This window comes from Pedobacter sp. UYEF25, from assembly GCF_054061655.1.
This window is the reverse complement of the sequence record NZ_JBSSEL010000002.1, coordinates 288,358-403,700: the sequence shown is the minus strand read 5'-3', so window position 1 is coordinate 403,700 and position 115,343 is coordinate 288,358. Positions and strand designations below refer to the sequence as shown.

Genomic DNA, 115,343 nt, shown 5'->3' with positions numbered 1-115,343 from the left:
GCTCTAATACCTTTTTTATTAAACGAATCTACTAAATACATAAGTCCAACAAAAACACCAGAGTATTTAGCAGCTGGTATTCCCGTGTTGTCTACCGCCATAACAGATGTGATAAAACCTTATGGTGTCGCGCACCTGGTTCATATCTGTAATACAGCAGGGGAGTTTATTTCTGCTGCAGAAACGGAACTGAACAGAGGGGATAAAGACAAATGGTTAAATCGGGTAGATGATTTTTTAAAAAATATGTCTTGGGACAATACCAAAAATGAAATGTTAAGTTACATGAACGAACAATTAGAAAAGAGTGTTATCTATAATCAGTTAAGCGATGTTTGATTTTTTAATTGTTGGAGCCGGCTTCGCCGGAAGTGTGTTGGCAGAAAGACTTGCCAGCCAGGCGGGAAAGAAAGTGCTTATTATTGATAAACGAAATCATATCGGCGGGAACGCTTACGACCATTACGACGAGGCGGGGATATTGGTTCACAAATATGGTCCGCATATTTTTCATACAAATAGTGCAGACGTTTTTGATTATCTCTCTCAGTTTACTGCCTGGAGAAACTACCAACACCGCGTATTAGCGAGTGTAGATGGCCAGTATTTTCAACTGCCTGTTAATCTCAACACTGTAAATGAAATGTATGGTCTTAATTTGAATAGTGCTCAATTAGAGGATTTTTTCGCTTCAAAGGCTGAAAAAGTTAAAGAAATTAAGACATCCGAAGATGTTGTTGTAAGCAAAATAGGTAGAGAGCTGTATGAAAAGTTTTTTCAGGGTTATACACGCAAACAATGGGATTTAGATCCATCAGCACTAAATGCGTCTGTTGCAGCACGTGTTCCAACGAGAACCAATAAAGATGATCGATATTTTACAGATACCTTCCAGGCCATGCCATTGCACGGTTATACCAAAATGTTTGAACGGATGCTCAATCATCCAAATATTAAAGTAATGTTAAACACAGATTATAAGGAAGTTATCGATGAATTAGACTTCAAAAAGTTGATTTTTACAGGTCCCATTGACGAGTTTTTCGATTATAAATTCGGAAAACTTCCGTACAGGTCATTGGAATTTAAATTTGAGACCCATGATAAGGAAACTTACCAAAAAACAGGAACGATAAATTATCCGAATGATTATGCATTTACTAGGATAACCGAGTTTAAGTATTTAACAGGGCAACAGCATGCAAAAACTTCGATTGTTTTCGAATTTCCACAGGCAGAAGGAGATCCATATTATCCAATACCTATGCCTTCTAACACCGCGCTTTATGAGAAATATAGGCAATTGTCTCTAGAAACTAAGAACACCTATTTTGTAGGTCGCCTCGCAAGTTATAAGTATTATAATATGGATCAGGTTGTCGCTCAATCGTTAAGCACATTTAAAAAGATTAATGCGAAAGAACATATTTTAGAACCTGCAATGATGGTTAATGGACTTAGGGCGGTTTAACAATCAAGATAGCCCTTTTCAATCTTTTTGGATGGGTGGTTACGAGTGTGCGGATCATTTAAATGTGCACGGAAATCGTGTAGATTTTTTGGAAATAACCAAACACGCCCAGTTCATTGATGACGATTATCGATTATTGCAGCAGTTTGAGATAAAGACCGTTAGAGAGGGAATTTGTTGGTCATTAGTCGAAAAAATTCCTTACGAATATGATTTCCGCTTGATTTCCAAAATGATGGACGCTGCTGATCTTTACGACATTCAGCAAGTTTGGGACATTTGTCATTTCGGCTATCCATCTGATTTGACGCCACTTCATCCGCATTTCAAAAATAGATTTGTGAGGCTTTGCCAAGCTTTAGTGGAGTTCTATTTGGCTAGGGGGCGCAGTAGGCATAGGTTAATTATCACGCCGATAAATGAAGTGAGTTTCATTTCTTGGTTAGGAGGTGAAGTTGCAGCCACTTCGCCTTTTTGTAGAGGAAAGGGTTGGGATGTAAAATACGAATTGATGGGCGCCTATATTGCGGGCGTAAAGTTGATGAAAGAAATATATCCAGATGTATTAATCCTCAGTACAGAACCTTTGGTAAACATTGTAGCACCCCACTTTGCGGAAGAAGAAATGATGTACAAGGCCGCTAGTGATCATCAACTTCAGTATCAGTCGAACGATATTTTATGCGGTAGAATTTGTCCCGAACTTGGGGGAAAAGAAGAATATTTGGACCTTTTAGGTCTTAATTATTACTACACCAACCAGTATACATGTTGCGATTATGAAATAATACCTTGGGCAAATGAGTTTGAAGATTCTAGATGGCGCCCACTTTCGGAACTTATTTCCGAAGCGTATCATCGCTACAATCGACCCGTTCTTTTATCAGAAACAAGTCATCCAGGCGAGGATCGATCAAAATGGATAAGTTTCATCACACACGAGTGCGCGAAAACGCTCGAAAGCGGCATCCCATTATTGGGCATTTGCATTTATCCCATTGTAGATAGACCCGACTGGGACAATACGCTAATTTGGCACGATTCCGGACTTTGGGGAGCAGTGCCTGACTTAAATGACGAAAGTGAAAGGCCAGTAGATGAGTTTTACGCCGCTACTATCATGAGTTGTAAAGCTGAGATAGAGGCTGTAAAAAATGCTATGCTGATAGATACCGAAGGCAATCGTTTCGATAACTCAAGTCGTTCTTCACCATTCAGAAAACTATTTCAGACGATCTCTGATTGGAAGTTTTTTTAAAGATCTCGTTTTAGAGCTGTTTGTATTAATATTGTACTTTTGCGCAACTCAATGATTTAGTTTAAAAATAAGAAAAGTTTCTAATTTGAAATTACGATTTTTAAACATTAGAAATTATTTCTTCCATTAAAAGCCATAGAAAATGTTTACGGATGAATGCATGTGAATAGAATTCGGTTGAAAGTCTATAATAAGCTCACTTTGTAATAAACTTAAACAGATTTCGCTAGCTCAATGTAAAAAGTACTTCCAACATTTTCTTCACTCTCAAACCAAATTTTGCCTTTGTGCCAATCTATAATTGTTTCGATTATAGACATTCCAAGTCCTACTGACGGTTCGCCTCGTAATCCAGGCCGGCGAGCAGGCGTGAATTTTTCGAAAAGCGTAGCGTGATGTTTTTTCGGAATGCCAATGCCATTATCTGCAAGGGCAATCAAAATACTTTCTTCTTTATCTGTGATGTCGATGCCGATTTTCCCACCGTCAGGAGTGAATTTAATGGCATTAGAAATAAGGTTTTTAACAACTTGCATAAACTGCTTTTCATCTATATCTGCATAAATTTCTGGTAGGCTGCTTTTAAACTCAAATGCTATCGCTAATTCCTGAGGTGCTGTTACATATTCTTCAATAACATTTTCAATTGTGCTGATTAAATCCTTCCGTTCTTTTTGAAAATCTACATTTGCGCTTTTAATAAATTCGAGTTGAATAAATTCCTGTATCATTTGAATACAGTTTTCGCTAAGTTTTCCAATCGACGTTAAAATTGTATTTAGTTGTTGGTTTTCCTTTACCGGTAGTTTTTTCGATAAAACATAGGTAAATGTCTTGATAGAATTAAGAGATCCGGCCAAATCATGCGACATAATATTTAAAATTGCATTCTTTCTTTCGATCACTTCTTTCAACATATTTTCGTTCGCTCTGAAAGCGGAAATGTCTTCCATTCGGCCGGTAATAATCTGCTCTTCCTCTGTTTGCTCGCCCTTCAATAATGCCAATCGAAAGACTCGCTCAGGGTGATCCTGCGTGCCCAACATTCGAAATTCGATATTTTCCTTGAAAATGTTACTTGATAAAGCCGCGCAGGTTTTCTTCAATGCCCTTCGATCGTCTGGATGAACCATGAGGAAAAAAGCTTCGCGTGTATGTGTCTTAGACTTTAACTGAAAAAATTTTTTAAACGATTGATTGGTGTATACAAACTGACTTGTGGTGACATTAAAGGAGAAGAAAAGATTTGGATCATGTTCGGCAAAGGATAAGAGTAGATCTGGAGTTGTTTTCATAAGTAAAGAAAATGGACGGTTTTTGCTTTTCCTCAGTCCATTAGGTAAAGATAATGTATTAATACTTGCTATGTTAACTCAAACCTAATTAAGGTAATTACTAAGACTCCTGCATTCCCAATTCTGAAGTGTTATTGCTAAAAAAAAACCTACTTTATTCGGACTACAACACGTTTCTAGCTATTTATACTTATTTTTTATGAAAACAAATTGCTGGATAAATAGAGGTCTTCTTAATTTAAAAAATATAGGTTAGTCCGCTCAGATTAACACTTATAATGGGGGATGAAAATACCGCTTATTCCACTATTAAAAAAAAAACGGAAACTAACTTTATTTACAAGGGTTCTTAGCAAACCAATTTTTAGTTCAAAGATCAAGTTTGTTTCCTGCTGTTAGGAAATATTCAATCGGAGAAAACTATTTTTTAAAATCAATTGTAACTTAAATTCACAGTTAATGAAACATAAAGATTCAGGAAAGCAAAATCAAGCTAGCAGGAAGATAGACGATCTTTCGTCAAACATGGAAGACGGTCAAAATCAAAAGCTGACTACCAATCAGGGATTGAAAGTTAATGACGATACAAATTCGCTAAAAGCAGGCGATCGTGGCCCTACACTTCTCGAAGATTTTATTTTAAGAGAAAAAATAACTCATTTTGATCACGAACGTATTCCGGAACGGATTGTTCATGCGAGAGGTTCTGGCGCACATGGTGTTTTTAAAGCCTACAGTGCCGATTTTTCAGCTTACACCAAGGCGGGTTTTTTAATTGAGCCAGAACGGGAAACCCCAGTGTTTGCTCGATTTTCTACCGTTGCAGGTTTTCGTGGTTCGGCAGATGTACCTAGAGATGTTAGGGGTTTTGCAGTAAAGTTCTACACTGAAGAAGGCAACTACGATTTGGTGGGTAACAACATGCCGGTTTTTTTCATTCAAGACACCATCAAATTTCCTGATCTAATCCATGCAGTAAAGCCAGAACCGGCTACAGAAATACCACAGGCGGCATCCGCACACAATACCTTCTGGGATTTCATTTCTTTATCTCCAGAAACAATGCACAACATTATGTGGTTGATGAGTGATCGAGCCATTCCTAGAAGTTTAAGGATGATGGAGGGTTTTGGGATTCACACTTTTAGATTAATTAATAAGGAAGGAAAAGCGCACTTTGTTAAATTTCATTGGAAACCTTTGTTAGGGGTCCATTCAGTTGTGTGGGATGAAGCGCTTAAAATTAATGGTCAGGATCCCGATTTTCACCGTAGAGATTTGCATGATGCAATCGATACAGGTGCTTTTCCGGAGTGGGAATTAGGCGTGCAGATTGTCCCAGAACAAGACGAACATAAGTTCGATTTCGATTTATTAGATCCCACCAAGCTTATTCCAGAAGAGCTTGTTCCTGTAAAAAAGATTGGTAAAATGACATTAAATCGGAATCCAACTAACTTTTTCGCGGAGACAGAACAGGTTGCCTTTCATCCCGGCCATTTAGTTCCCGGCATTGATTTTACAAATGATCCTTTGCTGCAGGGCAGGTTGTTTTCTTATACGGATACGCAATTAAGTCGATTGGGGGGGGCGAATTTTCATGAGATTCCGATTAATAGATCATTAGCACCCGTCCATAACAACCAACGAGATGGCATTGCCAGAATGGAGATTAATAAAGGCAACACGAGTTATCATCCAAATTCTATTGCCCTGGGATATCCAGAACAAGCGAAAGAAAGTGAAGGCGGTTTTGCAACTTATCAAGAACGTGTTGATGCAAATAAAGTTAGGGCAAGAAGCAAAAACTTTATGGACTTTTTCAGTCAACCGGCCTTATTTTATAACAGTTTGTCAGAAGCCGAGCAAAGTCATGTTGTTGACGCTTTTTGTTTTGAATTGGGTAAAGTTGAGATGCCTGAAATTCGTAAGAGAACAGTAGGCTTACTAACGCAGATTGATGGAGATTTAGCTAAAAAAGTTGCCGACGGTTTAGGATTAGAAGTGACTCAACCGGAAGAACCAATAAATCATCAATTGGGGGCAGACGCCAATCCAGAAGACTATGTGCCGATTAAAGTTGATTCTAAGCTTAAAGAATCACCGTCATTGAGTATGGCCAATACGCTTTTCGGCAACATTGCCACTAGGCAAATTGCGTTCCTAGCTGCTGATGGCGTTGACGGAGTTTCGGTAAATAATATAAAATCTGCGCTAGAAGACGCAGGTGCCGTTGTAAAGATTATCGCACCACACGCAGGCTTTATTAAAGATGCGGATGGAAAAGAAATAAAAGTCGATCATACATTTTTGACGTTTTCGTCGGTGTTGGTCGATGCAATTTTTATTCCGGCAGGGGAAAAAAGTATCGAAGCATTAAGGGCTATACCAAAGGCAATTCATTTTATAGACGAAGCTTTTCTACATTGTAAAGCAGTTGCGTTGGATAATGGTGCTGAAGAACTAGTTAAAATGAGTTATGTGACTAATTATTTGCAAAATGATGTCGACAAACTTAAACATGTGGGGCTTTTAATAGGCAATAGCCATGAAGATGCTTTTTCAACAGCATTTGTGGCGGCTGTTGGAAAACACCGTTTCTTCGAAAGAGAAAAATCAAATAAAATTCCTGCTTAACCACATTTAGAGAGGAATGTAATGCATTCCTCTTCTTATTTTGACTTATGAATGAACTAATTGATGCAGCAAGAATAGGTGATCTCGATAAGATTGCCGCACTTAATAGAGGTGGGCATAACGTAAATGGTAAGGATGATAAGGGATATACTCCGCTCATTATCGCAGCGTACAACAACCGTTTCGACGCGGTTAAAAATTTATTGGCATTAGGGGCTGATGTCGACGCAGCAGACAATGGAGGCAATACGGCTTTGATGGGTGTGTGTTTTAAAGGATATTTTGAAATTGCAGCGCTTTTAATAAAAAACGGCGCGGATTTAAACGCTCGGCATGGAAACGGAGGTACAGCACTTATGTTTGCTTGCATGTTTGGGCGAAATGACCTCGTTGCGCTTTTGTTAAACGCTGGCGCAGATAAAAAGTTGATGGATAGTAAAAATCTTATGGCTGTGGACCACGCCGGTATGCAGGGAAACCTTGCTGCAATTGATCTCTTGGCCTAAAAATTAAGTGTAAGTTTTGGAATTAGAAATATATGCCATAATGTTGTTTAAGTTCAACGGGAAGTGCGCATTGAAAAACATCAGTAAAGGCTAAAATGAAAATAGGAATTATAGCGCATTTAAAACATCCTATAAAGCCTCCCTTTAAAGGTGGACTAGAAGCTTTTACTTTTCTAATCACTAAGAAGTTGATTGAGAGGGGACATGAGGTTGTGCTTTTTGCTAGCGCTTCATCCGATAAGAAATTAGATTTGGTAGCTATTTTGTCTGATGTTAATTATTATTCTGAAACTGGTGTTCGGCAAAAGAGCAGAGATATGTCGTCAGAATATATCGAAGAACATCATGCGTATCTTAAATTAATGTTAGAGATTGACGGTTATGAATTAGACGTTTTGTTTAACAATAGTTTGCATTACATTCCCCTAACAATGGCCAGTTGCATTGCCACACCTATGGTTTCTGTGTTGCACACGCCACCATTTTACGAATTAGAACTCGCAATTTCGGCAGAGCGAAAAATTCCTGTAGTGAGTTATATAACGGTCTCGGAAAAGAATGCGCGCTCTTGGGATAGATTTGTAGGTGAAATTGGGGTTATTTATAATGGAATAGATTTATCAACCTGGACATTTTGCGATGAAGGAAGCCAACAAGATTATGCCGTGTGGTTCGGCAGGATTCATCCCGACAAGGGGTTGGAATATGCGATCGAAGCTGCTAAACTGGCGGGGATTAAATTAAAAGTAGCCGGCGCAGTGGGAGATAAAAAATATTATGCTTCCAAAATAGCTCCACTGCTGAACGACGGAGTTGAATTTGTTGGATTATTGAATTCAGAAGAGTTGAACAAATTAATTGGTACAGCAAAAGTTTGTTTGGTAACACCCGTGTGGGAGGAGCCTTTTGGTTTAGTAGTTGCAGAAGCAATGGCATGCGGAACGCCCATTGCTGGCTTCAGCATCGGTGCACTGCCAGAAATTGTGACTAGAGAAGTCGGGCGGTTAGTCAATTTTGGCGAGACAGCGAATTTAGCAATAGCACTAGTGGAAGCAAGTAAATTAGATAGAAAAGCGGTGCGTATTTACTCCGAAAAACACTTCGATATTGAAAAGACGGTCGATCAATATGAAAATTGTTTAAGTCGGTACAAAAGATAGAAATTCATCATCATGCAGATTATTCGATTAAAACGACATGGCAGAAAACTCCAAAATTATTTTAGATCGGCAAGCAGCTGTTAAATATTGTTTAGTAGAAATAGCAGCCAGTGCTGCCGAAAGTGATTTACCAGACCTACCGCCCAAAAAAGAGTTTGACCTCTTAGCGGAAGCTGGCCTCTTAAAGATTACGTTGCCTGGAGAAGATTTAGATTTTAATTTACCAAGAACTAAAGGTCTTCTCCAACTGCTAAAGGAGATTGGAAAAGCCAATCTTTCTATCGGACGAATTTATGAAGGGCATATCAACGCACTACATTTTATTCATTTGTTTGGTACGTATGAGCAAAAAAAATTTTGGTATAGCGAAGTGATTAATCACAATGCCTTATTTTCTGTTTGGAACACTCAAGCAAATAATGGTGTCGTGTTTGGAGTCAAAAATAACATATTAGAGGTCAAAGGAGAAAAGACCTTTAGCTCAGGTGCGGCGATTGTTTCTTACGCTTTAGTAACAGGAAACATCGACACCGAACTGCGAAAAGGCTGGCAGATGATGATTGTGGATATGTCCAAAATAGGAGCGGAGAGAATCGATAAGTCGACATGGAAGACGCTAGGGATGAAAGCTTCGGGAAGTTATATTGTAGATTTTTCTGGTTATAAAATTCAGGAAGCCGAACTGCTAGGCGAACCCGGGAACTATTTGAAGCAACCTTATTTTAACGGTGGTGCAATACGATTTGCAGCCGTGCAACTTGGAGGTGCCGAAGCAATTGCCGAGGCCACAATAAGTTACCTAAGTCAAATGAATAGGACAACAGATCCACTTCAGAATACTCGGGTTGCCAATATTATGACGAATATAACATCTGGCAATTTGTGGATCAATCAAGCTGGGAAAAATTTCGACAAATGGGTTGAAGAAGCAGGTAGGAGCGGCGATTTAATTGCTTTCGCCAACATGACTAGAACTGCAATTGAGCAAATTGGAATTTCTGTGATGAAAGAAAGCAACGATTGCGTGGGTGCGAGAGGTCTAATGCATCCTTTTCCGTTTGAGCGGCTAAATAGAGACCTTACTTTTTACCTACGCCAGCCTGCACCTGATGCAACAAAGCTAGCCATTGCGCATTATTTTTTCGAAGAGCATTATGAAAATAAACCTGCTAGATAAAAAAAGCTTTTTCAAAGATGCAGAAGAAATCTTCGAGTATGATCTCGATTATTTTGACTCATGCTTGGTACTGGCTCCACACCCAGATGACGAATCCTTAGGTTGTGGGGGATTAATAGCTTTATTTAGATCAAAAAACATTAAAGTTAATGTTGTCGTCACAACGGATGGAAGTCAATCCCATCCAAATTCTAAAGCATTTCCGGCAAAAAAAATCACTGAAATTCGCAAGGAAGAAGTTAGAAATGCATTAAAAATTCTGGGAGTAAGTTCTAAAGCGTTGCATTTTCTAGATGGAGTAGATTCTTCGCTTCCTACTAAAGGCCACGAGGGATTTAATGGGCTTAAAAAACGATTAATTCAGCTCATCGTCGAAACTGCACCCACATTAATTCTAGTGCCATATGAACTCGATCCGCATTGCGACCACCGGGCAACTTGGCAACTTCTAAATGAGGCTTTAGGCAATGATTCAGTTATCAAGGTTTGGGAATATCCAATATGGTTGTATGAATTAGCTGGCGCTGATGACATCCCTAAATTAGGTCCTGAACAACTTAAAAAGATATCGATTGAACATTTCTTAGTTAAAAAAAAGCAAGCCATTGAGTGTCATATTTCACAAACGACGAGATTGATAGCTGATGATTTAACAGGTTTTATGCTGCTCCCTGAAGTAATAGCCCATTTTCTTAGCCCATTTGAATACTTTTTTGACAGACGATGAAGAAGAATAGTAATAGCCTAGGTTCCAGTTACTTCGATAAAGTTTATGAAGAAAATAGCGATCCATGGAATTTTGAGAAAAGCGAATATGAGCGGGAAAAATATTCGAAAACAATAGAAAGTTTATCAAAGGAAAAATACAAAACCGCCTTAGAAATTGGCTGTTCGATTGGTGTGCTTACGCAGCGTTTAGCAGAGCGATGTGTAAGTTTGATTTCGATAGACATTAGCAAGGATGCTTTAAAAAGTGCAAAAGATCGGTTAAAAGATCTATCAAACGTACAACTGCATTTGGGTTCAATTCCAACAGAGATTCCTGTTGGCCCTTTTGATTTGATTGTTATGAGTGAGGTTGGATATTATCTTTGCATGGATGATCTTAAAATAGCAAAAGAGGAAATAAAGCGTCGCCTGGATGAAAACGGAGAACTTGTTTTAGTACATTGGACACACGAAGTCGCTGATTATCCACTTTCTGGAGATGAGGTAAACGAATTGTTTTTGAAAGATGAAGATTTTAAGTTGATTCATCAGTTTAAAACGCAGGATTACCGTTTAGAAGTATTTACTAAAAGATGAGTGATGCGCTGTAAAGTTGGCTTTTACATCCATCACCACGGTAGCGGTCATTTGATGACTGCGCTAGCCATTTCAAAACAATTATCTGCCGATAAAATTTTCTTTTTAGGCAGTAATCTCAAACCTTATCAGAGTATAATTCCAGACCATATCTCTTGTGTTCATCTTCCGATAGACATTTCAATTGACAATGAAGGCATTGACGAATCCTCAGAAAGCTGCGAGAATTTTCATTACGCTCCTATAAATGTAAAAGGCATAAGAACACGTAATCACCTTATAACGGGATTTTTCGTTGAGCAATATCCGCTAATTTTAGTGGTTGACACTTGTCCAGAATTGGTGGCGTTGGCTCGCCTTTGCGGGATACCAACAATACTTATTCAACAACACGGTGAGCGAAACGATCTCGCGCATCTGCTGTCGTACGATAGTGCGACAGAAATTATTGCGCCGTTTCCAGAGAAGATTAGGCCGCAAACTCCTCTTTGGGTGCATCAAAAGACTTTTTATTCTGGCGGTTTTTCGAAATATGATAGTGTATCGGTATTCAATAAAGAACGAAGCGATTACATCGGGATTTTGATCGGAACAGGAGGAACTTCTCTGAACATTAGATTTGTAATTCATCTGGCAGAAAGTTTACCTTCCTTTAATTTTAAAGCAATAGGCGAAATGGGAAATCAAGAAACTGGAAGGATTGCAATGCCTAAAAACCTGGTGTTTACTGGCTTTGTTGAAAATCCGGAGGCAGCGCTTACCTCTTGCAAAATAGTAATAGGGAATGCAGGGCACAATACCGTTATGGAAATGGCAACAATGCGCAAGCGTTTTATCTGTGTACCCGAAGAACGCCCTTTTTTTGAGCAGATTGATAAGGCCGACAAAATTAGAGATGCCTTCGGAATTGTCATTGTTCTACCGGCAAAATTATACACTACTAATTGGGATGCAACCATTAGAAAATTAGCTGCCAAAAAAGCGAATTGGAAGGGTATGATTAATCCACGTGCTGTTAAAAACATTTGTGATAGAATTCAAAAATTAGCTACAACTTTATTCAAGTTGAATTAAAAGTTAACTAATTTTTGCCTGTTCCATTTCATGCGCACTGGGCGCTCTTAGAATAACCACTTGTTCCTTCCAGGCTATCAAGTTCATGTTTTTAAAACTTTGTAGCCATCCGTGCATAGGCCATTTGTGCCATATGCTATAAAATCTATTCGCATTGCTAACAATGTCTTTTAGGTGATTTATGGGGGGATCATAACTCTCGTGATATTGGTGATACGCAATAATGTTGGTAGTCTTTAAAGGCACTTTTTTTTCTCTTGCTCTAAACGCAAAATCTGTGTCTTCTGCACCGTAGCCTTTATATCCTTCATCAAAACCACCAATATGGTTAAATATTTGTTTGCTACATCCAAAATTCAGCGACCAGAAAAGCTCATATGGCAGCTTTTGGATGTTTGCTCTAACCGGATCAGGAACACTAAGGGGTATCAAAAAATCTAAAAACTGTGCGCTTTTTGTTGCCCCGTTTTCAAGGTAACGAATTGCGCCCGCCCAAAGATGTACGTTATCAATTAAGGCGACATAATTTTTTATAAGTTCTTGGTCAGGGATGCAATCCACATCTAAAAAAACTAACTTTTCAAAAGAAGCCAATCTTGCGCCTGTATTTCTTGCTTTTGCTAAAGGTATATTTTCTAAATCGGCTAGTTCTTGAGTTACAATTTTGAACGGCGTAGTTGGTAAAGCACAGACATCGTCGTTCATAAATACTATAACAAGCTCATCTGGCATTGTCAAACCCCGTGTCAATCCTTCTAGCAAATTCAACAGCGCCTCTTGTCGTCCTTTAACTAGTGTAATTACCGAAAGTCCAATCATCTTTATGCGATATCTTTTAAAGTTCTAAACAGATTTGTCGGCTGTTTATTTCTGTAAAAAAACTGCCGCATATCCGCTATAACGTCTGTTATGGGCGCAAGCGGATAAGCATCATCCCATTTTCCACCATCGCTCATTTGCTTCTCTACCTGCTCCCATAGCGTGCCAAAGTAGTGGTGTTTTGGGGCTTCCTCGATCAACCAGTTTAGTTCGACTTTGAGCCTAATGCCAATCGCAGTGAAACTTTTCAACTTATGTGAAGATTCTAGCGCAGACCAGCAGGTTCTCAATTCATATTTACCTTTAAAGATTTCAGTAAGTGATTCTAACGTGTCTACATAAATTTTTTCGCCTCTTTTGGTCATTTCTCCCCATCGCTGCAGCTGAACTGAGAAACCAAAGTCTACTTTTCCTTCTAGGCGCGAAGAGGTATGAACCTTTACGTTTGGGCACATTCTCATTTTTGCATCAATTCTAATTAATGCTTTTCTAAACTCTTCATCTTCTAAAAAAGGGATTGCTGGAAGTCTTCCAGCACGTTCGTATGTGCTGCAGGTTACTGCCAAACTTGGACCGAAACACTGGAAATGTCTTGGCCATGGGTCATTCTCAGATGGATTCAATAGGGCATCTAACCGACTTACATAGTGTCTGTAAGTCACATTCTGTAGATGATAGCGCTTGCTTTGTATGGGCGTATTTTTGGGTAGAATTCTTCCGCCCACCACCTCATTGCCTTTTTTAATGGCTTCTAGAATGTGAAACATCCAGTGCTGATCAACTTCGCTATCACCGTCGGTAGAAGCGATAATTCCTTGTGTATTATGATTAGACAAAAAACGCTCATAGGCTTCATCCATTAACATCCGTCTCACCGTTCCGATGTGTGCATCCTTTCTCGGAAGCCATATTTCTGCCACGTTTAGGTGGAGCATAGGATGGTTTTTTTGATAGTCTAAAGCAATTTCAAATGATCTATCAGTGCAATTGTTTGCAAGTAGGAGCACCTCATAAAGCCCTTTATCTAAAGGCTTTCCGTCTAAATCCAGTTGATTGTTTAAAGCGTCTAGTGTAGCAATTAAACCATCAGCTTCGTCCTTTACAGGAAGAATGGCCGATAATTGAATTCCTGAATTTTGGCTCTTGAGAAACAGTTTTTTGGACATATAAATACTTGGATGAAGTTAAAAACCCCAATCCAAGCACTAGGTTTAGACATATTCTAAATTCCGTGTTTTTACTAGTTAAAGCCGTCTTTTGATGGTATAATAAACCTAAGCAGTGGTATTAATACGTTTATGGCCAATGTGGGTTAGCAGACAGTAATATGCAGGTTAATTATTTTGATGTGGATCGCACCGATTTAGAAAAAAGTTAAAGCTAATCCAAAAACTTAGATTAAGTCCATGATCTAAGTCGGTTTTAGAATTGGGGTTAATTAAAATTTATTGACAGTTTGAAAATTAATGATGTCTTAATTGGAAGTTTGAGTTTGGAATTATGACTGGTAATATACGATTTATATTTCCATAACTTTATAAGGAGAGCGGCCTAAAATAGATACGGATAAATAATAAACACCCCGTAAAATATGTTGTTACGTCGATTCTTTCATTTTCGTGAGATACTCATCGATATAGTTTCCAATTTTGACGATATCCGAGGGGAGAAAAATACTATTGGGAGAACACGTCCACGTATTTCCAGACTTCGTAATTATTCCGACGTTTAATCCATTTTTAATCAATGTAAAAACTTTTTGGTCGTAGAAATCCGCTTCACAGAAAATACTTTCCATTTTTCCCCAATTCATAAACCGATAACCGATACTTATTTTAGTTTTCATTGGTTTAGCATATAGAATAGTTAATTCGATATTTTAAGAGATTGGTTGTTTTAAAAAACCATTCATCACCGCAAAATTAATTAACGAGGCAGTGTTTTTTGAGCCTGTTTTGTCAATTAATGTCTGCCTATGGCCTTCAATGGTTCGTTTGCTTAAAAACAGTTTATCTGCCATCTCATTGTTCGTATAGCCTTCTGCTATTAAATATAAAACTTCAATCTCTCGAGAGGTCAACTCCACATGTTTATATGTTTGATCTGACAAAAAGTTTAAATCTTCAATAAGCTTTTCGATCAGCTTCTCTGAAAGTTCATTGCAGAGGTATTTCGTTCCTGATTCTACTGTCTTAATCGCAAACATCATTTCTTCTGGCCCTACGTTTTTTAAAAGATAACCTAAACAACCTTCAGAAAAAGCCTGTGCAACATATTTTTCATTGTCTAACATAGAAAGGACCATGATTTTTATATCGGGCCATCTTAATTTGAGTTCCTTTATTAAACTAATACCGTCCATCTCTGGCATATTCAAATCGGTCAAAACCATATCGGGTATTAGTCCGTTGCCAATCATATCGATCAGTTCCTTTCCGTTTGCGGCGTCTCCAATTACCTGAACTCCAAATTGAGATTGTAGCAATGCTTTTATGCCATCTCTTACAATAACATGGTCTTCAGCAAGTAGTATCTTTAGCATATTTAGTGGTTTAGTTTTTTTGAGTTTTCAATGTTTTTTAAGACCTCTTTTAAGCGATCTACGTGAATGGTTATCTCCTGCATCCTTTCTTTTCTATCAGCGGCTAAAGCAATACTGGTGTGAGATGTGTTTTCCAGACTAAGTAAAAAATTTCTTCGTTCTTCCATCATCCTCAGTGCAACCCAAAGTGTTTCTTCCACTTTATTGGCATATTCATTTTCTAAAAAATGCTCAGAAAAGGTATGCCCGGTAAAACACCTATACCTATAAATTCCGTGTTCCTCTATTTTTGTCATAATGCCTCCGCAATCAGGACACGTAAGTGCGGTCGGGGCACCAAGTTCACTCGTTTCATCATAGCGGCTGCCCATACTAAGCGTGATGTCAGACTCTAATTGGATCTGTTGGGGTATTTCGGAAACCTTACATCTAGTTCTGGTGTAAAGATCTAATAAAATATAACCCATATCTACAATTGGTACTCTGTAATCTACTTCAATATTGTTAATTACACTTTGAGGCATGTCGGGAAATTCTGCCTCTTTTGGTTCTTGTACGATGCATACTCCTCCTGATTTTTTTATCGCTATCATACCTGATGTTCCATCATCAAGCAAACCAGTTAAAATAAGTCCGGTTACGCACGAGCCATAATTTGCCGCCGCAGTTCTAAAAAGCACATCTATTGACGGCCTCCAGTGGTTTTCTTTTGGTCCCTTTGTTACTCTAATCAGCCCCGAATCCAACATCATATGTTTGTCTGCAGGTGCAAGGTATACTTTTCCTGTTTCTATTTTTGTGCCATTTTCTGGAATTTCTACAGTGAGTTTCGAACTTCGATTGAGTAGATTTAGCACATTTTCAGTAACGGCATTTTTGCTTAAGTGGATCACAATAAATATTGCTGCCTCAATATCTTCTGATAAGGAAGAAAGTAAATTTGATACAGCGGCTAACCCTCCGGCGGAGGCTCCAATGGTGATGATGTTTGTAGCTTCTCGACCTTTCATTTTTACATTTCCATATAGTTAACCAGTGGAAAACAAATTGTAAATTTTGCCCCATTTCTCCCATCTATTTCTAATTTCCCCTTTAAAAGCGAAACCCTATTTTTAATTCCTCGTAAACCAGATCCAAGTCGTAAAGCTTCCTCTATTTCCTGCGAGAATCCCTTTCCATTGTCGCTTACAGAGATGGTAATGTGTTTTTGATCTGCAGCAACTTTTACCCGTGCTTGCGCTGACCCAGAATGCTTAATGCTGTTGTTTAATAGTTCTTGGATAATCCTAAAGATGTAAAGCTGTATGTCTGTCGGCAGTAAATCTGTTGCCTGATCTATGGTAGAAAGTATTTGAAAGCCCGAGTGGTTCATCCTTCGGACCATATCTTTTATGCCCGCGGCAAGTCCAAAATCCCTCAAAATAGTGGGGTGAAGATCGTTTGAGATTGCCCTTAGCTCTCTAATCGCCTGATCTAACAAAGATCTAATATCTATTAAAGCAGTTGAAGTGGCTTCGTCTTTATGGAAATGGTTTATTTTAAATCCAATCCCATATAAAAGCTGACAAACGCTATCGTGCAAAGCTGAACTTATTTTTTCTCGCTCTTTTTCCTGTGCTTCAATGCCAGCTCTACGCAACATCATTTCCCTAGATCGTTCCTCTTCCTCAATGACTTCCATCATTTTTTTACGTTCAGAAATGTCGATTATTATTCCTGTAAAATATCCCGATTCATTAAGAGCTTCAAAAGCTTTTCCCTTAACGAGTACGGTTTTGGTCCCCTCAGTTTTTGTCAGAATGCGCAGCTCTAAATCTAGGTCTTCGCCACCTTTAAATCTGTTTAAAATTTCTTTCAGTTTTGGTCGATCCTCTTCAACCATCAACAAGCTAATCTGTTTTATAGTTATGCCTTGCGAAAAATTGTCGAGATGCAATATCTGTTTACTAAACTCATCTAAATAAACAAGTGAATCTTGTGACTTTGTCCGCCAAGTGCCCGTATGAGATGCTTCTAGCGTATGATTTAGTTGATCGGTGGTTTCTACCAACTTTTGTTGCGCTTGTTTCGCCTCTGTGATGTCTGTTATGGTAAGGTAGAATGCATTTTCACTCGTAATGGGATGCGAAATTACTGACGCATCTAGTCGGGCGAAAATTGTTTTTATCCCGTTAGAAACAAGCCTCAGCTCAGTTTGGCCTCGTTTCTGCATCATTTGAACCGATCGGATAAAGCCGTAAAATCCTTTCCTATCTTCTGGATGAATAAAAATAGCTAAATTTAATCCTACTATCTGTCCAAAAGAAAATTGAAGCATCAAAACCCCTATTTCATTTATTTCTTTAACTTGAGCATTTGAATCTAGGATTAAGTAGCCTATTGGTGCCGAATTAAAAAGCCCAGCAAATTTTAAACGCTCCATCTCCAGGGCATAATGGGAAACCTTTAACTCGTCATTCTGCATTTCAATTTCGAGTTCGTAAATTTCTAACTCATTCAGCAGCACACCGAGTTCATTGTTCAAATGAATGGCTTTATCCGGACTATTTCTCTGCAACATCTGTTCCGCCTTAAGTCTAAGCGCGCTAAAGATGAGGTCTTTTGCAGCTGAATCTTGTTTTCTATCCATTATGCTTCTCGAAATTTTAGAACCGTTAGGGGCAAACCGTCCGTTTTTGTAGCAAAACTATTTATGGAAACATGTAATCTAAGCGATCCAATGCCGTTGAAAAGGTGTTGTAAAAAGAATTCCTCTTCCTTTAATGAGTCTGTTGAGAGTTTTTCGGAGAGGATACTCAACTGCCATTTGTTGTTAATAATTTCAAGAAAAGAAAGTTCACTAGTTTCGGCTTTTGTAAAATGAAAAAGGTGTAAAAATGAGCTGTTGCAAACCAAAATCTTTTTCTCCCCATCTAAAACAACAGTAGCTTCAGAAAATTCGTCTATTAAATTCTGCGTATAACTTACCAATCCATTAATTTGGGCGCTCATAGATTTTAAGGGCGTAATTTGGGTAAAGGTAAGTACCGCTCCACTTATAAAGTTATCCAAGGTGCGGTAAGGCATCATTCTCAAATTATACCAATCATTATTTTTGGTTTTCACTTCTAACTCTTTGCCCACTAAAGTGGCTATCACACCCTTAATGGCTAAGTCTATCGACGGATATTCAAAATTAGAGACAATGTGTGTGATTGAGCGGCCTAAATCGCTAGAAATAACGTTGAACAATTTGGTTACTTGTGGTGTAAAACGTAAGATATTTAGGTCGTTGTCTAAAAATATCGTACCAATCTCAATATTGTCTAATAGATTCTTCATGTCATTATTCAGCTGCGTAAGCTCCTGACCTTTAGACTGATATTGTAAGTTAATTGTCATCAGCTCCTCATTAAGAGACTGCATTTCTTCTTTGGTTGTCAGTGCCTCTTCATTAGTGCTTTGGTGTTCTTCATTAGTGCTTTGAAGTTCTTCATTAGTCGATTTCAGTTCTTCTAATGAGGTTTCCATCTGCTCTATGGTGGTGTGGAGTTGTTGCTTTGTATAAATCAACTCTTTTTCTAGTTCTTCAACTGCACTATTGGTGGCCTGATTTCTGTTGTTAGCTCTTTTCGTTGCTGGTTTTGCTGCAGGTTTTTTATAAAAGGTTATGAGCAACAATCCGCTTAAAGCAGGATCTATTAAATATTCTACACTAAAACTAGCTATAAATGGCTTGTCTGTATCTTTAACATTTATCCCAGCCACTTCTATCTTTGTATGGGTGGTAAAGGCTTGATGCAGCGCGTTGCCGATCGCATATTTCAATTCTCCCTTAGCCATCCTATTGATATTCATTACGGCTTCACCCGGATGGACTTGGATAAAGTTGCCCGTATCGCCATTAACGTAAAGAATATCGCCTCTATCATTTACCAATAAAGAAGGAGGTGTGTAGTGATCTAAAAGAATTTTATTAAAATGCTCTGCAACGGGGCTCTTGGCGTTGATTTTAGTCGAGAGGCCTATTTTTGCGAGTTTATTTTGATTTGCGATATTGAACGGAAAATCTAATAGTTTCCCCAACGAGGAAATGCCTTCTTTTCGCTCAAAAATTTTCCATTTCGAGTCTACGGTATTAAACACATTTAGAAAGCCGCCTACCGATTCTGCGGGTCCTAAGAATAACAACCCATCTACATTTAACGAATAGTGAAAAATGGGAATAATCTTTTTTTGGAGTTCAATCGTTAGATAAATCAACAGATTACGACAACAGATGAGATCCAATCTGGTAAAAGGAGCATCTTTGATAAGATTGTGCTGCGCGAAGACAATCATTTCTCGAATTTCCTTTTTCACTACATATCCGCTGGTAAATTTAACAAAGAAACGTTCTATTTGCTGTGGAGTTAGTTCCGAGGCAATATTTGAGAAATAGGAGCCTGCCCTTGCTACATCTATGGCTCGAGCGTCTAAGTCTGTTGCGAAAATCTGCGCTTTAGGTTTCCGCTTACCCGGTAGCGTATCTAAATATTCTGTAATTAATATCGCTATAGAGTAGGCTTCCTCTCCTGTAGAACACCCTGCCACCCAAATACGTATCGGTTCTTGTTGGTTTTTACTACTCAACAAAGTGTAAAGATGTTCTTTAAGCGCGTCAAATGCTTGTTTGTCTCTAAAAAACTTTGTTACTCCAATTAATAAATCATTAAAAAGCACATCTATTTCTGTGGGATTTTCTCGCAGAAAGTTGACATAGTGCTCATAATCTGGCAACTGTTGAAAGGCAACACGTCTTTCAATTCTTCTAGAAATGGTGTTTTTTTTGTAAAGCGCAAAGTCGTGTCCGGTGTGAGAACGCAGCAACATCAAAATTTTCTGAATATGCACCAGATTAGACTTATAAGCGTTCGTACCATCGTCGGCAGAATTGTTAAGAAGCGGATGATTTAGATATTGGATCAGCCTGGTCGGCATCTCTTCTGGCAAAAGCACATAATCTGCCATTTGCGTCCCTATAGCTGCTGATGGCATACCTGGATATTGTGCGTTTTCTGGTTCTTGAACCATTGCCATCCCGAGTTTCTCTTTAATCATCCGGATGCCCGTTTCTCCATCGGCACCAAAGCCCGAAAGAACAATGCCCACCGCAAGGTTCCACCGATCTTCTGCAAGACTCTGAAAAAAGTGATCAACACACATATTCGCACCTTTTTTCCGAGACGCACGAAACAGCAGCAAAAACCCATCATGCATGCCAACATCCATGTTTTTTGGTGCCACGAATATGGTATTTTCAGCAACTTTCATTCCATCCTCAATAAACTTTACCGGGATGGAAGAAAAGGATTCAATACATTCCTTATAATTTTGTTTGTCATCTAAATCTTGATGGATAATTAAAACAAAAGCCATCCCCGATTTTGTAGGCATATGCTTAAAAAACAGTTCTAACGCCGTTAGGGCTCCGGTAGCGCCGCCAATGCCAATAATAGGAAAGAGATCTTGTTCACTATCGACCGAATGTGATTCGCCATCTATACGAATTTTGTCGGGTAATGTTGTTTCTTGATTTTTCATTGTTATATGGTTGATAGCGCGGTGCGCTAATTTAACCAATAAAATCATGGAACTCTATTAAAACCAGTCTTTTTATTGCGTCTTTAAAATTCGGCACTTTAAACGATTTTATTAAACAGATTTATTGGGGCGGATATTTGATTTGCAACATGTGCATTTTGATTTTTTTTAACTCAAAACGGCTAACCCATTCATTACCATTGCGTAAAGGAGTGTTTTTAGCAACTGTTGAAGAGTGTCTATAAAATTGCAGCCCTTTAGCATCACCATCCGAATCACTTGCACAAAGTATTTTACAGGATTGAATTCAATTATCATTTGCGCCCATTTTGGCATACGCTCAATCGGTGTAAATAAACCACTAATGAAGATAAAAATTACTGTAAAACCCCGGGCGATAAACATAGCTTGATGCTGTGTATTTGTAAAGTTCGAATGTAACAAATGTGACACTAACACCGCAAACTAGTAGCTACATTTATAGCGTAAAACGGGAGATGAAAACTTCTAAATAAACAAAAAATCATGGCGAGAATAGTTGTTCTCGGTGCCGGTATTTCTGGTCATACTGCAGCATCTTATCATCAAAAAGAGTTATCGAAAGACCATCGCGTTATAGTTGCTTTTCTAATTAGTGTTTGTAAAAAGATTCTTCCATATTTCTCGATAGGTTTTAAAAAGGTGAACGCAGCAGATCTTGAAGTTGACCTTAAGCCATTTAATAAGAATAGGCGCGCCGAATTTCTAACAGCCAGAGTACAAAATTGCTATTTAGAGTAGGACATCGGAAATGGTCTCCATATGTTCAGACTGAAATTACTTCAAATGATAAAAATACGTTATCATGAGATTAACCAAAAAGATCAGCAACACCGCTGTTCTTGTGCAAATCGATGGCTTTCCGGTTTTAGATGCTCTAATTCTAAACTAGACATTGATGAATATCGTAAACAAGGCTCATTCCCGGAATTGAGCAATAAAAAATAACAAATATAAAAATGGATGTCGAAATTTTAAGTAGAATTCAGTTTGCGTTTACCATCAGCTTCCATTACATCTATCCGCCTTTAAGTATTGGCTTGGGTGTAATGTTGGTGGTAATGGAAGGTATGTTTCTAAAAACCGGAAATAAGGTTTATGAAACGATGACTAGGTTTTGGATAAGGATATTTGCGCTTATTTTTGGCATTGGTGTGGCTACCGGTATTGTAATGGAGTTTGAATTCGGAACCAATTGGGCCACTTATTCTAGGTACGTCGGCGATATATTTGGCAGTGCACTCGCTGCAGAAGGAATTTTTGCATTTGCGCTAGAAAGTGGGTTTCTCGGACTGCTTCTTTTTGGTTGGAATAGGGTTTCGCCAAGAGTCCATTTCTTCGCTACTATTATGGTCGCTTTGGGATCTATGTTTTCAGCAATATGGATTGTTGTTGCCAATTCATGGCAACAAACTCCGGCAGGATTTCATATTGTAGGAACCGGATTGAAAATGAGGGCAGAAGTAACCGATTTCTGGGCAATGGTATTTAATCCATCGTCAATAGATCGACTCTCTCATGTTCTGATCGGAGCCTTTTTAGCAGGTTCTTTTCTGGTATTAAGTGTGCACGCCTATTACATTCTTAACAACAGACACATAGATATTTCCAAAAGGGCTTTTAAACTTGCTTTGATTGTAGCATCGATATCTGGGCTTTTGCAGTTGGTAACAGGTCATAATTCTGCAGAAGGTGTTTCTATAAATCAACCAGCAAAATTAGCGGCTTTCGAGGGTCATTATGACAGCTCGAAAGTGGCAGACATGTATCTTTTCGGTTGGGTGAATCAAAAAAAGCAAGAAGTAACAGGGTTAAAAATTCCAGGCGGATTGACCTTTTTGCTACATCAAAACTTTACTACGCCAGTTAAGGGGCTAAATGCATTCCCTAAAAACGACAGACCAAAACAAATAAATGCAATTTTTCAGGTCTATCACATCATGATCGCTATTGGGATGTCTATCATTGCGCTCACTTTATTTTCATTGTTCCTTTGGTGGCGGGGTAAGTTATTTAAATATAAATGGTTGATGACCGTATTCTCTTTTGCCGTTTTACTCCCTCAGCTTGGCAACCAGGTAGGATGGTTTTCAGCAGAAATGGGTAGGCAACCATGGGTAGTTTACGGATTATTAAGAACTAGCGATGCGCTTTCTAAAGCCGTTAGAGCAGAACAAGTATTGTTTTCTCTAATCCTCTTCACTTTCGTCTATTCGGTATTGTTTATCTTATTTCTGTATCTGCTCAATAAAAAAATTAGACATGGATTTGGGAAAGATATCCCCGAAGATGCCATAGGATTTTCAAAAAGTAATAACCCTATATTGAATTGATATGCAAACATTTTTAGGACTCGATTATCCAACTTTGTGGTTTTTAGTGGTTGGTGCAGTTTTTACCGGTTATGCCATTTTAGATGGATTTGATTTGGGCGCAGGAGCATTGCACCTATTCTTTAAAAAAGACGAAAGTCGGAGGATTGCTTTAAATGCAATTGGCCCAGTTTGGGACGGAAATGAGGTTTGGTTAGTTATTGGTGGAGGCGCATTATTTGCCGGCTTTCCAGAAGTATATGCAACTGTACTCTCTGCCTTTTATATTCCCTTTATGTTGTTTTTAACTGTGTTAATTTTAAGAGCCATCGCTATTGAATTTCGAAGTAAGGAAACCATGTTATGGTGGCGAAAAACTTGGGATATCGTCTATTCCTTATCAAGCATCTTAATCGCATTTCTATTAGGCGTTGTTTTAGGAAACGTTATACAGGGCATTCCCATTGATAAAAATTTCGAATATCAAGGAGGTTTTTTCAATCTCCTCAATCCCTATGCTTTAATAACAGGGGTCACTGTTGTAGCTATATTTATGATGCATGGTGCAACTTACCTCATTATGAAAACAGAAAAGAGGTTGCATACAAAACTCAGAGTTCTGGCCAAAAATACAAGCCGCTTTTTTGTAATTTCCTATTTCGCACTCACCATGGCAACATTAATTTATTTGCCACAGATGGCAGAAAAATTTAGAACGGAACCTGTCTTATTTTTAATTCCACTGCTTACTATTTTAATGATTATTAATACACGACGTCTTTTAGAAAAAGGGAAGTATTTCATGGCTTTTTTATCTTCTTCGTCTACCACAGCATTGTTGTTAATGACAGTGACTTTAAATCTTTTCCCAAATATTGTTCTGTCAACAATAAACCCATCATATAATATTAACATTTACAACGGTTCATCTTCAGAGAAATCTTTAGGAATTATGCTTGTTATCGCCGCAATTGGGGTGCCTTTGGTCGCTGCTTATACCACGTTTGTTTTCTGGACATTTAGGGGGAAAGTGAAAATGGATGATACCAGTTATTAAGAAAAGGGATAGACCGCACCTCCTTTGTATGTAATTGATTTCCTTTTCAAAATGGATGTTACTAATAAGACATTCTGTCAATAAAAATAAGGAGCAATAAGTTGCTAACAAGTAGGTCATTTCTGATTTAAGCCAGCTTAGTAATATATTTTGTAACGCATTCATTTGGTTTAGGTTTTATCATTTTCTCTTGTTATGCGATGGCTATGGTTTGTAAAAATTGTAGGTATCAGGCAACAAGGAAAAAATACTTCTCAGCGCCTCCAAGCACCATCTTTTAATCGGTTAATCAAATTATGAAAGTAATTAAATAGAACTAAAAAAATATGACGAATCTATTAAATACAATTATTTGGTAGACAAGAAACTGTTATTTTAAAAAGTATCATAAGAAGAGGCGCCTATTTGGTAGATGTGAGAACCGTGGGTGAATTTGATACTGGAAATGTAAAAGTGTCGGTAAATATTCCTTTAAATAGATTAGAATATGCAATTGGTGAATTTAAAAACAAGAAAAATATCATTGTTTTTTGCCAGAGCGGAGCTAGAGCTGGACAAGCGAAAAAAATTCTCCGTAAAAACGGATTTCCGAATGTAATAAATGGAGGCGGGTGGGAAAGTGTAAATCAAGTAATATGGGCGTTTGACCACGCTCCTTATTTTATCTTTTGCTAGCTAAAGCGCTGGACAAAAGGATATCATTCCAATCGTTAACATAGTAACGATTTGGGTATTGGCGACTAGCTTTATGTTTGCCATCTGAAAAAATTGTTCCTAATAATTTCTATTTTATTTCAGAAATATATTTTACCATATGGCCACTACGCAATATCTCTAATCTTGCGGAAATCATGTCATTTTGCTCAATAAACTTTCTCAGTAGTCTTCCACTATCATTTTGGTTGGGATGTATTTCTATTTCTAGACCGTTTTTTTTTAGCCATAACTTTAACCGTAATGCAATTTCCTCGTGTATGATGATTGCCAAATTATAGTCGTTAATAAGTTCAATTCTCAGATCTGGTATACCCTGAAATTGCTCAGCAAACGTAATTAAGGATTTAGTGTAGTCATAATTCTTTGTAAGTGAATGACCAATTAATTCAAAAATCTTCTCTGTATATAAAGTGTCTATATTCACATCAACTTTACCATAGTTTCCTTGCATGCAAATGGTAATTAGCGCAGGTTCTTCCTCGCCTCTACGAATGGTAATTTCGTCATTCATAGAGCAGTGTAACTCAGGAAAAGCATTTGTAATCATTTCACATAATCTTTCACCCGATAAATTTCTAGAGTTTATAAAAGTCTTCATAAGCGAATTAATTTAGTCTGAAATAGGCTCTGAAAAATACTTTAAAAGCAACAACATCTGGTCGCTTAGGCTAAAGCACCTTTAAATGTACAAATTATAGATTTAGTTTAGAGCTTTTACGAATTTTTGTTGAGAATTTTTTCGCTAAATTTTTAAGTCATTGGAAAAAGGTAACAATTGACTGTTCGGCCCTTTTTGCATGCTAGTTTATTTTTTGGGTTAAGATTTTAATTTCTTATCGTACGATTCTAGTGACAAACTGCGATTAATATGATAACGAACAGTAGGCCTCTTAAATTTTGGCTTGATACTTCATCGGATAAAAAAGAATGTCTGTTTAAAAAAATAAAAAATAAAACCCTAAATTGGAGAACTATGACGACACGAAGAAATTTTATAAGAACGGCAGCTTTGGGAAGCGCAGGTATTGCAGTTGCTAATTCTGCCATGGCGATGCCTGCAAGTAGCTATAGACGTATAATAGGCGCAAATGACCGTTTAAATGTGGCAATTGCCGGTTTGGGCAGAAGATACGATGCCTATAAAGAGGCAATAGTGAGTACTAAAGCAAATGTGCGCCTTGTTTATTTATGTGATGTTATGGAAAGCCAGCGAACAAAAGCATTCGCAAATTTTAAAAAAAGTATAGATTATAATCCCAAATTAGAGAACGATATCCGTAAGGTAATAGCAGATAAACAAGTTGATGTATTGTTTAATTCAACCCCAGATCATTGGCATACCCCAGGTTCGATTATGGCATTAAAGGCAGGAAAAAACGTGTATGTCGAAAAACCTTGTAGCCATAACATGCATGAAAATGAAATGCTCGTTGCTGCGGCAAAAAAATACGGTGCAGTTGTGCAAATGGGTAACCAGCAGCGTTCTTCAGACCACACCATAGAAGTTATTAATATGATTCACACAGGAGCCATAGGTAAGCCTTACAAAGCACTTGCTTTTTATAGCAATTCTCGAGGTGCGGTTCCTATGCAGAAAAAAGCGCCTGCTCCAAACGGTCTCGATTGGGATCTTTTTCAGGGCCCTGCACCCCGCCGAGATTATACAGACAATACTTGGGACTATAATTGGCACTGGTATGGATGGGATTTCGGCACAGCAGAAGCTGGTAACAATGCTACCCACGAACTAGATGTGGCTCGTTGGGCGCTTCAAGTAAATTATCCGCAACGCGCAATGGTAGAGGCTTATAAAAGAGAATTTTCGACTGATGGTTGGGAAATGTACGACAGCATGAAAGCTACATTTAACTTTGCGGATGAGAAAATAATAGAGTGGGATGGTCATAGTCGTAACGGTTTTAGCACCTACGGTACAGACCGTGGTACCATAATATACGGTAGCGAGGGAGCTGTTTTTGTTGATAGAGGACGATATAAGATAACCGACCGTAGCGGTAAGACCATTAAGGAGAAAATTGCAGCGTCAAATGAAGCTGGTACCGCTTTAGGCGGAGGCGGGGATACGTCTACAGCTCATGTGCTTAATTTTTTTGATACGATACGCGGCAAAGCAAAGCTTAATGCGCCAATTGCAGATGCAAGCATTAGTATGGCCATGGTGCACTATGCAAACACTGCTTACCGTATTGGCAAAGGCTTCGATATAGACGAGAATAGCGGAAGAATCTTTGATCGAGACGCCATGAAATTGTGGAGCAGGAAATATGAAAATGGCTGGGAACCAACTTTATAAACCTGACCGTCAACATTTTTAAGTTGATGAGCCAGCACAAAGAGATAGAGACTGATTGACTTAACTTCAAAATTAAATTTTTCGGTAACTTATCTTTTTCGAGTGTTGATTTTTGCAGATAAAAATAACCCACAGATAAAATTAGACAAACCTACTTTGCCTACCAAATTGAATTTAACCTTAAATTTTATGCTAATTATACCATGACCAATATCAATAAAACAAGAATTATTTTAGTCACAGTTGCTTTTTTTATGTCGGGAATTGCAAATGTTACATTTGCTCAATCCTCTTCAAAAGACTGGCAAAACCTCTTTAATGGTAAAGACCTTACAGGCTGGAAACGATTGGCGGGAACTGCAGACTATAAAGTTGAAAATGGAGTAATTGTGGGCACTACCGTAATGAATTCTGGGAATACATTTCTGACAACTGAAAAAGAATATGGCGATTTTATATTAGAGCTGGATGCCAAAGTAGAAAGTGTGGTCAGCAATTCTGGTGTGCAGACACGAAGTCATTTTGATGCTTCTGCCAACAATGGAAAAGGGAAGGTTTATGGAAGACAGTGCGAATTTGATCCTTCGGATAGAAAATGGAGCGGTGGAATTTATGATGAGGGCCGCCGCGATTGGTTGTATCCTTTAGAACTTAATCCTTCTGCTAAAAACGCATTTAAAGTGGGCGAATATAATCATGTAAAAATTGAGTGTATTGGCAACGAAATGAAAACCTGGATTAATGGAGTTCCTACTGCATTTGTTGTAGACACGATAGATAAGAAAGGTTTTATTGGTTTGCAAGTACATGGAATTAGCAAAGAGGAACAAGCAAATAAGAAAGTTTATTTCAAAAACATCAAAATAAAAACGACTAATCTTATTCCACAAGCTTTTCCAAAAGGAATTTATGTAGTAAACAATATGCCGAACACCCTATCAACTTATGAGAAAAAAGACAAATGGAAGCTACTATTTGACGGAAAAACTTCTAGTGGATGGAGAAGTGCAGCAGCAAGCTCGTTTCCAAAAAAGGGCTGGCAAATCAAAAATGGAATTTTCACGGTGTTAAATTCCGATGGGAAAGAGGCTGCAAATGGTGGTGATATTGTTACAGTTGACCAATACAAAGCATTTGATCTTTCGTTCGAATTTAAACTTTCTCCTGGTGCCAATAGTGGTGTGAAATATTTTGTAACACTTGATGAAAAAACCAAGGGCTCTGCAATTGGCTTGGAATATCAGGTATTGGATGATGAAAGACATCCAGATGCCAAATTAGGAAGAGATGGCAATCGTACTTTAGCCTCTTTATATGATTTAATTAAGGCCGAAAAATCGCCAAGATTTACCAATCCCATCGGAAAATGGAATACCGGTCGTGTGGTGGTTTATCCAAATAACCATGTAGAGCACTACTTAAATGGAATTAAAGTATTAGAATATGAACGTGGTTCAAAAGCTTTTAAAGATTTAGTGGCAATGAGCAAATATAAAGTTTGGCCTGATTTCGGCGAAGCGAAAGAAGGTCATATTCTACTGCAAGATCATGGCAATGAAGTTAGTTTCCGAAGCATCAAGATCAAAACTTTGAATTAACTGGTATGGATAATTTAGTTGTTTCAACTGTTGTATTTTAAACAGGAAGATGAAGGCCAACTATTAAAAATCAGAATTACTGTGTCAGGTTTTCGATTTAGCCATTTTTAGTCTATCTGCCATTTATTAGATTCTCTGCAGATTGAATCCGATGAACTTGTAGAAGGTCAGGCAGTGTTAAAAGATTTACTCATAAAATGTTAAACAGAAAAAATAAAATCAATAAAATAGTCCTTTCAATTATTCTACTCCTAACTGTTGGAGGTGCTTACTTTTACTTTAGTAAAAAATCAGACGGATCTACAATAGATTTAGAATCGTCGCCAGTATTGTCTGCTGTGGAGTCTATGAGCAGAATGCAAATCGAAGATGGATTCGAGGTAAAGTTAGTTGCTTCGGAACCTTTGATATCTACACCGGTGGCTTTTACCTTTGATGAAATCGGGCGCATTTGGGCCGTAGAAATGAACGGCTATATGCCCGACACGCTAGGCACCGGCGAAGATATTCCAAATGGAAAAATAGTAATATTAGAAGATAAAAATAAGGACGGCGTAATGGACGTTAGAAAAGTCTTTTTAGACTCTTTGGTTATGCCCAGGGCAGTCTGTCTTTATGCAAAGGGCGTGTTAGTTGCCGAACCGCCAAATCTTTGGTACTACGAAATTAATAAGGATAAACCTGGAAAAAAGGTCTTGGTTGACGGTAACTATACCGAAGGAGGCAACGTAGAACACTATCCGAATGGATTATTATTGGCTATGGATAACTGGATTTACAATGCAAAATCTAACAAACGTTACCGCAAAAAGGGCGATAAGTGGCTTATTGAAAAAACAAGTTTTCGTGGCCAATGGGGATTAAGCCAGGATAATTATGGAAGATTATTTTATAATAATAACTCACAAAATTTACTGGGAGATTATTTCAGTCCGGGTTTTGGGGCCGGTAATAAAAACCAAAAGGAGGTAGCTGGTTATAACGAGACCATAGTTGCAGACAACCGTGTTTATCCGCTGAGACCAAATACTGGTGTAAATCGAGGGTATTTGCCGGGGATTTTAGATACTGCAACCAAACAGTTGATTAACTTTACCGCTGCCTGCGCGCCCCTTGTTTACCGTAGTAATGCGTTTGGTATGAACTACGAATCGAACGTTTTTGTTGCAGAACCTGCCGCTAATCTTATTAAAAGAAATATCATTAATGATAGCAGCAATGTAGTTAATGGTAAACAAGCATATCAAGAAAAGGAGTTTTTGGCTAGTACCGATGAACGTTTTAGACCGGTAAATATATATAATGGGCCAAATGGAGCTTTGTATGTTGCAGATATGTACCGCGGAATTATTCAGCATAAAACGTATTTAACTCCTTATTTGCGCAACCAGATAAAGCGGAGAGACCTTAGTGTTCCTTTAAATTACGGGCGGATTTATAAGATAGTCCGGAAAAATAATACCCAAAACTCCATTTCGTTTTCTAATAATCCATTACAACTGGTAAAACTACTTGGGCATTCAGACGGATGGGTGAGAGATATGGCTCAACAACTTCTTATAAGTCATAATTTCCCCCAAGCAATCCCTGCTTTAAAAGCAGCGATGAAACAAACTTCTAATCCACTACATGTCATTCATTCTATGTGGACTTTAGAAGGTTTAGGTGTTTTGGCGAACGAAGACGTACTACCTCTTTTAAAGCAACAATCTTGGCCCATTCGTATGCAAGCGTTGACGATATTGCCATCTGTTTTAAACAGTACTTCTTATAAAACAGTGCTCCCAATACTAGAGAAAATGGTTGACCAAAACGATACCCTCGCTGCTCCTTATATCGCTTACTTAGTAAAATTTATTCAGCTTTACGATCAATCGGCTGCAAGAATCTTATTAAAAAAAGTTGCCTTAAAATATGCCAACAATAATTACGTGGCCGATGCAGTGATAAGCAATCTTGAGGATAGGGAGGAAAGCTTCCAAAACGAAATAGAACCGCTAATTTCAGATACTAGCGTTGCGATTTTTAGAAAATTAAAAAAGGTTATTTCAGATGCTAAAAAGGCAAATGACAATCACGACGAAGCAACACTAAAAAAAGAATTTCCAAAAGGATATGCGTTGTTTAATTCTACCTGCCAAACCTGCCACGGCATAGATGGAAATGGTGTGAAATCATTGGCGCCACCATTAAATAAATCACAATGGGTCACCGGTGATAAAGAAAAGCTTATCTCAATCGTACTACTAGGATTAACCGGGCCAATAGAAGTGAATGACCACTTTTATAAAGCACCAGAAATTAATGGAGATATGCCTGCAATTGGTTTCGACAAACAAATTACAGATGAACAGGTAGCAGAAGTCTTGTCTTTCATAAGAAAATCGTGGCAAAATAACTCGGAAAAAGTAAGTACGCTAGAAGTAGCCAAAATTCGGCAGAAGCTAAAAGGCAGACAAAAATCATTTACGGCTGAAGAATTAAAATAAGAAAGTGTAAAATATTTGGCTTGCGAAATGCTCTAGATACAAGAATTGACCGTGCCATTCTTGATCACTTTATATCGGGTTGATAAAAAAAAATTGTACTCTAAGTCGTAAACGAAATCACAATTAATTTAAAGAAGTCAAATGTATTGGCATGTACACGAATGTTTTTATTTATATGATTGATATATGCCGGAAAGATCAAAAGGTAGCACAAATTAAGGTTAGATTGATTACTAAAACTATACTTTCATTACTTTTGTTCTTGGCGCTGTCAAAAAATTCTGTAGCGCAACATCCTGCAGATAGCCTTTTTAAGGTGCTGAAACTTGAGATATCAAAAAAGGAAGTCTATGATCAGGCGAAGCAAAACCGAATAAAAGTATTAGAATTTTACCTATTGCGTGTAGCCAAAAATGACTTTTCTAAACAATACCTAATCTGTAGTCAGATATTTGACGAGTATAAAGATTTTAAATTTGATTCAGCTTATGTTTACGTTCAGAAATTATTGCGCCTAAGCATACTTAGTAATGATTTACCAAAGCAATTTGAAAGCAGAATTAAGCTAGGCAGAATACAATTGTCTGCTGGAATGTTTAAAGAAACATTTGATTGTCTAAGACAGATCGATCCAGTATTAGTCGACAATACAGTAAAACTTAAATATTATAGCTTAAAGTCGCGTGCTTTGTGGGATCTTGCTGCCCACAATAGGGATACTTTTTCTTCCCACACAAATCGTGGCAGTTCAACCGCTGTGCTCGATTCGGCAATTGCACTAACCCAATCTGGATCATACGATAATTATAAGATGGTTGCAGAAAGAGGAGCCGTTTCTGATAGGCCAAAGAAAGCAATTGCAATTTTAAAAATGTTAATGGTTGATTCTGCGTGGACAGCCCATCAGAGGGCAATGGCTGCCAACGATCTAAGTCATTTAACTATTGGTGAAGAAAAGGAAAGGTTAATAGCGCTTGCTGCTATCTACGATATTCGTTCATCAACCAAACAGACGCTTGCCATTTTTACCCTCGGCAAACAGCAGTTTAGCAATGGAAATATGGAGCACGCAATACTACTTTTGCGAGAAGCGCTTGCTCAGGCTACTTTTTTTGGCAACAAACCGAGAGAACGAGAAGTAACAGCGATTTTAACCCAAGCCATCGCGCAGAAATTGATTGATTCAGAAAATAAGAAAAACCAATTACTTACCATTCTAATTTTCGTAGCCGCATTTGTGCTCATTGGCCTTTCGGTGATTTCATTTATAGTTTACGCTCGACTAAAACAGGTGAAAGTTAGAGAACAATTGGTTCAACAAAGAAATCAGGAGTTGGATCATATCAATAAAAAATTGTCAGAGGATGCTCGAATTAAAGAAGAATATATTGGCTATTTTTTCAATGTAATTTCGGGATACATCTCCAAGCTCGAGAAAATTAAAAGAAATACAGAGCGAAAACTTAAGGAAGAGAACTACGAGGACCTACTAAGGATTGCCAGAGAAATAGATATAAGGGCAGAACGTGCGGATCTGTTTTACACTTTTGATCGTGTTTTTCTCAAACTCTTTCCAAACTTCATTACTACCTTTAATTCTTTATTAAAACCCGAAGATCATATACGTCCAAAAGAAAATGAGCTCCTAAATACCAACCTTCGAATATTCGCGTTGATGCGGCTTGGAATAAGCGATACTCAAACGATTGCTAACATTTTAGAGACAGCAGTAAGTACCGTTTATACCTACAGAAATCGTATTAAATCGAAAGCTATTTTGCAGGGTGATGACTTTGATCAGCAGATTATGCGAATAAAATTCGTAGATATTTCTTAGATTTTTACCCTGAGTATTTCAATTAAAATACTGATTAAAAGTGTTTTAAGATTTCATGTTTTTTGATTTTCCTGACGGAACGCTTAAGGTCTGTGCAATGCAAGATGCAATTTGTAAGTTTGTTGGAGGGGCTTTTTTAATAGAGTCGCCATCAACCAACAACCAACAACCAAATATAAAAGATGAATGTAAAATGTAAAAGCAGCTGCTTCACCATAGTTGTCTTAATATTCCAATTATATACCGCTTCCGCTAAAGATTACACGGCTGCATTTTTTGGTATCGATCCCGGCGGCACGGTTTTAAACACGCGTTCCATTCAGTTTGGCATCGACTACATCAGCGAAAACGGAGGCGGCAGACTCGTTTTTTCTGAGGGCAAATACCTAACGGGATGTATTCATTTTAAATCAGACGTAACTATCCATCTGGAGAAAGGGGCAGTTTTATTGGGATCCACGAATCCATTTGACTACGACCGACAGAACACGCCTTTTGATCATAACTTTAAAACATCACTTGCGCTAATTCTTGGACTCAACCAGAGTAACATTGGTATAACCGGATATGGTGAAATTGACGGGCAGGGCAAAGAGTTGGCTGCAGCCGTGGGCGAGCTTGTAAAAAGAGGATTAATTAAAGACCGTTCAGTTAGTCGGCCTGACGAAGATAAGCGACCCATGATTATCAATTTCTTTGGCTGTGATCAGGTTACAGTTAAGAATATTACACTAAGAAATTCAGCATGCTGGGTACAGTGTTACAACCAGTGTAAAAATGTGGTTATCGATAGTATTCGGGTAGAAAGCCGGGCTTTTTGGAACAATGATGGCATCGATATTGTTGATTGTACGAACTTTAAGGTAACAAACTCTTATTTTAATAGTAGCGACGATGGCATCTGCCTAAAATCGCTGGATCCTGATGCTACGAATCAAAATATTCTGATACAGAACAACAGCATGACCACCGATGCCAGTGGCATAAAGTTTGGAACCGCCTCACTTGGTGGCTTTAAAAACTTTCGCATATTGAATAATAAAGTTTTTGATACCAATCGATCGGCAATTGCTTTAGAGGCGGTTGACGGCGCGACAATTGAAAATATTGAAATTGATGGTTTACAGGGTACAAATATTGGAAATGCTATATTTTTACGCGCTGGCGCACGCAAGGGTGATCGTAAAAGCAAAATAGAGAACGTGTCTATCCAAAACGTTAATGTTGAAATACGTGCCGAAAAAAACCCACTAAAAGCAATGCCTGGTGTAGTAATTGGTGGGATGCCCGATCAGATGATTACCAATATAAGACTTAAAAATATTGTGATAAAATTTCCTGGGGGAGCAGATAAAGGATCGGCAAAAATATCTATTGCTAACCTGAAAGACATACCAGAGAAGGCAGATAGCTATCCAGAATATAATATGTTTGGAGAATTACCCGCATGGGGCGTGTTTATTCGGCATGCAAATAATGTGCGGTTCGACGGGCTTTCTGTAACGGCAGCAAAGGCTGATTTTAGAACCGCGATTGTGCTAGACGACGTACATCAGTCAACATTTAAAAAACTCATGGTAAAAGAACCTAATGGTAAGGATAAAATTTTCACCGCGAACTCATCAGACATATCTCCAAAAAAATGACATACATTAAAAAAGTAGGCTTTTCTGGGCTCGTATTGTTTCTTGGGCTGATGACCAGTTTCAGCAATCAATCTACAGCACAGATAGCTGCTGCCGACAAAGCCGTTGCACCGGCAACATTGCCTGGAAAGGGACTTAAGCAATTTGACTTTTTTTATGCAGGCGAAGCGAAATCACGCAATATGTATATTGTGCGAAATGGTGAGATCACTTGGTCGTACATTGATACTTTAGGTCGAGGAGAAATAAGTGATGCGATTTTAATGGCCAATGGAAACATACTATTTGCACATCAGTTTGGTGTAACACTCATCAATAGCTACAAAAAAGTGCTTTGGAAATACGACGCGCCAGAGGGATTTGAGACCCATACTGCTCAGCTTATCGGCAAGGGTCACGTGGTGTTCGTTCAAAATGGAAATCCAGCCAAAGTATTCGTGATGAACATCAAAACGAATAAAGTAGTAAAAGAATTTGTGTTGCCTTTTAAAAGCGGTACTCACGGGCAGATAAGACATGCTCGGTTGACAGAAGCCGGTACCTTATTGGTAGCGCACATGGATTTAGGCAAGGTTTGTGAATATGATGTCAATGGAAAACAGCTTTCATCCATCGATGTTCCAAGCGTATGGTCTGCGGTTCCATTAAAAAACGGAAACCTGCTTGTGGCAACCAATAGAAATACGGTGAGTGAAATTAAGCGTGACGGTACTGCGGTTTGGGATTTTTCTTTATCAGATATTCCTGGCTATACCGTAACAAGTCCTCAAATAGCACAGCGTCTTCCAAACGGAAATACGCTTGTTAATAACTGGTTCAATCAATGGAGTACAAAGCTAGATCTTAAAAATGCGCCAGTTCAGGCCATCGAGTTTACGCCTGATAAAAAAATTGTATGGGCGCTACGATCGTGGTCAACTCCCAATCTTGGCCCGTCAACCGTAATTCAGTTGCTTAAAGATCCTAACAATAAATATGAAAATGCTCATTTTGGTAACTTTAAATAGAGTAATTGCCTAAACGTTAATATTTTTGGTGATATTGAGTTTCGATAAGTTAAACTTTTGATTGGATGAAGACAAGAATAAGCCACATAAAAAAAAGATGAAAAAAAATCATATCGGCGGCATACTTTTATTTGCTTTAATCACAATGGTAACATTGTCATCTCTAAAATACCGGGTTAAAACAATTGACTCAGCCAATGCTGGCTTAGTTGTTCCTCAGGGTTTTTCTGCAGTGAAACTTATTGAGGGAATAGGTAAAGCTCGCCACCTCATCGTTACGCCAAAAGGATATATTTATGTAAGATTGGCGAAGCCCATTAACAACCAGGGTACTTTGTTATTGGAAGAAAGCAATGGGAAAGCTACTGTAAAGTCAGGGTTTGGGAATTATGGGGGGACGGGGGTGAGGCTATACAAAGATCATTTATACGTGGCTTCCAATTCAGAAGTATTTCGATATAGGGTAGATGCCAATGAGCGCGTCATTAATCCAGATGAACCAGAAACTATTGTAACTGGTCTTGTTGATAAGGGTACGCATGAAACCAAGTCTATGGTAATGGATAATAATGGAAATATGTATATTCCCATTGGTTGCCCCTCTAATTCCTGCCAAATAGAAGATAGAAAAAAAGGGTCATTAGGTCAGCCTGGTTGTCCGCTGTTGAAAACTGCGGGTGGCGTTTGGCGATTTAGTGCAGATAAGGCAAATCAAACTTACGCAGACGGTATTCGTTATGCAACAGGCTTGCGCAATGTGGTTGGTGTCGACTGGAATACACAGACCAATCAACTGTATGTGATGCAGCATGGCCGCGATCAGCTGGATAACTTGTTTCCGGATCTTTTTAATGCCAAACAAAATGCAGAAATCCCTGCCGAATGCATGTACGCGCTTAAAAAAGGTGATAATGCAGGATGGCCTTTTACTTATTTCGATCGTTTACAGAATAAAAAGATCCAAGCGCCAGAATATGGTGGCGATGGGAAGAAAGAAGGAAGTTCATCGTACATCGATCCAGTTGTTGCCTTTCCGGCACACATGGCGCCTAACGATATTTTGTTTTACACAGGGAACCAATTCCCATCAAAATATAAAAATGGTGCTTTCGTTGCCTTCCATGGTTCTTGGAACCGTGCACCAGAGCCGCAGGCAGGCTACTACGTTGTTTTTCAACCTTTTAAAAATGGAAAGCCCTTTGGTAAATGGGAGGTTTTTGCAGATGGATTCTCAGGATCTCCTGAAAAAACTGCATCAGGGCGCGCGGATCATCGTCCGTGTGGACTTGCACAAGGACCAGACGGATCACTGTATATAACCGATGATTCGAAAGGTGCCATTTATAAAATTTCCTATAAAGTTGGAAGCGCTAGTTTGCATGCAAAAGAACTCGCAGCTAAACCGTCCGTTTCAAAAGTTGTTACCACAAAAATACTACCTGCCCTTAAAGCATCTTATTTGGCTGGAGCGGCTGTTTATACAAAAAACTGCCAGACTTGCCACATGGCTGATGGAGGTGGAGTACAAAATTTAAATGCGCCTTTGGTAAAAACGGACCATATACTTGGAGATAAAACCAGACTGATTAAAACGCTGATTGAAGGTATGAAGGGCGTTGATATTAGTGGCGAAAGCTATAGCAACGTAATGCCAGCGCACGACTTTTTAACAAATAAACAAATCGCCGACGTGCTTACTTATGTTCGCAATAGTTTTGGCAATAAAGCAAGTGCCGTAAACAGTGCCGAAGTCGCTGCAGCACGTAAAACTAAATAAACATGAAATCTTACTACCGCATCTCTTATTTTTTAACCTTTTCGTTGCTTTTAATTGGTTTCTTTGCTTCAGCGCAAGCGCCAGTTTATAATGTAATAAAATACGGGGCTAGAGGAGATGGAAAAACATTGGACACGAAAGCGATCGATAAGGCGATAACGGCGGCAAACGCGGCGGGAGGAGGAACAGTATATTTCCCTGCGGGTGACTATCTCTCTGTAACCATTCACCTTAAAAGTAATGTGGGCTTGTTTTTAGATCACGGAGCAACAATTGTTGCAGCAACTACTTCCAAAACCGTACAATATGATCTTCCCGAGAAAAGTGAAAATGATACCTATCAGGATTACGGACACAGCCATTTTCAAAATAGCCTAATTATTGGGGAAAACTTGCATGATATTTCCATTACAGGTCCCGGTAAAATTTGGGGTAAAGGTCTAATTCGGGATGATCAAAAAGAAAACAATGCCGGTTATGCAAATAAGGCGCTAAGTCTTAAATTATGCAAAAATGTAATCCTACGAGATTTTACAGTTGCTTATGGAGGCTGGTTTTGTTTTTTACTAACAGCTGTTGACAATGCCACAATAGACAACATAAAGATGGATACCAACCGTGACGGGATTGACCTGATCTCTAGTAAGAATGTTCGGATTTCGAATTGCACCATCAATTCACCTGGAGATGATGCCATTGTGTTGAAAAGTGATTATGCGCTAAACTATCCAAGAATTACTGAGAACATTACCATAACCAACTGTCAGGTTTCTGGGTATGATGAAGGAACCTTTTTAGATGGAACCTATAAAAAAAACGGAAGAAAAGACGCTACTGGTCGTATTAAACTTGGCACAGAATCTAATGGTGGTTTTAAAAACATTACCATTAGTAATTGTGTGTTTGACCATTGTAGAGGCCTAGCCCTAGAAACAGTGGATGGAGCTGTTTTAGAAGACATCACCATTACCAATATTACCATGCGTGATGTGGTTAACGCACCTATTTTTATACGGCTTGGCGCCCGTCAGCGTGGCCCTAAAGATTCTCCATACAGCCAACTGCGCCGAGTTTTAATCAGTAATATTGTTGCATCAGACGTGACCGGCGAACAGGCTGCAATTATAAGTGGAATACCCGGGCATGACATCGTAGATTTAACGCTCAGCAACATCCGCATCTACTTTAAAGGCGGAGGTTCAAAAGCACAATCTACCCGAGAAATCCCTCCTTTAATCGATAGTTACCCCGATCCAGATAGATTTGGCATTACACCTGCTTATGGCTTTTTTATCAGAAACGTAACCGATTTGAAGATGAGTGATGTGGAAGTGAGTTACGAAAAAGAAGACTTAAGACCTGCCTTTATCCTAGATCGCGTGACAGGTGCAGATTTTCAGCACGTAAAGGCACAGCAAACTGCAGGTGCGCCAATGTTTATGCTTAATTCGGTAAAGAACTTTAATGTGTCCAATAGCCCGCAACTTCCAAATACTAAATTGCCTGAAGTAAATAAAATGGAATTATAATTTTAGAAACACACAATAACTGATAATTTATGAACTTGATTAACAAAATTGCCTTTTTTTTTATAATGCTGACGGGCCTATCCTTTCAACTTTATTCGCAGTCGAAACCAATAGATCTGGCATCGCCAAACGGAGAAATTAAAATTTCTATCAGCCTAAGCGATAAGATCTACTATTCCGTTGCAGGCAACAAGCAGGAGCTTCTTACAAAAAACACGCTTTCGCTAACGCTAAAAGACGAAATACTTGGTAAGAACCCAAAATTACGCTCATCCAAGAAAACCAAAGGATCAGAGGAGATAAAGCCATATGTTCCCTTAAAATATTCAACGGTAAAAAATACCTACAATGGTTTAGTTCTAAACTTCAAAGGAGATTTTTCGGTTGAATTCCGTGCTTTTGATGACGGCGTTGCCTATCGTTTTATTACCGCTAAAAAAGGTGATGTAGAGGTAATGAATGAAGAGTTTGCTGTTAATTTTCCGAACGATTACCTACTGCATGTGCAGCAGCACGATGGTTTTAAAACCGCTTATGAAGAAGCTTATCAACACATTGAATCGAGTAGCTGGAAACCATCCGATAAAATGGCTAACCTACCTATATTGATCGATACCAAAAAGCAGTACAAAATATTAATAAGTGAGTCTGATCTTTCTGACTACCCTGCACTTTTTCTAAAAGGCAACGGACATAACGGACTGGAAGGCGCTTTCCCAAAATTACCACTAGAGTTTGGTCCCGATGGCGATCGAAGCCAGAAGATTCTCAAGTCAGCAGATTATATTGCAAAAACTACCGGATCTAGAAATTTTCCTTGGCGGTATTTTGTAATTACCTCAGATGATAGACAGATTATGGAAAATACAATGACTTTGAAGTTGGCGGCAAAAAGTACGATCGCAGATCCAAGCTGGATAAAGCCAGGACAAGCAAGTTGGGAGTGGTGGAATGGCGCTACACCTTATGGACCAGATGTAAATTTTGTTTCTGGCTACAATCTGAACACATATAAATATTACATCGACTTTGCAGTAAAATTTGGCATTAAGTACATTGTAATGGATGAGGGCTGGGCCAAAAGTACCACCGATCCTTATACCCCAAATCCAAAAGTGGATGTGAAAGAACTCATCCGCTACGGAAAAACTAAGAACGTAGACATTATTCTTTGGCTCACCTGGTTAACGGTGCACAACAACATGGATTTATTCAAAACTTTCCATGAATGGGGAGTCAAAGGAGTTAAGATAGATTTTATGGATAGGAGCGACCAATGGATGGTTAACTATTATGAGGAAGTAGTTAAAGAGGCCGCAAGAAACAAAATATTTGTAGATTTTCATGGTGCTTTCAAACCGGCCGGCCTGGAGTATAAATACCCAAATTTAATCTCTTACGAAGGCGTTAGAGGGTTGGAACAAATGGGAGGATGTACACCAGACAACAGCATCTATCTTCCATTTATGCGTAATGCGGTTGGCCCGATGGATTTTACGCCGGGTGCGATGATCAACATGCAGCCGGAAGTTTACATATCTGAACGTCCGAATTCAGCAGGAATGGGCACTAGATCTTATCAACTTGCACTGTATGTTGTTTTTGAAAGTGGCATTCAGATGCTTGCAGATAATCCGTCCCTTTATTATCGCAATGCAGATTGCACGGAATTCATCACCAGTGTACCAACAACGTGGGACGAAACCAAAGCGCTAGCTGCATCAGTAGGTGAGTTGGCAGTGGTGGCCAAACGTAAAGGAGACAAATGGTTTATAGGCGGCATTACCAATGGAAAAGAAAAGGAAAGAAATGTAACGCTCGACTTCGATTTTCTTGAAAAAGGCAAGACCTATACCATGACGTATTTTGAAGATGGTATAAATGCGGGTACGCAGGCCATGGATTATAGGAAAAAATCTGTTCAGGTGAAAGCGGGTGAGAAAATAACAATTAAAATGGCGCGAAATGGAGGATGGGCTGCGGTGCTGAAATAATTATATTAAGAAAAAAATATTTTTACCGCTCACTTTTATAGATCAATTACGATCAAATGAAAAATAGATTAGTCAATTCTTTCTTATTTACCCTGGTGATCATTGGGACTCTTCTCAGCGCTGTTTGTGCACAAAAACCGCAGGGTGTTCAACTGGTACTGCGCGATACGCCTTGGAAATTTTCGGGAGGATCGGCATTGAGTACGCTTTCATCAAAAAAAAACAAGGCAACCTTTACGGTGCCTTTTGACAGCAGCAGTTTTACAATCAAAATGTGGGTCAATCTAAAAGCGGAAAGCTCGACCGTTAACATTCTTAGCATTCCGGGGGTGCTGACTGTCAGTCTTTCTCAACATGATCCGAAGGATAGAAAAGTTCAAAACTATCCGGCTTATCCAATGTCGGATGGTTCTGTTCCAGTATTGGAGGCGGCGCTTAGACTTTATCCGCCTTTAGAACCGAAAGGACCGCGAGATATGCCCATAGGCATTCCATTGGCAATCTTAAAGAAGCCGAAAGGAGAACATGAAGTTGTACTACACTTTTCAGGTGTTAGGTGGACCTTATATGTTGATAACGAGCTTATGGATAATGACTTTCCAATAGGCTACCCGAAATGGGGTAAGGAAACTACTTGGGAAATAAATCCTTCGCTTGTTTCAAATGCGGAAATCTTTTTCCCTGGTATAGAACCAAAAAGAGTTGCATTGGATAGGCCTCGCGTTTCAAATGAGATGCAATATTGGACACCTCAAGGGCATAACGCTTGGGTGGGCGATGTTGCTACTTTCTATCATCAGGGGCGCTATCATATATTTTATTTGTTCGATCGCCGGGGGCATGGCAGTAAATTTGGTAAAGGAGGGCATTACTTCGAGCATATTTCGACAGCAGACTTCAAAACATGGACGGAACATGAAGCCGCGACCCCGATTGAGGCGCAATGGGAAACAATGGGAACTGGTACGCCTTTTATCTTTGACAATAAATTCTGTCTAAGTTATGGCCTGCATACCACACGAATTTATCCTAAAGAACAAACTACACTGCCGTTACTATTAGATTACTATAACAAACACGGCGTTACAGGTTCCTTTCGTTACGATACCATTCCGGGCTACCCTGCCGGATCTACTTATTCCATCAGTGAGGATGGCATAAGTAATTTTAAGAAAACAAAAATCTTATTCCATTTTTGCGAAAACCCGAGTGTTTACACCGATCCTGAAGGGCGCTTACGCATGTTAGCAAATTATGGCGCAAAGGGAACCTGGGAATCGAAATCTATAGATGGCGGTTGGCGATCTGTAAATCCGAATTTCCCTCCAGGGGGCGACTGCACATTCTTCTTTCGTTGGGGAAACTTTGACTATGTTATTGGCGGCTTTACCGGCTTCTGGTCGAAACCAGCAAATGCGCCCGAAGATAAATTTGTAGATGGTGTTAAAGCAGGTTTAGACTTTTACAATGGAATGAACGTGCCGGCCGTAACAGAAATAAAAGACGGTCGTTTTCTATTGGCCGGCTGGATTCCGATGGCCGGCTGGGGTGGATCATTAACCATTCATGAAATGATTCAATCTCCCGATGGTAGAATTGGAACAAAATGGATGGAGGAAATCATTCCTGCGACCAAAAAAGAGAAATTATTGGCTAAAGAAATTAAAGAGTCGACTACTTTTGCAACAGGATCTTCCTCCTTCCTGCTAACATTTGATGTAAAACCGGGGACAGATTTGACTGGAAAACTTGGTGCGCTTTTTTTAGGGGCAGATGGCGAAAAAAATGCCTGTGAAGTGCAAATTAGTCCAAAGGCTAAAAAAGCACAGTATGGAAAAGGAAAAATCAGCAATTACTCAGATGCCGAAAAATCATTACGTGAGGGAGGTTCTCCAAATAGTGCGCGTAATTACGCTATCGAAAATTTGGTAAATACAGATAAACCGTTTACCGTACGCATCATTGTAAAATATGAAGAAAAATATGGCGGCTCACAAGTCGATACTGAAATTGCAGGTCAACGCACGATGATTTCTTTCCGACCTGACTTAAAGGTAGAAAAACTCTTACTAAGATCAGAAGAAACTGGAATCAAAAACGTAAAAATAGCGGCACTAAAGTATTAAAGAAATTTTTTAACTATTTGATTACTATACGTTTGGAGGAACCATAATTTCTGAATGATTTAAAAACGTGTTTGCCAATAAGTGATTTAGGCGGTTAAAAAAGCGCATGGACATTAGGTGTATTCTAAAAATACACTTCCCAAAATTTAAGCATTGAAATTTTGTGATGGTAGAAATGAACAATGAACTCAAAATTGCTGAGCACTTAGCTGTTTTGTCTATCAATCCACCGTCTACAACTCCAAAATTCGTTTTTTTTCACTCCTAACCTTTCTTAACAATCCAATATCAATTTGTTATTTAATTACCGGAATGGATTTTTGACAATCAGCTTTACAAAGCGTAGCATCTATTTTTTAAACCCTACCTTCACACGTTGCGTGATAAAGCTTTGTGTCACAACAGTCAAACCAATGAGGACTAAAAACACATTTTTAGCTGCTTTAACGGTACTATTTGCTTCCCCTTCAATCTGGTCAAAAAGACCCAAACGGCAAACAAGAATTGGATGAAGGTATTTCTAAGGAACAACCAAAATTATTTAATGAAGAAATGCTGACTGGGAAGTAGGCTCAGCCAATTCCCGGACAAAAACCTGCTGTGCAAGGAATTCAGATAAAAGCTGACGGCTCAGCGAGCTCCGTAAATATGCATACAATTATCTGAGAAAATGGAAGATAAACGGCGATACTCTATTTCTGTGGAATCATAATAGAGGTGTTGGAAATCCTATTGCCAGTCTCGATACAGTTTTTGTTACAACGCCTCCCTAGGTCTCCTAAACAAGGTGTTAATAAAATACGTTACAGAGGAAGGCGAATGTAAATAGAAAGTTATTTCCTAGCGGGTAAGTAGATTAATTTTTAGTCTTATTTCAAGTAGTTGCGCAGTATTAATGCAGCAGATTTGCTTACATAACATTATAATAAAGAAACATGGGGAGTTTTAATGCTGGAACGCATAAAAATCAAAAGTGCTAGGAGCAACAGGGATTTTTTCTTTAGCTTCACTCCAATTTTAATAAAAGTAACTCTAATCCTCTAAAAATGAAAAAAGTAACAGGCATTGGTGGAATTTTCTTTAAGTGTAAAGACCCAAAAAAGACAATTGAGTGGTATCAAAAACATCTTGGTCTAGAAACCAATCCTTACGGAGCAACTTTCGAGTGGTTCGAGGAAACAGATTCTACCAAAAAGGGGCAAACCCAGTGGACACCGTTTCCGGAAACCACAAAGGAATTTGACCCATCCAAACAGGATTTTATGGTTAACTATCGAGTGGAAGATCTTGAAACGTTGGTAGGTGAGTTAAGAAAAGAAAATGTTACCATACTTGACAAAATTGAAACATACGATTATGGTAAGTTTGTACACATTTTAGATGCTGAAGGAAACAAAGTGGAATTGTGGGAGCCAATTGATGCTGTAGAAGACTGAGTAGTTTGCAAATTGTGATTATGTCGCAGATCGTGAGGTCTAACATTTTGTTGAAGGTGGATAATTTAGCATCAAAAACGACCTAGCTGGAAACGGTCAGCTATTCTTGGCCATTAAGATATTTGTTAAATCAACAAACCAACATGACTGTGAAAAATCCTTTGACCTTTCCAATTTTGACAACTGAACGATTGACTCTTCGACAACTTTCTGAAAATGATGTGGAAGAAATCTTTTTGCTTAGGTCTGATATAGTGGTAAATAAATATTTAAACAGAGCACCCTGTAACACCTTGGAGGAAGCCTTGATCTTTATTAGAGGCATCAGAAATAATGGGTTATTGTACTGGTTAATTACACGTTCCAATAACGAACAGTTTCTTGGAACAATCTGTCTTTTTGATTTTTCGGAAGAACAAAACAAATGCGAAATAGGATATGAACTTTTAGCTGTCCATCAACGAACTGGAATTATGAACGAAGCAGCGAAAAAAGTGATTGAATATGCCAGTAAAAAACTCAAAGTAAGAATTATTGATGCCCATGTAGATAGAGAAAATGTAAGTTCAATCAAACTTCTCAGGAGATTGAATTTTGAGACAATGCCCAATGCTGATCCAGGAGAGCCGTCCATGATTTTATTTCGTTTTAAATGCAGTAAGTAGAAAGTTCAAAATTTAAAATCTGATGGTTTTTATGTTAGAGAACGCATTCACCCGCTTAAAAACAAAACCAATATAAGTGCGTTATTCAAATAATTTTAGAGGTTAAAATGGCTAAATAAAATGAGAAAGAATGTCATCATTACGGGTACTTCAAGTGGTTTGGGATTAGAGACCTCGATACTTGCTGCTGAAAAAGGATTTAAAGTTTTCGCAACCATGAGAGATCTCTCGAAGGCTGAAAATCTTAAATTAAGGATGGAGGCAGGCAAATTTGACATTGAACTGTTTCAATTGGATGTAACCGACAATAGCTCTGTGCTGGAATGTATTAAAAAAATTGTCCAAAAGGGAGGCAAAATTGATGCACTTATCAATAATGCCGGGGCAGGTTTTCCCAAAACTACGGAACAAGCAACCGAAGAAGAATTAAAATGGGTGACAGACCTAAATTATTTCGGCGTAGTTCGATGTACCAAAGCGGTGTTGCCGATAATGCGGAGACAAAAAAGCGGTCGCATTATAAATATTTCATCCGTTGGTGGACTTGTTGGGCAGCCTTTTAATGAACTCTATTGCGCAGCAAAATTTGCTGTCGAGGGGTATACAGAAAGTATGGCGACCTATGTACAAGATTACTTCGGAATTAAGTTTTCCTTGGTAGAGCCAGGTGGGGTGATAACAGAATTCATCAATTCTGCCATGAAAAAAACTGGTTCAAACGGTTCCATGACTCTTCCGGAGTATCAGCCTGTTTTTCAGAAATACATGGATGGCGTTCAAAAAAGAGCTGCGGCAGGTAAAGAAAACTCTTATCAAACCGCCAGACAGGTTGCAGAAGTGATTTTGAAAGTGCTCGAAGCGGAAAACCCGCCACTTAGAATTAGGACATCTGAATGGGCGGAAGAATTTTGCAAATACAAAACAGCACAAGATCCTACCGGCAATGATCAGACAGAGGCAATAAAAACTAGGTTTTTAAGGTGACATGAAAATTCTTTATTGGTTACGAATTAAGCATAAGTCAGAAAAATGGATTAAATCACCTAGCCACATTTTAAACAAAACCCAGATAGACCTAATAATTTTCGAAATTCCTGGAGTCTTAGTGAGTTACAAATTTGGTTGAAAACTCTTTGAATATTCGAATCAGAGTTGTGTCATCGGACAAAAAATAGCAACATTATTCGAGTATAACGCTATCCTAATTTGCTGTATTTGTTGCGATATTCAATTGGAGTTAGACCGGTTATTTTTTTAAAAACTTCCCGAAAAGCTTTTTTATCAACATAACCACTTTGATACATCACTTCTGAAATATTTTGTCTGCTAGTTTCAAAACTACGCTTTGCTGCTTCAACTTTTATTCGTTGAATATATGTCATTACAGTGTTATTGGTAGCTTGCTTAAATCGTCTTTCAAAACTTCTTCTACCAATCGCTACTTTAGTAGCCAGTTCGTCAATGGTAATCTTTTCTTGATAATTCGATTCTATATACCTTTGTGCTGTTTTAATTTCGGCGTCTTTGTGTCCTTTCTGACCCTTAAAAATTGCAAATGCAGATTGACTGTATCGATCAATGTCTATTGCAAAATATTTTGAAGCAAGAATTGCTGTTTCTCGATCGGTATATTTTTCAACCAGGTATAAAAGTAAATTCCAATACGAATTTGCACCTCCGCTGGAATAAATCCCTTGTTCTTCGGTAACGATGCTGCCGTCCACCACCTCAACTTCGGGAAACATGTCTCTAAACTCTTGCTGAAATCCCCAGTGTGTTGAACATTTTTTTCCATTTAGCAGACCTGTAGAAGCAAGTAAAAATGCACCAACGCAAAGCGAAGCAACTTCCGCACCTTTGCCATATTGCTCAATGATCCAAGGCACAAGGTTTTGGTTTTTCGCAATGGCAGAAGACATATCACCAGACAGCGCCGGAATAAAAATCAAATCGGTTTTATCCACCTCTTTAAGTTGCTTATCAACATATACTGAATACATGCCATCATTCTGCTTCACTTCTTTATTCACCCCAACCAAATGCACGTTAAATAAAGGTTTTTTTCCTGATGCCGCTAAGAATTGATTAACTGCGGTAAAAAGATATTGAGGGTCGGCAATGGCCTGCATAATGGAGGACTCGGGGACAAGAATTGATACGTCTTTCATTTAATAAAGTTAAAACAAAAGCCTGTCATAATCAACCCCCAAAGTTGTCGTTAACGCTACCAAAAAAAACCAGATTGTTTCCCATATTTGTATGGTAAGTTCAACCCTAGATATTTACGAAAAAAAATGAGAAAATTAAAATTACAGATGCAACAAACTTTGGATGGTTATGTTGCTGGACCAAACGGTGAACTGGATTGGATGCAGTTTGGAACGGGTGTTGAACTTTCGGATTTTGTAAATATGCTGATTGATACTTCGGACACAATCCTTCTTGGAAGGAAAATGACAGAAGGCTTTATCAATTATTGGGAGAATGTGGTAGACAATCAACCTGATAGTCCGGAATTCTTCTTTGCGGAAAAAATGGTAAATACTCAAAAGATTGTTTTCAGTAAAACACTTAGAAACATCTCAGGCAAAAACACAAGGATAGAAAATGGTGATTTGATAACCGTCGTAAATCAGTTAAAAAATAAATCGGGCAAAGATATAATCGTTTATGGCGGCGCAAGTTTTGTTTCATCCTTACTTCAAAATAATTTGATCGATGAATTGAATCTGTTTATAAATCCCACTGCAATTGGCAGAGGAATGACAATATTTAAGGAGCCCATAAAGCTTAAATTAGTAAGTACCAAGCTTTTTGAGCACGGTGAGATTTTGCTAAATTACAAGCGTAATAATTAATATCGAGGAAAAAACGTATGAAGAGTATAGGTAAAAAAGAGAAACTAGTATTCTGGACCGCGACAGCAGTTATTGCGCTGTTTGAAGGACTTATGCCTGCGCTGACTTCACAAACAGAATTGGCAAAAGAAGGAATCAGGCATTTGGGCTATCCAGACTATTTTGGAAATGTATTAGTGGCATTCAAAATTCTTGGAGTATTGGCATTATTGATTCCACAAGTCCCCAGAAGAGTGAAAGAATGGGCTTATGCCGGCTTTGCTTATGATTTCCTTTTTGCGGCAATCAGTCATGGTTTTGTTGACGGGATTAATTTGCAAACTTTTTTCCCACTAGTGATTTTTGGTATTTTAGCTATTTCTTACGTCTACTACCACAAATTAGATTCTGCTGAAGTTTAAAAACTTAGATCTTCTCAATAGGATATTTTCTTTACTATTTTTCGAAAGATAGCACAACGAAATTTAATTAATTTCATAAACCCTTTAAAAAATAATTATGGCACTCATCAATCCTTACATTAACTTTAACGGAAACGCCGAAGAAGCATTTATTTTTTACAGATCCGTATTTGGCGGAGATTTCTCAACGATTGTACGTTTCGGAGATATATCAATTCCTGAAAACCCGACGCTCGAGAATGAATCAGACAAAATAATGCACATTGCTTTACCAATCGGTAAGAATTTTTTGATGGCCAATGACGTTCCCGAGAGAATGGGCCGGGTAAGTGAGCAGGAAAATAGATCTAAGATATTCATCAGTGCCGAAAGTCGTGAAGAAGCAGATAAATTATTTCATGGCCTTTCAGCAGGCGGCAGTGTTGAAATGCCGATTGGCGACAGTCCTTGGAATTCTTACTTTGCGATGTTTAGAGACAAATACGGAATTGAGTGGATGGTAGAGTTTGACCCAAAAATAGAGATCCAATAAAAGTTCTAGTGATCGAAGTTTCAAAAATAAAATTCAATTCTTAGTGAATTTCCCTTTCCATTCCATCTCGTTCTAGCAATTATTGGACGTCAATTTTTCATTCGATCTTTTTGACGCGATTAAAGGATTTGCCATACAAAGGCAAATTATTATCCTTAATTGGCTTTGTTTTAAAAACCCTATCAGCAAGAAAGTGTATAAATCCTTGCTGATAGTTGTGGCGAACCCTTTATTTTCGGATAAATATTTTTTGAAAGACAGCTTCAATCATGATATAATGTATTCATACTTTGCAGGTCCAATCCTCAATGAATCTATTTTGACCATTTCGCACTGACGTAATTGCAAAAAAGGCTGCTCTTTCTAGGAGCAGCCTTTTACTGTCTTTCGGTTTTTTGTACTCGGAGCGGGAATACGTTTTTAGCTTTATTAAGATTCAACTAAAAACGACAAACTAATTAAAATAGCTCCTATTAGATAAATAGCTACATAGTATCTTAAATAAAGTTTTATAGAATACGCTAGGATTAATGATAAAGTGTACCTAAATTTGTACCTAACTACTTAATTAGGGTACACTATGGCAAAGCCGAAATTTTATTTAGACACAACGATTAGCGCAAAGGGTACACAGGCAGTAAAAATGCTTTATTCATTCAACGGCCAACGTTTGAAATACCACACCCAAGTAAATATAAAAGCTTCTTTTTTTCAAGCAAAGTGTAATTCATCAAATGCGAACCCTATTAAGTCAATAGCGCCTTTTGGAGAGCAACACAATGAACGACTAAGAGATATTGAACTGGATGCTGTAAAGATAGTGACCGCAACCAAAGGCGATAAATTAACAGTCGCTTACGTCCGCGAACAATTAGATTTAATCTATAAGCCAAAACTTGAAGAACCGCAAGCCCTACAGGATCCCGCAGAAATTTCTTTTATAAAATACTTTGAGCAATCGATTCAAGATTTTAAAACAGGAAAAAAATGTATGACTGTTGGAAAGAAGAAAGGTAAAAGATATGGAGAGCGCGCGATAAAAAATTATGGTATTACGTTATCGGCAATGAATCGCTATCTTGAAAACAGAGGCTTTAAGGGTTTGGAGTTTTCAGACGTAAATAAAGAGTTCTATGCTGATTTTATGTCATTCTGCTATAATGTTGAGCAAAAGGAAGTTTCTACGTTTGGCAGCTACATAAAGTGCATTAAAACGGTAATGGCTGAAAGCGGTAAACCATTTATTACTAAAGATTTTTATTGTCCAGATGGAGAGGCCGACAAAGTTTATTTAACAACTGAACAAATAGATTTGATTGCGGCCTTAGATCTTAGCAACGCGAAAATGTATGTTGATAAAGAAACTATCAGTAAGGGTATTAAAAAAACATCTAAAATATTTTACCCCACGCTAGATAAAGTTAGAGACCAGTTCCTGGTGGGGGCGTATACCGGATTAAGGCTATCAGATTTAAACCGTTTGGAATTAAACAACATCCAAAAGGTTAAAAATAATTACTACATCAAAATAAAGCAGCAAAAAACAGGCAATAATGTGGTTATTCCTATAATGAGCAAATTAACCCCGGTGCTTGCGAAATATCCAAGCGTATTTCCATCAATAAGCGGCCAAAAATTTAACGTTTATATCAAAGAGATTGCGAAGCTCGCAGGGTTAACAGAATTACGAACCATAAAGAACACAAAAGGAAACATAGATAACGAAACAACCCACCCGTTATACGCGCTTATCTCATCTCATACCTGCCGCCGCAGTTACGCCACGAACATGTTTAAGGCGGGCGTTCCTTCTATGCTTATAATGAGCGCAACAGGTCACAAGTCTGAGCAGAACTTTTTAGTTTACATCCGAGCAACCGATGAAACAAAGGCCGCGCTGTTAGCAAACCACCTAAAAGAGCTTGGTTTATAGATAATGTTATTAACATTCTTTAAATAAAAATCTTCTAAAATATATCTCTAGTTCTCGCTCAAACTTTGCTTAACTTATATTTTTTGTATAGAAATTAGTACATGTTATTATTATGTGATACAAACATAACTCATTGATTTGTAGTTAATTGTTGATAAAAAATAAACTACTACTTACTACGTTTTCATTACGTTTGTGTTATGAAAATAGATATTTATACAGCGAGCAAGTTGGCTAACCTTAGTCAGTTTACAATTCGGGATTACTGCGCAAAGCGTAAAATTCCACACTACAAAATAGGCGGTCGCCTTTCCTTCGATGAGGCTGAAATTTTAGGCTGGGTTTCTGAAAGAACCCAAAAGCGGGGGGTAAAAAATGCTTAATAGTGAAACCCCCCTTTATGCACTTACTGTCGGACAGTTTAAGTCATTACTGAATCAAGAGATATCAATCTATAAAAGCGAAACGCTAATACCAATCGCAGCCCCCGAACCTAACGAACGGTTTGATATTGGTGGGCTTGCTGAATATCTTAAAGTTAGCAAGACAACTATTCACGCTTATAAAAATAGACGTGTGTTCCCTTTTTACCAGACAGGCCGAACCGTTTACTTTCTCAAAAACGAAGTTGATGCTGCATTAGCTGTAGGGAGAAACAAGAAGGGGTTTAAAAATGCTTAGAACAAATCAAACCCCTAATAAGAAGCCTCAAGATAAGTTTTCTATAGTGAATAGCAAAAAGTGTATAAGTGTTTATAGTTCGATGATGGAGAGACGGGAAAGCGATGAGAACGAATACAAAGATTAAAAGATACATAGAGGCTTTAGCAGCTACAATACAAACGGTAAACCGAAATAGCAAAGGAGGGGGGCAAAATGACAGAGGTTAAGATCAATGTAGAAAGGTTTATCCCGGGCTTTGCAATCGTCTCATTTTCTTACAAAACTAAATCCTACGAACTTATTGCAGCAATATCCCAACTCAAGCAACGGGATTTTTTACCAAAGTTAATGACTGAAATGTTTGGATTTGAATGTAAGGAGTTAAAGACAGGGGGCGGTAATGTTTGATATGAAAGATTGCGTTGACGTAACACCCGAAATTATAAAGGTAGATCCGATAAACCATGATGTTTTAATAGATAATCTTCTTTCAAAAATTGAAAGGGTAAATTTCAGATTGGCCGCATTCCCTGAAGTAGTGCAACTTGAGAAAGATTTAGAGGTTATAGAGCAACAAATTATAGATGTTGATGGTAGTTTCAAAAAGAATGTACCAGCTGAAATCTTAGAGACATATAAGCTGTTAAATAAAAACCTAGCGAGCAAATTTCCAAAAGCCAAACATTATTTCATTTACACCATTGAAGAACTGCAAAAAGTAGCTATCAAAAACAATTGGGGTATCTGTAGATCTAATGATTTTGTTTATCTCTATAACGGTGCATACTGGGCTGTATTTGATAAAGACGAGCTGAAAACATTCCTTAGTAAAGTTGCTTTGAGAATGGGAGTTGATAAATCAGATGCTAAATTTTACAAGTTTATAGACGAGCTGTTTAAACAGTTTCACTTTGGTGCAAACCTTCCAAAGCCACCGCAGCAAATGGGAACCACTTTAATAAATCTATTAAATGGCACATTTGAAATTTCACAGGATGCACAAATTTTAAGAGCACCGGAAAGAAAGGATTTTTTAAAATACCAACTTCCTTTCGATTACGATCCTAAAGCAACGGCACCAAAGTTTAAATCATTTTTAGATAAGGTACTACCGGACAAAGAATGTCAAACTGTTTTAGCTGAATATTTAGGATATATTTTTATACAGCCGAATGTTTTAAAGCTAGAGAAGACATTGTTCTGCTATGGAACGGGGGCAAATGGAAAATCAGTATTATTTGAGATAGTCAGAGCTTTGTTAGGGACGGAAAACATTAGTAACTATTCAATACAAAGTTTAACGGATTCTACAGGATATTATCGAGCTAGCCTAGCTAACAAACTTCTAAATTATGCCTCGGAAATAAACGGAAACTTAGAGGCTAGTATCTTTAAACAATTGGTAAGTGGTGAACCCGTGGAAGCTCGTTTGCCTTATGGTCAGCCTTTTATATTGACCAATTATGCAAAAATGATTTTCAATGGTAATACTTTGCCAAAGGACGTGGAGCATACCGCTGCATATTTTAGGCGTTTTCTAATCATTCCCTTTAACGTGACGATACCACCCCATGAGCAAGATAAAGACCTAGATAAAAATATTATCGCCAATGAGTTACCGGGTGTGTTCAATTGGGTTTTAGAGGGTTTAGAAAGGGTATTGAAGCAAAGAGGCTTTTCAAAATGTGATGCTGCTGAAAACATGGTAAGCGATTACAGGCAGCAATCTGACACCGTGGCGCTATTTGTAGATGACCACCACTATTTGGCAAGCACCACAGAAACGACCGCTTTAAAGACCATGCACGGTGAGTATAAGGGATATTGTATTGAGAACGGATACAAGCCTTGTTCAAACAGGGTTTTGGCGGATCGGTTAAGAAATTTGGGTTTAGTAGTCGAGCGTGCAGCCTCGGGTAATGTTGTGAATGCAGCGAATAGAGGGGGGTTTGGTTATGCTTAATGTAGGTAATGTAGATGAAAAAAGAACTTTTTTTTTGTGTGCTGAACATGAGCAATTTCTAAAATACATAAGGACAAAACAGGTTTTTAGCCTACGTTATAGAGGATTGAATGACGAAATGCAACCAGTCCATATTAGCAGTGTAGAGATAGAAGAAAGGTTTTTTAGATACCCCAAATTTCAAAGGAAAACAGAAATACAGCATCTTACAGATAATGGTTTTTTAGAGTTGATTGTTGAAGATAAGCGTTTTTTATATTCAGTATTACAAGGTGGAGACATTGATTTGTCTCTACTAATCATAAAGCCATTGCCCCCCGAGACTTTTTATAAAGTTATGGCCTACAATCTAAAATACGTTTCATTAAAAAATGGTGCTGAAAGCACGGATTACTTTAATTTGTTTTTGAGATATAAGGAAAGCAGACCTGAGTTGTTCTTTAAAGTTGATGCCTTTGCTCAAAGGGTGCATACTCCAATTTCAAACTTTCATAGACACTTGAGACCGTTCGTTTTATTGGATGGTATGGAAACGACAAGCTTAGACGTGGTAACAATGCAACCGATATTATTAAGCAAAATACTAACTAATTCCATATCTAAGGACAGAACTAAAAACTTAGTTAATAATGAATACAGTAAATGGATAAATACCGGAAAGGATATTTACTTGATGTTGCAAGAAAAAGCAGGCTTAAAGACTAGAGATGAGGCTAAAAAGAAATTCTTTGAGATACTGTTTTCTAAGCCCTCTAAAGCATTATCTAAAATGTTTGGTGCAAGCGATTGGATAAATTGGATAAACAATTATAAAACAACCTTTGAGCCTAGAAACCCACACGGAAAGGAAAAGCCACATAGTAATCTTGCTTGGTTGCTACAATCTACTGAGGTAGCGGTAATGAGTAAAATATGGAAAGCGTTAATAGTTGAAAAGATAGTTTTTATTAGTGTGCATGACGAGATTATAGTAAAAGTAACGGATGCACAAAAAACAAAAGAAATAATGACCGAGATTTTAGGAAGTGAGTTTGAGTATTTCCGAATATCTAGCGAAAAAAAATGTTTGTTTTCATCTACATTACCTACATCATCTACACAAAAAGAAAACAAAACAGTCTTAGAACAGTCTCAAACAACTTTACCCCCCGACCTTATCGAGCTACAACGCCAATACCAAGAACTAGAGAAAAGCGGTAAGATAGAGCCGCAGCATCACCCACAAGTAGAGCGCTACTGGAATAACATTCGGGATTGCCTTCGCAATAATAACATAGGCTTACAGCAAGGGATAAATGAACTAAATAACTATAAACAAATGATAACTAATTAAAAAGATGAAATTAAACATTAAAAGAGAAGGCGAGATTCTCAACAGCGTAGAGATAGACGATAATACGATCTACAACAGTGAATTTATGGGCATGGATAAGATAAGCGCCTCATTCTATACAGAAAGTCCATTAGATCTAAAGTTAGATGATTATGTTGATTATAATCTTCAGAAATACAGCATCAAAACCGCAATTGACTGCGAACAGATTGATAGTAAGACATTCAAATATGACATCACATTCTTTGCACCGGTTTATTCGATGTATGACGTTCTATTGATGCATTTGGGGAATGCTACGTTTTCATATACAGCCACCCCATTTGAGGTGCTTAGCTTAGTTATTGAAAACCTTAATACCGAACAGACTGGCTGGGAAATTGGCGATTGTTCGCTAATCAGCGAGCCGATTACGTTTAGCTTTGCAGAACAAAGCTGTAGGGTTGCACTAACCAATATTGCAGATGCGTTCAAGTTGGAGTATAAAGTTATCGGAAAGAAAATCTTTTTGTTAGAAAAACTCGGAGAGCTTAAAGATATTCAGCTTAAATACGGTAGAGGGCAAGGTTTAACAAAAGCCACTAGGCAATCAGTAGATCAATCGTTTGCTACCGTCTGGTTTGGGTTTGGAGGATCTACGAACTTACCAGATAATTACCGATCAGGCGCAACGAAATTAACGCTCAGCGCTCCTTTTGAAATAAACACCGATAAGTATGGGCGCAAACAGGGATCCGTAACCTTCGAGGATATTTACCCACGTAGAACATCTACATTAACCGCTGTCAATGGTCTTCAAGAAATGACTGACAGTACAATTGACTTTGATTTGAACGCTCAGCAAATAACGGACGGAGGCGCAAAGATCGTTTTTAAGTCAGGCGAATTGAGCGGCCAAGAATTTGTAATAACGAGCTACAACAATACCACAAAAGCCATAACAATAGGAACCAATAAAGACGAGACAGGCTATACACAACCAAACACAACGTTTGCACCAGCTGTAGGCGATAAATATACTTTGATTGGTTTAATTATGCCAAATAGTTATGTGATAGCTGCGGAAACTGAACTTGAAGCAGCTTTACAGGCACATGCTAAAAACAATAGTTTCCCACCGGTTGCATTCCCATTGAACGTAGACGAAAAATATATTCGTGAAATGAATCTAAACTTTAAACTTGTTGCCGGCGATAGTTTAAGAGTTCTAAGCGAAAGTTTAGGTATAAACACACCTTTACGACTCCAATCTGTTAGTTGGCCTTTGGTCAATCCATCGCTTATATCTGGGCTAGTTTCGGATGTCATTCAATACACAACAGCCGAAAGGATTATTAAGGCGGTAGTTGCAAATATAAAAGAAACTGCCAAATCGATTGCAACAGGTCTTTATGCTAAACAAGTGGGGGATGAAATTAATAACGCTGCGATTATGCAACAGTTTAAACGGACATTCGTAGGAGATAGAGCCATATTAACAGGCGCATTTGTAGCTGGTAACCCCGAAGCTGGCGAAGTAGCCGGCATAAACGGAACCGGCACCACCACGGATGAAGTTAGGTTTTGGGCGGGCAGTAGCTTTGAGAATAAAGAAACCGCACCATTTAGAGTACAGCAAGATGGTAAAATGTTTGCCACCGATGCAATAATAGAGGGAATTATTACAGCGCTAAGCGGTAAAATTGGCTTTCTCGATGTAGATAACAGCGTATTAAGCTTGGGAGCAGTTCCGGGAAGTTCTGACCCCTGGGCGTCTAATTCATCAGCCATTCGTCTATATCGAGACTCTTTTATTTATCGACTGAACGGAATGACTCGCGGCGAAATTCGTGAACTTGCTTATAATATCTATTCAAACCCCTTAGGTTCCTACACTACAGAATCAGCACGTATCACGAATAACATTACGAATAACGAAACTGGAGAGGGTGTTAATGTCGGCTTGACACTCGATGTGGCCAACGCGGACACTAATATCGCCTTAAAGGTAAATGCCGGTAAGGTTTTATTAAAGGCCGATGCAAATATTCAAGTCGATGACAGCGGAACTCTTAAAGACGGACTAACCTATGGCGTTGACGTCCGGGTCGGTGGAGATCAATTTGTAAGAATGCGCTGGGTAAAGGGTGTCATGGTATCGGCTGTAGCCCTTTAAAATTAATTAAATAAATAAAAGATAAGGAGAGAGAGATTATGAGCATTGCATCGATTGCAGAAAATTATTTAAAGACACACCACAAGTTAGAGTTTCAAAGATTGGTAGACTTAGCCAATTACCAAACGATTGATACCAAACACATAAACGAAATTTACCAAACATTGGTAGACGAGACAACGGATCCAAAAGCCAAAGAATTTTACTTTGGAATTTTGACTATGATTTATCATCCTATTTGGTTTGAGGATGTAATAAAACTAAAGATAGGATTGCGCCAAATGTTTAGCGACGCTGCAGGTTTTAACAATCCTGAAATGGTAAACGCTTATACAGAAATATTAAGACCGAGAATGAAAGGCGAACGGTTTGCAACCCTTGTAAAAAATGAAGCGAACAGATTTATAGAGCATTATACAAATCTAAAGTAGAACGAAATGGAAAATAAAAATAAGGTGGGAAAACCCACAGGAAGCCCGAAAACAGGCGGTCGATTAAAAGGTACAGCCAACAAGGTGACAACCTCACTGCGGTCCAAAATTGATTCACTCCTGCAGGATAACTGGGATAACGTCCAGAGGGATATAGACAGTTTGGAAGCTAAAGATAGATTGATGTTTCTCGAGAAACTATTAGGTTTTGCAGTTCCAAAGTTAGCAGCCACCACTACAGAATTGGAAGTTAAGGGAAAGCTTGACCAAATGAGCGAAAGCCAACTTGATGCTATGATTGAAACAATATTAAACCAATCCGAAAATGAATAGAGCCGAGAAGATAAATAAATTAGCATCCTTGCTAAGTGGAAAATTTACGGCTGCGGACTTGAAGCCAAGACACCGCTGTATTATGATAGGATGGAGTTTAGAAGCGGACGGATCCGTTAACGGTGAAGATCACAATGTTTATCTAGTTGATGGAAAAACAGTAACACGGGATCTTTGGAATGATGCAATGGATTTTAATAAAACTGACGAATATAAAGTGACTGTAAGTTATGGAAACTAGAGAAACCAAGTTAAACCTATTAACGGGATTACTAAACGGAACGGTTAAGCCCTCAGACGTAAAGCCACGGCTTGAAATCCGTTATTTCGAAGATAAACCCACTCATTATATTGTTGATGGTAAGCAAGCAACCGAAAACGAGCTACACGAACAACTAGCGAAAGAGCCTGCATTGACTAACGCACTTGTTATTTATAACGTTGACGGATCCGTTAACACTGACGAATATTATTATTAAGCTATGAATAGAGAAGAAAAAATTAAAAATCTTATATCGGTTTTCAATGGAACCCTACCACCCGCAGCACTGAAGATTAACAGATTAGTTTATTTCCATCAAATTACAGATGAGCAGAGGGCGCAAGTAGAGGCGATTGTCGGATCTGTAATTGGTAATGAAAAACTATTAGGCTTGTTTGATGGAGTGCCAATTGGTTTAACATTATTCTTTCAGCGTGGGCTAGTTGAGCATTACGATGTACCGGTAAAATTTATCGATTGCAATAATCAAATTAAATTCAATCAATTTTTAGAAACCTTGAACCATGGATAAAGAAAAACTCAAGGCAGCATTATTGGCAAATGATACAGAATTGCTTAAAGAAATAAAAGCCGATCTAGCACGTGAGCGTTGGCTAAAATCCTTTAACGGAAATATACCAATTTCAGCATGGTTAAAACCTAATCCCTTTATAAGGTTTGACCAATCGAAGATAGTAGATGCAGTAATTAAGCAATAGAAAAGCAGTTAATTATCTTTGAATATGGCATTTAAAAAACTAGAAAGTGGAAACCCTAAAGGCATGGAGCCGGGCACAATCCATTTAAAAACGAAAATTAAGCGAGTTGTAGAAAGCAACCTTGCACAATTAGAAACAGATCTTCAATTAGTTACACCTGCGGAAAGAGTGGCCGCAATTACTTCACTTGCAAATTTTATAAAATAGAAACATGGAAAAAGTAAAAATTAAAAGTGGCGATGATAGTTTCTTTTATTTCAAAGAATATCTGACAAGGCTACAACCTCAAGCCGATAGATTAAAGCAATCATTTGAAACGATAGCGGAATTTCAGAAACAATTAAGCGGAAAGGTATTAGTAGAAATATTAAACAGCCCACCTGCATTTTTTGCAACTGTGAGGTCAAACGCTGAAAATTGGATACAGAAACAAAGACCTATGCAGCAAACAGCATTGGCGGACACCTGCGAAAACCTAATCTATAAAACAGAAAAAAGCTTTGATGAATTCAACAAGGCTTTAAGAACCCACCAAATTTATAACGGCACACCATACCCGGCTGAAGTTATCGAAATAGAAAAACTTTCGGAGTTTCTGTATAGCAATTTGCAGCCCGAAACAGTAAGGCCTTTGTTTGATGAATATTTGACCACTAAAGAAGAACTTGCGTTTTATTCTTGTATGCAAAAGTTGGCAGATGCAAATAACAACGCTGCAAAAATGGCCAAGCATTGGAGCCACGAAATGGCACCTACTGCAAGTTTCTTAGATTACGACCACGCAGAAAATACATTTAAGGTTAAGACAGAATTTTTAAAAAGGTACTTAAATAGCTAATTATGCATATCAACGAATTTATGGGAGTTAATCCAATGGAGCCCAAAAGCCAAACAAAAGGCGAAACATCGGATCTAATGAAAGAGTACCTGGCTAATAAAGATAAGCCGTCACAAGCTGGCGAAGGTGTTAGTGAAATGATGAAAACGTATTTAGACAATAAAAAAAAATAGAAAATTATGAGTTACACGAAAGAACAAAGACAAAAGAACCAAGAGCTTTTAGACAGCGAAATGAAAGATTACACTCAATCAGAGCGCGGCGTTGTGAAAGGTGAATTTAATAGAACATGGCCAGACGATAAACAGGCGTTAAAAATTATTAACAATCATAAAGCAGTCATTGCGAACGAAGCAACCCCTGAAGAAATGGAAGCTGTTATGGATGAGTACAAGTTTTAAACCAAAAAATATGTTTAGTATAGAACAAGACTTTGAAGATGACTTTCTCGATAATCTTATTAACTCAGATGTTGAGGAAATAATAAACGAGCTTGCAGATACAATGTTCGAGACGGGAAAGCGATTAGTAGACCGTGCAAGGGCTAAAACGAAAACCGAGGGAGGTTTTAATAATATAACATGGAACCTTCGAGCCTCAATTGGATGTGTTTTAGTAAATAACCACGAGATACAGGAACAACACATTTATTTCCCCCCCCTTGCAGAAAGCAGCACCGGGCACGAGACAGGTGTAAATTTAGCCCGTGAGGTTGCAATTTTAGCATCAGATGGGGATCCCGTTTTAATATTGGTCGCTGGAGAACACTACGGAGTGTTCGTTGAAGCTAAAGGTCGTGACGTTATAACGTTAACAAGTGAATTTTTCGACCCAATATTTAAGCAGCTACTTGCTGAAGTACAATAAAATATAAACTTAATCTAAAAAGCCTTTAAGAAATTAGAGGCTTTTTTTTTGCACCTCTAATTTAAGCGCCCTTGCTTCACGCTCTATCATAAATTGAATTTGTTGCCCCTGGCTGCGGTTTTGATTTGCAGAAAGCACCTTTAACAATTCCAATACATTCTCATCTAACTTTACACTAATCATCTTCTTTGCCATGCACAAATATAAAATACTTTGTCAATACTAAAAAGGATAAAAGAGATAATTAAAAGATATTGATATTGTCAATACTTTATTTTACATTTGATCTTCACTTAAACCCCTATTAATATGAATTGTAATTTGATTGAAAACGACAATGTAATTTTAGAAATGACCACGGACGAATTTAATATGTTTGCCGGTGCAATGGAAAAAATAGATTTGGCGCATTTTGGAGGGCAAAACGAAGATTCTGTAAAAGGACTTTCTAGTTTGATAACACACCTCGAAAGTTTAGATCTTGAGCCTCAATATTTACAAAAGGCAAATAAGGCTTATAGAAAGTTAACCGAATTCATGCTCTTATTGTCGGCTGAAAACTTTATCGTAAATGAAGTAAACCAAGCAGCTATCCCTTTAGCTACTATCTTTTATACTGAAAATATAAATGTAGAGGGGGAATTGTCATGTTAGTTAAAAAGACATTCTTTGATAAGGTCGAAGAAATAAACGAAGAAACGGACATTAAAGCGCTACTTGATGGCCTTTGTTATGGAGCCGATCAAATAAGGGAAACCGCTTTATTGAGTGAAGATGTTAACGTTAAGAATTGCGCCCTAAATAATCTTTTTTCAATCTCAGAGGCTATTAAATTTATAGCGACCGTTAATGAGTTTGTGTTGACGGAAAAGCAGAATGTAGTTAAATAAAATGTACATTAACGTACCTAACAATAATCTTTAAAAAATTTAAATATGAAAAATCAAGAAGCTTTCGATAAATCAGCTCAGGCATTCGCTGACGTCTTAAATAATACTATTACAATTAAAGAATCAAGAAAGTTACTTAAGGAGGTAGATCTTAGTTTGAGACGAGCAAACAAAAAATTAAAATTATCCATTAAATGGGCTAAAATAGCAAACGGAAGAAACGAGCTTTCTACTCATGTTGTTGATGAAGAAGAAATAAGATGTGTTCCTTTCTCTAGTATCTCGTTTTATGATGGATTAGATCAGTTTATAGATCAAAACGTTACAATTGGTAATGTTGAGTATTGCGTCATTTGGGGCAACGATTAATTAAATCGAATACAAAATTAGAGCCCTGCAAAATCTGCGGGCTTTTTTTGTTTAGTCATTAGATTGGATAATGTTTATCAAAATATCTATATCTTCAGTCGTAAAGTCAAATTTATCGTTGAAAGCAGGCCTATACCCTTCATTGGTTTTTATAAACATTCCGCAATAAAAATTATCGATCAATATTTGACAGTTACCCCTTGCACCTTGCGGCCTGGTGATACGCACTATCGCCACTTCATCAAAAGAAGCATTAAATGTAATGTCGGACATTTAAAAATGTTATGCGTTTAGAAGTCCAAAGAAACTTAGAATGCCAACGATAATTATACAAATAAAATAAAAGTAAAAATCGCTAGGAATATTAGATAACCATTTGTTTTTCATTATTTCGGCACCTCCACAGCTTTTAATAAAATTTGCTACACTAAATTACTAAGATTTTTTAACAGTCAACACGCAAGTTTTGATAAAACGAGTGAAAACTGAACTTTGTAAATGCAGAATGTACCTAAATCTGTACCCTAAAATAAAAAAACCGCTTCTAAAATTAATTAGAGCGGTTATGCGTACTCGGAGCGGGAATCGAACCCGCACGCCTGTTGAGGGCACAGGATTTTAAGTCCTGCGTGTCTACCAGTTCCACCATCCGAGCTTAAAAGCAATGAGCTTTTAAAATAAATGCCTCCTGGTAGGAAGGCATTTAGAGCGAAAGACGAGATTCGAACTCGCGACCCCGACCTTGGCAAGGTCGTGCTCTACCAACTGAGCTACTTTCGCATAACGTTTTACCGTTGTTTTTTGGTGATGCAAATATAGAGAGTTTTATAAACCTAGCAAGTTATTTTTTATATAAATTTAAACACGGCCTTTAAAATGCTGTTTATCATATAGATAATTTGGAGTTTATGCGCTAATTCAAGTTATTAATTGTGGGTAGTAGTTTTAATCTCTAAGGCCTGATGCAATCCGACCATTATTTGATTTGGTGACTTTGGGGTTTTGATACCAAGCGATTAGCCAAAGAAGCTAAGAAAGACTGACCAACAACAGTTGTTTCACCTGGATAGTTGACTTCAGTTGATTAGTTTTTGCCTAGCTGCAACTATATGTCTTCTGATTTTGAAGATGATGCTGTACATTTGAAAACGTAATTCTTTGCAGACGACTGGATTCTCCATCTCCCGCAATATTTTTTCGCCGGGCAAAATTTTATTTATCCACTACAATGAATTTAAAATCGACAGAATATTTAGGTTTGTCATTGGCAATTGCATCAACTCTTTTTTCTTGTAACCTCACCCGAAATGTGATGAAAAGCAATAACAAAGACATTTATATTTTAATGGGACAGTCTAACATGGCCGGTCGAGGTTACTTAACGCCCGAAAATCAAGCTGCGGGCAATCTGCGGGTGCAGGTGTTTACAGAAGGTCTCAAGTGGAAAGAGGCACATAATCCGCTTCATTTTGATAAGCCGAAAGCAGTTGGCGTTGGTCCGGGTTTATCCTTTGGGATAGCTATGGCAGGTGCAAATGTAAAAACAGAAATTGGGTTGGTGCCAACAGCCGTTGGAGGCACTTCAATAAATTCTTGGGTGCCGGGTGGCAAAGATAAAAGCACAGGTAAATTTCCCTACGATGACGCTTCGAAGAGGATCAAAGAAGCCATGAAATATGGCATTGTTAAAGGAATTATTTGGCATCAAGGCGAGTCCGATTCCAACTTGAAAAGTGTAGAAGAATACATGCCGAAATTAAAAATCCTAATAGAGCGAATCCGAAAACTTACGAGAGATGAAAATTTACCTTTTGTGGCAGGTCAATTGGGTAGGTTTAATGCCGATTACGAAGCCTTCAATCAAATGATAAAAGATCTTCCGCAAAAAATACCACATACCGCAGTAGTTACCACAGAAGATTTAATAGATCGAGGTGATAAGACTCACTTCGACGCAAACTCTGCAATCTTGCTGGGAAGACGTTACGCACAAAAGATGAGAGACCTGCAAATGAAATCGCAATAGTTTCTTTAGATTTTCTTAAAAGATGATTGTGAAAATTTAACCGGAAGAGCTCTGAAAATTGGCAAATCGGGCAAAATTATAATTTTTTAAATAAAGCTTGGTAAAAATATTAATTTAGTGAAATATGCGGAGGGGTAGCCGCATAAAATTTTAGCACATCAATGACTGAGATAAAAAAATTAGAGCAAACCTTTCGATGGTTTGGTCCAAATGATGAAGTAACGCTAGCAGATATTAGACAAACCGGTGCCACGGGCGTAGTAACCGCGCTGCATCATATTCCCTGCGGAGAGGTTTGGTCTATTGAAGAGGTGGCCAAACGCAAGGACGAAATAGAAAATGCTGGTTTAACTTGGTCTGTGATAGAAAGTATCAACATCCACGAATCTATCAAAATTGGCGCCCCAGACCGCGACGAGTGGATTGCGAAGTACATCCAGTCTTTGAAGCACGTTTCGGAAATGGGATTGAGTGTGGTGTGTTACAATTTTATGCCTGTATTAGACTGGACTCGAACAAACCTCGATTTTATTTTACCAAATAGTGCCAGTGCTTTAAGGTACGATGCAGTGGCGCTTGCCGCTTTTGACCTATTTATTTTAGAGCGAGAAAATGCAGAGAAAGATTTTTCTGAAGAACGTATCGCAGAAGCAAAAACGTATTTCGACGAATTGACTCAAGAGGAGAAAGAAACTTTAAAAAACACCATTATGGCCGGTTTACCGGGAACAGATGAGGTTTTTACAACTGCGGAATTTAAAATACATTTAGATAAGTATGCAGCTGTGGATGCCAAAGTTCTTCGTGAAAATCTAGCTTATTTTTTGAAGGCCATTGTTCCGGATGCGGAAAAAATGGGCATAATGATGTGTATTCATCCGGATGACCCACCTTTTCCAATTCTGGGTTTACCGAGAGTGGTTTGCAATGCAGATGATTTAGAATATATTGTTAATGCAGCGCCATCTCCTGCCAATGGCCTTACTTTCTGCACGGGTTCATTAGGTGCTAATCCTGCAAACAATTTACCTGAAATGGTTAAACGTTTTGGTCCAAATATTCATTTTTTACATTTAAGAAATGTTACTAAAGAGTCTAATGGCAGTTTTTATGAAGCCGATCACCTGAATGGTGATAACGACATGGCTAGCGTTATGGAGGCCGTCATTCGCGAACAGCAATCAAGGCAAAAACAAGGTAGAGAAGACGTATCCATACCTGTGCGCCCAGACCACGGCCATAAAATTTTGGCCGATGTAAATAAAAATGCTTATCCGGGCTATTCGGGCATTGGCAGGATGAAAGGCTTGGCAGAATTGCGAGGACTGGAAGTCGGATTAAGAAAAGGATTGTTGGAGTAGCGATTTTGAAGAAAAGATTAATGACCCTATTTTTACTTATTTCCAGAAGGTTAAGTTTACGCATACGTAGTTTGAAATAGCGTGGACTTCAGAATCCGCAAAATGCTTTTATTTTTTGCAGAACGATATACTGGGTAAAATTTTAGACCTAAAGAATAAGGAGCAAAATTAAAGAACGGGAGAAAAAGGGCGGCATCGAGTTGAGGTATTCTGATCTTGCCGAAGGTGTTAAAATCGACTAGGTTTTACAAGACATTAGACAGCCTGACACTTACAATCTTATATATTAGGTTGTTGAATTCTAATTTATACATTTAAAATGGGTTACATAAATTCATTCCCGACCTAAGCATTCTAAAATAAGTTCTCGTTCAAAACCTCTTCCCTGCATATAAGAAAGCAATTTATACTTCCTCTTCTGTAGGTTTTTTTCATCGGTAACGCGCTCTTTTTTATCGAGTAATTTGTGAAGGATTTCTAGATATTCCTGCTCATCCAACGAATACAGCGCTTTGTGCAAAATTCTATCAGGTACGCCTTTCAGTTGCAAACCTTGTTTTATTTTTTGTCGGCCCCAATGGTTTATTCTGAGTTTGCCCGAAGCATAGGCTTTTGCAAATCTTTCTTCATTCAAAAAGTTATTCAAGATCAGGTCTGATAGCACTTCTTCCAATTCGTTTCCTCTAATTCCCCATTCAACCAACTTGTAACGTACTTCAGTTTGACTACGTTCCTGATAAGCACAGAAATTTTGTGCCTTAGCCAATGCTTGTTTTTTGTCTAAATATATGTTCGGTTTTTTATCGGTATTCATAAATATTTGCTCAACTTCGTGAGGTAAAAAGGGAACAGCTGTTCTTGATTTTTGTTGATGGAGAAACCAATATACACAATTAATAAAATCGCCGAAATTTTATCCGCGGAAGCGAGCATAAATACTTTAAATAGTCGAATAGACCAACTGTTGATAGATACCAGACTGGTATTACAGCCGGAAAATGCCCTGTTTTTAGCAATAGTTGGCCACCGCGACGGCCACTTATTCATTGATGACGCTTACCAGAAGGGGGTTCGAAATTTTTTAATAAGCAAGAGAAATTTCATTACGAAATACTCAGACGTAAATTTTTTAGTAGTCGACGATGTGCTCAAGGGTTTGCAGAAACTTGCTACATTTCACCGCAAACAGTTCGATATACAAACAATTGCCATCACCGGAAGCAACGGAAAAACTATTGTAAAGGAATGGCTTTATCAGTTGTTGGCTTCAGATTTTAATATTGTTAGAAGTCCGAAAAGTTACAATTCTCAAATTGGCGTGCCTTTGTCAGTCTGGCAAATAAGTGAAGATAACAATTTAGCCATTTTCGAAGCGGGAATTTCTACCGTAGATGAAATGCACCGACTTGCAGAGATTATCCAGCCTCAAATAGGCATTTTAACCAATATTGGGCAAGCGCATGCGGAAGGCTTTGCAAATGCAAGTGAAAAGCTGACCGAAAAACTTAAGCTTTTTGAGCATGTAACCATGTTTATTTATCCCAAACATGTATTTACAAAGTTTCCTCAAGCGAATTTGCCCGGAAAAATACAATTTAGCTGGAGCGATAGGGAAAAGGCAGATCTTCAGTTAGTAGAGAGAAAGGTAGAAGGCAACTATTGTATCTTAAAAGCTGTTTATAAAGGGGAAGAGACGACGTGCAAATTCCCTTTTACAGACACAGCGCACATAGAAAATGGCTTAACGTGTTGGGCAACATTGCTTGCCTTAGGATATAAGCAACAAGACATTGTATCTAAATTAGCGTTTTTAAGTCCAATTTCTATGCGTTTGGCGCTTAAAGATGGCATTCATAATTGTACGATTATCGATGATTCTTACAGTGCAGATATTTCCTCTCTAATCATCGCACTTGATTTTTTAAATCAGCAAAATCAACATGTTCGAAAAACAGCGATTTTGTCTGATTTTGTGGAAACAGGCCGTAATGATGAGCAGTTGTACGGAGTCATCTCTTACCTACTGCAAAAGAGGAACGTCCAAAGAGTAATCGGTATTGGGCAAAATATTAGTCGGAACAGCCATTTATTCCTTCAAACATCAATATTTTTTCCGGATACTGCATCTTTTTTAGCACAATTCCGCAGCGTCTCGTTTAACAATGAAACAATTTTAGTAAAGGGTGCAAGGAAATTTGAGTTCGAGAAGATAAGTAAAGTACTCACTAGAAAAGTTCACGACACGGTTTTAGAGGTAAACCTAAACGCGATGTTGGGAAACCTGCAGCATTACAGATCTAAGTTGAAGCCCGGCGTGAAAATTATGGCGGTGGTGAAAGCTTTTTCGTATGGAAGTGGAAGTTTTGAGATCGCAAATCTGCTGCAATTTCACGGGGTAGATTATTTAGCGGTAGCCTATGCAGATGAGGGAGTTGCATTGAGGGAAGCCGGTATTTCCCTGCCAATTATGGTGATGAGCCCCGAAGAATATGCATTAGAAACAATGATTGAGCGAAATCTAGAGCCTGAGATTTTTAGCCTGGAGATTTTGAAGAGTTTCATGAACTTGTTGTCAGATAACGAAAAAGCATTTCCCATACATATTAAATTAGATACTGGCATGCATCGATTGGGCTTTACTGCAGGAGAAATGCAGGAGCTTGGAGAAATTCTAAAAACCTCTCCTAAAGTAAAGGTAAAGAGTATATTTTCGCATTTTGTTGCCAGCGACGCTGCCGTTTTTGATGGTTTTAGCCAAAGTCAAATAGCGCGATTTAAAACAGAGACTGAATTTTTAATTGCTCAACTCGGGTACAAGCCGCTGTTACATTTGGCAAACACATCGGGCATCAGCAGGTTTCCAGAGGCTCAGTTAGATATGGTCAGGCTTGGAATAGGTTTGTATGGTTTCGATGGCGCCAGTAAGGACTTGCTGCAATCTGTTATGACATTAAAAACCACCGTTAGCCAAGTAAAAGATCTACTTCCTGGAGATACGGTTGGATACAACCGTAATGGAAAGATGCCGAATGGAGGAAGGGTTGCGACTGTTAAGATTGGTTATGCTGACGGATATAGCAGGGCGCTGGGAAACGGCATAGGTCACATGATGATTGGCAACCAACTGGTAGCAACTGTAGGTTCTATTTGTATGGACATGACAATGCTAGATGTAACTGGTTTGGCAGTAAAACCCGGCGATGAAGTGGTGGTGTTCGGCGCAAATCCTAGCATCGCAGACCTAGCCGCACAACTGAATACCATTGCCTACGAAATTCTTACGAACGTTTCTCAACGTGTTAAAAGAGTTTATTTTTATGAGTAGAAAGTGAGTGGGTTTCTAGAACCTAAAAATATTAACCCTTTTTTTGTTTAAATTTGAGGCATGAATAAACTCGGCAAAATATTACTTAATTATTTGATTAAGGGGCTGTTAGTGGTATTGCCGGTTGCTGTAAGCGTAATATTGCTCGTTTGGGCGGTGTCTACAGTAGACAGTTGGATTAATGTAAATAATATTTTAGGCGTAAATCCCGCAACTGGTGCAAGCCGAAACATACCTGGCCTGGGGCTGTTGTCCGTAATTGCCGTGGTGCTAGTTACCGGTTTCTTTGTAACCAATTTGGTGACAGAACCGATGTATAAATTTTTTAGGCGTCTTACCCATCGCTTACCGCTGTTTAATTTTATCTATACTTCGATAAAAGACCTCACAGAAGCTTTTGTGGGCGAGCAGAAAAAATTTAATCATCCGGTATTGGTAGAAGTTGAGGGCGGATTGAAAAAAATTGGCTTTTTAACTCAAAACCATTTAGAAAAATTTAATTTGCCCACTCAAGTGGCGGTTTATTTTCCGCTCTCCTATTCTTTTGCTGGGCAGCTTTGCATTGTAGAACGAGACAAGGTAACAGATTTGAAAATGAGTGCCGCCGATGCAATGAAATTGGTGGTAAGTGGTGGAGTTAGTGGGCTATAGAATATCTGATTATCAAATATTTATATCAACTTAGTTAACGAATTGAATGGTGAGTTTTATTGATAAGTTGGGCGTTCCCTGCGGGCGGGCTTTCCTTTCCAATCTGTTACCTTCCCAAACCACAAAGGGACTTAAACCCTGTAAAAAGATTTCCACTGCAATACAACGCTGCAAGGAGTAGACAGAAAGCATTTCTATTTTCTGAAGTTAATTTTTAAATAGCTCCATGGGAGGAGACGAATTAATAGCGGTGGGTTTCAACCCACCGCACCTTCAATGAGTTCACAACACCCTAACAGAAGGTCTCGAAAAATTCCCCATCCGCTAATTTGTCTTCATCTTCTCAATGTTTACTGTTCGTGGGCTTTACTAAAGCAAAACATCCGCCGTTAAAATATCTCGACTAGATCAAAGCACTCCTGGGAGACTTTCTAATTGCTAATTAATCTCCTATTCTCTAATCCTTTTTCCTTATTTTTGACAGATGCTAAAAGCTACGGATGTTACCAAATCGTACGGAAACCTACAGATATTAAAAGGTGTAAACCTCGAAATAAGAAAGAGTGAAATTGTGAGTATTATTGGACCATCTGGTGCTGGTAAGAGTACGTTGTTGCATATTTTGGGAACGTTGGATATACCAGACTCTGGAGCGGTGTCACTTAAAGACACCGTTACGAACAAATTAAGCGGGAGAAATTTAAGTAGTTTTAGAAACGAGAATATCGGCTTCGTATTTCAATTTCACCATCTATTGCCCGAGTTTAGTGCGTTGGAAAACATCTGCATTCCAGCTTTTATCGCCAAGAAAAGCAAAAAACAGGCTGAAACGAGGGCATTTGAGTTGCTAAAAATGTTTGGTCTGCAAGACAGGGCACACCATAAGCCCAACCAGCTTTCCGGTGGTGAGCAGCAGCGCATTGCAGTTGCAAGGGCGCTTATCAACAATCCTTCCATCATTTTAGCCGACGAACCTTCTGGGAATTTAGATTCAGAAAATGCAGAAGCTTTGCACCGTTTGTTCGGACGCTTGCGCGATGAATTTGGACAAACCTTTGTAATTGTTACGCATAACGAACATTTGGCTACCGCCAGCGACAGAATTGTGGCCATGAAAGACGGATTGATTGTTAGCTAATTGAATTTATAAAACATCAAAATATACCGATTTGAACATTCTAATTACAGGCGGGAAAAACGCCAAAGTTTTTAAACTGTTGCGGGCGTTTGACCGAGATTTTGTTATTTTTGGCGATTATGAGGAAGTTCCCGCAATCTCGTCCTCTAGTTACCGCTTTGCCAATCTAGGCAAAAAAAACGAGCAGAGTGTAGCGCATGTATTGTTGGAATTTTGTATTTCAGAATCCATAGAAGTACTCATACCAACCCATACTTTTGAGGTTGAACAGATGGCGAAAGCAATACAACTTTTTGCAGAATACAACATTACAGTTTTACTTCCTAAACAAGATGAAATAGATAATTATCTTGAAGAGATAAACCTCGTAAGCCCTTCATTACTAATTTTTAGACAAGGAGAATTAATTTTTTCAACAGAAGAAATTGACATAGCTATTCCCAACGCGCTGAGCGGAGTTTTCGAAATAGATTTGACCGGAAAAATTAAATTATTCTTAGTTTGATGACAGATATACCTTTGTTGCTAAATGATAAAAAAGCTATTTTCTTAGAGCTCGACGATGTAATATTTCCAAAAAAAGACTACGATTTACAAGTATATTATTTATTTGCACAATTTTTGGAAATGACAGGTGGACATTCAGCTGCCGAAATAGTCGAATTTTTTAAAGAACAGAATCGGTTAGATAGCGATGAAGCTGTTTTTGAGAAGTTCGTTCAAAAATTTGCGTTTGTAAGCAAATATCGACCTAACTTCGAAACGTTGTATAAAACAGCGCGGCTGCCCCTTAGGTTATTCGTCTTCCAAAAAATGCTAAACTTTCTAAATTTAGCAATCAAAAATGGTGTGCAGATTTTTGTAGTCACGTCGGGCGATCCTGAAACGCAACTTAATAAAATCAAGCAAATAAACTGGCAAGGTATGGAGCAATATGTCAAAGTTTTCTTTACAGAAGAACTTGGTCAAACATTTTATTCAGCAGTGGCTAAACTACTATTAGATCACAATTTTTTAGCCGCTGATACCTTAACTATTTGTAAAAATAAATTAGTTTATCCGCCATCCAATTCGTTAAATTTACCGTACGTTTTAGTAACTGAAATCAACACTACACATGGCGAACAATAAAATAGTTAAAAATTCCATTACGGGAATTTTTTTGGCGATTGTGGGATTGACCATCGCCTGCAAGAAGAACAGCAGCGACAGTACTTCGCTTCCTGCAACACGAGATCAACTCACTAAAGATTCAATTTATCTTTATGCACAACAAACTTATTTTTGGAATGTTGGTATGCCCACTTTTCAGGCATTTAATCCAAGGAGTTACGCAACGAACGATCTTGAAGTAAATGCGATCAGGGCATTATCGAGTAACGGAGGTAAGGATAAATATTCTTTTATAGATGATGGAACGGTTGCCACCGAGATTGGCGGAGTTGCAGGTGATTTTGGATTTTCTGTGTTCTTCAATAGTACGAATGATTTGCGTATAAAATATGTCTACGCCTCATCGCCTGCAGCTACCCAAGGCTTGAAACGAGGGTATCAGATTACTAAAATAAACGACCTCACCGACATCAACACTACTGATGCGAGTATTGCCAAAGTAGTTGATGCCATATTTGGCAGCGCTGCTACCGTAACATTGACAGTAAAAAAACCTGATGGGACGTCGCAAAATGTTAGCATCTCTAAAGCCACATACAACATCAACCCGATTCTATTTACGCATACTTACACGGTTGGAGCCAAAAAAGTTGGCTACATTGTTTTTAACAGTTTCACAGATAATTCCGTACCGCAGTTAGAAGCGGCTTTCGCTAATTTCGCTGCCGACGGGATAAAAGAATTAGTGGTGGATTTAAGATATAACGGTGGTGGTGCTGTTTCTACCTCAGAGGAATTTGCCAATTTAATTGCACCATCCGCTCAGGATGGAAACGTGATGTTTACTTATTATTTTAACCAAACCATGCAAGATGGCAAAGCGACTATTCTGCAAAATCAGAAGTTTATTGGCACCGATAATAAGCTTCATTCTTATTTTGACTTTGATTATAAACCTACAGTCGCGGCGGGTAATCAGACTGTCTTTAAAAAGCGGGGAACATTAGAGGGGATAAATAGGGTTTATTTTTTGGTTACTGGTTCAACGGCTTCGGCAAGCGAGTTATTGATCAATAATTTAAGGCCTGTAGTGGATGTAAAATTAATCGGTAGACAGACTTATGGTAAGCCTGTAGGGTTTTTCTCTATCCATATTGATAAGAGCGACCTCTATATACCACAGTTTCAAACAAAAAATCAATTGAGTTCTGGGGAGTATTTTGGTGGTTTTACGCCAGATAAAATAGTTAACGATGATGTGAGCAAAGAATTTGGCGATCCAACGGAAGCAATGCTTTCACAAGCTTTATTCTATTCTCAAAACGGGCAATTTACTTCTTATGTACATGACAATGCCATCAGCAGCACCACGCCGATGTCTAGAGAGAAAATGGCAGATGTTGACGGTAAATTAGATCATTCTTTTAAAGGAATGATAGACGATACGCATCCAAAATTTAAAAAACAATAGCGACTTTTTAACTGAGGTGGTAGCTAGATTCTAGCTTTTTTTTCGAATTAATACGATTTAGGTTTGCTTTTAAGGCAAATTAGTAATACTCTTGTCTAAATATTTTCAGATTAAAAATGATACCGATCGAGTTGGTGGAGAAAGACCACATCAAATACCTTAATATAATTGAAGCCAAAGACAGCAAACTACATGAATTAAAAACCAAATTAGAAGATGCGCAACGCTTGGGAAATGAGTTTAAAGCCAAGGCAAACATCACTTTTAATACTACCATTGGGCCTAAGCGGGTTTACACAACTGTTTGGTCTGTTACAGAAAAATACATTCAGTTAAAAAATAACATACACATTCCGCTGGCGAGTTTGATAGATATAGATTATTAAACTGACTATGTTATGGGGAATAAGTTAACCCTGTACCATTTTGAGCGCTCTACACAAAATTGCATTAACATTTATTAAATTAGTTGGACCTGCTACCGCCAAAAATTTGTTGGCTTACTGTGGGAGTGCAGAAAATGTTTTTTCAGCGAGCAAAAAGCAGTTGGCGCAAATTCCTGGTATAGGAGTTAAAACAATAGAAGCTGTCCAAAACTCAGGCGCTTTGCAGCGGGCAGAAGAGGAATTAAAATTTGTAGAAAAACACGGCATAGAGACTATGTTTTTTTCTGATGAAAACTTTCCCCATAGATTAAAGCACTGCTCAGATGGCCCGCTATTGTTGTATTTCAAAGGCAAGGCCAATTTAAATCACCCGCGCATAATCAGCATAGTGGGTACTAGAAATGCAACGGAATATGGAAAGGCGATTTGTAAACAACTTTCGGAACAGTTGGTGCCATTTAATGTTTTGGTTATTAGTGGTTTAGCTTATGGAATAGATGTAACGGTGCACAAGGAATGTTTAAGTTTGCAAATTCCGACGATAGGCGTTTTAGGTCATGGATTAGATCGGCTTTATCCACAATTGCATAGAAGTGTAGCACAGCAAATGGTGTTAAATGGTGGGCTACTGACAGAGTTTCCAACGCTTACCACTCCAGATAAGCAGAATTTCCCACAGCGCAACAGGATTATCGCAGGCATAGCAGATGCAACCATTGTGGTAGAAGCATCGATAAAAGGCGGCGCGCTAATCACCGCGCACATCGCCAATTCCTACAATAGAGATGTTTTCGCATATCCCGGGAGAATTACAGATCCTTTTTCTGAAGGGTGTAATTTCCTAATAAAGACCAATCGGGCCGTTCTTATAAATGACATCAACGATCTGGTGTATTATTTAGGGTGGGATGTAGATTTAGTTAAAAAGAAACAACAAGTCCAAACGGCCTTGCATTTAAATTTAACAGTTAATGAGCAAAAGGTAGTTGATTGTTTAAATGGAAAGCAATTGGCTGTTGATGAACTTGCCATCCAACTAAATATGCCACAAAGTAAGTTGGCCATCGTATTGCTCACTTTAGAGATGCAAGGAATTATTGTGTCATTGCCTGGAAAAATTTATAAGTTAACTTAGCAGACTTTTCTGAAAATCAAAGCTTTTGATATGCGAAACTTTAATTGCTTAAATGCCAAAAACTAACTTAAAAAGCAATATCGTTTTGTATATATGTTGTTTCCCTTATAATATTTCGTTGCCCTGATATTCTATTCATAAGTAATATGGTTTGCGTATTTTTGTAGCATGTGGTACAATAATATCTTAGAAACAATCGGCAATACACCTTTAGTGCGATTAAATTCGATAACAAAGGGAATACAGGCGACAGTTCTGGCTAAAATAGAAACGACAAATCCTGGCAATTCCATAAAAGATAGGATGGCCATAAAGATGATACAAGTGGCCGAACAGAATGGGAGCCTAAAACCTGGAGGAACAATTATAGAAGGAACATCTGGCAATACGGGAATGGGCTTAGCGATGGCCGCCATTATTAAAGGCTACAAATGTATTTTTACCACAACTGATAAGCAGTCAAAAGAAAAGGTAGATGCGCTGCGCGCTTTTGGTGCCGAGGTTATTGTCTGTCCGACGAACGTAGAACCAGAGGATCCCCGTTCATATTATTCAGTGTCTTCTCGTTTGGAAAGAGAAGTCCCTAATTCCTGGAAACCAAACCAATACGATAACCTAGCAAATACCCAAGCCCATTACGAACAAACAGGGCCTGAAATTTGGGAACAAACCGAAGGGAAGATTACACATCTAGTGGTAGGGGTAGGAACTGGTGGAACAATCTCCGGAACAGGAAAGTACCTTAAAGAACAAAATCCAAATATTAAAGTGTGGGGAATAGACACCTATGGATCGGTTTTTAAGAAGTACAAGGAAACAGGTATTTTAGATAAGAATGAGATTTATCCATACATAACCGAAGGTATTGGAGAAGATTTTTTACCGAAGAATGTAGATTTCGATGTGATCGATCTATTTGAGAAAGTAACTGACAAAGATGCAGCCCTGATGACTCGAGAAATTGCCAGAAACGAGGGGATTTTTATCGGGAATTCTGCCGGTGCCGCAATAGCTGGATTATTGCAATTGAAAGATAAATTGAAACCAGAGGATGTTGTTGTGGTAATTTTCCACGATCATGGCAGCAGGTACATGGGTAAAATGTATAATGAAGATTGGTTGCGCGAACGTGGTTTTTTAGCAGACGAAAAACTGACCGCAAAATCAATTTTAGCGAAGAAAGATCACAGAGAAATTGTAACCTTAGATGCTCAGAAGACGATTTTAGAAGCGATCAATATATTAAAGTCGATTAATATTTCGCAAATTCCTGTAACTCAGCAAGGAATGATAGTTGGCAAGGTAGATGAAGGTGAAATCCTTTCTGCATTGTTAGAAAACCCAAGTTTGCGATCTGCATCAGTTTCAGAGATCATGAGCTCCACCTTTCCATTCGTTGATTTAAATACTTCGATAGATAAGATTTCTGCGATGATAAATAGAGAAAATTCTGCTGTATTGGTAGAAAACGCCCATGGAAAAATAGATATAATTACACAGTATGATATTATAGAGGCGATAAGCGGGTAGGGAAGGAGAAGTCAGAAGTCGGAAGTGAGAAGTCGGAAGTCGGAGGTCAGAAGTCAGCAGTCGGCGGTCAGAGGTCGGAAATCGGAAGTGAGAAGTCAGAAGTCAGAAGTGAGAAGTGAGAAGTCAGAAGTCAGAAGTCGGAGGTCTCAAACCAAAGTCGTCATGTCGAGTATGCGAGACATCTCACATATAGGTAATCGTCCTGCTGAACTTGTTTCAACAACTTTAATGTTAGTCTGAATCAGGATTATCAGGATTTGTAGGATTTGAAGATGCAAAGCTTGAGTAAATCTTTCCCAAGCAAAAGTCGTCATGTCGAGCATGCGAGACATCTCACATATCGGTTATCGTCCTGCTGAACTCGTTCCAGCATTTTTATTCTTTTGTCTGAATCAGGATTTGTAGGATTTAAGGATTTGAAGATGCAAAGCGTTAGTAAATCTACCGAATCGTCCTGCTGAACTCGTTTCAGCATCTTTATCTTTTTGCCAACAGAAAATAAAGTTGTCAGTCTGAGCTTGTCGAAGACCAAATTACCATTTACATTTTACACCCCCTTCGACAAGCTCAGGATGACATCCCTTGGCAACATTTCGCCATCCATCCATTCCTTGCTCTTTAATCTTTTTATGCGCTGCACGGTTTCGCAACAGGGATGGTAATTAAAATTTTGAGCAGGGGATGAGCGTGGGCTCAAAATTTGCCCGCAGGGCCGTAGCGACAGCGAAGTAATGCACAGCCCGGCCGTTGCCCAAAAAATTGTCTGAATTAGGATTTTCAGGATTTTTAGATTTCCAAGATGCCTGCTGCTATAAATCTACCGAATCGTCCTGCTGAAGTCGTTTCAGCATCTTTATCTTTTGTCAGTAAAAAATAAAGTTGTCAGTCTGAGCTTGTCGAAGACCTAAGTATTATTAACGTTACGCCCCCTCGACAGGCTCAGGATGACATTACTAGGTAACATTTCACCATCCAGTCTTTAATCTTTGCTCCTTGCTCCTTAATCTTTTTATGCGTTGCACGTTTGTAGGATTTGAAGATGCAAAGCGCAAGATAAATCCTTCTCAAAATAAAATCGTCATGTCGAGCATGCGAGACATCTCACATATAGGCTTTCAACTACCTTTTGTCTGAATCAGGATTTACGAGATTTTTAGATTTCCAAGATGCCTGCTGCTATAAATCTAACGAATCGTCCTGCTGAACTCGTTTCAGCATCTTTATCTTTGTGCCAATAAAAAATAAAGTTGTCAGTCTGAGCTTGTCGAAGACCTAAGTATTATTAACGTTACGCCCCTTCGACAGGCTCAGGATGACATTACTAGGTAACATTTCACCATCCAGTCTTTAATCTTTGCTCCTTGCTCCTTCATCTTTTTATGCGTTGCACGGTTTCGCAACAGGGATGGTAATTAAAATTTTGCGCAGAGGAAAAGCTAGGCCTCAAAATTTGCCCGCAGGGCCGTAGCGACAGCGAAGTAATGCACAGCCCGGCCGTTGCCCAAAAAATTGTCTGAATTAGGATTTTCAGGATTTTTAGAATGCCAAGATGCGTGCTGCTATAAGTGTACCGAATCGTCCTGCTGAACTCGTTTCAGCATCTTTATCTTTTTGCCAATAAAAAATAAAGTTGTCAGTCTGAGCTTGTCGAAGACCAAATTACCATTAACATTTTACACCCCCTTCGACAGGCTCAGGATGACATGAATTTGAAACGTTTCGCCACCCAATCTTTGCTCTTTGGTCCTTGCTCCTTAATCTATTTAATGCGCTGCTGCTTCGCCTTCGATACGCTTAATCTGCGCGCCTAAGCTCCTCAAACGGGTATCTATATCTTGGTAACCACGTTCTATCTGTTCGATATTATAGATCGTAGAAGTGCCTTCTGCAGATAAAGCCGCAATCAACAAAGAAACCCCGGCTCTGATGTCGGGAGAGGTCATGCTGATGCCGCGTAACTTATATTTTTTATCAATGCCATTTACGGTAGCCCTATGTGGATCGCAAAGGATGATTTGAGCACCCATATCTATCAATTTGTCCACGAAAAATAAACGACTCTCGAACATTTTTTGGTGGATAAGTACATTTCCCTTGGCCTGCGTTGCAATTACAAGCACTATGCTCAATAAATCTGGCGTAAAACCAGGCCATGGCGAATCGGAAACGGTAAGAATAGAACCATCTATAAAAGTGTCAATCTCATAATGCTTTTGCGAAGGCACATAAATGTCGTCCCCTCTACGCTCCAACTTGATTCCTAATTTTTTAAAAACTTCTGGAATAACACCAAGCTCATCGTAACACACATTTTTAATGGTGATTTCGGACTCTGTCATAGCTGCTAAGCCAATAAAAGAACCGATTTCTATCATATCAGGCAACATTCTATGTTCTGTGCCACCCAATTTTTTAACGCCTTCAATGGTTAACAAATTAGAGCCGATGCCAGAAATTTTGGCACCCATTCTATTCAGCATTTTACAAAGTTGCTGCAAATAAGGTTCGCAAGCCGCATTGTAAATGGTAGTAATTCCTTTCGCCAACACCGCTGCCATCACAATATTTGCAGTACCGGTAACCGAAGCTTCATCTAACAGGATGTACTCACCTTTTAAGTTCGTGGCATCTACATTAAAAAATGCATTCTTGCTGTCGTACACAAACTTGGCACCCAATTTCTCGAAACCAATAAAGTGTGTATCCAACCTCCTCCTGCCGATTTTATCGCCACCAGGTTTAGGTATTGCAGCTCTGCCGAAACGACCTAAAAGTGGTCCGACAATCATGATGGAACCACGCAAACCGCCACCTTTAGTTTTAAATTCGGCAGATTCGAAGTGATTTAAATTTATATTTTTTGCCTCGAAGGTATACGTGTCTTTACTTAACCGCTCGACCGTAACACCCAAATCGCTCAGCAATTCTATCAGTTTATTTACATCTTTAATATCAGGAATATTGCTGATGGTTATCTTTTCTTCGGTAAGCAAAACGGCAGCTAGAATTTGTAAAGCTTCGTTCTTTGCACCTTGAGGGGTAATTTCGCCTTTTAATTTTATTCCACCGGTAATTTCGAATGCACTCATAGTTAGCGTTTTTCCTGTTTGGCTTTAGATTTTTAACTTTTACACAAACGTAAAAGATTTTTTAGATAAATCTACCTGGTTAATATTTCGGTTTGTTATTATTTCTACCTCGGCTGTTGTTATTGTTGTTCTGATGTTTTTTGCCACCATTACTTCTCCCGCGGTTATTGTTGCTGTTGGTATTTTGCCTTGGGTTAGTCTGCCTAACCTCTACCTTGGCCAAGTTTACATTATCGTCTAAACGCAGCAAACCTCCCGATAAATCTCGTAAATCTTTCAGAATGGTCTCGTCAGATACGTTGTCTTTATTAAACGAAACATACGCCATTTTCATAAAATTAGCGATGTTCTGCACCATATCTTTCTTTATGGTTTCATCTTCTTCGCGCATGGCTTTTTCAATCAGTTTTTCTACTGTTTTGCCATAATGCTTATAGGTAATGCGCTGTTGCGGATAAGGCAACGGTTCTGGTTTAATGTACGCATTCTCTATCAAAGGTTTCGGGTAGGGGCTATCTACATCAATTTCATAATTAGAAATAATGTGTAAATGATCCCAAAGTTTATGCTTAAAATCGGCTACGTCTCTTAAATGAGGCTGTAAAAAACCCATTAAATCTATTACCGCTTGGGCATATTTGTTGCGCTCTTCCTTGGTGGGTAAAGCAATAATATACTTCACCATATTTTGTACGTTGCGGCCATACTCTGATAATATCAAATGACTACGCGTAGTATTATAATCGAATTTCATGATCGTTATGTTGTTAAATGGAAATCTGAAATGCCAACACGAATTATGAAATAACCAACACGAGGGGAAGTTAAGAATTCATCGAAATGTCTATTGTCATTTACTTGAGGAAACAAAGATATAAATTATTATTAAGTATCTAGTAGGTAGTGTCAAGTATGTAGTATCAAGTATCAAGATAGCGCGGTGTGTAATAAAGCAACCAACTAAACATCTAAACAACCAACTAGCTAAACAGCCAAACGACTAACCCCTAACCTTCTAACCTCTAACCTCATTTATTCCTTGCTCATCCAATCTTTCCGCCCTGACTTTTAACTCACAACTTTCAACTTTTAACACTTTATTTCTGGTCCATCCAATCTTTCCGCCCTGACTTTTAACTCACAACTTTTAACTTTTAACACTTTGTTTCTAGTCCATCCAATCTTTCCGTCCTGACTTTTAACTCACAACTTTCAACTTTTAACACTTTGTTTCTAGTCATCCATTCTTTCCGCCCTGACTTTTAACTCACGACTTTCAACTTTTAACACTTTGTTTCTAGTCCATCCAATCTTTCCGCCCTGACTTTTAACTCACAACTTTCAACTTTTAACACTTTGTTTCTTGCTCATCCATTCTTTCCGCCCTGACTTTTAGCTAACAACTTTCAACTTTTAACACTTTGTTTCTAGTCCATTCATTCTTTCCGCCCTGACTTTTAACTCACAACTTTCAACTTACAACACTTTGTTTCTTGCTCATCCAATCTTTCCGCCCTGACTTTTAACTCACAACTTTCAACTTTTAACACTTTGTTTCTTGCTCATTCAATCTTTCCGTCCTGACTTTTAACTCACAACTTTCAACTTACAACACTTTGTTTCTTGCTCATCCAATCTTTCCGCCCTGACTTTTAACTCACAACTTTCAACTTTTAAAACTTTGTTTCTAGTCCATCCAATCTTTCCGCCCTGACTTTTAACTCACAACTTTCAACTTTTAACACTTTGTTTTTTGCTCATCCAATCTTTCCGCCCTAACTTTTAACTCACAACTTTCAACTTTTAACACTTTGTTTATAGTCCATCCAATCTTTCCACCCTGACTTTTAACTCACAACTTTCAACTTTTAACACTTTGGGCGGCTGTATCTGGCTGTTCAGGGGTTCCGTTAAGTTTTTTGAAGGAAGGAAAAACTTAACCCTCACTGCGTTCGGCCCTTACCATCCAGGCCGCGGGCCTATGCGCTATTGGCAACCACCGGGGCGGATAAATTTTAACTTTAGCCGATTCAATCAAATCTTGGCATCATCCGTTAGTATATTGGGAAAGTTAAGTCGAGAAATTTAGAGTACTGAAATCTAAGTAAAGTAGGAGAATGACTTTTTAAGATGAGGTAAATTAATAACTTAGGAGACTAAACAAATCTTTTCTTACTAGCCACAAATACATATTGATCGATTGTTAGTAAGATAGTAGCAGATTAAACTTCTTTGGTAATTAACCTTTCAAAAAATGAACTTTATAACAATCGACTTTGAAACTGCAACATCACAAAGAGATAGTCCCTGTGAAATAGGATTAACATTTGTAGAAAATGGACAGATTGTGGAGACAAAATCTTGGCTAATAAAACCATTTAACAATAATTTTGACAATTTCAACACTTCGATTCACGGATTATGTGCCAACCACGTTGCTGATAAACCAGAATTTAACGAACTTTGGAAAGAGATCCAACCACTTGTCGAAAATAAGTTTCTGATTGCTCACAATGCAGGATTTGACATGAGCGTTTTACGAAGAACACTTGAAAGATATAAACTTCCATTTCCGACACTTAGTTATTCATGCAGTTATATTTTTTCAAAAAAAATTTGGCACGGACTTCCAGCTTACGATTTAAAAACTCTTTGTAAAATAAACAACATTGACTTAAAACATCATAGAGCAGGTCCAGACAGCAAGGCGACAGCAGAACTTACTATAAAAGCATTTAAACTCGCTGGCGTTATATCAATTCAAGAATTTTCAGAAAAATTAAAAACCTCAATCGGTCAACTGTATCAAGGAGGCTACACACCATCCGAAACCAAGCGTGATCGTAAATCCGCTGACTTGAAAACAATCATTGACGACCCAATGAAACATAATATCGACAGTATTTTTTACAGCAGAAAAATTGTTATAACAGGAACTTTATCTTCTATGGTGAGAGCAGAAGCACAACAAACGATTGCTAATATTGGTGGAATTATAGGCAACAGCGTAACAAAAGACACCGATTTTTTAATTGTTGGACAACAAGATTATAGAGTGGTTGGAGATGATGGGATGAGTAATAAACAAGAGAAGGCAGTGATGTTGATAGGAAAAGGGTCAACCCTTGAAATTTTATCAGAAGATGATTTTTTAAAAAATTTGTAACAAAAAATTTAATCTAGTCATAGAATTTTCTAAACTTCTAATTCAGGCCGCAGGTTGGTGCGCAACAGCCACTTTTAAGAAATGTTTAATACTTGTGATAACCAATTCAATCCCAATTTTTGCTTAACTCCTTTTCCGCATTGTTTCCTTTTTTTTAGTCCTTATTCGTTGTTATTTGCTCTATTTAGGCTTTCCTCGACACACCTTCAACTCTCTAGCTCTTCCCTTTTGTTAAGAGAATCGAGATATTAAAACATCTAAGATAAAGTTTACGGAATACCAAGAATCATTCTTAATTAGTTATGATGTTGATTATTTTTACAGGTAGATTATATGACAAAACCTTCTGCAATACCTACAATCGCTCTCCAAAAAAAATTACTCATAAACATCTAGGCTGCAATTAAAAAAACACTTATGCAAAACGATTTTTTAACATCAATGAGTAAAAGAACAGATAAAGAACTCTTAGAAATAATTACTAAAAATAGAGGTGACTATCAAACCGAGGCAATTATCGCTGCTGAGCAAATAATTATAAATAGACATTTATGGACTGATGATCTAACTAATTTGATAACAGAAAAAAAGAATGTAGTTGTCGAGAGTGTGATTGTTGATCCAGTAGGTATTTGGAAATCTGCGAGACTAGGAATAATAACCTTCTGTATCGCACACTTTCTTTTTGAAATCATAATTGGAAATAACATAGGAGCCGCTCTTCCGGTATTCGTTAATTATATGGTTAGTGGATGGTACATAAAGGGACAAATCTCAAAACACAACAATCTTATGAGCCCCTACTTCAAAGGTCTCATTGTTTCCTTGATTGTATTTATAATTCGATTATTGTTAGGACTGCTATTTTCAATATTGTTTCTAAAAAGCATTTGATTTTTTTAGACATTTTTATATTTGATATCTTTTAATTTTTTATTTTGATAGGTTTTATTAATGTGAGTTAGTTATAAAAGAGTTTAAATGCAGGTGAATTAGTCAGATTTTTGACTATTATATGGAATAATAATTTACACTAAACTAAGTTACGAGCGACTTTTCACAGTTCTAGTAACAAGCTGAAAAATTAAAAAAAAATGAAAACAGAAAGCCATTCAATAAATGACGTTTTAGCGAAAAATGCAACATCATTTTTCATTCCACCTTTCCAAAGAGCCTACGCTTGGGGAAGGCCAGAAATCGAAAGATATTTTAGTGATATTTCAAGAATTATAGAATCTGAACTCGATAATAAACAGCATGATAAATTAGAACACTTTTTTGGAACCGTAGTAATCAAGGAAGAAAAAGCAGGTTTCGCGAACAAGTCAGTTGTAGTCGATGGTCAGCAAAGGCTAACTACAACACTAATCTTTCTGATTGCTTTACGTGATTGTGAACCAGAACAAGAAAATCAAAATTACATTACACAAAACTATTTAACTAATAATTCGTCTTCATTTCAAGATAAGATAAAGTTAAAACAAGTAACAAAAGATTGGAATTCTTACAGAGCGCTAGTAAACAAAAATCGGCCCTTACCTGGTGTGATCAGTAACGCGTATGAACTACTTAAGAAACTTATCAATGAAAAGAAAAAATTGAAGCCGGAAGTAGATTTCGAAAAATACATCGTAGCAATCCAAAGAATAAATGTAGCAGTAATATTTTTGGATGAAAGACCCTTTAAAGGGGAGGATCCCCAAATAATATTCGAAACTCTTAATTCTTTAGGAAAGCCACTTACGTTATCTGATCTTGTTAGAAATTTTGTTTTGCTAAATATGGAAAGTGAAAAACAATCAGACATTTATGAAAAGACTTGGCATCCAAAAATTGAAGAAATACTCAATGAAAATACATCAAAATTCTTTAGAGATTATCTACAGTACAAAACAGCAACTTCTTTAAAGGTTGTTAGTGACAATAATACTAAAGAATTGTATCAGCAATTTAAGGACTTTGTAGAAGATAACTTTGAAGATCATAATGATTTCGTAACCGATATTGTTAGTTCTGTTAAGTGCTACAAATGGATTATAACGGAAGTCGTGAATGACAAAATTTCCTTTAACAACACCAATGATAAAGAAATCAAGGAATTACTTAGAAATATATTCCACGATATAAAAGCGGAAGCTTTCAAGCCATTCGTGTTAGGCATACTGGAATATCATCAATATTCTATCGACGACGTTAGATTTACTGATGAGTTATTGATTTCCACTTTGACCACGATAAGAACATATTTGATAAGAAGAAGAATTTTAGGACTCACACAGGGAGAAAATAAAAACATTGTGACTTTTAGTAAAAAAATAGAAGGATTAGCAAAAGGAAATGTGTCAATTTTCGATTTACTAACGAATGTTTTTTACAGGCTTAGATTACCTAATGACAATGAAATGAAAAGTACACTCACTACAATGAATTTCTATGAAGGGCTAAAGCAATATTCAAAATTTATTTTAGGTAAGATAGAAGGACATAATGCAAAGGTAGCGGTCGATTTTCGTGATCGTAAAATTACAATTGAGCATATTATGCCTCAAACTCTAGAAGATACTTGGAAAAGTGACTTAGGCAAAGGTTCTAAAGAGATTCATGAAAATTACTTACATAATATAGGCAATTTAATACTTACTGAATTTAATAGTGAAATTGGCAACAAATCCTTCGAAGTTAAAAAAAGAAAATTGGAGAAATCTTCGTTGAATTATAGATTGGATGTAATAAATAGGGACATCTGGAACGAGCAAAGTATCAGAGAACATCAAGCAAATATGATAAATTGGTTTATCAACACTTTTCCCTTACCTGAACAATATAAAGAACAAGCAAATTGGAATACTCAATCGATTGAGAATACATCATTTTCGCCATTAGATATAGATGCAGGCGAAATGGCTGAAGGAAAGAAACCTTTCGAACTCGTCATTCGAGACAAGGTGATAAAGGTTAATTCCTGGCAAGATGTGTTTATTAAGTTTTTAAAATACTTAAAAGATAGCCCAGATTTCGCTTTTGATTTTATTCTTGACAATCAATTAGAACTTTTTAGGAAAAACGAAACAATGATAAAGTGGAGTGTTTTAAAGACATTGATTGATTCAAATATTGATTTATCAAAACGATATAAAACGTTCGACGGAAAAGTGTGGGGTAAATCGAAAGAACGTGACGACGATACGCTACTTATACATATAAATATTTCTGCTTCTACTTGTATGGCAAGAATTGGAAGTGTTATGGACAAATTTAATATGCCAACAAACTCTGTAGAGATAAAATTAAAATAAATATTACAGAACCTGAAAATGAAATATTGATTGCAGTTAAAATTGGTTTGTTTTGATAGGAATTTAAATCATGTTCAACTACCAAAACTAAATATTAGAAGATAAAATCACCCTCCCCACCATGAACGAAATTATATGCCCCAGTTGCCATAAAGCTTTTAAAGTAGATGAAGCAGGTTTTGCCGACATACTTAAACAAGTGCGAGATTCTAAATTTGAAGAAGAATTACAGAATAGACTTAACCTTGCGGAAAAAGATAAGGAAAGTGCCATCAAGCTTGCAGAAGCCAATTTAAAAAATGCGTTGCAAGATGAGCTAGCTCATAAAGATTTGGAAATTTCTCAACTAAAGGCGAATACAAGACTTCAATTAGCGGAGCAGTTGGCAGAAAAAGAAACCTTAGTTGCCGAACTCAAATCAGATCTAGAAAAGGCGGAAAGTGAAAGGAAACATTCGGTTAAAGAAGCCATTCAAAAATTTGAACTAGAAAAAGATGAACGGGAAAGAGAACTCATTCAGCTGAAAGCAAACAATGAATTAAAGTTGTCGGCTCAATCGGCAGAAAAGGAGCGGTTGGTTGCTGAGATGAGATCGAATCTGGAAAAAGCAGAAATTGAAAAAAGATTGTTGGTCACGGAGGCAGTCCAAAGGGTTGAGAAGGAAAGAGACGATTTGATGAGTGACATCAAACTTAAAGATGCCGAAAAACAGTTATTAGAAAAATCGCTTAGCGAAAAACACACGGCCGAACTCAAAGCAAAGGATGAGATTATCAAATACAAAGATGATGAAATCGCGCTTCGCAAGGATATGAAGCTAAAGCTTTCCACCAAAATGCTTGGTGAAACCTTAGAACAACATTGTGAAATAGAATTTAACAAGCTTCGCGCAACGGCGTTTCAAAAATCTTATTTCGAAAAAGACAACGATTCGAGATCGGGAAGTAAAGGCGATTACATTTACAGAGAGACAGACGAGTTTGGAAATGAAATTATTTCCATCATGTTCGAAATGAAAAATGAAGGCGACGAAACCGCTTCAAAGAAAAGAAACGAAGATTTCTTTAAGGAATTAGACAAAGATAGAACGGAGAAGAAATGTGAGTATGGCGTATTGGTTACGCTGTTAGAAGCCGACAATGAACTCTATAACGCAGGTATTTTAGACGTTTCTTATAAATATGAGAAGATGTATGTTGTCCGTCCGCAATTCTTTATTCCAATTATTACGCTGTTAAGAAACGCAGCAATGAATTCTATGAAGGCTAAAGCGGAGTTGGCCATCGTAAAAAGTCAGAATCTCGACATTACAAACTTTGAGGAAAGCATCAATGCATTTAAAATGGGCTTTGCTAAAAATTACGACTTGGCAAGTAGACAGTTTAAAACAGCAATCGATGAGATTGATAAGACGATAGACCATCTTCATAAAACAAAGGATGCACTATTATCGTCGGTTAATAATTTGAGGTTGGCCAATAATAAGGCAGACGATTTGACCATCAAGAGACTTACAAAAGGCAATCCAACCATGATGGCAAAATTTGACGAGTTAAATAAGGAAGAATAATGAGTCTAAATATACAGCCCACTTTGGCCAATGAAAAGGTAATGCTGTGTCCGTTACAGGAGAAAGACTTCGACGATATCTATGCTGTTGCTTCAGACCCAAAAGTTTGGGAACAACATCCAAATAAAGACCGTTGGAAATTAGAAGTTTTCAAAGTTTTTTTTGACGGTGCAATGCAAAGTAAAGGAGCATTTAAAATTGTAAATAAGGCAGATGGCAAGGTAATAGGTTGTACCAGATTTTACGACCATACCGAAAATGAAATACTAATTGGTTACACCTTTTACGGAACGGCTTATTGGGGCAAAGGCTTTAATAATGCTGTAAAGACTTTAATGTTAGATTATATTTTTCAATTTGCAAAAACAGTATATTTTCATGTCGGCGCTGATAACATTCGTTCGCAAATAGCGATTGGAAGATTAGGCGCTACAAAAATTGCGGAAGAAGAGGTCGCTTATTTTGGCGAGCAGCCAAAACTAAATGGTGTATATCGTTTGACACATGAGGAATGGCATCCAAAAGTCTCGTAACGACTGAAATTTTATACGCTGCAACTAGTAAACGGGAACTCCAGCCACAAACAGCTGCGGGATGGCCTAAATTTTGCCTGTAGACGGTATATGGTTTTAACCATCAAGTGAAAATTTATTAAAAAAATGATCATAGAAAGAAAACAATACGAACTATTTGGGAAGATCATTTTTGAAAAATTGACCATTCAAGCGCCTTTCAAAATACCTAACCCTATGCCTGATGAAGCTTGTTTCTTATATATGGTTGAAGGACAGATCAATTATAAGACAGAAAACCAACAAGTATCTATCCCAAAAAATGATGCTGTTTTATTAAAATGTGGTAATTATTTTACTCAAATAAAAGAGGCCGACTCCGTTAAGCACCATCAAATTATCGTTGTTCATTTTCATCCAGAAGTTTTAAAGTCTATCTATAATGCTGACCTGCCTAAGGTTTTTCAAAATCCAAGCTTTATAGATGAAAAAATTGATTTGAGTGTATTGAACAATGATTTTTTAATTCAGAAATATATTGAAAGCTTATTGTTTTACTTCGATAATCCAACTTTGGTTAATGAAGACATTTTGGTGTTAAAGTTTAAAGAAATCATCCTTCTGCTGTGTCAAACAAAAAACGCGTCGACCATACAACAGATTTTGTCTCAGCTATTTTCTCCAACTAGTTTTACGTTTAAGCAGATTATAGAAAGTAATATTTATTCTAGTTTCGGTTTAGAGGATTTTGCAAAAATGACCAACTTGAGCTTATCATCCTTTAAAAGAGAATTTACTAAAAACTACAACGATACGCCTGCCAATCACATCCGCAATCGAAAATTAGAAAAATCGGCGGAATTGCTTGCCTTGTCTGAAGAGCGGATAACAGATATTGCCTTTGATTGTGGTTTTAATGATCTCGCAAATTTCTCTCATCTATTTACCGAAAAATACAATTGTTCGCCTTCTGCATATCGCCTGAACCAAAAAAACAAATAGTTGAACTTTTAAACAAACCATGAGATTCCAATTTGCTCCATCTTTGTAGTATCAAAAGGCAACAACGCTTTTTGTTAACAACAATACAACATGGCAAATTTAAAATTAGAAAATACTTCTACGTCCGAAATAACAAATGCTATTTTAGAGAACTCAAAAAAAACGTTAGGTTTCGTGCCTAACATGTATGTAACCATGGGTGCAAATCCTGCTTTACTAGACTCCTACATCTATTCTTACAACAGTTTCAGAGCAAATTCGGGTTTCACTCCCGTAGAACAAGAAGTGGTTTTTTTGACGGTGGCTTACGAAAACAATTGTGAATATTGTATGGCTGCCCATAGTTTTATCGCGGATAAAATGTCGAAAGTTCCAACTGAAGTGACGGATGCCATTCGTGATGGCAAACAAATTCCAGATGTCAAACTTGCTGCCCTATCAAAACTTACAAGATCTTTAGTAGTAAACAAGGGTAATGTTTCGCACGACGAAATATATCAGTTTTTAGAAGCAGGATATGGTGAGGAAAGAGTTTTAGGGATAATCGCTGGCATTGCTGCAAAAACAATGAGTAACTATTCTAATCACATAACAAACCCTGAAGTCGACGAAGTGTTTGCAGGTAGAGTTTGGAAAAAATCAAACTAGCTAGTAAATAGTTTGCTCGTTAATATATGTGCTGCAACAGTTATAAACAGATTTAAACCATGAATTAAATTACTAATAAAATAGATCTCTTCTTTGAGTTCTACAATTGGTTGGAAGTTGAAAATAGCTTTTGATCCCTCGCAAGATCCTTTTAGAAGAGCTAATTGTGCGCTCGTTGTAGACATATATTCAGCACAGTTCCTCCAAGATAATATAAAAACGAGCACAGATACCGCGCTTCGAAAAGGCAGCTTTCAAAATAAAAATAGTCTATATATGGAAAAAAAATACTGTACGGAGAATTAGAGTTTAGTAGAGATCATCCATAAACTATAAAGCTATTGTCAAATTGCGTAAATTTAAGCGGTTCGAATTGGTTAAATTTACATATGGTCTTGACTTGTCGATTAACCAAATGTATTATAGAACTTAACCACTGTACTTTATGTATAAATTCCTAACAACTTCTTTGCTCTTTTTAAGTTTCGCCTTCATTGTCAATGGGCAAGTGAAAAACTTTACTTCTGACGGAAAGCAGATTACTCGTTTTGACAATTTAGGAAATGCGGTTGATGCACATGATGGGGAGATTGCTTACTTTAAGGGAACTTACTATCTGTATGGAACAAGTTATGATTGCGGCTTTGAATGGAACAATAAAACAGCGCCATTTTGTGGTTTTAAAACGTATTCATCAAAGGATATGATCATCTGGAAAGATGAAGGTTATCTGTTCGATGCTAAAACTCCCTTGTGGCAATCTAGATGTGATGGCAAAACTTACGGATGTTTCCGGCCTCATGTGGTCTATAACAAAAAATATAAAAATTATGTGTTGTGGATAAATGTTTATGACAATGTAAGCGGATATCGTGTGTTTACTGGAAAGTCGCCGATTGGGCCGTTTGTAGAAGTGGCAGAACCGAAAATAGCCGTAAATAGTAAAATGCCTGCCGCGGGATTAAATAATGGTGACCACGACCTGTTTGTAGATGATGACGGCACCGGTTATCTTGCGTTTACAGATTGGAGAACAAAAGGCACAATTGTAGTCGAAAAATTAACCGACGATTACCTTTCTGGTACAGGTAAGGTAACTACATCGATCACCTCTGGACAAACAGAAGCTCCCGCATTGTTTAAGCGCAAAGGCATTTACTACATTACCTATTCTGACCCAAATTGTGGATACTGCTCTGCAACCGGCACTTCGTATAAAACCGCTAGGTCTCCTCTTGGCCCCTGGTCTGGTGGAAAAAAAATTAGCGATAATTCCTGTGGTGGGCAACCATCTTTTGTTTCTACTATGAAAGTAAATGATGATACCATTTATTTGTATGGCAGTGATTTGTGGAACAACGCGGCCAAAAATGAAGCAATGGCTAACTTTTATTGGGCTCCGTTGACTTTTGCAGATGATGGTTCAATCAATCCTATGGAGTGTTTAAAAACTTTTAGTTTTAAAAAGAGCAATCCTCAACGAGGCCTTGAGTTTACTGCTGGTTGTGACATAGGGGTTGGAAAACAACGTTCGCAATTGTTTACTGCGTATAAAACAGGTCTGTTGAAATCTTTTACTTTTACAACGTTAAAGAGCGGTTATCCCGACCAAAATTTAACACTCGATTTTTATGAGGCAAAGTCAGGAAGGGCTTCAGGCTCGTCTCTAACATCTATAAGTATAGCACGGGATTCGATAGGATGGTCTGCTAGAAACCAGACTATTGCGCCAATGATTAATTTAATTAAGGGAAAACAGTACATCCTAATTTTAAATTCGGCAACCAAAAAGGGTTGTTATGGCTTTGCAACAGCTACCTCTGGCAGTAGCAATGGAGATTTGGCCGCAGTAAGTATTGATGACGGCAAAAATTTTAATAGCCAAGAAAAACAACAACTCAAATACAATTTACGAATAGAATAATAAAGGGGAAACTAAAATTCAACTAGATCAATCCCTATCTTCTTCATTTTTTGGATAATCAAAAAGAGCTAATTCCCCTGTGCCCATGCCAATCATTTTCCAGCTATGAAATGGGAAGTTGATGACCACAATGCCGGCGGTTGGGATGTTGTAAATATCCGATTTGCTTAATTGATTTGCAAAATCGGTAAAACCGGGATTATGACCGAACAAGATCACTTTTTGAAATTGGTCATCTAAGTTGTTCACCACATGCAATAAACTACTTGTGCCTGCTTCATAAATGGTAGGTTCGAATATGATATTGGTATAATCAAAAACTTCTGCAAAACGTTTGGCGGTAGATTTTGCGCGTTTTGCAGGACTACTTACCATCAGATTTAAAGTAAACCCCTGTTTTATAAGACGCTCTGCCATCTCTCGTGCATTTTTTTTGCCTCTACTGTTTAGAGTTCTGTCGAAATCTGCATCAGCAGGTGCATTTTTCCAGTCCGATTTTCCATGGCGCACCAAGATAAGTTGTCTAAGCATACAGTTTTTCCTTAATTTTATTTACGATGTCTGTGGAATCAACTAAATCTATACAAGGATCAACACCACATAAACATGGTTTGTTTCCGTAAATAGAAGTTGGCCTATTTGGATGATTAATCTGCAGACAATCATTCTGCTGCTGACCGTAACCTAAAAAGCCTGCATAGGGGTGAGTGGGGCCCCATATAGAAATGACAGGAATGCCCACTAATGAGGCCAGATGCATGCCTGAAGAATCCATACTCAGCATTAAATCTATATTTGAAATTATTGCAAGTTCTTCTTCTAAAGTAAACTGACCAATAAGGTTATGGATATTTGTATAATCGCTCTCCCAATGCTGTGCAATTCCTTGTTCCGTCTGACCACCGCCAAAGATAAAAATCTCCAGTTGCATTTTTTCCAGTTCCGTAATCACTTGCTCCATTTTTTCTAAGGAATACATCTTATACTTATGTTGCGCAAAAGGGGAGATGCCTATTTTTTTAAAAGCAGTATTCTTAAAAAGATTTTCAGCTGTTTTTGGTAGTTTTTTCTGATCTTTTAAAAGTTTGTGGCTCAATTGAAGGTTAAAGCCGAAAGCTCTAAACACATCGGCATAGCGTTCTACCGTTTGTTTCAATTGCTTAAAGATTTTATGCTCAATCCTAGTAAGCGCCTTCTTGTCTTTTCGCCCTTTGTCTATGCGTCTAATTTTTACTCCAGCAAGGCGGAAAAATCCAGAAAGTATTCTACTTCTAATGTTATCGTGCAAGTCAGCGACTCCAATTGCCTGAAAATGTTTTAATTCCTGATATAGCTTAAACAAGCCTACTAAACCTTTATGAACAGTCCTTGGATGAATGGCGTGAAAAGTTACTCCATTAATTTCTGTAAAAAAAGCTTCGAACTGTGGCCTGCTTACCATAATAACCTGCACAGTAGGATTCTGCACAGTAAATTCTTTTAACACGCTCGCTACCATTGCCACGTCGCCCATGGCAGAAAACCTTAACACGATAATTTTTTGATCTTTCATGTCACTCGCGTATTTTTGAGGGAATTAATCACTTAACCAAGTAATATCCGAGTAAGTGCTTTAGCGTTTTCCGTATAGAACAGGATTCAAATTTGCATCATTGTACATTTTCATCTGTTTGTACACTTTCATGTATTTTTTGCCAGTTTCGATATCCGTCAACAATTCATCAATACTTTTAGATAAATCTTCGCGCTGCGACAACAACACTTGTAATTTCGCGGTGCTCTGTGCGCGATGCAGTTCAGAAGCCGAGATTCTTACGGCCTCTTCTTGCATGTGGTAGATCTTTAAAGCTAAAATAGAAAGTCGGTCCAGAGCCCACGCAGGACTTTCGGTATTTATTTTTGCATCGGCAGCTGCCGAAATAGATTGGTAAATATTCAAAAAATAACTGTCGATATACTCAACCATATCGGTACGGATCTGATTTTGTACATCAATTCTACGCTTCAAAGCAAGGCCCTCGCTGGGCGAAATTGTTGGATTTCTAACCACATCCTCCATGTGCCATTGTGCCGTGTCAATCCAGTTTTTTTGATATAAAAGATGGTTTAAACTGTCGGCTTGAAAGGGGTTTTTGATTTGATGATCTATCTCATCAAATTTATGATAATCGGCAATTGCTTGGTTAAATATGCGGTTGGCGGTTTCACTGATCATTTCACAAATATATATTAAAAGATTAACTGCACTTTACTTTTAGCTTCGTTATATGGACCGGTAATTAATGATTTCTGTTGAAATAAAGCCCAGAATTGTTGCGCTTAACGGCCGCATCTAAATCCTAGCCTTATTTTTGGAATCAAAATATTTAGTGATCTCTTCAAGTGTAAAAGCGTTTAAGCACTGTTCCGCATTTAGTCCGCCCTTTCTTGCCGCAAGTATTCCATAGTTCATGTCGTAAAAACCCTCTGTGCGATGTGCATCCGGATTTATCGAAAGTAAAACTCCCTTGTCTAGCGCATAACGATGCCATCTCCAGTCTAAATCTAGTCGCAAAGGATTAGCATTTATTTCGATCACCACTTTATTTGCTGCACATGCATCTATCACTTTTTTAAAGTCGATTGGATAACCTGGTCTGCTCAACAACAATCTTCCGGTTGGATGCCCTAAAATGGTAGTGTATGGATTTTCTATTGCTTTAATTAACCGCGAAGTTGCCTTTTCTTCGTCCATTCTTAAATTGCTGTGTACAGAAGCAACCACAAAATCGAAAGTTTTTAAGATTTCTTCTGGATAGTCTAAAGAACCGTCGTTTAAAATATCACTTTCAATGCCTTTAAAAATTTTAAAGGGCGAGAACTTTGCATTCAGGGTGTTTATTTCTTTTTGTTGTGCCAGAACGCGTTCAATACTTAAACCTTTTGCATAAACTGCAACCTTAGAATGGTCGCAGATACCAAAATAATCCATCTGAAGATTTTCTTTGCAAAACACAGCCATTTCTTCTAAGGTATGTACGCCATCGCTCCAGGTGGAATGGTTGTGCAAACTTCCCTTTAAGTCTTTATATGCTATTAATTTAGGAAGTTTTTTTTGCTTGGCAAGTTCAATTTCTCCTAAGTTTTCTCGAAGTTCGGGTACAATAAAATCAAGCCCTGCGCGCTTATAAATGTCTCCTTCGCTTTTAAAATATTGCTGGTCAACGAGCTTTAATACTTCCTCAACATGTGCTGCACAACCGGTATATCTAAAATAATTTAAATAAAAATCATTTTTTTCCACGATGTATAACTTAACTTTTAGTCCCGATGCATTTGTTGCGACGAAAAAATCCTGCCCAGCGATAAAGGAAAGTTGTTCGAAATTTGGCAGTTGAGCCACGATGTTTTCTGATCTTTCCGAACCAATTATAATTTCTAATTCATCCACAATTTCGCAGCCTCTTCTATATTGACCAACAAATCCCAATTGCGCATCTTTGTCCACGCCAACCAACCAGGCGGAAAGGTTGGTACGTAAATCAACCACCATTAGATCCACCTGCGAGTATAGGAATTTACCATTTGCAGCAATCTTAAACTCGATGGCCTGTTTTATTTCTTCCTGAGTTTTTAATCCGAAACCTTTGGCTTCAATTAGCCTATTTTCGTTGCAGGCATAGTAAAGTTCGCCAAGATTTTCAATACCGAGTACATGCCAAATGACGGCTATTTTTTTTGGTCCGATGCCTTTTATTTGAAGCATTTCCATCACTCCCTCGGGTGTTTCTCCAATCAAATCTTCTAATTCTTGCAATTTGCCGGTGGTTAAAAGTTCCGTTATTTTCGCCGATAAACTTTTCCCGATCCCAGGGATCGCTTCTATTTCTTCAAGAGCTTTATCTTTCAGCTTAAAAGGCAGCTTATCGATTTTGAAATAAGCATTTGCGATAGATTTTATTTTGAATGGATTTTCGCCATGTAACTCTAAAAGCTGTGCGAGCAGTTTCAGCGAGCGGGCAATCGTTTTGTTCTCCATGGCGATAAAATTAAGAATAATAGTTTTATTGAACAGTTATATTTGGATCACACAAAAAGACGAAAAGTTTGTTATTGACGTATGAACATTTTAAAATATTTAGGTATTGTTGGCATCTTCGCGCTTGCTGGATGTAATTCTGCGAAGTATGACAATACAGGTAAAGATTCTACAAAGGCTGTTGCCGAAGGTCCGGGTAAGATTTTGGACGAAAAATACTTGATTGTACCTGGTAAGTCTATTGGCCAAATATCTTTGGGAGACAGTTTGCAAAAAGTTAACCGATTGTTAGGAAATGCCGATGCAGGCGATGCAGCTATGGGAAAGGCGTGGGCAATCTGGTATGCGAAAGATCCAACAACCACCCAAACGAGCGAATTTTGTATTTTTACTTCCTATAGAGACAGTGCAATGAGCGATAAGGATGTGAAAGAAATTCGTGCAACGTCCATTTTATACAAAACACAAGATGGTTTTGGAGTGGACAGAAATTTTCAAGACACGAAATCAAAATTCAGCGGATTAAAGGAAGTTTCAAAATATCTAGATGAGAAACAAGATACCATTGCCATTTATGATGATGCGTCATCTGGCATTGGATTTGAATTTAAAAAAGGAAAAAGTATAGCTGTATCCATCCATAAACCTAATAGGCCTATTCAGAGCGACTATTTAAGTCCGAATCCAAAATGGAAAAAGATTGAGTAGCGCTTAGAAATCGAAAGTCAGCCGTCGGATATCAGAAATTAGCGCTAAACGTTTGTAAAAAAAGCATGGTGCGCTTTCAATATAAAAGCACAACATGCTTTCATTTTTACTTAATTTCCACAGCAAAAGGCATTCTAGCTTGTATGCCTGTCATGCCTAATACTTTTTTCATTTCCTTATACATCGTATAGTTTTCGCCTAATTCTTGCTTGGTGTAAAATGTTTTGATGCGATCCCTACCTTCTGAAATAAACGATTTTAACGGATCTATCACTTCGGGATATTCAACGACCTTATAATCCTTTAAATTTGCTTTTTTAGCAGCAGCAACAATGGCGTCATTGAAACTGCCCACTCGGTCTGCAAGGCCAATTTGAACTGCATCTGTGCCAATCCAAACGTGACCACCACCAATGCTATCTATATAACCTGTGCTTTTTTTCCTTCCGTCGGCAACGCGTTTTACAAAACCTGCATAAACCCTATTTAGCTGACTTTGGATGATAAAATGCTCACCTGCAGTTATAGGTCTATTTACCGACATGATGTCTGCATATTCTCCAGTTTTGACACCATCGAAAGTAACCCCCAACTTATTGGTTAGCAAATTTTGGAAATTTGGAATGATACCAAAAACACCTATAGATCCTGTGATGGTGTTTGGTTGAACAAAAATACTATCGGCCGCGCACGCAATGTAGTATCCGCCCGAAGCGGCAACGTCGCCAAAGGATGCGATAACAGGTTTCTCCTTCTTGGTAAGTACAATTTCCCTCCAAATCACATCAGAAGCCAATGCGCTACCGCCCGGCGAATTGACACGCAACACCACTGCTTTTATATCATCATCTAACCTTGCCTTGCGGATTGCTCTAGAAATGCGTTCAGATCCAATTTGTTCATCAGAACCCTCACCACCAATAATATCGCCATTGGCATAAATCACAGCCACTTCGCTTTTACCCGATCCTTGATCGGTATTATTCTTAGCGTAGTCGTTAATGGTAACACTCTTAATATTTTCTTTTTTGGTTCTGCCGGATAGTTTTTTTAATTCTTCAAGCACTTGGTCTTTGTATTCTAAGCCGTCAATCAACTTATAATTTACAGCATCTTGCGGAGCCCGGATTTTAAATTTGTCAGCAATGTTGTATAGAGAATCTGTTTGCACATGACGTGAGGCGGAAATATCACCTAAAAATGTATTGTATAAACCATTTAAATAAGCAGTAACCTGTTTGCGGTTGTAATCGCTCATTTTATCTAAAATAAACGGCTCAACAGCACTTTTATAATTTCCAACCCTAATTACTTGCGCTTCAATGCCTAGTTTTTCTAGTGTTCCTTTAAAAAACGTAAGCTGGCTATTAAAACCTTTAAATTCTAAATCTCCCTCTGGATTTAAGTAAACTTTATCAGCCACAGAAGCAAGATAGTAAGCACCCTGACTGTAAACCTCGCTGTATGCCAATATTTTCTTGCCAGACTTTTTAAAGTCGATTAGTGCGTTTCTCATTTCCCTCATCGTTGCCATTCCGGCACTCGGACTGCTCACGTTCAAGTAAATACAGGTAATGTTATCGTCGGTTTTTGCTCTTTTTACCGCTTTAATAAAATCGCTCAGACCGATTCCACTTTTTCCCTCGCCTCCAAGAATGGGCAATCCCTGAAAAGGATTTTTTGGCGTGCGCTCTGAAATTGCTTGATCTAAATTTAGGTAAAGCACTGAGTTTTTATCCACCTCCACTTTTTTATCAGAATCCATGGAAGAAATCGCGACGGCAGCAATGGCAAAAATAACTACGCCCACCAATATTATGGAAATAAAAAACCCTAAAATGGAGGCAAACATAAACTTGAAAAATTCTTTCATCTACTGATTTTCTTTAATTTGCGAAGATATAAAAATACGCGCAGTTAATATGGATTTAGAGTGCCATACTGTTTATTTGTTACTTGGCAGTAATATTGGAAATCGGCTTGAATATTTAAAGCGTGCAACATTGCTTTTGGCGGAAAAAGTGGGGCAGATTTCGGCCCAGTCAGCTATTTATCAAACTGCAGCTTGGGGTAACGAAGACCAACCTGCATTTTTAAATTTGGCATTGGAAATTTATACTGATTTAACGCCTTTAGAAGTATTACAAATGGCCTTATTGATAGAAAGAACGATGGGAAGAGTAAGAAAAGACCATTGGGGACAACGCTTAATTGATATTGACCTGTTGCTTTTCGATCAGGAAATTATTGATTTGGGCGATGAATTACAAATACCGCATCCGCAGATGCAATTTAGGAATTTTGTCCTCATTCCGCTAAGTGAAATTGCCGGAACGATCATTCATCCCTTACTAAAAGTGTCAATAGATGATTTACGAAAGCAATGCAAGGATCCGTTGTTGGTTGAAAAGATATAAGACGGATTAGGCAGCTAACGACTTCCCCCTAAAATAGAAACTAGAAAAAATAAGATAAAGCAACAGTACAAATGGAATCGCTACGAATTGTAAGGCAATAATAAGCGCAGCTGAGCAAATTAAGAAAATATATTTTAACCTATTTGCAGACCACGCTAGACTTTTAAATTTAAGCGAAAACAGCCTAAATTCGCTAATCATTAGGTAAGAAGTGACGGCTATAATGCCGATAAGCAGTAACGAAGAGCCGACCACCAACGGATAGTCCACAGCGATAAAGGGAAGCGAACAGATAAAAAAGGTATTCATTGGCGTATTTAAACCGATAAAATCCTCTGTCTGTCGTTCGTCATTGTTAAACTTTGCAAGTCGAACGGCAGAAAAAACAGTAATTATAAAGCCCAAATAGGGTAGGATTGAAGAGCTATAGTCGCTCTGCTTTAACAATTGAAACATAATCACTCCTGGCAATACGCCAAAACTTACCACGTCTGCCAAAGAATCTAGATCCTTACCAATGATCGAGTTCGCCTTTAAAAGTCGAGCCATCATGCCGTCGAAAAAATCAAATATTCCCGATAGGATGACAAAATAGGCTGCGATTTGTAAAGCACCTAAGTCGCCTTTAAAAGCGAAGGCAATGCCAATGCATCCAGAAAAAAGATTGGCACACGTAATTGCATTCGGAATGTGTTTTTTCATGGATTGAAAGGTAAAAACAATAGCGCTCAACTGGTGAGTCGAGCGCCATATTCTAGTAGTATCGTTAGATTAGCTATTCATCGAAATCAAAAACTCTTCATTGCTTTTTGTTCCCTTTATCTGCCGTTGTACAAACTCCATAGCTTCTTGGCTATTCATATCTGCCAAGTGATTGCGCAATATCCAAACTCTTTGCAAGGTGTCTCTATCGTGCAGTAAATCGTCTCTACGTGTACTGGAGGCAGTGATGTCGATGGCTGGAAAGATGCGTTTGTTCGATAACTTACGATCCAACTGAAGCTCCATATTTCCTGTTCCTTTAAACTCTTCGAAAATTACCTCATCCATTTTAGAGCCTGTGTCTGTTAGTGCAGTGGCTAAAATAGTGAGCGATCCGCCATTTTCTATATTTCTTGCGGCACCAAAAAAGCGCTTAGGTTTGTGCAGTGCGTTCGCATCGACACCACCGGAAAGAATTTTACCACTTGCCGGAGCCGTTGTGTTGTAAGCACGAGCTAAACGAGTAATAGAATCTAATAAAATAACCACATCGTGACCACTTTCTACTAGCCGTTTTGCTTTTTCCAACACAATATTGGCAATTTTTACGTGGCGTTCTGCCGGTTCATCAAATGTAGATGCCACTACTTCTGCACGCACACTGCGAGCCATATCTGTAACTTCCTCTGGGCGCTCATCAATTAAAAGGATAATCAAATAAACCTCAGGATGGTTCTTTGCAATTGCATTGGCCACTTCCTTAAGTAAATTTGTTTTACCGGTTTTTGGCTGCGCAACAATTAACCCACGTTGCCCTTTACCAATCGGCGTAAAAAGGTCCATTATCCGGGTAGAATAATTGCTATTGTCGGTAAATAAGTTTAAACGTTCTGTTGGGAAAAGTGGGGTAAGATAATCGAAAGGAACACGGTCTCTTACTTCCGCAGGCAGTTTTCCATTAATGGTTTCAACCCTTACCAATGGAAAATATTTTTCCCCTTCTTTTGGCGGTCTTATGCTCCCGTTAACTGTATCGCCTGTTTTTAAACCAAACAATTTAATTTGCGACTGGGACACATAAATATCATCTGGAGAAGTGAGGTAGTTGTAATCCGCAGAGCGTAAAAAGCCATAACCATCTGGCATAATTTCCAATACGCCTTCATTTGTAATTACGTTTTCGAAATCCAAATTTGAATAGCTGTTTTCGTTTTTTTGATGATGATCACTGCTATTGTGCTTCTGGCGATTTTCATCTCGAGGCGCTTTGTCTTTGTCTTTCTCTTTAGAATTTTTTTGAATCGGTTTGTGCTTCAGTTGAGGAACTTCTTTGTTTTCTTCAATAAGTTCAGAAATCGATTTTAACCCTTCGGTTTTTACTGCAGCTTCTGGTTCCTGTTCTTTTAGTAAAACTCTAGTGTTCGGTTCGTCGAACAAGGTGACAGATTCTTTCTTATCATCAGCAGCATTCGGTATAACATCTTTTTTTACCCTTGCGCGCTTTTTAGCGGTGTTGTCAACTCCTGATTTTACTGGTTCGGACACTGGCGCAGCTTCGGCAATTGGTGCAATTTTGGCCGATTTCGCCACCTTGCTCGTTTTTAGTTTTACAGCTACTGCTTTGGCGCTTTCAGATTGTTCGTCGGAAACACCTACTTCTGATGTATTTTTTGCTAATTCTTGTTGATGCAACAGCGCCTCTACAAGATCGATTTTTCTAAAAGTATCGGCTCCTTCTAAGCCGTAGTTTTCTGCAAGCGTCCGCAATTCTGAGGTAAGCTTATCATTTAATTCTGTTTTGCTAAACATTATGATTTTTTGGTATTTCGGGAAATTTTTTTGCTAAATTATTTTAATAAGTCAATCCAGAAACTCTTTTTAGTTCGGAATTTAACATTAGATATGTTTGTGATTTCTGATAGATTTAAAGAAAAAAAAATTATAATTCGTATTGGGACACTGCACTATGAGAGATTTAGCGCGGTTTTAATCATCGAATAACTGCATAAACACATGCATAAAAAATAATAACAAAAATAGTTTTGATAAGTTTTTTGAGATATTCAGGTGCTTTACCGAGAATTATGCTGCAATTTTATGTATTTACATTGAAACCTGCAAGAAAAATATTAAATTATTTTTAGATTCTTTTGCTGCGGAGATTTAATCAATCTATTTTCTGTTAAAATTTTTCATATTTGCAGCTCATATCCATCAAATGACCAAACAACAGCTTTTCGACCAAATTAAGTTAAAACAGAGTTTTCTCTGCGTTGGTTTAGATCCTGACGTGGATAAAATTCCGAAACACTTACTGCGCTACAACAACCCAATTCTTGAATTTAACAAGCAGATTATTGCAGCTACAGCAGATATTTCAGTTGCTTATAAGCCCAACACTGCTTTTTACGAATGTTTAGGAGTGCCGGGGTGGGAAGCTTTAATTGGAACCACTAAGGTAATTCCCGATGACATATTTACCATCGCAGACGCTAAACGAGGAGATATTGGCAATACGTCGAAAAAATATGCGCAAACTTTTTTTAACGCAGAAGTTTCACAGATGGATTTTGATGCAGTAACCGTTGCGCCATATATGGGGAGCGACTCTGTCTTGCCTTTTCTAGACTTTAAAAATAAGTGGGTTATACTTTTAGCGCTAACTTCAAACGAAGGCCATCGAGATTTTCAATTGAAAGAAATCGGAAACAGAAGACTTTTTGAACACGTCTTAGAAACCTCTCTAACCTGGGGAAGTGATGAACAGCTAATGTATGTCGTTGGCGCCACTAGAGGTGAGCTTTTTGAAGAGGTGAGGAAAATTATTCCCGACCATTTCTTGTTAGTGCCAGGCGTTGGTGCACAGGGTGGCAATTTGCAAGCGGTATGTCAATATGGATTAAATGGCCAATGTGGATTATTGGTTAATTCCTCTCGGGGAATAATTTACGCCAGCAGTGGAGAAGATTTTGCTGAGAAAGCTAGAGAAGCCGCCTTGGAAATCCAACAGGAGATGGCAAAGATTCTAAGTAGTCGACAACTTATTAGTTGAGATTTTCAAATTTTTATTGGTCAAATGGCTTAATGCAACTAGCAAAATGAAAGCATCAATAGATGTAAAATTGGTCCTCGCCCTAATGGGGGTAGCCATCATTTGGGGCACAACCTATTTGGGGATAAGAGTTGCCGTAAAGACAATCCCTGCCTGGTATGTTACCGCAATTAGGCAAACCATTTCATCGGTCATTATATTGGCTATTTTACTTTACAAGAAAGAGTTAAAATGGATCGGTTGGCAAAATCTTTCGCGACAAATGGTGCTCTCGATAGCCATGGTCGTCATCGCAAATGGTTTAACAACTGTGGCAGAAAAAACTGTCCCTAGCGGAGTTACCTCTCTGATAAATTCTATTTCTCCGCTATTGGTATTTATAGTTACGGTAATTTTAGGGATGCAGAAAGCCACCGTAAAAGGGATTATTGGTATTATTCTTGGTTTTTTGGGTGCTGTGTTTATTTTTAGAGCGGAGTTTTTTCGATTGCTCGATGCCGACTACAGAAATGGAATATTAGCGCTGATGATTGCAGTAACCGGATGGACAATCGGAACAGTATATTCTAAATTACAGAGCATTAAACCAGCATATATTTTTTTAAATTTATTTTACCAGTTCGCATTCGCAGCAGTAATTCAGTTTTTTTTGGCGCTAGCATTTTCCGGTAAGGTAAACGTTTCCAATTGGGCGCATGAAAGTCTATTGGCAATTTGTTATTTAGCCGTATTTGGTTCTGTACTAGGCTATTTTTGCTACCATTACGCGCTCAAGCGGGTTTCTGCATCGGATGTTTCTATACTGACCTATTTTAATACCGTTATTGCCATTTTTCTGGGTTGGCTTATACTGAATGAAAAGGTGAGCTTAGATCTTGTTGTCGCGACGGTACTTATTGTGGCTGGCGTAATAATTACCAATTATAAGAAAAAAGCAACACCGCTAAAAGCGTGAAAAACGTGCTTGCTGAAGGGAAATAATAATCCTCTAAAAACAGTTATAAATTTTTGCATGCCTAAATCTAAAACTTCATTAGGCCTCCAACTGCTTAATTATCAATAAATAAACCTTATCTTCAAAAATGGGTTTTCCGGAAGAGTTTTTACACTATGTTTGGCGCTTTAAGTCTTTTGATTTTTGCAATTTACAATGTGTTGACGGAACCCCTTTTTCTATCTTACACGTCGGTTTGCTCAACCAACATGCCGGACCAGATTTTAGTCAGGCAAAAATTAAGATCGAGGACACAATTTTGGTTGGCGATGTAGAAATCCATCTAAAATCTTCTGATTGGTTGAGACACAACCACCAAGTAGATCCTGCTTATGATACTGTCATTTTGCACGTTGTTTTTGAACACGATGCTGACATTACCCGAAAAGATGGAACATTAATACCGGTTTTGAAGCTTAAAAATCGAATAGCAATTGATTTAATAGAACGATATGCAGATTTGTGTTTAAATTTAAATGCTTTTCCCTGTTCGGCTCAAATAGGATCAATTGACAAATTTATTGTGGATGCTTTTTTATCGCGCACCCTGATAGAGCGGTTCGAGCAAAAGGCAGATTTATTAGGTAAATCGCTTGAGCAACTAAAAGGAAATTGGGATGAAGCCTTTTACCACATGCTAGCTGCAAACTTTGGATTTAAAGTAAACGCGCTTCCTTTCGAGCTATTTGCAAAGGCTTTACCACAACAAATTTATGCCAAACACAAAGAAAATGCGCTGCAGGTAGAGGCGTTAGTTTTTGGCGTAGCAGGATTTTTAAACGATAATTATTTAGAGCAGTATCCAAAGGATTTAAAAACTGAATTTGAATTTCTAAAAAAAAAGTATGCGTTGCAGGCTTTAAGCCCGAGTATCTGGAAGTTTATGAGGATGCGCCCACAGAATTTTCCTACGGTTCGGTTGGCGCAATTTGCAGCGCTAATTCTTAAAGAAAATCATCTTTTTTCTAAAATTTTGAACATTAAAAGCCCGACGGAGTTGCGGGCGCTTTTTGAAAATTTGCCTTTAAATCCATATTGGAAAACACATTACCATTTTAAGAAAGAAACGCCTGCAGTGGGCGCTCAAATGGGTCGCGCTTCGATCGATAATATTTTATTAAATACAGTGGCACTTTTTTTGTTTGCTTATGGCAAGCACACTGGCACAGATGGTTACGTACATCGGGCAATTAAACTATTAGAACAACTCCCGGCAGAGATTAACGCAATTACTGCGTCATTTAAGAGTGCAGGTGTGCAACTAGAACACGCTTTTGCATCGCAAGGCGCCATTCAATTAAAAAAGGCTTATTGTGATCAAAAAAAATGCTTATTTTGTGGTATCGGAATTAAAATTTTAAAGCAGGCATAATATGTTTCAAAAAACAATCACCTATTTCGAAAAGCAAAGTTTTGGCGTTTCCACTTATCTAGCAAATAAGTTCGATATGAGCACCGCAAAAGTGCGTTTGTTTTTTATTTATTCTTCTTTTCTGGCGGTTGGTTTTCCAATCTTATTTTACTTTTTGGCAGCAGTTGTGTTAGACATTCGACACTACATGAGGCGAATGCGACTGAGGGTGTTCGAATAACGTATTTCTACTAGATTTTTTTGTTTTCTACAAAAGCTAAAAACCAAACTTGTTTAGAAGTGTCTTTCTACCGATTCACAAAAACAAAGATAGCATTATGGAAACGTCACAAGAAGGAAGTAGTAACAATACTCAAGAAGAAAATATTAAGGATTTAGGAGGTAAAGAAGCTGTAGAAAAGCTTAGAGAACTGGCCGAAAAAGCGGAAAGCTGTTTCTTCTGTACCAACATTAAAACAGGAATTCCGATTTCAGTGCGCCCGATGGCCATCCAACAAGTAGATGATGAAGGGAATATTTGGTTTATGAGCATGAAGGAAAGCCACAAAAATCAAGAGATTGCTGCAGATCCATTTACCAATTTAATGTTTCAGGCCTCCGCACATTCTGGTTTCGTAAACATTTACGGAATAGCAGAAATTAGCAGAGATCAGGCAAAGATTGATGAGCTCTGGAGCCCGATAATTAAAACTTGGTTTCAAGGGGGGAAAGACGATCCAAGTATCTCATTGATTAAAGTTGTGCCTTCAGAAGGATATTATTGGGACAATAAGCATGGCAATGCGATTGCATTTTTAAAAATGGCCGCTTCAGTAGTTACCGGTAAAACCATGGATGATAGCGTTGAAGGAGATTTGGATTTGTAGAAGTAAATGATTTAATTTGGATTATTTATCTTCCAAATAATCGTACCCCTCTACATCTTCTCTTCTATTGCTCTTAAAGGAATGGTCCTCAGAAGACTGTTTTTTGTTGGAAAAAAAGCTTTCAGCCTGTATTCTTTTAATTAGATTCCGCACCAGCGACAGATCGAAGGAATCTTTATTTAATTTAATACAATATTCTTTATCGGTTATTTCTAAATAGGAAGTTTCCATATTAACAAAATTTATTTTCAGTAAAAATAGAAAAGGCTTGGCAAATTTAATCGCCAAGCCTTTTAAGTTTTTGTTATGGTTATGTTAAGAAAACCAATTCATTACATCTTCTTTAGATGGCAATGTAATCTCTAGCTTTAACTTTTTGCGCATTCCTCCTAAATCATTGAAAACCTTATTGGGGTTTGCAGCTTTTAACTCATCTATCGTATTAATGTTCATTTTGCGAAGCACTTGCACCCATTCTGCAGAAACGCCAATTGCCACAAAATCTGCATCAGTCGTAACCTTCGCTTTCTTCTCAGGCCGCATTTGAGGAAAGAATAACACTTCTTGAATGGTACTTTGGTTGGTCATTAACATTACCAACCGATCTATTCCAACTCCCAAACCAGAAGTTGGCGGCATACCGTATTCTAATGCTCTCAAAAAGTCTTCATCCATGGCCATAGCTTCATCGTCGCCTCTGTCGGCTAGTTTTAATTGTCCAACAAGCCTTTCTTTTTGGTCAATCGGATCATTTAGTTCCGAATACGCGTTGGCAATTTCTTTTCCATTTACAAAAAGTTCGAAGCGTTCTACCAATCCTTCTTCTGTGCGATGCATCTTAGCTAAGGGCGTCATCTCTACCGGATAGTCGGTTATATAAGTGGGTTGGATTAAGTTTGCCTCAACCTTTTCGCTGAAAATCTCATCTATTAATTTTCCTCGTCCCATGGTTGGGTTCGTCTCGATGTTAAGATCCTTGCAGATCTTTAGCAATTCCTCTTCGGTCATTTTAGAGACGTTTATTCCGGTATATTTTTCAATAGATTGATACATGGTTAACTTTTCGTAGGGTCCTGCGAAATTTATTTCGTTTTCTCCTACCTTAACCATTGCAGTTCCATTGGTTGCGATAGCTACTTTTTCTAAACATTCCTCTACCATGGCCATCATCCAGATATAATCTTTATAAGCAACGTAAATTTCCATTGCGGTATATTCTGGATTATGCGTTCTATCCATTCCTTCATTACGGAACATTTTTCCAAACTCATAAACACCGTCAAAGCCTGCAACAATTAATCGTTTTAGATATAATTCGTTTGCGATCCGCAAAAATAACGGCATATCTAAAGTATTGTGATGCGTTGCAAAGGGTCTTGCTGCTGCTCCACCATGAATGGGCTGCAGAATAGGCGTTTCTACTTCCATCCAACCCTTACTATCGAAATAGTTTCGCATGGTATTTATAACCTTGCTACGTTTGATGAAAATCTCCTTAAAATCTGGGTTGACAGTTAAATCTACATAACGCATTCTGTAACGCATTTCTGGATCTGTAAATCCATCGTAAATTTTACCATCTTCATCTCTCTTAACTACAGGTAAAGGCTTCAACGCCTTTGCCAAAACAGTTAAGGACGTAACGTGAACCGATATTTCTCCTGTTTGCGTGGTGAAAACGTAACCGGTTATGCCGATGAAATCTCCAAGATCTAATAGCTTTTTAAATACAATATTGTACAGCGTTTTATCTTCTCCAACACAGAGATCATCTCGTTTTAGATACAGCTGCATTCTACCAGAAGAATCCTGAATTTCTGCAAAAGAAGCATTGCCCATAATACGACGCGACATTATCCTGCCAGCCATTTTAACACTTTGATAAGCAATTTTATTCTGCTCATAGTTTGCGTGGATGTCTGTTGCAAAAGTATCTACTTCAAAAAGTTCTGCAGGGTAGGGGTTTATGCCTAATTCGCGAAGTTGTTTTAAAGAATCTCTACGTATTATTTCTTGTTCTGATAATCCTGTATTCATGTCGATGATCGATTTTCTGCAAAACTAATCATTTTTGAATATTTAATCCGAATATGGACAAAATAGCAACTGAAACAAAGATTTGAATGTTAACAAGATTTGAGCAGCTTAGCTATGCATTAGTTTCAAAACAAAATATCGGTAGGTTTAAACTCTTCATTTCGATTTTTAAGTTGGATCATTTCCTCACCATCTGAGCAAATAAAATCTACTAGATCGACTTCTAATATTTGAGTAATCTCGAAAAGACGGTTTAGCGTAATGTTGCTATAACCTAGTTCAATTTTACTGTAGGCATTTTGTGAGATGCTAAGTTTGCTGGCAAGGTAATCCTGTGTGTAATTTCTATACTCTCTAATTTTTCTGATGTTCGATATTAGTTCTTTGGTTTTCGAGTCGCTAATTTGTTTCATAGTTTGGTTATAAGCTTTATAAACGAAATAAAAAATGATCTGGTTTTGTTAAGCGCCGCAGATAGGTGGATAAATAATTGATATTTTTAATCTACTCTTTTGGGTTATAATGTATTCTTTCAAGTTGTTTGGTATCCACTTGAAGAGAAAACTGGGTGATGATTAATCACGTTTATTAGTCATATATATTGAAAGGGAACGCTGAAAACCTTTAATAGAGTAAGCAAAATAAAACCATAATAATTATGAAAATGCAAGAACTAAACAGTGTTGAATTACAAGAAGTGAACGGTGGAAATAATTCATCATCAAGTGAAAGTGGTTTTTTTGGATCGTTTGACATCACCAGCTTGTTCTCTTATCAGAGTTCAAACCAAAATCGCAACCGCAACAGCTCTAGCTCTTTTTCATTAGGAAATGGAATCAGTTCAGGTTTCGGTGGCATGTTCGGCCGAAGTTCAAATTCTAACTAGGAATATCGTAGTGGCAGTTTTTGCTGTCTGTACGAAAGTAAAATGTACAAGGGGATGGTTATGCTATCCCCTTGTTATTTTAACACAAGATAGCGTCAATTTCCAAATGACAATAATTGCCTTAAATCATTTAGCAATAGATGTTTATGAGAGATAGAGTGCTACGCAAGCGCTGTTCGTTTCTTTAAGCAGCAATAATAATGCATCGTTTTTACCGATTTAGAAGTTCAAAAATATCGGCAGGAGAGAAAATCGATCTAAATCTGCGCATTGAGAGGGAATTAAATATCTCTTCCGCTAAGGAAATGTTAATAGGAATTGTGCGCTAACTCGTTTATTTCTTGCAAATACCTCTAGTCTAATTATAAATGCTCAAAGATTACAAATCACTGAATGGACAACAATGACGATAAGATATTCCCTGCAGAATTTCTGTCATTAACTGCAGAATATCATTTTAAGAAATATAACCCTCAAACGAATACAGTTTATCTCCTTGTGGTTGGCTCCGTACTAGTAGCCCTATTTTCCATGTTTTTTATTAAGGTAAATATTAATGTAAAAGCGCTCGGCACCATTAAATCTTCTACCGAACACAACGAAATTAAATCCTTGGTATCTGCAACGGTCGATTCGATATTTATAAAGGAAAACCAGCACATTACGAAGGGACAGATTTTGGTCAGGCTTAGGTCGGCAGCCATCAATCAACAAGATTTGTCTGCCCGTTTACAACAACGTGAGTTTGAAGCACAATTGACCGATCTTAAATTATTGGTAGCGATTGTTAGGAATAAGAATTGGAAAGGCAGGCCAAATTTGGCTTCTGCATTGTATGGGCAACAGTTTGTACTTCTACAGCAAAAAGCACGTGACGCGACAAATAGGTTGGCTGCTGCCAATAAGGATGAAGAACGTTACCGCTTTTTGTACAAAAATAAAGTAGTTTCAGCTTCGGAGTATGACGCTGTGCACTTAACTTATCAAAATGCAAGAAGTGCCTTGCAATTAATTTATGATAGCCAAGCCGCTCAATGGGAGGCTGCCTTGAATGAACTCAAAACACAGATGCTAAATCTAAAATCGCAGGGCGAATCTATTAATCAGCAAAAAGACCTATATACTTTGCGGGCACCCGTAAGCGGTACGATACAGAATTTACAAGGCATCCAACCCGGAAGCGTCATTGCCGCAAATGAGCTGATCGCTGAAATTTCGCCTGAAACAGGAATGATAGGAGAAGTATATGTATTGCCTAGAGATGTTGGTCTTATTAGACTTCGCAACAAAGTAAATTTTCAGGTGGATGCCTTTAATTACAACCAATGGGGACTTCTTACCGGTGAAGTGTTGACAATATCGAACGATATTTTTACAAAAGATGGTCAACAGCCCTATTTCAAGATTCGGTGCAAACTCGATCAAAATTATTTGAAGTTGAAAAATGGCTATGTAGGTAAGGTAAAAAACGGCATGACCTTGCAAGCGAACTTTTTTGTAACGCGCCGAACTCTCTTTCAGTTATTGTATGATAAGGCGGACAATTGGTTAAATCCGGGGCAGTTACCAAATAAATCTACCAAACAAACCTAATATATGGCAAGTTTCGATCATATCGTTACCAAAGCAGAAAGCTACTGTAAAATAATTCTTAAGCGAATTGAAAAGTTGCCCTTCATTAAAAAATGGCAAGCGATAAAGATAAATAAGCGGATGCGCAAGCGCATTCAGGTTATGCAACATGATATTATGGACTGTGGGGCTGCCTGCCTTGCATCTGTAGCGGCTTATTACAAATTAAATATGCCTATCGCCCTCATTCGTCAATACGCATCAACTGATAAAAAGGGCACAAACGTATTAGGTATTATAGAAGCCTCTGCAAAAATTGGCTTTTCTGCGAGAGGGGTGAAGGGTGCTTTCGAAAACCTATTTGAGATACCCGTACCGACCATTGCACATGTAATTATAAATAAGCAACTGCACCATTATGTTGTCATATACGGTGTAACGGATGCCTACATTGAAATCATGGATCCCAGTTATGGGCATCTTCGTAAGGTGACGCACGATGAATTTAAGGAAATTTGGACCGGTGTTCTGGTACTTATAGCTCCCAATGATAGCTTTGTTGCAGGTGAAAAAAAGATTTCAGTTGAAAAGCGCTTCGTTTATCTCCTTAAACCGCACAAATCGATGTTATTGCAGGTATTGCTAGGGGCTATTGTTTATACAATCCTAGGATTATCAACTGCTATATTTCTCCAAAAAATAATTGATAATGTGCTTCCAGAAGCAAACGCCAACTTACTAAACCTCATGGGTATAGGAATGGTTGTTGTTATTTTTCTGCAAATATTTATTAATCATGCACGGACCTTAATTACCCTCAAAACCGGTCAGCAGATTGATGCTCGCCTAATTCTAGGATATTATAAACACTTACTTCGGCTGCCCCAGCAGTTTTTTGACAATATGCGCGTTGGCGAAATAATTTCGCGGATTAATGATGCTGTTAAAATTCGATCGTTCATCAACGAAGTGTTGGTGATGTTTGCCGTAAACATGTTTATTCTTATATTTTCCTTTGCGCTTATGTTTACCTACTATTGGAAACTGGCGCTTATCATGCTGATTATTGTTCCGTTGTTTGCCCTTATTTATAAATTTTCCGATCGGGTAAATAAGACCACACAACGTAGGCTTATGGAAAGGGCTGCAGATCTGCAAACTCAACTTGTTGAATCTGTAAATGCCATTCCTACCATTAAACGTTTCGGTTTGGAAGATTTCGCAAATTTTAAAACCGAAACGCGCTTCATCAACATGCTTAAGACGGTCTACAAATCAGCTACTAATGGTCTGTGGATTGGCAACTTTAGTACATTTGTTTCCAGTATTTTCACCGTAATTCTATTATGGGCAGGTTCTATGTTTGTAATGGATAAAATTATTACTCCGGGCGAGTTGCTTTCGTTTTATTCTATAATAGGTTATTTTATGAGCCCGATGGCAGGTTTGATAGGAATGAATAAGACTTGGCAAGATGCCAGGATCGCAGCCGACAGACTTTTTGAAATTATGGATATGGAGCAAGAGCCAAATGAGAATCGGATAGCGCTTGATCCAGACATGGTCGGGAATATTGTGTTTAAGGATGTACATTTTAGATATGGTACGAGAGCCACTGTTTTTGAGGGACTTGATCTGAATATTCCAAAGGGTGAAATTACCGCGATAGTCGGAGAAAGCGGGTCTGGAAAAACTACCCTGCTATCTTTGATGCAGAATATCTACCAACTGCAATCGGGTTTTATTTTTATTGGTGACTACGACATCAAATACATCACAAATGAAAGCCTACGTTCAGTGGTAGGAGTGGTGCCGCAAGATGTTCACCTTTTTGCAGGCAATATTATAGAAAATATTGCGGTGGGTGATCTTTCGCCAGATATGAAACAAGTAATGAAGATTTGTCGGGAACTCGAGATAACCAGCTTTATTGAACGTTTGCCCAATGGCTTCAATACCTTTTTAGGGGAGAACGGTACCAATCTTTCAGGAGGACAGCGCCAGAGAATAGCTATCGCTCGTGCGCTCTATCGCAATCCAGAAATATTAATTTTAGATGAGGCTACCTCGTCACTTGATTCGGAATCTGAACAACACGTGCAAAATGCAATTGCTTTATTGAGAGCACAAGGCAAAACCATTATTGTAATAGCGCATAGATTAAGTACGATTATGAGTGCGGATAAAATTGCAGTATTGCACAATGGAAAACTAATTGAAGAAGGTTCACATCACCTGTTGATAAATAAAAAAGGAAGATACTTTAACATGTGGCAAAAACAGTTTCCTTCGATGAACCCAATAAACTAGTGGAGATGCCGTTTACCAAAATAAAGAAAACTCATTGATAAGTGATTAGTGACGGGAGGTAGTGAATTCAAAACTTAGCTGAGTTCTGTTTCGAAGTGTGGTCGATTCAAATCGAAGAATTATCGCTTTGAGTGGAACAAAAGGTTTCATAACTAGATATTAATGCCTTTTCTAGTTAGTAATCTCTTTTTACCTGTAAATAATGGAGATAGACTAAAACTTACTGCTTTTTTAAAAAATCTAAATTTCGTCTTAAACCAGCAAATTTTGTACGTTTCACTGCGGAATTTTTAAACACCTTTTTAAAAACCTCATCAGAAATTTCTGTAAGATCTCTGGCCGACAGTTCTAACAGACCGTTTTTTGGCATAAATTCCTCCTCATTGTGCGGTTTTGAAAATCGGTTCCATGGACAAACATCCTGACATATGTCACAACCGAAAGCCCAGTTTTCCATTTGTCCTTTAAATCCTGTTGGAATTTGATCTCTCAACTCTATAGTTAAGTACGAAATGCACTTTGTGCTGTCTATCGTTTGCGGCGAAATAATTGCATCTGTTGGGCAGGCATCTATACATTTTGTACAAGTGCCGCAATAATCAATTTGAAACGGTTCATCATAATCCAATTCTAAATCGATAATTAGCTCTGCTAGAAAGAAAAATGATCCGCTTTGTTTGCTGATGATATTAGCATTTTTACCAACCCAGCCAATACCTGCTTTTTTTGCCCAGGCCCTATCTAAAACAGGAGCGGAATCCACGAAAGCTCTACCGCCAACGTCGCCAATCTCTTCCTGAATAAACTTAAGCAAGCTTTTAAGTTTATCTTTTATTACATAATGGTAATCTTCTCCATACGCATATTTAGAAATCTTAGGGGCAGATAAATCCTTTTGTACCTCTTTAGGATAATAGTTTAGCGCCAAAGAAATTACAGACTTCGCATCATCAACCAATAAACGTGGATCTAATCGCTTATCGAAATAATTCTCCATATAGCTCATTTTGCCATGACTGCCATTTTTAAGCCATTTCTCCAATCTTGGCGCCTCTTCCTCTAAAAAGCCAGCTTTCGCAATGCCACATTGAAGAAAACCAAGTTTCAAGGCTTCCTCTTTAATAAAAACACTATTTTTTTTTAATTGGCTGTGCATCGCCAACAAAGATAGGGCTAAAAACCAAAACATTTTAAAGGCATCCCTTGTTACTTAACAGAACACAAACTTTTATATGAGATGCTTAAAATAGTATTTTAGGCCACAATTTTTCTAAAACCTAAGCAAATGGAAAATATAGATCCTGCACACACAGAAGGACAAGAGCCTTCCAAACCGATAGAGACAAGTTATGAAGATCATAAACACGATCCAGGGCCGGGAGAACCAGCTGTAACAGAAAAAGATAAAAACGGAGCAAGTAAGGCCTTAATGTGGATTCTTCCAATCTTGGTAATAGCCTTATTAATTTTCTGGTTCTTGATCAGAAAATAAATGCGTTAGTTTTAAAGAAAGAAAATGATAGAAAGACCTCAAAGAAATAACAAACGTTTCTTTGAGGTCTTTTTTTGCAACATTATAATCGTTCTGTTTTATATACTGAACTGTTACAGGCCCAACTATTTAAGTAGCCTAACCTCATAAAGATCTGTCCGTCTGTCTTTTAAAAGTTTTACTGTGCCATAGTGATGAAGCTCGTCTAATAAATGTAAATCTACATCTACTACAAGCATCATTTCCGTATTGGGCGTGGTTTCTGCTTTCACTGCGTTCGTTGGAAATGCAAAGTCTGAAGGTGTAAAAACAGCAGATTGCGCAAATTGAATGTCCATATTATTCACCTTCGGTAAATTGCCTACACAGCCAGCAATCGCTACATAACATTCATTTTCAATTGCTCTCGCCTGGGCGCAATGTCTTACTCTTGTGTATCCATTCTGCGTATCAGTGAGAAAGGGAACAAATAGAATTTGCATCCCTTGATCTGCATAGATCCTGCTAAGTTCGGGAAACTCTACATCATAACAAATCAAAATACCAACTTTACCGCAATCTGTATCGAAAACTTGCACTTTATCGCCGCCTACCATGCCATAATATTTTCGTTCATTCGGAGTGATGTGAATTTTACAATACTCATCTATTTTGCCAGTTCTATGGCATAAGTAAGTAGCGTTATATAGCTTACCGTCTCGCAGCAGCGGCATACTGCCAGAAATAATATTTACATTGTAGCTAAGTGCGTATTCATGCATTTTATCTACAATCTCCTGTGTTTTTTCCGCGAGTTTCCGCATGGCCTCAATTTCGGGTAAATGGTTATAAGGCTGTAGAAGTGGCGTGTTGAACAATTCTGGAAAAAGAATAAAATCCGACTGGTACCCGCTCACGGCATCTACGAAAAACTCTACCTGCTCATAAAAGGTTTCCATGTCTGGAAATAAGCGCATTTGCCACTGCACCAAGCCCAATCTAATATTTGCCGCAGAACGTGCAGATGCGTCAATTCCTTGGTAATAAATATTATTCCACTCAATTAGTGTGGCAAACTCCTTAGATTCATGATCTCCCGGGAGGTAATTTTTAAGCACCTTACGCACATGAAAATCATTTGACAGTTGAAAAGTCAGGGTTGGATCGTAAAACTCCTTAGACTTAACTTTATCTATGTATTGTCGGGGCGTTAACGTTTCAGCATGTTGGTGATATCCGGGGATGCGGCCGCCAGCAATAATGCTTTTAAGATTTAGCGTTTCACAAAGTTCTTTTCTAGCTTCGTATAACCTTCTGCCAAGTCTTAATCCGCGAAACTCTGGATGAACAAAAATCTCTATCCCGTACAAGGTATCCCCGGTGGAATTGTGCGTAGAAAAAGAAAAATCGCCTGTGATTAGTTTATAGGTATGCCTGTCTCCGAATTCATCATAATCTACAATAATGGTAAGCGCGCATGCGACTACTTTATCATCTACAGCGATGCAAAGCTGTCCATCCGGAAATATTTTTAATAATTTTGCTATGTTATTTTTGCTCCAAACTTGTCCACCTAAGGTATCATATGCTTGTAGCATGGATTCTCTTAAATCGGCATAATCTTCAAGCGTAAGTTTTCTTATTTCTATGTTCATATTGTTTTTTGCTATTGTCAAAAATAAAACTAGTTCTTAAATTC

110 protein-coding genes and 2 tRNA genes (2 of these 112 only partly in view) are annotated in these 115,343 nt (G+C 38.0%); 81 read left to right on the top strand and 31 right to left on the bottom strand.

Annotated features, from left to right (window positions below; genetic code table 11):
• The 3 genes in view from ACVWYG_RS03750 to ACVWYG_RS03740 are tightly spaced (each overlapping or abutting the next) and all read left to right on the top strand, a layout consistent with a single transcriptional unit that may run on beyond the window.
• Positions 1 to 339: the 3' end of a glycosyltransferase family 1 protein gene (locus ACVWYG_RS03750; RefSeq protein ID WP_457268792.1), read on the top strand. 804 nt of this gene lie to the left of the window's left edge; 339 of the gene's 1,143 nt are visible here — the last part of the coding sequence; its start codon lies off the left edge, out of view; the stop codon is at positions 337 to 339.
• Entirely contained in the window at positions 332 to 1,471 is a 1,140-nt protein-coding gene (gene glf, locus ACVWYG_RS03745; RefSeq protein WP_457268791.1) for a UDP-galactopyranose mutase, read from the top strand. The genes ACVWYG_RS03750 and glf overlap by 8 nt, the downstream gene beginning before the upstream one ends.
• Positions 1,452 to 2,729 carry an amine oxidase gene (locus tag ACVWYG_RS03740; RefSeq protein ID WP_457268790.1) on the top strand — a complete coding sequence of 426 codons (1,278 nt, stop codon included), beginning with the start codon at positions 1,452 to 1,454 and terminating at the stop codon, positions 2,727 to 2,729. Before glf ends, ACVWYG_RS03740 begins: the two co-directional genes overlap by 20 nt.
• A gap of 212 nt (positions 2,730 to 2,941) precedes the next feature.
• Here ACVWYG_RS03740 and ACVWYG_RS03735 read toward each other — a convergent pair whose 3' ends face one another.
• On the bottom strand, positions 2,942 to 4,024 hold the full coding sequence (locus ACVWYG_RS03735; protein WP_457268789.1) for a sensor histidine kinase: 1,083 nt from the start codon (positions 4,022 to 4,024) through the stop codon (positions 2,942 to 2,944).
• A 459-nt stretch (positions 4,025 to 4,483) separates the two neighbouring features.
• Here ACVWYG_RS03735 and ACVWYG_RS03730 point away from each other — a divergent pair, with 459 nt between their 5' ends.
• The 7 genes from ACVWYG_RS03730 (at position 4,484) to ACVWYG_RS03700 (ending at position 11,883) form a co-directional block, all read left to right on the top strand.
• The gene (locus tag ACVWYG_RS03730) at positions 4,484 to 6,661 is read left to right on the top strand and encodes a catalase (protein ID WP_457268788.1); all 2,178 of its coding nucleotides are present in this window, start codon (positions 4,484 to 4,486) and stop codon (positions 6,659 to 6,661) included.
• 47 nt (positions 6,662 to 6,708) lie between these two features.
• Complete coding sequence (locus ACVWYG_RS03725) at positions 6,709 to 7,167, top strand: ankyrin repeat domain-containing protein (protein ID WP_457268787.1); 459 nt, start codon at positions 6,709 to 6,711, stop codon at positions 7,165 to 7,167.
• A gap of 95 nt (positions 7,168 to 7,262) precedes the next feature.
• The gene (locus ACVWYG_RS03720; protein WP_457268786.1) at positions 7,263 to 8,327 is read left to right on the top strand and encodes a glycosyltransferase family 4 protein; all 1,065 of its coding nucleotides are present in this window, start codon (positions 7,263 to 7,265) and stop codon (positions 8,325 to 8,327) included.
• Between the two features lie 37 nt (positions 8,328 to 8,364).
• Positions 8,365 to 9,504, top strand: coding sequence for an acyl-CoA dehydrogenase family protein (locus tag ACVWYG_RS03715; RefSeq protein ID WP_457268785.1), 1,140 nt, complete (start codon positions 8,365 to 8,367; stop codon positions 9,502 to 9,504).
• Positions 9,482 to 10,231: a PIG-L deacetylase family protein gene (locus ACVWYG_RS03710; protein ID WP_457268784.1), complete on the top strand. Its 750-nt coding sequence runs from the start codon at positions 9,482 to 9,484 to the stop codon at positions 10,229 to 10,231. Before ACVWYG_RS03715 ends, ACVWYG_RS03710 begins: the two co-directional genes overlap by 23 nt.
• Positions 10,228 to 10,809 carry a class I SAM-dependent DNA methyltransferase gene (locus ACVWYG_RS03705; protein ID WP_457268783.1) on the top strand — a complete coding sequence of 194 codons (582 nt, stop codon included), beginning with the start codon at positions 10,228 to 10,230 and terminating at the stop codon, positions 10,807 to 10,809. Before ACVWYG_RS03710 ends, ACVWYG_RS03705 begins: the two co-directional genes overlap by 4 nt.
• A gap of 3 nt (positions 10,810 to 10,812) precedes the next feature.
• Positions 10,813 to 11,883 carry a glycosyltransferase gene (locus ACVWYG_RS03700; RefSeq protein ID WP_457268782.1) on the top strand — a complete coding sequence of 357 codons (1,071 nt, stop codon included), beginning with the start codon at positions 10,813 to 10,815 and terminating at the stop codon, positions 11,881 to 11,883.
• Between the two features lie 3 nt (positions 11,884 to 11,886).
• On the opposite strand, the gene ACVWYG_RS03695 is transcribed toward ACVWYG_RS03700, so the two are convergent.
• From ACVWYG_RS03695 to ACVWYG_RS03660, 8 genes are all read right to left on the bottom strand, one after another.
• The gene (locus ACVWYG_RS03695; protein ID WP_457268781.1) at positions 11,887 to 12,702 is read right to left on the bottom strand and encodes a glycosyltransferase family 2 protein; all 816 of its coding nucleotides are present in this window, start codon (positions 12,700 to 12,702) and stop codon (positions 11,887 to 11,889) included.
• A 2-nt stretch (positions 12,703 to 12,704) separates the two neighbouring features.
• Positions 12,705 to 13,868, bottom strand: a complete 1,164-nt coding sequence (locus ACVWYG_RS03690) for a glycosyltransferase (RefSeq protein ID WP_457268780.1) — start codon at positions 13,866 to 13,868, stop codon at positions 12,705 to 12,707.
• 431 nt (positions 13,869 to 14,299) lie between these two features.
• Positions 14,300 to 14,548 (bottom strand): hypothetical protein, encoded by a 249-nt coding sequence (locus ACVWYG_RS03685; RefSeq protein ID WP_457268779.1) that lies wholly within the window; start codon positions 14,546 to 14,548, stop codon positions 14,300 to 14,302.
• Positions 14,549 to 14,581: 33 nt separating this feature from the next.
• Entirely contained in the window at positions 14,582 to 15,244 is a 663-nt protein-coding gene (locus tag ACVWYG_RS03680) for a response regulator (RefSeq protein ID WP_457268778.1), read from the bottom strand.
• 2 nt (positions 15,245 to 15,246) lie between these two features.
• Entirely contained in the window at positions 15,247 to 16,254 is a 1,008-nt protein-coding gene (locus ACVWYG_RS03675; RefSeq protein WP_457268777.1) for a chemotaxis protein CheB, read from the bottom strand.
• Between the two features lie 2 nt (positions 16,255 to 16,256).
• The gene (locus ACVWYG_RS03670; RefSeq protein ID WP_457268776.1) at positions 16,257 to 17,873 is read right to left on the bottom strand and encodes a PAS domain-containing sensor histidine kinase; all 1,617 of its coding nucleotides are present in this window, start codon (positions 17,871 to 17,873) and stop codon (positions 16,257 to 16,259) included.
• The gene (locus ACVWYG_RS03665; RefSeq protein WP_457268775.1) at positions 17,873 to 20,806 is read right to left on the bottom strand and encodes a CheR family methyltransferase; all 2,934 of its coding nucleotides are present in this window, start codon (positions 20,804 to 20,806) and stop codon (positions 17,873 to 17,875) included. The genes ACVWYG_RS03670 and ACVWYG_RS03665 overlap by 1 nt, the downstream gene beginning before the upstream one ends.
• A 168-nt stretch (positions 20,807 to 20,974) precedes the next feature.
• On the bottom strand, positions 20,975 to 21,259 hold the full coding sequence (locus ACVWYG_RS03660; protein WP_457268774.1) for an ABC transporter permease: 285 nt from the start codon (positions 21,257 to 21,259) through the stop codon (positions 20,975 to 20,977).
• A gap of 72 nt (positions 21,260 to 21,331) precedes the next feature.
• Between ACVWYG_RS03660 and ACVWYG_RS03655 the strand changes: the two genes are divergently transcribed.
• The 4 genes from ACVWYG_RS03655 (at position 21,332) to ACVWYG_RS03640 (ending at position 24,889) form a co-directional block, all read left to right on the top strand.
• Complete coding sequence (locus tag ACVWYG_RS03655; RefSeq protein WP_457268773.1) at positions 21,332 to 21,586, top strand: hypothetical protein; 255 nt, start codon at positions 21,332 to 21,334, stop codon at positions 21,584 to 21,586.
• 218 nt (positions 21,587 to 21,804) lie between these two features.
• A complete protein-coding gene (locus ACVWYG_RS03650) occupies positions 21,805 to 23,178 on the top strand; it encodes a cytochrome ubiquinol oxidase subunit I (protein WP_457268772.1) in 1,374 nt (457 codons plus the stop codon).
• A 1-nt stretch (position 23,179) separates the two neighbouring features.
• The gene (gene cydB, locus ACVWYG_RS03645; protein WP_457268771.1) at positions 23,180 to 24,214 is read left to right on the top strand and encodes a cytochrome d ubiquinol oxidase subunit II; all 1,035 of its coding nucleotides are present in this window, start codon (positions 23,180 to 23,182) and stop codon (positions 24,212 to 24,214) included.
• A gap of 342 nt (positions 24,215 to 24,556) precedes the next feature.
• A complete protein-coding gene (locus tag ACVWYG_RS03640) occupies positions 24,557 to 24,889 on the top strand; it encodes a rhodanese-like domain-containing protein (protein WP_457268832.1) in 333 nt (110 codons plus the stop codon).
• Between the two features lie 109 nt (positions 24,890 to 24,998).
• Here ACVWYG_RS03640 and ACVWYG_RS03635 read toward each other — a convergent pair whose 3' ends face one another.
• Positions 24,999 to 25,529, bottom strand: a complete 531-nt coding sequence (locus tag ACVWYG_RS03635) for a hypothetical protein (RefSeq protein ID WP_457268770.1) — start codon at positions 25,527 to 25,529, stop codon at positions 24,999 to 25,001.
• Between the two features lie 375 nt (positions 25,530 to 25,904).
• Here ACVWYG_RS03635 and ACVWYG_RS03630 point away from each other — a divergent pair, with 375 nt between their 5' ends.
• The 14 genes from ACVWYG_RS03630 (at position 25,905) to ACVWYG_RS03565 (ending at position 46,333) form a co-directional block, all read left to right on the top strand.
• Positions 25,905 to 27,245: a Gfo/Idh/MocA family protein gene (locus ACVWYG_RS03630; RefSeq protein WP_457268769.1), complete on the top strand. Its 1,341-nt coding sequence runs from the start codon at positions 25,905 to 25,907 to the stop codon at positions 27,243 to 27,245.
• A gap of 203 nt (positions 27,246 to 27,448) precedes the next feature.
• Positions 27,449 to 28,843 carry a 3-keto-disaccharide hydrolase gene (locus tag ACVWYG_RS03625; protein WP_457268768.1) on the top strand — a complete coding sequence of 465 codons (1,395 nt, stop codon included), beginning with the start codon at positions 27,449 to 27,451 and terminating at the stop codon, positions 28,841 to 28,843.
• A 197-nt stretch (positions 28,844 to 29,040) separates the two neighbouring features.
• On the top strand, positions 29,041 to 31,332 hold the full coding sequence (locus ACVWYG_RS03620) for a DUF7133 domain-containing protein (RefSeq protein WP_457268767.1): 2,292 nt from the start codon (positions 29,041 to 29,043) through the stop codon (positions 31,330 to 31,332).
• A 175-nt stretch (positions 31,333 to 31,507) separates the two neighbouring features.
• A complete protein-coding gene (locus ACVWYG_RS03615) occupies positions 31,508 to 33,169 on the top strand; it encodes a DUF6377 domain-containing protein (RefSeq protein ID WP_457268766.1) in 1,662 nt (553 codons plus the stop codon).
• Positions 33,170 to 33,351: 182 nt separating this feature from the next.
• The gene (locus ACVWYG_RS03610) at positions 33,352 to 34,815 is read left to right on the top strand and encodes a glycoside hydrolase family 28 protein (protein ID WP_457268765.1); all 1,464 of its coding nucleotides are present in this window, start codon (positions 33,352 to 33,354) and stop codon (positions 34,813 to 34,815) included.
• Entirely contained in the window at positions 34,812 to 35,822 is a 1,011-nt protein-coding gene (locus ACVWYG_RS03605; protein WP_457268764.1) for a beta-propeller domain-containing protein, read from the top strand. The genes ACVWYG_RS03610 and ACVWYG_RS03605 overlap by 4 nt, the downstream gene beginning before the upstream one ends.
• Before the next feature lie 97 nt (positions 35,823 to 35,919).
• Positions 35,920 to 37,599 (top strand): PQQ-dependent sugar dehydrogenase, encoded by a 1,680-nt coding sequence (locus ACVWYG_RS03600; protein ID WP_457268763.1) that lies wholly within the window; start codon positions 35,920 to 35,922, stop codon positions 37,597 to 37,599.
• A gap of 2 nt (positions 37,600 to 37,601) precedes the next feature.
• Positions 37,602 to 39,128, top strand: coding sequence for a rhamnogalacturonidase (locus ACVWYG_RS03595; RefSeq protein ID WP_457268762.1), 1,527 nt, complete (start codon positions 37,602 to 37,604; stop codon positions 39,126 to 39,128).
• A gap of 29 nt (positions 39,129 to 39,157) precedes the next feature.
• Positions 39,158 to 41,122 carry a glycoside hydrolase family 97 protein gene (locus ACVWYG_RS03590; protein ID WP_457268761.1) on the top strand — a complete coding sequence of 655 codons (1,965 nt, stop codon included), beginning with the start codon at positions 39,158 to 39,160 and terminating at the stop codon, positions 41,120 to 41,122.
• A gap of 56 nt (positions 41,123 to 41,178) precedes the next feature.
• The gene (locus tag ACVWYG_RS03585; protein WP_457268760.1) at positions 41,179 to 43,248 is read left to right on the top strand and encodes a hypothetical protein; all 2,070 of its coding nucleotides are present in this window, start codon (positions 41,179 to 41,181) and stop codon (positions 43,246 to 43,248) included.
• Between the two features lie 579 nt (positions 43,249 to 43,827).
• On the top strand, positions 43,828 to 43,914 hold the full coding sequence (locus ACVWYG_RS03580; RefSeq protein WP_457268831.1) for a lipocalin family protein: 87 nt from the start codon (positions 43,828 to 43,830) through the stop codon (positions 43,912 to 43,914).
• 380 nt (positions 43,915 to 44,294) lie between these two features.
• On the top strand, positions 44,295 to 44,684 hold the full coding sequence (locus ACVWYG_RS03575; RefSeq protein WP_457268759.1) for a VOC family protein: 390 nt from the start codon (positions 44,295 to 44,297) through the stop codon (positions 44,682 to 44,684).
• Positions 44,685 to 44,827: 143 nt separating this feature from the next.
• A complete protein-coding gene (locus tag ACVWYG_RS03570; protein WP_457268758.1) occupies positions 44,828 to 45,349 on the top strand; it encodes a GNAT family N-acetyltransferase in 522 nt (173 codons plus the stop codon).
• A gap of 120 nt (positions 45,350 to 45,469) precedes the next feature.
• Positions 45,470 to 46,333 (top strand): SDR family oxidoreductase, encoded by an 864-nt coding sequence (locus tag ACVWYG_RS03565; protein ID WP_457268757.1) that lies wholly within the window; start codon positions 45,470 to 45,472, stop codon positions 46,331 to 46,333.
• Positions 46,334 to 46,545: 212 nt separating this feature from the next.
• Here the strand turns inward: ACVWYG_RS03565 and ACVWYG_RS03560 are convergent, their stop codons facing one another.
• A complete protein-coding gene (locus ACVWYG_RS03560) occupies positions 46,546 to 47,517 on the bottom strand; it encodes a GlxA family transcriptional regulator (RefSeq protein ID WP_457268756.1) in 972 nt (323 codons plus the stop codon).
• A gap of 126 nt (positions 47,518 to 47,643) precedes the next feature.
• Between ACVWYG_RS03560 and ACVWYG_RS03555 the strand changes: the two genes are divergently transcribed.
• From ACVWYG_RS03555 to ACVWYG_RS03460, 20 genes are all read left to right on the top strand, one after another.
• Positions 47,644 to 48,207 carry a dihydrofolate reductase family protein gene (locus ACVWYG_RS03555; protein ID WP_457268755.1) on the top strand — a complete coding sequence of 188 codons (564 nt, stop codon included), beginning with the start codon at positions 47,644 to 47,646 and terminating at the stop codon, positions 48,205 to 48,207.
• Between the two features lie 17 nt (positions 48,208 to 48,224).
• A complete protein-coding gene (locus ACVWYG_RS03550) occupies positions 48,225 to 48,608 on the top strand; it encodes a DoxX family protein (RefSeq protein ID WP_457268754.1) in 384 nt (127 codons plus the stop codon).
• 97 nt (positions 48,609 to 48,705) lie between these two features.
• A complete protein-coding gene (locus tag ACVWYG_RS03545; RefSeq protein WP_457268753.1) occupies positions 48,706 to 49,140 on the top strand; it encodes a VOC family protein in 435 nt (144 codons plus the stop codon).
• Positions 49,141 to 49,720: 580 nt separating this feature from the next.
• Entirely contained in the window at positions 49,721 to 51,073 is a 1,353-nt protein-coding gene (locus ACVWYG_RS03540) for a tyrosine-type recombinase/integrase (protein ID WP_457268752.1), read from the top strand.
• Positions 51,074 to 51,273: 200 nt separating this feature from the next.
• Positions 51,274 to 51,456, top strand: a complete 183-nt coding sequence (locus tag ACVWYG_RS03535) for a helix-turn-helix domain-containing protein (protein ID WP_457268751.1) — start codon at positions 51,274 to 51,276, stop codon at positions 51,454 to 51,456.
• Positions 51,449 to 51,754 carry a helix-turn-helix domain-containing protein gene (locus ACVWYG_RS03530; protein ID WP_457268750.1) on the top strand — a complete coding sequence of 102 codons (306 nt, stop codon included), beginning with the start codon at positions 51,449 to 51,451 and terminating at the stop codon, positions 51,752 to 51,754. The genes ACVWYG_RS03535 and ACVWYG_RS03530 overlap by 8 nt, the downstream gene beginning before the upstream one ends.
• Before the next feature lie 391 nt (positions 51,755 to 52,145).
• The gene (locus ACVWYG_RS03525) at positions 52,146 to 53,699 is read left to right on the top strand and encodes a DNA primase family protein (protein ID WP_457268749.1); all 1,554 of its coding nucleotides are present in this window, start codon (positions 52,146 to 52,148) and stop codon (positions 53,697 to 53,699) included.
• Complete coding sequence (locus tag ACVWYG_RS03520) at positions 53,665 to 55,032, top strand: hypothetical protein (protein WP_457268748.1); 1,368 nt, start codon at positions 53,665 to 53,667, stop codon at positions 55,030 to 55,032. Before ACVWYG_RS03525 ends, ACVWYG_RS03520 begins: the two co-directional genes overlap by 35 nt.
• A gap of 4 nt (positions 55,033 to 55,036) precedes the next feature.
• Positions 55,037 to 57,187: a hypothetical protein gene (locus ACVWYG_RS03515; RefSeq protein ID WP_457268747.1), complete on the top strand. Its 2,151-nt coding sequence runs from the start codon at positions 55,037 to 55,039 to the stop codon at positions 57,185 to 57,187.
• A gap of 38 nt (positions 57,188 to 57,225) precedes the next feature.
• On the top strand, positions 57,226 to 57,618 hold the full coding sequence (locus tag ACVWYG_RS03510) for a hypothetical protein (RefSeq protein ID WP_457268746.1): 393 nt from the start codon (positions 57,226 to 57,228) through the stop codon (positions 57,616 to 57,618).
• Positions 57,619 to 57,624: 6 nt separating this feature from the next.
• The gene (locus tag ACVWYG_RS03505) at positions 57,625 to 57,951 is read left to right on the top strand and encodes a hypothetical protein (RefSeq protein WP_457268745.1); all 327 of its coding nucleotides are present in this window, start codon (positions 57,625 to 57,627) and stop codon (positions 57,949 to 57,951) included.
• Positions 57,944 to 58,192, top strand: coding sequence for a hypothetical protein (locus tag ACVWYG_RS03500; RefSeq protein WP_457268744.1), 249 nt, complete (start codon positions 57,944 to 57,946; stop codon positions 58,190 to 58,192). The genes ACVWYG_RS03505 and ACVWYG_RS03500 overlap by 8 nt, the downstream gene beginning before the upstream one ends.
• Complete coding sequence (locus ACVWYG_RS03495; RefSeq protein WP_457268743.1) at positions 58,182 to 58,430, top strand: hypothetical protein; 249 nt, start codon at positions 58,182 to 58,184, stop codon at positions 58,428 to 58,430. Before ACVWYG_RS03500 ends, ACVWYG_RS03495 begins: the two co-directional genes overlap by 11 nt.
• Positions 58,431 to 58,433: 3 nt before the next feature.
• Entirely contained in the window at positions 58,434 to 58,745 is a 312-nt protein-coding gene (locus tag ACVWYG_RS03490) for a hypothetical protein (protein WP_457268742.1), read from the top strand.
• The gene (locus ACVWYG_RS03485) at positions 58,738 to 58,932 is read left to right on the top strand and encodes a hypothetical protein (RefSeq protein ID WP_457268741.1); all 195 of its coding nucleotides are present in this window, start codon (positions 58,738 to 58,740) and stop codon (positions 58,930 to 58,932) included. Before ACVWYG_RS03490 ends, ACVWYG_RS03485 begins: the two co-directional genes overlap by 8 nt.
• A gap of 24 nt (positions 58,933 to 58,956) precedes the next feature.
• Positions 58,957 to 59,139, top strand: coding sequence for a hypothetical protein (locus ACVWYG_RS03480; protein WP_457268740.1), 183 nt, complete (start codon positions 58,957 to 58,959; stop codon positions 59,137 to 59,139).
• Between the two features lie 4 nt (positions 59,140 to 59,143).
• Positions 59,144 to 59,770: a hypothetical protein gene (locus ACVWYG_RS03475; protein ID WP_457268739.1), complete on the top strand. Its 627-nt coding sequence runs from the start codon at positions 59,144 to 59,146 to the stop codon at positions 59,768 to 59,770.
• Between the two features lie 2 nt (positions 59,771 to 59,772).
• Positions 59,773 to 59,943 (top strand): hypothetical protein, encoded by a 171-nt coding sequence (locus ACVWYG_RS03470; RefSeq protein WP_457268738.1) that lies wholly within the window; start codon positions 59,773 to 59,775, stop codon positions 59,941 to 59,943.
• A 6-nt stretch (positions 59,944 to 59,949) separates the two neighbouring features.
• Positions 59,950 to 60,171 carry a hypothetical protein gene (locus ACVWYG_RS03465; RefSeq protein ID WP_457268737.1) on the top strand — a complete coding sequence of 74 codons (222 nt, stop codon included), beginning with the start codon at positions 59,950 to 59,952 and terminating at the stop codon, positions 60,169 to 60,171.
• A 10-nt stretch (positions 60,172 to 60,181) separates the two neighbouring features.
• The gene (locus ACVWYG_RS03460; RefSeq protein WP_457268736.1) at positions 60,182 to 60,637 is read left to right on the top strand and encodes a hypothetical protein; all 456 of its coding nucleotides are present in this window, start codon (positions 60,182 to 60,184) and stop codon (positions 60,635 to 60,637) included.
• 33 nt (positions 60,638 to 60,670) lie between these two features.
• Here the strand turns inward: ACVWYG_RS03460 and ACVWYG_RS03455 are convergent, their stop codons facing one another.
• A complete protein-coding gene (locus ACVWYG_RS03455; RefSeq protein WP_457268735.1) occupies positions 60,671 to 60,832 on the bottom strand; it encodes a hypothetical protein in 162 nt (53 codons plus the stop codon).
• A 114-nt stretch (positions 60,833 to 60,946) separates the two neighbouring features.
• On the opposite strand from ACVWYG_RS03455, the gene ACVWYG_RS03450 reads away from it, so the two are divergent.
• The 3 genes from ACVWYG_RS03450 to ACVWYG_RS03440 are packed head-to-tail and all read left to right on the top strand — an operon-like array spanning position 60,947 to position 61,896.
• Positions 60,947 to 61,291 carry a hypothetical protein gene (locus ACVWYG_RS03450; RefSeq protein WP_457268734.1) on the top strand — a complete coding sequence of 115 codons (345 nt, stop codon included), beginning with the start codon at positions 60,947 to 60,949 and terminating at the stop codon, positions 61,289 to 61,291.
• Complete coding sequence (locus ACVWYG_RS03445; RefSeq protein WP_457268733.1) at positions 61,285 to 61,527, top strand: hypothetical protein; 243 nt, start codon at positions 61,285 to 61,287, stop codon at positions 61,525 to 61,527. Before ACVWYG_RS03450 ends, ACVWYG_RS03445 begins: the two co-directional genes overlap by 7 nt.
• A 45-nt stretch (positions 61,528 to 61,572) precedes the next feature.
• Positions 61,573 to 61,896, top strand: coding sequence for a hypothetical protein (locus ACVWYG_RS03440; RefSeq protein ID WP_457268732.1), 324 nt, complete (start codon positions 61,573 to 61,575; stop codon positions 61,894 to 61,896).
• Positions 61,897 to 61,947: 51 nt separating this feature from the next.
• Here the strand turns inward: ACVWYG_RS03440 and ACVWYG_RS03435 are convergent, their stop codons facing one another.
• The 3 genes from ACVWYG_RS03435 to ACVWYG_RS03425 all read right to left on the bottom strand — a co-directional run bounded on the left by ACVWYG_RS03435 (position 61,948) and on the right by ACVWYG_RS03425 (position 62,676).
• A complete protein-coding gene (locus ACVWYG_RS03435) occupies positions 61,948 to 62,169 on the bottom strand; it encodes a hypothetical protein (RefSeq protein WP_457268731.1) in 222 nt (73 codons plus the stop codon).
• Positions 62,170 to 62,466: 297 nt separating this feature from the next.
• A tRNA-Leu gene (locus ACVWYG_RS03430) sits at positions 62,467 to 62,551 on the bottom strand.
• A 52-nt stretch (positions 62,552 to 62,603) separates the two neighbouring features.
• Positions 62,604 to 62,676, bottom strand: a tRNA-Gly gene (locus tag ACVWYG_RS03425).
• Between the two features lie 448 nt (positions 62,677 to 63,124).
• Between ACVWYG_RS03425 and ACVWYG_RS03420 the strand changes: the two genes are divergently transcribed.
• Positions 63,125 to 63,922 (top strand): sialate O-acetylesterase, encoded by a 798-nt coding sequence (locus ACVWYG_RS03420; RefSeq protein ID WP_457268730.1) that lies wholly within the window; start codon positions 63,125 to 63,127, stop codon positions 63,920 to 63,922.
• 161 nt (positions 63,923 to 64,083) lie between these two features.
• Positions 64,084 to 65,283, top strand: a complete 1,200-nt coding sequence (gene uxuA / locus ACVWYG_RS03415) for a mannonate dehydratase (RefSeq protein WP_457268729.1) — start codon at positions 64,084 to 64,086, stop codon at positions 65,281 to 65,283.
• A 334-nt stretch (positions 65,284 to 65,617) separates the two neighbouring features.
• On the opposite strand, the gene ACVWYG_RS03410 is transcribed toward uxuA, so the two are convergent.
• Positions 65,618 to 66,097, bottom strand: a complete 480-nt coding sequence (locus tag ACVWYG_RS03410; RefSeq protein ID WP_457268728.1) for a regulatory protein RecX — start codon at positions 66,095 to 66,097, stop codon at positions 65,618 to 65,620.
• Positions 66,098 to 66,154: 57 nt separating this feature from the next.
• On the opposite strand from ACVWYG_RS03410, the gene ACVWYG_RS03405 reads away from it, so the two are divergent.
• The 9 genes from ACVWYG_RS03405 (at position 66,155) to ACVWYG_RS03365 (ending at position 76,032) form a co-directional block, all read left to right on the top strand.
• Positions 66,155 to 68,608 (top strand): bifunctional UDP-N-acetylmuramoyl-tripeptide:D-alanyl-D-alanine ligase/alanine racemase, encoded by a 2,454-nt coding sequence (locus ACVWYG_RS03405; RefSeq protein WP_457268727.1) that lies wholly within the window; start codon positions 66,155 to 66,157, stop codon positions 68,606 to 68,608.
• A gap of 60 nt (positions 68,609 to 68,668) precedes the next feature.
• Positions 68,669 to 69,259: a DUF502 domain-containing protein gene (locus ACVWYG_RS03400; RefSeq protein WP_457268726.1), complete on the top strand. Its 591-nt coding sequence runs from the start codon at positions 68,669 to 68,671 to the stop codon at positions 69,257 to 69,259.
• A 484-nt stretch (positions 69,260 to 69,743) separates the two neighbouring features.
• Complete coding sequence (locus tag ACVWYG_RS03395) at positions 69,744 to 70,397, top strand: ABC transporter ATP-binding protein (protein ID WP_457268725.1); 654 nt, start codon at positions 69,744 to 69,746, stop codon at positions 70,395 to 70,397.
• A 31-nt stretch (positions 70,398 to 70,428) separates the two neighbouring features.
• The gene (locus tag ACVWYG_RS03390; RefSeq protein ID WP_457268724.1) at positions 70,429 to 70,902 is read left to right on the top strand and encodes a hypothetical protein; all 474 of its coding nucleotides are present in this window, start codon (positions 70,429 to 70,431) and stop codon (positions 70,900 to 70,902) included.
• The gene (locus ACVWYG_RS03385; RefSeq protein WP_457268723.1) at positions 70,902 to 71,528 is read left to right on the top strand and encodes a hypothetical protein; all 627 of its coding nucleotides are present in this window, start codon (positions 70,902 to 70,904) and stop codon (positions 71,526 to 71,528) included. Before ACVWYG_RS03390 ends, ACVWYG_RS03385 begins: the two co-directional genes overlap by 1 nt.
• Positions 71,515 to 72,981: a S41 family peptidase gene (locus ACVWYG_RS03380; protein WP_457268722.1), complete on the top strand. Its 1,467-nt coding sequence runs from the start codon at positions 71,515 to 71,517 to the stop codon at positions 72,979 to 72,981. The genes ACVWYG_RS03385 and ACVWYG_RS03380 overlap by 14 nt, the downstream gene beginning before the upstream one ends.
• Positions 72,982 to 73,097: 116 nt before the next feature.
• A complete protein-coding gene (locus tag ACVWYG_RS03375; protein WP_457268721.1) occupies positions 73,098 to 73,367 on the top strand; it encodes a hypothetical protein in 270 nt (89 codons plus the stop codon).
• A 40-nt stretch (positions 73,368 to 73,407) separates the two neighbouring features.
• The gene (gene dprA, locus ACVWYG_RS03370; protein ID WP_457268720.1) at positions 73,408 to 74,502 is read left to right on the top strand and encodes a DNA-processing protein DprA; all 1,095 of its coding nucleotides are present in this window, start codon (positions 73,408 to 73,410) and stop codon (positions 74,500 to 74,502) included.
• Positions 74,503 to 74,670: 168 nt separating this feature from the next.
• Entirely contained in the window at positions 74,671 to 76,032 is a 1,362-nt protein-coding gene (locus tag ACVWYG_RS03365) for a pyridoxal-phosphate dependent enzyme (protein WP_457268719.1), read from the top strand.
• Between the two features lie 1,763 nt (positions 76,033 to 77,795).
• Here ACVWYG_RS03365 and murA read toward each other — a convergent pair.
• Complete coding sequence (gene murA / locus ACVWYG_RS03360; RefSeq protein WP_457268718.1) at positions 77,796 to 79,121, bottom strand: UDP-N-acetylglucosamine 1-carboxyvinyltransferase; 1,326 nt, start codon at positions 79,119 to 79,121, stop codon at positions 77,796 to 77,798.
• Between the two features lie 79 nt (positions 79,122 to 79,200).
• Entirely contained in the window at positions 79,201 to 79,875 is a 675-nt protein-coding gene (locus ACVWYG_RS03355) for a DUF4290 domain-containing protein (protein ID WP_457268717.1), read from the bottom strand.
• A 1,500-nt stretch (positions 79,876 to 81,375) separates the two neighbouring features.
• On the opposite strand from ACVWYG_RS03355, the gene ACVWYG_RS03350 reads away from it, so the two are divergent.
• From ACVWYG_RS03350 to ACVWYG_RS03315, 8 genes are all read left to right on the top strand, one after another.
• On the top strand, positions 81,376 to 82,287 hold the full coding sequence (locus ACVWYG_RS03350; RefSeq protein ID WP_457268716.1) for an exonuclease domain-containing protein: 912 nt from the start codon (positions 81,376 to 81,378) through the stop codon (positions 82,285 to 82,287).
• Between the two features lie 417 nt (positions 82,288 to 82,704).
• Complete coding sequence (locus tag ACVWYG_RS03345) at positions 82,705 to 83,181, top strand: hypothetical protein (RefSeq protein WP_457268715.1); 477 nt, start codon at positions 82,705 to 82,707, stop codon at positions 83,179 to 83,181.
• 200 nt (positions 83,182 to 83,381) lie between these two features.
• On the top strand, positions 83,382 to 85,583 hold the full coding sequence (locus ACVWYG_RS03340) for a DUF262 domain-containing protein (RefSeq protein WP_457268714.1): 2,202 nt from the start codon (positions 83,382 to 83,384) through the stop codon (positions 85,581 to 85,583).
• Between the two features lie 121 nt (positions 85,584 to 85,704).
• Positions 85,705 to 87,153: a DUF2130 domain-containing protein gene (locus ACVWYG_RS03335; RefSeq protein WP_457268713.1), complete on the top strand. Its 1,449-nt coding sequence runs from the start codon at positions 85,705 to 85,707 to the stop codon at positions 87,151 to 87,153.
• Positions 87,153 to 87,686, top strand: coding sequence for a GNAT family N-acetyltransferase (locus tag ACVWYG_RS03330; RefSeq protein WP_457268712.1), 534 nt, complete (start codon positions 87,153 to 87,155; stop codon positions 87,684 to 87,686). The genes ACVWYG_RS03335 and ACVWYG_RS03330 overlap by 1 nt, the downstream gene beginning before the upstream one ends.
• A gap of 126 nt (positions 87,687 to 87,812) precedes the next feature.
• Positions 87,813 to 88,667: a helix-turn-helix transcriptional regulator gene (locus ACVWYG_RS03325; protein WP_457268711.1), complete on the top strand. Its 855-nt coding sequence runs from the start codon at positions 87,813 to 87,815 to the stop codon at positions 88,665 to 88,667.
• A 90-nt stretch (positions 88,668 to 88,757) separates the two neighbouring features.
• Entirely contained in the window at positions 88,758 to 89,315 is a 558-nt protein-coding gene (locus ACVWYG_RS03320) for a carboxymuconolactone decarboxylase family protein (protein WP_457268710.1), read from the top strand.
• 445 nt (positions 89,316 to 89,760) lie between these two features.
• On the top strand, positions 89,761 to 91,239 hold the full coding sequence (locus ACVWYG_RS03315; protein WP_457268709.1) for a family 43 glycosylhydrolase: 1,479 nt from the start codon (positions 89,761 to 89,763) through the stop codon (positions 91,237 to 91,239).
• Positions 91,240 to 91,266: 27 nt separating this feature from the next.
• Here ACVWYG_RS03315 and ACVWYG_RS03310 read toward each other — a convergent pair whose 3' ends face one another.
• The 4 genes from ACVWYG_RS03310 to ACVWYG_RS03295 all read right to left on the bottom strand — a co-directional run bounded on the left by ACVWYG_RS03310 (position 91,267) and on the right by ACVWYG_RS03295 (position 95,257).
• Positions 91,267 to 91,770 (bottom strand): SixA phosphatase family protein, encoded by a 504-nt coding sequence (locus ACVWYG_RS03310; RefSeq protein ID WP_457268708.1) that lies wholly within the window; start codon positions 91,768 to 91,770, stop codon positions 91,267 to 91,269.
• Complete coding sequence (locus ACVWYG_RS03305; RefSeq protein ID WP_457268707.1) at positions 91,763 to 92,791, bottom strand: glycosyltransferase family 9 protein; 1,029 nt, start codon at positions 92,789 to 92,791, stop codon at positions 91,763 to 91,765. The genes ACVWYG_RS03310 and ACVWYG_RS03305 overlap by 8 nt, the downstream gene beginning before the upstream one ends.
• Before the next feature lie 60 nt (positions 92,792 to 92,851).
• Positions 92,852 to 93,454, bottom strand: a complete 603-nt coding sequence (locus ACVWYG_RS03300) for a DUF4254 domain-containing protein (protein ID WP_457268706.1) — start codon at positions 93,452 to 93,454, stop codon at positions 92,852 to 92,854.
• Between the two features lie 117 nt (positions 93,455 to 93,571).
• Complete coding sequence (locus tag ACVWYG_RS03295; protein ID WP_457268705.1) at positions 93,572 to 95,257, bottom strand: helix-hairpin-helix domain-containing protein; 1,686 nt, start codon at positions 95,255 to 95,257, stop codon at positions 93,572 to 93,574.
• A gap of 81 nt (positions 95,258 to 95,338) precedes the next feature.
• Between ACVWYG_RS03295 and ACVWYG_RS03290 the strand changes: the two genes are divergently transcribed.
• Entirely contained in the window at positions 95,339 to 95,965 is a 627-nt protein-coding gene (locus tag ACVWYG_RS03290) for a hypothetical protein (RefSeq protein ID WP_457268704.1), read from the top strand.
• A gap of 106 nt (positions 95,966 to 96,071) precedes the next feature.
• On the opposite strand, the gene sppA is transcribed toward ACVWYG_RS03290, so the two are convergent.
• Positions 96,072 to 97,838, bottom strand: coding sequence for a signal peptide peptidase SppA (sppA, locus tag ACVWYG_RS03285; RefSeq protein WP_457268703.1), 1,767 nt, complete (start codon positions 97,836 to 97,838; stop codon positions 96,072 to 96,074).
• Between the two features lie 49 nt (positions 97,839 to 97,887).
• Between sppA and folK the strand changes: the two genes are divergently transcribed.
• Complete coding sequence (folK, locus tag ACVWYG_RS03280; protein ID WP_457268702.1) at positions 97,888 to 98,382, top strand: 2-amino-4-hydroxy-6-hydroxymethyldihydropteridine diphosphokinase; 495 nt, start codon at positions 97,888 to 97,890, stop codon at positions 98,380 to 98,382.
• A gap of 6 nt (positions 98,383 to 98,388) precedes the next feature.
• On the opposite strand, the gene ACVWYG_RS03275 is transcribed toward folK, so the two are convergent.
• Positions 98,389 to 99,084: a CDP-alcohol phosphatidyltransferase family protein gene (locus tag ACVWYG_RS03275; RefSeq protein ID WP_457268701.1), complete on the bottom strand. Its 696-nt coding sequence runs from the start codon at positions 99,082 to 99,084 to the stop codon at positions 98,389 to 98,391.
• 69 nt (positions 99,085 to 99,153) lie between these two features.
• Complete coding sequence (rho, locus tag ACVWYG_RS03270; protein WP_457268700.1) at positions 99,154 to 100,893, bottom strand: transcription termination factor Rho; 1,740 nt, start codon at positions 100,891 to 100,893, stop codon at positions 99,154 to 99,156.
• A gap of 409 nt (positions 100,894 to 101,302) precedes the next feature.
• On the opposite strand from rho, the gene pyrF reads away from it, so the two are divergent.
• The 5 genes from pyrF to ACVWYG_RS03245 all read left to right on the top strand — a co-directional run bounded on the left by pyrF (position 101,303) and on the right by ACVWYG_RS03245 (position 105,368).
• A complete protein-coding gene (gene pyrF, locus ACVWYG_RS03265) occupies positions 101,303 to 102,136 on the top strand; it encodes an orotidine-5'-phosphate decarboxylase (RefSeq protein WP_457268699.1) in 834 nt (277 codons plus the stop codon).
• 46 nt (positions 102,137 to 102,182) lie between these two features.
• A complete protein-coding gene (locus ACVWYG_RS03260) occupies positions 102,183 to 103,091 on the top strand; it encodes a DMT family transporter (RefSeq protein ID WP_457268698.1) in 909 nt (302 codons plus the stop codon).
• Between the two features lie 127 nt (positions 103,092 to 103,218).
• Positions 103,219 to 104,502 (top strand): DUF2851 family protein, encoded by a 1,284-nt coding sequence (locus ACVWYG_RS03255; protein WP_457268697.1) that lies wholly within the window; start codon positions 103,219 to 103,221, stop codon positions 104,500 to 104,502.
• A gap of 1 nt (position 104,503) precedes the next feature.
• Complete coding sequence (locus ACVWYG_RS03250; protein WP_457268696.1) at positions 104,504 to 104,722, top strand: PspC domain-containing protein; 219 nt, start codon at positions 104,504 to 104,506, stop codon at positions 104,720 to 104,722.
• A gap of 97 nt (positions 104,723 to 104,819) precedes the next feature.
• Positions 104,820 to 105,368 (top strand): pyridoxamine 5'-phosphate oxidase family protein, encoded by a 549-nt coding sequence (locus tag ACVWYG_RS03245; protein WP_457268695.1) that lies wholly within the window; start codon positions 104,820 to 104,822, stop codon positions 105,366 to 105,368.
• 21 nt (positions 105,369 to 105,389) lie between these two features.
• Here ACVWYG_RS03245 and ACVWYG_RS03240 read toward each other — a convergent pair whose 3' ends face one another.
• The 3 genes from ACVWYG_RS03240 to ACVWYG_RS03230 all read right to left on the bottom strand — a co-directional run bounded on the left by ACVWYG_RS03240 (position 105,390) and on the right by ACVWYG_RS03230 (position 107,818).
• Positions 105,390 to 105,599 (bottom strand): hypothetical protein, encoded by a 210-nt coding sequence (locus ACVWYG_RS03240; RefSeq protein ID WP_457268694.1) that lies wholly within the window; start codon positions 105,597 to 105,599, stop codon positions 105,390 to 105,392.
• A gap of 84 nt (positions 105,600 to 105,683) precedes the next feature.
• Positions 105,684 to 107,405 carry a lysine--tRNA ligase gene (lysS, locus tag ACVWYG_RS03235; protein ID WP_457268693.1) on the bottom strand — a complete coding sequence of 574 codons (1,722 nt, stop codon included), beginning with the start codon at positions 107,403 to 107,405 and terminating at the stop codon, positions 105,684 to 105,686.
• Positions 107,406 to 107,530: 125 nt separating this feature from the next.
• Positions 107,531 to 107,818 carry a helix-turn-helix domain-containing protein gene (locus tag ACVWYG_RS03230; RefSeq protein ID WP_457268692.1) on the bottom strand — a complete coding sequence of 96 codons (288 nt, stop codon included), beginning with the start codon at positions 107,816 to 107,818 and terminating at the stop codon, positions 107,531 to 107,533.
• Between the two features lie 245 nt (positions 107,819 to 108,063).
• Between ACVWYG_RS03230 and ACVWYG_RS03225 the strand changes: the two genes are divergently transcribed.
• The 3 genes from ACVWYG_RS03225 (at position 108,064) to ACVWYG_RS03215 (ending at position 112,173) form a co-directional block, all read left to right on the top strand.
• A complete protein-coding gene (locus tag ACVWYG_RS03225) occupies positions 108,064 to 108,291 on the top strand; it encodes a hypothetical protein (protein WP_457268691.1) in 228 nt (75 codons plus the stop codon).
• Positions 108,292 to 108,684: 393 nt separating this feature from the next.
• Entirely contained in the window at positions 108,685 to 109,884 is a 1,200-nt protein-coding gene (locus ACVWYG_RS03220) for an HlyD family secretion protein (protein ID WP_457268690.1), read from the top strand.
• A 3-nt stretch (positions 109,885 to 109,887) separates the two neighbouring features.
• The gene (locus ACVWYG_RS03215; protein ID WP_457268689.1) at positions 109,888 to 112,173 is read left to right on the top strand and encodes a peptidase domain-containing ABC transporter; all 2,286 of its coding nucleotides are present in this window, start codon (positions 109,888 to 109,890) and stop codon (positions 112,171 to 112,173) included.
• A gap of 220 nt (positions 112,174 to 112,393) precedes the next feature.
• Here the strand turns inward: ACVWYG_RS03215 and queG are convergent, their stop codons facing one another.
• Positions 112,394 to 113,329, bottom strand: coding sequence for a tRNA epoxyqueuosine(34) reductase QueG (gene queG / locus ACVWYG_RS03210; RefSeq protein ID WP_457268830.1), 936 nt, complete (start codon positions 113,327 to 113,329; stop codon positions 112,394 to 112,396).
• Positions 113,330 to 113,458: 129 nt separating this feature from the next.
• On the opposite strand from queG, the gene ACVWYG_RS03205 reads away from it, so the two are divergent.
• Positions 113,459 to 113,665 (top strand): hypothetical protein, encoded by a 207-nt coding sequence (locus tag ACVWYG_RS03205; protein WP_457268688.1) that lies wholly within the window; start codon positions 113,459 to 113,461, stop codon positions 113,663 to 113,665.
• A 125-nt stretch (positions 113,666 to 113,790) separates the two neighbouring features.
• Here ACVWYG_RS03205 and ACVWYG_RS03200 read toward each other — a convergent pair whose 3' ends face one another.
• Both ACVWYG_RS03200 and ACVWYG_RS03195 read right to left on the bottom strand, forming a co-directional pair.
• Entirely contained in the window at positions 113,791 to 115,299 is a 1,509-nt protein-coding gene (locus ACVWYG_RS03200; RefSeq protein ID WP_457268687.1) for a GNAT family N-acetyltransferase, read from the bottom strand.
• A gap of 43 nt (positions 115,300 to 115,342) precedes the next feature.
• On the bottom strand, position 115,343 holds a 1-nt sliver of the coding sequence (locus ACVWYG_RS03195) for an amidohydrolase family protein (protein ID WP_457268686.1). 3,227 nt of this gene lie beyond the right edge of the window; only 1 of the gene's 3,228 nt is visible here; the start codon falls outside the window, past its right edge; only part of the stop codon is in view: it crosses the right edge, with 1 base visible at position 115,343.

Bases quoted from the DNA above. Each gene is read 5' to 3' on its own strand.
- glf (WP_457268791.1), top strand. From the start codon at position 332: ATGTTTGATTTTTTAATTGTTGGAGCCGGCTTCGCCGGAAGTGTGTTG.
- ACVWYG_RS03740 (WP_457268790.1), top strand. From the start codon at position 1,452: ATGGACTTAGGGCGGTTTAACAATCAAGATAGCCCTTTTCAATCTTTT.
- ACVWYG_RS03735 (WP_457268789.1), bottom strand. From the start codon at position 4,024: ATGAAAACAACTCCAGATCTACTCTTATCCTTTGCCGAACATGATCCA.
- ACVWYG_RS03730 (WP_457268788.1), top strand. From the start codon at position 4,484: ATGAAACATAAAGATTCAGGAAAGCAAAATCAAGCTAGCAGGAAGATA.
- ACVWYG_RS03725 (WP_457268787.1), top strand. From the start codon at position 6,709: ATGAATGAACTAATTGATGCAGCAAGAATAGGTGATCTCGATAAGATT.
- ACVWYG_RS03720 (WP_457268786.1), top strand. From the start codon at position 7,263: ATGAAAATAGGAATTATAGCGCATTTAAAACATCCTATAAAGCCTCCC.
- ACVWYG_RS03715 (WP_457268785.1), top strand. From the start codon at position 8,365: ATGGCAGAAAACTCCAAAATTATTTTAGATCGGCAAGCAGCTGTTAAA.
- ACVWYG_RS03710 (WP_457268784.1), top strand. From the start codon at position 9,482: ATGAAAATAAACCTGCTAGATAAAAAAAGCTTTTTCAAAGATGCAGAA.
- ACVWYG_RS03705 (WP_457268783.1), top strand. From the start codon at position 10,228: ATGAAGAAGAATAGTAATAGCCTAGGTTCCAGTTACTTCGATAAAGTT.
- ACVWYG_RS03700 (WP_457268782.1), top strand. From the start codon at position 10,813: ATGCGCTGTAAAGTTGGCTTTTACATCCATCACCACGGTAGCGGTCAT.
- ACVWYG_RS03695 (WP_457268781.1), bottom strand. From the start codon at position 12,702: ATGATTGGACTTTCGGTAATTACACTAGTTAAAGGACGACAAGAGGCG.
- ACVWYG_RS03690 (WP_457268780.1), bottom strand. From the start codon at position 13,868: ATGTCCAAAAAACTGTTTCTCAAGAGCCAAAATTCAGGAATTCAATTA.
- ACVWYG_RS03685 (WP_457268779.1), bottom strand. From the start codon at position 14,548: ATGAAAACTAAAATAAGTATCGGTTATCGGTTTATGAATTGGGGAAAA.
- ACVWYG_RS03680 (WP_457268778.1), bottom strand. From the start codon at position 15,244: ATGCTAAAGATACTACTTGCTGAAGACCATGTTATTGTAAGAGATGGC.
- ACVWYG_RS03675 (WP_457268777.1), bottom strand. From the start codon at position 16,254: ATGAAAGGTCGAGAAGCTACAAACATCATCACCATTGGAGCCTCCGCC.
- ACVWYG_RS03670 (WP_457268776.1), bottom strand. From the start codon at position 17,873: ATGGATAGAAAACAAGATTCAGCTGCAAAAGACCTCATCTTTAGCGCG.
- ACVWYG_RS03665 (WP_457268775.1), bottom strand. From the start codon at position 20,806: ATGAAAAATCAAGAAACAACATTACCCGACAAAATTCGTATAGATGGC.
- ACVWYG_RS03655 (WP_457268773.1), top strand. From the start codon at position 21,332: ATGGCGAGAATAGTTGTTCTCGGTGCCGGTATTTCTGGTCATACTGCA.
- ACVWYG_RS03650 (WP_457268772.1), top strand. From the start codon at position 21,805: ATGGATGTCGAAATTTTAAGTAGAATTCAGTTTGCGTTTACCATCAGC.
- cydB (WP_457268771.1), top strand. From the start codon at position 23,180: ATGCAAACATTTTTAGGACTCGATTATCCAACTTTGTGGTTTTTAGTG.
- ACVWYG_RS03635 (WP_457268770.1), bottom strand. From the start codon at position 25,529: ATGAAGACTTTTATAAACTCTAGAAATTTATCGGGTGAAAGATTATGT.
- ACVWYG_RS03630 (WP_457268769.1), top strand. From the start codon at position 25,905: ATGACGACACGAAGAAATTTTATAAGAACGGCAGCTTTGGGAAGCGCA.
- ACVWYG_RS03625 (WP_457268768.1), top strand. From the start codon at position 27,449: ATGACCAATATCAATAAAACAAGAATTATTTTAGTCACAGTTGCTTTT.
- ACVWYG_RS03620 (WP_457268767.1), top strand. From the start codon at position 29,041: ATGTTAAACAGAAAAAATAAAATCAATAAAATAGTCCTTTCAATTATT.
- ACVWYG_RS03615 (WP_457268766.1), top strand. From the start codon at position 31,508: ATGATTGATATATGCCGGAAAGATCAAAAGGTAGCACAAATTAAGGTT.
- ACVWYG_RS03610 (WP_457268765.1), top strand. From the start codon at position 33,352: ATGAATGTAAAATGTAAAAGCAGCTGCTTCACCATAGTTGTCTTAATA.
- ACVWYG_RS03605 (WP_457268764.1), top strand. From the start codon at position 34,812: ATGACATACATTAAAAAAGTAGGCTTTTCTGGGCTCGTATTGTTTCTT.
- ACVWYG_RS03600 (WP_457268763.1), top strand. From the start codon at position 35,920: ATGAAAAAAAATCATATCGGCGGCATACTTTTATTTGCTTTAATCACA.
- ACVWYG_RS03595 (WP_457268762.1), top strand. From the start codon at position 37,602: ATGAAATCTTACTACCGCATCTCTTATTTTTTAACCTTTTCGTTGCTT.
- ACVWYG_RS03590 (WP_457268761.1), top strand. From the start codon at position 39,158: ATGAACTTGATTAACAAAATTGCCTTTTTTTTTATAATGCTGACGGGC.
- ACVWYG_RS03585 (WP_457268760.1), top strand. From the start codon at position 41,179: ATGAAAAATAGATTAGTCAATTCTTTCTTATTTACCCTGGTGATCATT.
- ACVWYG_RS03575 (WP_457268759.1), top strand. From the start codon at position 44,295: ATGAAAAAAGTAACAGGCATTGGTGGAATTTTCTTTAAGTGTAAAGAC.
- ACVWYG_RS03570 (WP_457268758.1), top strand. From the start codon at position 44,828: ATGACTGTGAAAAATCCTTTGACCTTTCCAATTTTGACAACTGAACGA.
- ACVWYG_RS03565 (WP_457268757.1), top strand. From the start codon at position 45,470: ATGAGAAAGAATGTCATCATTACGGGTACTTCAAGTGGTTTGGGATTA.
- ACVWYG_RS03560 (WP_457268756.1), bottom strand. From the start codon at position 47,517: ATGAAAGACGTATCAATTCTTGTCCCCGAGTCCTCCATTATGCAGGCC.
- ACVWYG_RS03555 (WP_457268755.1), top strand. From the start codon at position 47,644: ATGAGAAAATTAAAATTACAGATGCAACAAACTTTGGATGGTTATGTT.
- ACVWYG_RS03550 (WP_457268754.1), top strand. From the start codon at position 48,225: ATGAAGAGTATAGGTAAAAAAGAGAAACTAGTATTCTGGACCGCGACA.
- ACVWYG_RS03545 (WP_457268753.1), top strand. From the start codon at position 48,706: ATGGCACTCATCAATCCTTACATTAACTTTAACGGAAACGCCGAAGAA.
- ACVWYG_RS03540 (WP_457268752.1), top strand. From the start codon at position 49,721: ATGGCAAAGCCGAAATTTTATTTAGACACAACGATTAGCGCAAAGGGT.
- ACVWYG_RS03535 (WP_457268751.1), top strand. From the start codon at position 51,274: ATGAAAATAGATATTTATACAGCGAGCAAGTTGGCTAACCTTAGTCAG.
- ACVWYG_RS03530 (WP_457268750.1), top strand. From the start codon at position 51,449: ATGCTTAATAGTGAAACCCCCCTTTATGCACTTACTGTCGGACAGTTT.
- ACVWYG_RS03525 (WP_457268749.1), top strand. From the start codon at position 52,146: ATGAAAGATTGCGTTGACGTAACACCCGAAATTATAAAGGTAGATCCG.
- ACVWYG_RS03520 (WP_457268748.1), top strand. From the start codon at position 53,665: ATGCAGCGAATAGAGGGGGGTTTGGTTATGCTTAATGTAGGTAATGTA.
- ACVWYG_RS03515 (WP_457268747.1), top strand. From the start codon at position 55,037: ATGAAATTAAACATTAAAAGAGAAGGCGAGATTCTCAACAGCGTAGAG.
- ACVWYG_RS03510 (WP_457268746.1), top strand. From the start codon at position 57,226: ATGAGCATTGCATCGATTGCAGAAAATTATTTAAAGACACACCACAAG.
- ACVWYG_RS03505 (WP_457268745.1), top strand. From the start codon at position 57,625: ATGGAAAATAAAAATAAGGTGGGAAAACCCACAGGAAGCCCGAAAACA.
- ACVWYG_RS03500 (WP_457268744.1), top strand. From the start codon at position 57,944: ATGAATAGAGCCGAGAAGATAAATAAATTAGCATCCTTGCTAAGTGGA.
- ACVWYG_RS03495 (WP_457268743.1), top strand. From the start codon at position 58,182: ATGGAAACTAGAGAAACCAAGTTAAACCTATTAACGGGATTACTAAAC.
- ACVWYG_RS03490 (WP_457268742.1), top strand. From the start codon at position 58,434: ATGAATAGAGAAGAAAAAATTAAAAATCTTATATCGGTTTTCAATGGA.
- ACVWYG_RS03485 (WP_457268741.1), top strand. From the start codon at position 58,738: ATGGATAAAGAAAAACTCAAGGCAGCATTATTGGCAAATGATACAGAA.
- ACVWYG_RS03480 (WP_457268740.1), top strand. From the start codon at position 58,957: ATGGCATTTAAAAAACTAGAAAGTGGAAACCCTAAAGGCATGGAGCCG.
- ACVWYG_RS03475 (WP_457268739.1), top strand. From the start codon at position 59,144: ATGGAAAAAGTAAAAATTAAAAGTGGCGATGATAGTTTCTTTTATTTC.
- ACVWYG_RS03470 (WP_457268738.1), top strand. From the start codon at position 59,773: ATGCATATCAACGAATTTATGGGAGTTAATCCAATGGAGCCCAAAAGC.
- ACVWYG_RS03465 (WP_457268737.1), top strand. From the start codon at position 59,950: ATGAGTTACACGAAAGAACAAAGACAAAAGAACCAAGAGCTTTTAGAC.
- ACVWYG_RS03460 (WP_457268736.1), top strand. From the start codon at position 60,182: ATGTTTAGTATAGAACAAGACTTTGAAGATGACTTTCTCGATAATCTT.
- ACVWYG_RS03455 (WP_457268735.1), bottom strand. From the start codon at position 60,832: ATGGCAAAGAAGATGATTAGTGTAAAGTTAGATGAGAATGTATTGGAA.
- ACVWYG_RS03450 (WP_457268734.1), top strand. From the start codon at position 60,947: ATGAATTGTAATTTGATTGAAAACGACAATGTAATTTTAGAAATGACC.
- ACVWYG_RS03445 (WP_457268733.1), top strand. From the start codon at position 61,285: ATGTTAGTTAAAAAGACATTCTTTGATAAGGTCGAAGAAATAAACGAA.
- ACVWYG_RS03440 (WP_457268732.1), top strand. From the start codon at position 61,573: ATGAAAAATCAAGAAGCTTTCGATAAATCAGCTCAGGCATTCGCTGAC.
- ACVWYG_RS03435 (WP_457268731.1), bottom strand. From the start codon at position 62,169: ATGTCCGACATTACATTTAATGCTTCTTTTGATGAAGTGGCGATAGTG.
- ACVWYG_RS03420 (WP_457268730.1), top strand. From the start codon at position 63,125: ATGAATTTAAAATCGACAGAATATTTAGGTTTGTCATTGGCAATTGCA.
- uxuA (WP_457268729.1), top strand. From the start codon at position 64,084: ATGACTGAGATAAAAAAATTAGAGCAAACCTTTCGATGGTTTGGTCCA.
- ACVWYG_RS03410 (WP_457268728.1), bottom strand. From the start codon at position 66,097: ATGAATACCGATAAAAAACCGAACATATATTTAGACAAAAAACAAGCA.
- ACVWYG_RS03405 (WP_457268727.1), top strand. From the start codon at position 66,155: ATGGAGAAACCAATATACACAATTAATAAAATCGCCGAAATTTTATCC.
- ACVWYG_RS03400 (WP_457268726.1), top strand. From the start codon at position 68,669: ATGAATAAACTCGGCAAAATATTACTTAATTATTTGATTAAGGGGCTG.
- ACVWYG_RS03395 (WP_457268725.1), top strand. From the start codon at position 69,744: ATGCTAAAAGCTACGGATGTTACCAAATCGTACGGAAACCTACAGATA.
- ACVWYG_RS03385 (WP_457268723.1), top strand. From the start codon at position 70,902: ATGACAGATATACCTTTGTTGCTAAATGATAAAAAAGCTATTTTCTTA.
- ACVWYG_RS03380 (WP_457268722.1), top strand. From the start codon at position 71,515: ATGGCGAACAATAAAATAGTTAAAAATTCCATTACGGGAATTTTTTTG.
- ACVWYG_RS03375 (WP_457268721.1), top strand. From the start codon at position 73,098: ATGATACCGATCGAGTTGGTGGAGAAAGACCACATCAAATACCTTAAT.
- ACVWYG_RS03365 (WP_457268719.1), top strand. From the start codon at position 74,671: ATGTGGTACAATAATATCTTAGAAACAATCGGCAATACACCTTTAGTG.
- murA (WP_457268718.1), bottom strand. From the start codon at position 79,121: ATGAGTGCATTCGAAATTACCGGTGGAATAAAATTAAAAGGCGAAATT.
- ACVWYG_RS03355 (WP_457268717.1), bottom strand. From the start codon at position 79,875: ATGAAATTCGATTATAATACTACGCGTAGTCATTTGATATTATCAGAG.
- ACVWYG_RS03350 (WP_457268716.1), top strand. From the start codon at position 81,376: ATGAACTTTATAACAATCGACTTTGAAACTGCAACATCACAAAGAGAT.
- ACVWYG_RS03345 (WP_457268715.1), top strand. From the start codon at position 82,705: ATGCAAAACGATTTTTTAACATCAATGAGTAAAAGAACAGATAAAGAA.
- ACVWYG_RS03340 (WP_457268714.1), top strand. From the start codon at position 83,382: ATGAAAACAGAAAGCCATTCAATAAATGACGTTTTAGCGAAAAATGCA.
- ACVWYG_RS03335 (WP_457268713.1), top strand. From the start codon at position 85,705: ATGAACGAAATTATATGCCCCAGTTGCCATAAAGCTTTTAAAGTAGAT.
- ACVWYG_RS03330 (WP_457268712.1), top strand. From the start codon at position 87,153: ATGAGTCTAAATATACAGCCCACTTTGGCCAATGAAAAGGTAATGCTG.
- ACVWYG_RS03325 (WP_457268711.1), top strand. From the start codon at position 87,813: ATGATCATAGAAAGAAAACAATACGAACTATTTGGGAAGATCATTTTT.
- ACVWYG_RS03320 (WP_457268710.1), top strand. From the start codon at position 88,758: ATGGCAAATTTAAAATTAGAAAATACTTCTACGTCCGAAATAACAAAT.
- ACVWYG_RS03315 (WP_457268709.1), top strand. From the start codon at position 89,761: ATGTATAAATTCCTAACAACTTCTTTGCTCTTTTTAAGTTTCGCCTTC.
- ACVWYG_RS03310 (WP_457268708.1), bottom strand. From the start codon at position 91,770: ATGCTTAGACAACTTATCTTGGTGCGCCATGGAAAATCGGACTGGAAA.
- ACVWYG_RS03305 (WP_457268707.1), bottom strand. From the start codon at position 92,791: ATGAAAGATCAAAAAATTATCGTGTTAAGGTTTTCTGCCATGGGCGAC.
- ACVWYG_RS03300 (WP_457268706.1), bottom strand. From the start codon at position 93,454: ATGATCAGTGAAACCGCCAACCGCATATTTAACCAAGCAATTGCCGAT.
- ACVWYG_RS03295 (WP_457268705.1), bottom strand. From the start codon at position 95,257: ATGGAGAACAAAACGATTGCCCGCTCGCTGAAACTGCTCGCACAGCTT.
- ACVWYG_RS03290 (WP_457268704.1), top strand. From the start codon at position 95,339: ATGAACATTTTAAAATATTTAGGTATTGTTGGCATCTTCGCGCTTGCT.
- sppA (WP_457268703.1), bottom strand. From the start codon at position 97,838: ATGAAAGAATTTTTCAAGTTTATGTTTGCCTCCATTTTAGGGTTTTTT.
- folK (WP_457268702.1), top strand. From the start codon at position 97,888: ATGGATTTAGAGTGCCATACTGTTTATTTGTTACTTGGCAGTAATATT.
- ACVWYG_RS03275 (WP_457268701.1), bottom strand. From the start codon at position 99,084: ATGAAAAAACACATTCCGAATGCAATTACGTGTGCCAATCTTTTTTCT.
- rho (WP_457268700.1), bottom strand. From the start codon at position 100,893: ATGTTTAGCAAAACAGAATTAAATGATAAGCTTACCTCAGAATTGCGG.
- pyrF (WP_457268699.1), top strand. From the start codon at position 101,303: ATGACCAAACAACAGCTTTTCGACCAAATTAAGTTAAAACAGAGTTTT.
- ACVWYG_RS03260 (WP_457268698.1), top strand. From the start codon at position 102,183: ATGAAAGCATCAATAGATGTAAAATTGGTCCTCGCCCTAATGGGGGTA.
- ACVWYG_RS03255 (WP_457268697.1), top strand. From the start codon at position 103,219: ATGGGTTTTCCGGAAGAGTTTTTACACTATGTTTGGCGCTTTAAGTCT.
- ACVWYG_RS03250 (WP_457268696.1), top strand. From the start codon at position 104,504: ATGTTTCAAAAAACAATCACCTATTTCGAAAAGCAAAGTTTTGGCGTT.
- ACVWYG_RS03245 (WP_457268695.1), top strand. From the start codon at position 104,820: ATGGAAACGTCACAAGAAGGAAGTAGTAACAATACTCAAGAAGAAAAT.
- ACVWYG_RS03240 (WP_457268694.1), bottom strand. From the start codon at position 105,599: ATGGAAACTTCCTATTTAGAAATAACCGATAAAGAATATTGTATTAAA.
- lysS (WP_457268693.1), bottom strand. From the start codon at position 107,405: ATGAATACAGGATTATCAGAACAAGAAATAATACGTAGAGATTCTTTA.
- ACVWYG_RS03230 (WP_457268692.1), bottom strand. From the start codon at position 107,818: ATGAAACAAATTAGCGACTCGAAAACCAAAGAACTAATATCGAACATC.
- ACVWYG_RS03225 (WP_457268691.1), top strand. From the start codon at position 108,064: ATGAAAATGCAAGAACTAAACAGTGTTGAATTACAAGAAGTGAACGGT.
- ACVWYG_RS03220 (WP_457268690.1), top strand. From the start codon at position 108,685: ATGGACAACAATGACGATAAGATATTCCCTGCAGAATTTCTGTCATTA.
- ACVWYG_RS03215 (WP_457268689.1), top strand. From the start codon at position 109,888: ATGGCAAGTTTCGATCATATCGTTACCAAAGCAGAAAGCTACTGTAAA.
- queG (WP_457268830.1), bottom strand. From the start codon at position 113,329: ATGCACAGCCAATTAAAAAAAAATAGTGTTTTTATTAAAGAGGAAGCC.
- ACVWYG_RS03205 (WP_457268688.1), top strand. From the start codon at position 113,459: ATGGAAAATATAGATCCTGCACACACAGAAGGACAAGAGCCTTCCAAA.
- ACVWYG_RS03200 (WP_457268687.1), bottom strand. From the start codon at position 115,299: ATGAACATAGAAATAAGAAAACTTACGCTTGAAGATTATGCCGATTTA.